Source organism: Ruegeria sp. CI8, assembly GCF_056536865.1.
In genome coordinates, this window is record NZ_JBQFQL010000003.1 from 112,522 (window position 1) to 227,864 (window position 115,343).

A 115,343-nucleotide genomic window follows, 5' to 3' on the forward strand; every position below is an offset into this window, starting at 1 on the left:
GGCTGTCGCCGACGAAGTCCGAAATGCCGTGATAGATTTCGGGCGTCATGTAGTTGTGGCCCAGGATCACCGCGTTGCGTTCGGCTTTCAGATCGTTGATCGCCTTGACATAGGGCGCGTAGATCGCCCAATCCGCTGGCGTGACGACTCGCGACATGCGGGCGTAGATGTCGCTCATGCTGGCGGCCAGCTCGGGCGACGGGGTCAGATCGAATTTCTCGGCAAGATGCGCGCGCTGCGCGGGGAGGTCAAACACTGGACTGGTTTTCCGCCTGTTGAATAGGTGGCCTCGTTCTTATGGGGTTTCCAAACCGTTTTCCACAGTCGAACCGCGAAAAAACGCCCCGAAACTCAACGGGACGTTGGGCCACCTGACCAAATATCGCGGACAGGCCGGAGTCACCCGGCGTCAGGCACCTCAACCGCGCACCAGACGCAGTCATGATCCGAGAGCGGCTTGGCGTCGGCGGTCAGCGACGACAGCAGACCCCGGTCGCGGCAGATCAGCCCCTTGCCGGCGAACCAGTCCAGCTTCATCACCCGGTCCGGGTGCGGCGTGATCAGGCTGGGCCGGGTAGTGTGGCCTTCGGTCGTGAACTCCCAGGAAAATCCGCGCTGCTCGGCCAGAGCAAACAGGGTTTCCCGGCGCCAGTCGAAATCCGGTGGCAGGTGGTTGCCGGTATTCAGATCGCCACCGATCAGCACCGGCATCCCGGGCGCAAACTCATCGAGCGCATCCAGCAGAAGCTGAAACTGCGTATGGCGATGCGCCGCCGCAGCATTGCTTTCCAGATGGGTGGAGACCACGCATACAGGCCCGTTCTCGGTCGCGACTTCTGCAGCAATCGCCATTCGGCCACCCAGCCGCGGTTGTTGCGGATCCGACGCCCCGGACTCGGCCGCAAACCAGTGGCCATGGTCGTCAAGACGGATCATGGCCACGCGTTTGAACGGAACCGAGGACAGAATCGCGTTCCCATGCCACCCGAGGGTGTTGAAATCATCCTTGCAAAAGGCCCGCTCGGTCGGACCGCCCAGATCCAGTTCGTGGAACTCGACCCCAAAGGCGTAGGCCATACCCAGCTTGTCGGCCATTTCTGCCGTCGTGTGACGTTGACCGGTACGGGACATACCGTGGTCCACCTCGGACAGCAGAACGATGTCCGGGGTCACAGCCGCCAGGTGGGCTGCGCTTTCTTCGGGGAACAGGCAGCGTTCCACATTCCACGCCGCAGCCGAGAAACGTGCACCCAGAACGTCCCGGGTTGCGTTTCCGCCCAGTTGCACCGCGTTCATCGCCGGTGTCTGCGCCATCAGGGCGCGGTGCGCCTCGGCCGTTCGCGGCGCCGCCAATATGCGGTCTCGGACATCATCCGAGACCGGTGGCAAAGACGACACGATGTTCGTGATCACAGGGCTTTTCCGGTTTCCGGGTGGAACAGGCTGATCGCGTCGGGCTTGAGTGAGATCCGCGTTTCTCCGGGCGCGGCTTCGACATCCTTGCCCACGTGGATCGTGAACTCCTGATCCGCCAGACGCCCGTGCAACAGGCGGTGCGCGCCAAGCTCTTCGATGATGTCGACGTGAAAGGCGATCGAGCCCTCCGCCCCGATCAGTACATCTTCGGGCCGCACACCTACAGTCACCGCGCCGGACCCTTCGGCCGTGGCAAGCACCGTGTCGCCGTTGATCATCACGCGGCCGCCCTCCAGACGTGCGCCGATCAGATTCATCGGCGGAGCACCCATGAAGCTGGCCACGAAGGTCGAGGCCGGGCGGTGATAGATCTCGGCCGGGGTGCCGATCTGTTCGATCCGGCCCGCGTTCATCACAATGATGCGGTCAGCCATGGTCATCGCCTCGACCTGGTCATGGGTGACGTAGATCGAGGTCACGCCCAGACGCCGCTGCAACGCCTTGATCTCGATCCGCATCTGGTTGCGCAGCTTGGCATCGAGGTTCGACAGCGGTTCGTCGAACAGGAACAGCGCCGGATCACGCACGATGGCCCGTCCCATGGCAACCCGCTGGCGTTGACCGCCCGACAGTTGCGAGGGCTTTCGATCCAGAAACTCGTTCAGGTTCAGCATCGAAGCGGCTTCGGCCACCTTGCGGTCGATTTCGTCCTTGGGCGTCTTTCGATTCTTCAGACCATAGGCGATGTTCTTGCGCACGGTCATATGCGGGTACAGCGCATAGTTCTGGAACACCATGGCGATGTCGCGATCGGCCGGGTCAACGTCATTCATGACGCGGCCATTGATCGTCAGTTCGCCTTCGGTGATTTCTTCCAGGCCGGCCACCATGCGCAGCAGAGTGGACTTGCCGCAGCCCGACGGGCCGACAAGAACCACGAATTCGCCATCACCGATGTCGAAACTGGACGGGGTCAGCGCCTCGGCGCCGTTGGGATAGATTTTTCGGATGTTCTTCAGGGATACCTGAGCCATTGATTCTGCCTTACTTGTCGGATTCCGTCAGGCCCTTGACGAACCAGCTTTGGAAAAAGATGACGACCATGACCGGGGGAATGATGGCGATGATCGCCAGCAGGTTGGCCCGGCCGTATTCGGGAATGCGGTTGCCCTCCAGCACCTGCGTGATCTGCTTGATCCCGCGCACCAGGGTGAACATGTCCTCTTCGGTGGTGATCATGGTGGGCCACAGATACTGGTTCCACCCGAACACGAACATGATGATGAACATCGCCGCAATCATCGTACGCGACAGCGGCACCAGGATGTCGATGAAGAATTTCACCGGGCCGGCGCCGTCGATCCGCGCGGCCTCGACCAGCTCTTCGGGAACCGAGCGGAAGAACTGCCGGAAGAAGAACGTGGCGGTGGCCGAGGCGATCAGCGGGATGATGAGGCCCTGATAGGTGTTCAGCATCCCCAGTTTCTGCACCACTTCGTACGAGGGCAGAATGCGCACCTCGAGCGGCAGCAACAACGTGGTGAAGATCACCCAGAAAGCCAGCGTGGCAAAGCGCAGCCGGAAATAGACGATCGCATAGGCCGCCATCATGCCGATGATGATCTTTCCGAGGGCAAAACCGATGCCCAGGATGAACGAGTTCTTGAGCATGTTCATGCCCGTGTTCTGGCCGGAAAAGCCCGAGGCCTCGAACATTGCCTTCTGGAAGTTGGGGCCAAGTTCGTCCCCGATCGTCAGGCTGGGTCCGGTCTTGATCACCTCGACATCCGGAACGGTCGTCATCTGGAAGATCATCAGCAGCGGCAGCATCATGAACAACGATCCGACGATCAGGATCGTGTGATCCAGGATCGTGGACAGTCGGATGCCGCGCTTTCGCGTTTGGGTGGGTGAAGTGGCGGACGCCATCGCAGGGGTATGTGCTTCGGTCATTGTCTGCCCTCCTTACGTGTAGTGGATGCGGCGTTCGACCAGCCGGAACTGGAACACCGTCAGGGCCAGAACCAGCACCATCAGAACGACCGACTGCGCCGAGCTGCCACCCAGGTCGTTGCCGCGGAAGCCGTCCACATAGACCTTGTAGACCAACGTCATCGGGTTGTTGCCCGGCTCACCCTTCACCATCGTGTCGATCACACCGAAAGTATCAAACAATGCGTAGGTGATATTGATGATCAGCAGGAAAAACCCGGTCGGCGCCAGCAGGGGGAAAGTCACGTCCCAGAACCGGCCCGTGGATGAGCGGTTGTCGATCAAAGCCGCCTCACGCACCGATCGCGGGATCGATTGCAGGCCAGACAGAAAGAAGATGAAATTCACCGGAACCTGTTTCCAGACCGAAACGATAACCATCGCGGTGGCGGTGTCATTGAAATTCACGCCCAGTTTGAAATCCCACCCGATCGAGCGCGCCAGTTCGGTCAATGGCCCCCAGCTCTGGTTGAACAGGATCAGGCCGATGAACCCCGCCACCGGCGGCGCCACGGCGTAAACCCACATCAGCAGCGTGCGATAGGTCTTGGCGCCGCGCAGCACATTGTCGGCCTTCACGGCCAGCAACAACGCGATCGACAGCGAAAAGAACGTGACCAGAACGGTGAAGATCACCGTGAACCAGGCAATGCTGAGATACTCGGAATTCCCGGCAAGGTCGCTGTAGTTGTCCAGCCCGACGAAGGTCGACCCAAACCCGAACGGATCCTGAAGGAAGAACGAAGACTGCACCGCGTGAGCGGCAGGCCAGTAGAAAAAGACCGCGATGATCAACAGCTGCGGCAACAGCAGAAGAACCGGCAGCCAGCGAGTGGAAAAACCAGCGCGTTTCATGAAAACTCCGGAAAAGGGAGGACGGTCGCACTTCTGCGACCGCCCGTTTCTTGGCGAGTGGGATCAGCTCTGGGTCTTTGCGAAACGCTCGAGCAGACCGTTGGCTTCGTCCTCGATTGCCTTGAAGGCGTCCTCGACCGAGGTTTCACCCGTCAGGATCCGGCCATATTCGCGGTTCATCACGTCGCGGATCTGGACGTAGAAGCCCATGCGATAGCCCTTGGTGTTTTCACCAGCAGGCAGCGACAGCTGCTTGATGCCGACTTCGGCCGCCGGAGCACGGTCATAGTGACCATCGCCCTTCGCCATTTCATAGGCGGCGGTGGTGATCGGAACATAGCCGGTCTCGCGGTGCCACATGTACTGGGTTTCGGGCTTGGTCAGGAACTCGAAGAATGCCGCGGTGGCCTTGTTTTCCTCGTCGCTCTTGCCGGCCATCGCGAACAGGGCCGCGCCACCGATGAAGGTCTGCTTGGGTTCTTTGGTCACAGCTTCCCAATAGGGCAGGAAGGTGGCCGAAAACTCGAACGGCAGGTCCTTCTTGGACAGGCCGCCGAACGAACCGGACGAGCCCAGCCAGATGGCAACCTTGCCTTCTTCGAACGGAGTCTGGTTGTCGCTCCAGCCGGTGCCGTACCATTCGAAGAACCCGTTGTCCTTCCAGTCTTTGACGGCGGTGAAGTGTGCCTTGATCGCGTCGTTGTTGACAAGAATCTTGGTGCCGTCAGCGCCTTCATAGCCGTTGTCGTTGGTGGCAAACGGCAGGTCGTGGCGCGAATGGAAGTTCTCGGTGAAGATCCAGGGCAGATGCGACTGCGACAGGCCGATATAACCGGCCTCTTTCAGCGCCGGCGCCGTCACGGTCTGGAACTCTTCCCAGGTTTTCGGCGGCGTCACACCCGCTTTTTCCAGCGCATCGACGTTGTAATACATGATGGGCGAGGACGAGTTGAACGGCATCCCGATCATCTTGCCGTCGCTGTCGGCATAGAAGTAGCGAACGCCCGAGATATAGTCCTCGATGTCGAACGCAACGCCGTTCTGCTCCAGCAGGTCCTGAACCGGAACGGTCGCACCCTTTGCGCCAATCACGGTGGCGGCGCCCGCGTCGAATACCTGCAGGACGTTGGGCTGTTCACCCGCACGGAATGCGGCGATGCCGGCGGTCAGGGTCTCTTCATACGTGCCCTTGAAAACCGGCGTGATCTTGTAGTCGTCCTGGGACGCGTTGAAATCCTCGGCAATCTGGTTGACGGTGTCACCCAGGGCTCCTCCCATGGCGTGCCACCACGTAATCTCGACTTCGGCCGAGACCGTATTCGCCATCATCGCGAACGCGGCAGCAGCAGCACCTGTTTTGACGTTTATCATGTAGTTCCTCCGATTCATGTTGCGCCCCTACGGGCGGGCCAAAGCCCTGGAAACTATGGGGTATTTTCCCCGATGACATATTTCACATCCAGAAAAAGGCTGACACCTTTCGCAAAATGTGCACACGTGTTCACTAGCTTCCAACCGTGACAGTTTGATGAAAGATTCGATTCATTGCAAGAATGTTGAAACCCTCTGAACAGGCGGAACGCGAAACGCATGTGTAGCGAGAGAAACAAGGACGCAAAACGCCCGCGGCGCGCAACGGCCCAGACCGTTGCGGACCTTGCGGGCGTCTCGCGTTCAGCTGTTTCGCGCGCTTTCACGCCCGGTGCCTATGTCGATTCCGAGAAGCGTAGACGGATCCTCAAGATCGCAGCCGATACCGGGTATCAGCCGAATGCCCTGGCCGCTGGCCTCAAGGCCGGGCAATCAAATTTGGTCGCCGTCTTCGTCGGCAACATGCGCAGCCCCTACGACTCGGCCTTTGTAGGTGAACTGGCCCAGGCCCTGAGCGGGTTGAAGAAATGGCCCATTCTGATCGACCGAACCGGCGCCAACACGGATCAGGCGCTGCGAGAGCTGCTGCGCTATCCGTTGGACGCATTGATTCTGCGCGGCGGCAGCATGTCCGAAGAGATCGTCGACAGATGTGCGCGGTTCGGCATCCCGATGATCTCGTCAGGCCGTCCCGTTCAAGGGCCCCGTGTCGACAATGTCTGCTGCCGCAATGCCGATGGCATGACCATGATCACCGACTTGCTGATCAGCCGGGGGCGGCGCCGGTTCGGGTTTCTCAGCGGACCCGAGGAGTTCTATTCGTCTTCACGGCGACGCGCCGGGGTCCTCCAGGCGCTGGATCGGGCGGGGCTTGACCTCGTGGCCGAACACCCGACTGATTACTCGGTCGACAGCGGATACGGCGCCGCGCGCAGTCTGTTGTCCCGCGCCTCTCTGGATGCGCTTGTCTGCGCCAATGACGCCACGGCGATCGGGGCGCTATCGGCTGCGCGCGATCTGTCTCTGAACGTACCCGGCGATTTGGCGATTGTTGGTTTCGACGACATCGCCATGGCGAAATGGCCGACATTCCGCCTGACGACAGTCCGGAACCCCATCGACGCCGCCGTTGACGCGATCATCGCGTTGCTGGAGCGTAGGCTCGTCGATCCCGGACGTCCCGAAGAGAGTATCTTTTTGGACCCCAGCGTCATCGAACGCGAGACGCATTGAACAGCCGCGTCGATCGAGAAGCCTAGGCAGGGCCACCGGCGAACTGCTTGAGCTCAACCCCGCTCTTCTGCAGGGCATGGCGGACACCGGCCGCAATCGACACCGCCGTGGGCGTGTCTCCATGCAGGCAGATCGTGTCGATGCGGGTCGGGATATGCTTGCCGCTTTCGGTGATGATCGCCCCGGCCTTGACCATCTCGACCATGCGCGCGGCGGCACGGTCGGGGTCGTGGATCACCGCGCCGGGCAGGCTGCGGTCGACCAGAGTGGCGTCATCGTTGTAGGCGCGATCGGCAAAGATCTCGCAGGCCACCGGACAGCCCAGGTCTCGCGCGGCGCGCTGCTGGGCGGTTCCGGCCAGAACCATGATGATCAGATCCGGAGCCACCGACAGCGCCGCCTCGTAGCAGGCACGTGCCATCGCCTGATCCTCGGACGCCATGTTGGCCAGCGCGCCGTGCAATTTCAGATGGCGCACCTGTCCGCCGGCCGCCCGCGCCATCGCCTGCGCCGCGCCGACCTGATAGCGGATCAGGTTCTGCAGCGACGGCAGGGGATAGTGCATCCGCTGACGCCCAAAGCCGTGCAGATCGGCAAAGCCGGGATGCGCGCCGATGCCCACGCCGTTTTCGACCGCCTGCGCCATCGTCGTGGCCATCACGTCCCAGTCGCCCGCATGAAACCCGCAGGCCACGTTGGCCGACGTCACGATCTTCAGTAGCGCCGCGTCATCGCCCATTTTCCAGGGACCAAAGCTTTCGCCCATATCGGCGTTCAGATCGACTTGATGTGCCATGGCACAGGCTCCTTTTCTACAAAACGTCCTCTTCGCGGGCGATGGCGCCGCTGATCAGTTGATAGGATAGCAGGTCGGACATGCTGCGCGGATCGCGGATCAGCGGGCGCAGCGCCCGGGGCAGCGCGGCGCGAGCCTGGGCGGCGGCGCGCTCGGCGGCCACCGCCTCGTCCAGCGGCACGAAGCGGAACCGCAGGTCGGCCCCGGCCGGGGCCTGCGCCACCTTGGGCAGGTCGCAGGGCAGAACGGTGCCAATGCGGGGATAACCGCCGGTGGTCTGGCACTCGGCCAACAGCACGAAGGGCGTGCCGTCGCCGGTGACCTGGATGTCACCCGGAACGATGGTTTCCGACAGCACGCTGCGCCCGCCCGAGACATGAAAGCCCGGTCCGTCGCTTTCCAGCCGCACGCCCATGCGGTTGGCGCGCGCGTCCCGGCGGAACGTAGTGGTTTGCAGCCGCTCCAGAACGTCGCCGGCGAACAGGTCGGTCTGGAAACTGGCCACGATGCGGATTTCCCCGCCCGAGAACCGGTCCTCGGGGTCAAAGGTCATGCCGGTTGCACCGCCCGCGTCCAGGCCAATCGCCAGGCGGTCCCCCGCCTTTAGCACGGCTCCGATCCCCGCCGTCAGATGCGCCGAACAGGCGCCAAGAACCGGATCGCCCAGCATCCCGCCGCCGATGCTGAGATACCCATAGCTGCCCGCAACTGCCGGCCCGATGCTTAGCCGGGCACCCGCAGGCAGCAGGTGCGAGGCGTTCCAGACCGCGGTCGCGCCATCGATCTGCGCCCGCATCCGCGCGCCAGTCAAGGCGATGCGCAGATCCTGATCGGCCTGGAATTCGCCGCCCATGCCAGCCATTTCCACGGCGGCAAGACTGTCGGCCTGTCCCAGCAACGCCGCGCCCTCGGCCAATGCAAGCCGGTCCACAGCGCCACCGCGCGACAGGCCCATGTCCAGATACCCGGGCCGCCCCATGTCCTGCACCGTCAGGCCGGGCCCCGCGCGCAATATGGTCAGATGCGCGCTCATGCCAACGGCTCGCAACTGGCGCCGCCGCGCGGATCGCTGCGCATCCGCGCCAGCGTTTCCGGGTCGGTGGGGGTGAACTGCACCTCATCCCCGGGGCGCAGCAGGAAGGGTTGGGGCATATCAGGCTGGAACAAACGGATGGCGGTCTGGCCCACATGTTGCCATCCGGTCGGCGTGGTGACCGAGAACAGCACAAGCTGCCGCAGCGCCACCACCAGCGCGCCTTCGGGTACGCGCGGGGTCAACTCCTTTTGCCGGGGGATGTCCCAGGCGGGCGGCAACTCACCCAGATATGGCTGACCGGGAGCAAAGCCGATGGTCTGCACCCGTACCCGCGCCTCGGACAGCGACCGGACCGCCTCGGCCTCGGACAGGCCCGCCGCCTGCGCCGCCTGCCCCAGCTGCGGCGCCAGATCCGTGCCGAAGACGGTGGGCACCCGCCAGAACCTGCGCCCGCCCGGCAGGTCGGCCGCGTACCAGTCTCGCTGGTCCAGCAGCGCCTGCACCTGCTGTCGCAGCGCGGCATGCGTCAGGCGCAGCGGATCGAACCGGACGAAGGCCGACACCAGCGAGGACGAGGTTTCCTCGACCCCTGCCCAGCCCTCCGCCTCGAGCGCGGCGCGAAAGGCCAGCGCAGCGCGGTTGGCCGGTTCGCTGAGAGCGGCGGTAAAGCTGATCAACAGCGCGTCCACCCCGGCGGTTCGTATGATCGGAAAATCCTGCATCGCCCCTGTCACATCTGGTTCGGCAGAAAGGTCACGATGCCGGGGAACACCACGATGATCGCCAGCGCCACGATCATCAGGAAGAAAAACGGCAGCGCCGCATGGGCCACCCGCAGGATGTCGCGCCCGGTCAGCGATTGCAGCACGAACAGGTTGAAGCCGACCGGCGGGGTGATCTGCGACATCTCGACCACGATCACCAGGAAGATGCCGAACCACAGCGGGTCGATCCCCGCCTGCATCACCATCGGCATGATGACCGAAGCCGTCAGCACCACGACCGAGATCCCGTCCAGAAAGCATCCCATGATCACGAAGAACACGGTCAGCGCCGCCAGCAGCGTGAAGGTGGACAGGCCCAGCGACCCGATCCATTCCGCCAGAACACGCGGAATGCCGGTGAAGCCCATCGCCACGGTCAGGAACGAGGCCCCCGCCAAAATGAAGGCGATCATGCAAGAGGTCACCGTGGCCCCCATCAGCCCGTCGACGAAACTGGCCCGGGTCAACGTGCCCTCGCGCCAGGACAGCAGCAGCGCCAGCACCACGCCTACGGCGGCCGCATCGGTGGGCGAGGCGATCCCGGCATAGATCGAGCCGATCACACCGACGATCAGCAGGATCACCGGCACCAGTCGGCGCGAGCGACGCAGTTTTTCCGCGAAACTCGCCTGGATGTCCTCGGTGGGCAGGTTGGCGCGGTTGATCAGCGCCCAGATTGCGACATAGCCCACGAACAGCCCCACCAGCAGCAGTCCCGGCAGAACTCCGGCCACGAACAGACGGGCGATGGATTGCTCGGTCGCCACGCCATAGACGATCAGGATGATCGACGGCGGGATCAGCAGGCCCAGCGTGGCCGAGCCGGCCAGCGTACCGATGATCATCTTCTCGGGATAGCCGCGGCGCGAGAGTTCCGGAATCGACAGCTTGCCGATCGTGGCCGCGGTGGCCGCAGACGACCCCGACACAGCCGCAAAGATCCCGCAGGCAAAGACGTTCACATGCAGCAACTGCCCCGGCAGCCGGTTCATCCAGGGCGACAGGCCGGTGAACATGTCTTCGGACAGGCGCGAGCGGAACAGGATCTCGCCCATCCAGATGAACAACGGCAGTGCCGCCAACGCCCAGGAATTGCTGTGCCCCCACAAGGTGGTGGCCATAACCAGCCCCAGCGGCGCATCTGAGAACAGCGCCATCGCCGCGATCCCGACCCCCAGCAGCGAAAACGCCACCCACAGCCCCGACCCCAGAAAGGCGAACAGCAGAACAAGAAGAATGATGGAAAGCGTGGCAATCGACATCTGCTGACCCTATTCGCTCAGAAGGTTTTCGCCCTTGCCGTCCCAGCTGGGCGCGCGGCCCGCCAGCAGGCCGACAAGTTCGTCGAACAGGGCAAGAGTCAGGATGGCCAGCCCCAGCAGGACCGGCATCTGCACGATCCACAACGGCACCGAGACCATGCCCGGGCTGCGGTCGCCATATTCCAGCGACTCCAGAACCAGCAGGCCCAGATACCAGGTGGCATAGGCACTCATGGCCAGGGCAATCGTGACCACGCAGATCTCGGTCAGGCGGCGCGGTCCCTTGGGCATTCGCCCGATCAGAAGCGTCACCCGGATATGCCCGCCGGCGCGCAGCGCATAGGCCAGCGCCAGAAAGCTGGATGCGGCCAGAAAGAATCCGGTGAAATCGGCATAGGACGGGATGGTCAGGCCCACGCCCTGCCCGGTCAACGCGGCCCAGATCTTGTCGGCCAGGTTCAACCCAACCTGCGCAAAGACCAGCACGACGATGGCCAGAATGAACAGCGCCGCCAATCCACCGGCCGCACGATAGATGAAATCAAGACTGCGCCGCAGCATCGCCATCCCCTCCCCTTTTTGTCAAACCCGGCCGGACGTGTCGCACCCGGCCGGATCGGATCGTTTACTGCTGATAGGCCTGCAGCAACGCAGCGCCCGAGTCACCGGCCTCGGCGGTCCAGTTCTCGAGCATCTGCGCACCGATCGCGCGCAGGCCAGCCATCAGTTCTTCGGACGGCTGCACTACGGTGATGCCGTTTTCCTGCAGAACCGCGGTCTGCTTGGCGGTCTCGGCCTGGCTCATTTCCCAGCCGCGGGCTTCGGCGGCGGCGGCGGCCTCCAACACGGCGGCCTGGGTCGCGTCATCCAGACGGCGGAAAGCACGCTTGTTCACCACGACGACGTTTTTGGGAATCCACGCCTGGATGTCGGTGTAGTGGGTCAGGAAGTCCCACGCCTTCGAGTTCACCCCGGTCGAGGGCGAGGTGATCATAGCTTCGACCCGGCCGGTGCTGAAGGCCTGCGGAATGTCCGGAACCTCGACCTGCGTGGGCGCGGCGCCCGCCAGGTTGGCGAATTCTTCCAGCGTGGCATTGTAGGTGCGGAACTTCAGGCCCGCCAGGTCATCCACGCTGTTGATTTCCTTGGTCGTGTACAGGCCCTGCGGCGGCCACGGCACGGCGTACAGCACCATCATGCCTTGCTCGTCCAGCAAAGCGTTTATCACGTCTTTCTGTGCCGCCCACAGCTTTTGGGCGTCGTCATAGTTGGTGGCCAGGAACGGCAGCGAGTCCGCGCCGAAGGCCGGGTTGTCGTTGGCCAGCAACGACAGGAAAAACTCTCCCACGGGCACCTGGCCGCTGCGGACTGCCTTGCTGATCTCGGGGTGCTTGAACAGCGAACCTGCGGAATGGACCTTGATTTCAAGGGCGCCGTCGGTGGCCGCGGTCACGTCCTTGGCGAAGTCGTGGATGTTCACGGTATGGAAGGTGGCGTCCGGATAGGGCGTCGGCATGTCCCAGGTCTCGGCCTGCACCTGCATGGCCAACCCGGCCAGCGCGGCAACCGCGCCACCGGCAATCTTCATCAGTTTCATTTTGGCTCTCCCTGCTTGAGTACTGGCGCAGAAGCTGACTCAACGTTAGCGATTTGTCAACGTTTTGTTATCGTTTTAACCACAACACTGCAGAGTCCAAAGGTCAGCACGTTGAAAACACACGCGCTTCATGCCAAAACACTGATAATTTCTCAGCGTTTTGCAGATCAAAAGGCCGCAATATGATCGATTCTTCCCCCGACACACGCCGCATCGTTTCCTCTCGCCACCTGGCCGAGGGCGAAGGTTGGGAACTTTCCGAACTCGAATTCGGCCTGATCATTGTCTACAATGCGTTCTCACGCTGGATGACCCGCTGTATGGCCGCAGCCGGGCAGGCCGATCTGGGACCGCTCGACATCCTGATCCTGCACAATGTCAATCACCGCGGACGCGACAAGCGTCTGACCGACATCTGCTTTCTTCTGAACATCGAGGACAGCCACACCGTGAACTACGCCCTGCGGAAACTGCTAAAGGCCGGGCTGCTGACGTCGGAGAAGCGTGGCAAAGAGGTGTTCTACCGCACCTCGCCCGAGGGCGTAGAGCTATGCGACGCCTACCGGAAAGTTCGCCAGCAATGCCTGTTGGAGGGGCTGTCAGCCACAGACCTGTCGGGCCCGGATCTGAGGGACCTGGCCCGCGACCTGCGGGCCCTGTCCGGCCACTATGACCAGGCCAGCCGCGCGGCGGCGTCTTTGTAGCGCCTCAGCATCCGCCCACGCAGCATGATCGGTAAGAAAGAAAATGGTGCGGGTGGAGGGACTTGAACCCCCACGCCTTGCGGCGCCAGAACCTAAATCTGGTGCGTCTACCAATTTCGCCACACCCGCAACACGGCGCCGACGCGCCGGATGGAAGGGCTGATAACAAACCTTTTGGACAAGCGCGAGAGGAAATCTTTCCGTCTGCGGCGGAATATTGACCCCCGTTCGGAAACAATGGAAATGACCTAGGCAAGGGAGAGATCGACCCGCGCAACGGCGCCAGAATGTGCGGCATCCGTCTTGCCAGTTTATTTTTATCGCTAAATGGAATTCTTAACGCTGAAACCCGTCGTTTTCGGAGCGAAACAAAACGCCATAATTGTTCTGTTTTTGGACACATTCCCAAATTTTCGAAAATTGCTAAATTCTCGCTGACGTTGTGGGCCGGATGGGGACGTCTCGACCAACCTCATCAACCCCACACTGAACCCACAACAATGCGGTCCCTCCGCCTTCTGACGAGACGCGCACTCAAACTCCGATCTGATTCCATTTTTTCCGATTGTTTTACAGAAGTCTAACCAACGGTCGAGACTATCACGCCTAACCCAATCGCACGCCAAAAAACACCCCGGATCCAAACCCTGCGGTCGTGCCTATTTTGACTAATACACCCTGAAGTTGCGGCATTGTCATGCAACGGTCACCATAATTGCGCCACATTTCAAACGCCAAAATATCTCAATCACGTCAAAATAACACCGTGATGAAGGTAATTCTGTCTACCAAGGAGTTAATGAGTCTTTTTCGCCTTTTCGGCACCATACGAGTTTTTTGCTCAACTCCAGTACAAGGGTCTCAGTCGTGACCAAACAGATCAACTCCGCTGCCACCGAGCAAGACGTCGTCTTTCTTGCAAGAGAAAGCTTTGTCGGCGAGCTCAAAAACCTCAACCAGCAATTCCCGAACACGGGTTTCGGCATCGCCCTGAAGACGCATGAGGGCAACGAATACCTGTTGGCTAATGCGCGGATGCCCCTTCCATCGGCCAAATCCAATGGGTTTCCAACCGGACGCCGGGTCGCACGCCTGGATAATGGAACGCGGTTCAGCTCGATCGAAGTGCTGGCGGATTCGCGGGCCTTCGATACCATCTCGCCCGGAACCGAGGCCGAGATGCTGGGCAACGCTCTCGAACTGATCGCCCGGATCGACAGCTTTTCAGGCATGGCGCCTGCCAGTTTGACGGAATCCGGGCATACCCAAATCGCTGCAACCGGAACCGGAGGCTGAACATGGCCCGCAACGACCACCTTTTGTCTGTAGGAAACGAGGCATTGGCGCCGATGTCGGAAGCCATGTCCGCACTGACGACACAGATCGACCAACTGACAGAGGTGGCGGATGCGCGCTCGACTGCGCGGCTGGCCACGCTCAAGACCCGTATGGAAAACTTCACCGCCAGCGTCACTTTCGTCGGCCAGGTGAAGGCGGGCAAATCTTCGATCGTCAACATTCTGGCCGGTCGGCCCGGTCTGCTGCCGTCGGATGTGAACCCGTGGACCTCGGTCGTGACCACGCTGAACATCAACACCCGCATGCCCGGTGAATACAGATCCAAGTTCACCTTCTTCGAGCAGGAAGAATGGGACAATCTTATGGTCGGCGGTGGCCGTTTGGGCGAACTGGCCAATCGCGCAGGCGCCGACGACGAGATGGAGGACATCCGCCGTCAGATCGCGCAGATGAAGGCCAAGTCCGAGGAACGCCTTGGCAAGCATTTTGACCTGATCCTAGGCCAAAGCCACCAATACGATTACTTCGACGAAGAGCTGATCCAGCGCTATGTCTGCCTGGGTGACGAAGACGATCCGGACATCAACCCGAAAACGGGCCGGTTCGCCGACGTGACCAAAGCCGCGGAATTGTACATGGACATTCCGCAGTACCCGATCGCGCTGAAATTGTGCGACACGCCGGGCGTCAACGACACGTTCATGGTGCGCGAACAGATCACTCTGCGCAGCCTGCGCGGATCGGAGGTCTGCGTCGTGGTTCTGGCGGCAAGCCAGGCGCTGACCACTATGGACATGGCGCTGATGCGGATCATCGCGCAGTTCGAGAACCGGCAGATCGTCCTGTTCGTCAACCGGATCGACGAGCTGACCGACCCGGTCAAGCAAGTCCCCGAAATTCGCGACCGAATTCAGGATACACTCAAGCAAAACGGAATCGACACAAGCACCAGCGTTGTTTTCGGCAGTGCGTTGTGGGCCGAGGCCGCGCTGACCGGCAACCCGGACATTCTCACCGACGATTCCCGCCAGGCCCTCAACACGTTCTATCTGGCCGCCGGCTTTGGAGATCAGGCCGCATCGCTGGACAAGATCTGGGCCCTTTCTGGTCTGCCTGACCTGCTGTTGGCCATGAACGAACGTATCGCCCAAGGCGCAGGAACGCGTCTTTTGGACCGTGTCCGTCACCGCGCCCGCAACATCGCAAGTCAGATTCGCGCCACCTCGGTCGCAAAGAGCCTGTCGGGCGGAGACGGCGTTGTTCGCGATCTTGACGGCGTGTCACCCGAAGATGCGATCGCCACCGTCGCGGCCGAATATGACAAGAAAGCTGCCGCCCTGACGACGTCCCTGCGCGACAAGGTGTTGGAACGTCTGGCTTCGGCCGAGGCAAACTTCGTCAAACGTGCAACGGACTCGTTGATCGCGCATCTCGAGCAGAACGGCGAACAGGGCACCTGGCAATACGACCCGGCCGGGCTTCGTACCCTTCAGAAGGCCGCCTATTTCAGCTTTGCCCGCGCAATGCGCAAGGACGCCAGCGCGCTGTATTCCGCAGCCGCAGCGGATGTCGAGGCCCTGTATCAGAAGCTTCTGGGTAACCACTTGGGCGAATTCAGCATCGAGGCGCCCATTGTGCCGCGCGTACCGCCGCCATTGGGCATTGGCAGAACGATCGCGCTGGACCTTCAAAGCACATGGTGGCGTCGCTGGTGGCAACGCCGGAAAGGGTTTGAAGCCTATGCGGCGGACTACACCCGCCTGATCGCATCAGAAGCCAATTCGATCACCAAGGATCTCGAAGAAACCCAGATCGCAGCCGTTCTGGAAAATGTTCGGGCCGTCCTGTCGGATTTCATGCGCGAGCAGCAGGAAACCCTTCTGAGCATCTCGCAATCCGCCGAAAAGGCACCGGGGACCGCCCCGGACCTGATGGCCGGGCTCGAGCCGAAGAAGTCACGTGACGAAATCCTCGGCGACATCCTCAAAGACCTCAGCAACGAAGCAGCGTAAGAAAGCCATGGCAAAAGATTCACAAATCCGCTTCGTCTCTCCTCGGGCATGGGAACGCATCGAGCAGTGGTCCCGCCGCAAACCGGTTTTTGCGCTGATGGGAGAGTTCAGCGCCGGAAAGTCCACGCTCATGAATTTCCTGCTGCGCAAGCAGGCCCTACCGACGCAGGTGACGGCCACCCAGCTGCCGCCGGTCTGGTTCAGTTGGGGCAACAAACCGGCTTACGTCCAGCGCCATGACGGGAACACTTCTCCAATTGGTTTGGACGAATTGGACAAGGTGGGCGTCAACGACGCGCAGTTCATCCGCATCTATCTTGAAGCGGACATTCTCGAGGCCGTCGACCTGATCGACACGCCCGGCATTTCGGACCCCAAAATTCAGGCCGATGTCTGGCGCCGTGCGGTAGGTCAAGCCAACGGGGTGCTATGGTGTACGCACTCGACGCAGGCCTGGCGCGAGACCGAACGCGCCACGTGGGTTTCGTTGCCGGAACGGCTTCAGCACAACTCGCTTCTGTTGGTCACGCGCGCGGACGCACTGGATCTGAAAGACCGCCAGAAAGTGCTCCGCCGCATCAACCGCGAAGCGGGGCACCTGTTCAATCGGACAATCCTGTTTTCCGCCCGTGACGCGATCATCGCGCGTGACAAAACGGGCGACGCCGAGCTGTGGTCGCGCAGCGGCGGCGGCAAGATGATCGACAGCTTTCTTGAGATCACCGAGCAGATCATGGACAGCCGTGCGGAAAAACTTGCCCGCTACCAGATCGACAAGAGCCTCGCCGGCACGCCCCCGGTTCAACCGGTGCGTCCCGAACGATCCGATCGCCAGACCGCAGCCGAAGAGCCCGCGCCTTTCAAGTTGACCAACCCGCTGGATCAGGATGATGGATTCGAGGCGGTCCGGAACTCGGACGATGTGATCGCAACCTTCCCGGTTCGACCGGCCCGGGTGGAGCGCCGCGGCGAGTCGACCGAACGCGAGCGGATCAACCCGGATGACGCCGACCGCTTGCGCGCCGAAATGACGCCGGTGCCCGATGACGATTTGCGGGCCTTGTTCCGGGACGAGGAGGAGGATCGGCTCAGTGTCGCGGCAACTTCGACTGCGGTGACTCAGCTGGACGACGAAGACTTTGACGAGGTCGATGACGATAGGCTCGATTTCGAGGACGACGAAATGCTGGTCGCAGATAGCGATGACCAGACCAACGATCAGGGTGCCCAGGACGAAGACCTGCTGGCCACGCTGTCTGAACGTTTGGTTGGCGAGACCTCCGCGCCTGCAGCGGACGAACAAGACGAGACCCCGGCACCCAGTGTCGAAGACTCGGTCTCGTCCATTGCTTCGCTGTTGTCCCAGCAACAGGGTGACGATGCCACGACCTATGAACCTGAGCCGGAATCGAACGGCTTGATTTCGGCCCAGACCCCTGAAGACCAGGAACCCGAAGTGCCTTGTGAGCAGGTCGGCGAAGGCGAAACCTCGCTGGAACACCTTTTGAGCGTGCCGGCAGGAGCTCCGCTTAGCGCGGCGGCGATGTGGCGGGAAATCGCGGCCAGCGAAGATATTCCCCAAGACGTGGACGGGCTGCACGCCGTGTTCCAAGCCTTTCTTGAGGAGTTCGACAAGATCGCTCACGAGCACACCGGGCGCGACGAACAGGACAGGATTCAACCGGTGCCAAATCCGAAAGACAGGGCGGAGTGGCATGTGTTGTAACCGGGCCTCAAGGGACACGCGGGAAACGATAAACCGTTTCCCGTCCCGAACGGCAATGCTACTCAGCGGCGCGACGGTTTCGAACCGCTGCGCCTTTGGGCTTAATAAGGGATAACAGAGCTTTAGATGACGATTGACGCCGCATTGACCACCGCCATGGAGACCATTCCCGACTGCATCGCAGCGGGATATGTCGACATGGAAACGGGCATGCTTCTGGGCATGTCGGCAACCGGCACCGAGGATGGCGCAGCCTTGGAAACCCTCGCCGTTGCGGTGGCAAATCTGTTTCAGGGTCGGGGCGTTCAAGCATTCGAAGCGCTGTTGGCCTCGGCCGGACTACAGGATCCGGAGAACCCGGGATTTGGGGAAATCTCGGTGTTTTCGAACGACCGGCTGCACATCTTCATGCGGACCCGGGCCTATCCGGAACACGTGGTCTGCTACATCTGCCGCGACAGCGCGAATATCGGGCTGACGCTTACAAAATCACATCTCAGCCTGGGGCCGGTAGCGGCCGCAGTTTAGACGGGACCAGAGGGGGTCACGGCATGATGGCGACAGACATAATCGACATGCTCGAAAACATCGGGCGGTCTGCGACGCCCCGTTTGTCGCCGGCCGTTCGGTTGACCGGGGACACGGCCGAGGCCCGGCGGGCCAGCATACTGAACCTGATCCGGGGAACGGTTCTTCCAAGACGCCTGGAGTTCAACGCCCAGAACGGAACGATCCTGGCGATCGAGGTGAACAGCTCACGGATCACGGATGTTTATTCGGCAAGCACCGGCGCCCTTCCGGATTTCGAAACCGAACCGCGCGAAGCGCTGATCAAAAAGCTGGCGCGGCTCGTGTCCGACCTAGCCGCGACTGCCCCACCGATCGAAGTTGTGTCTTTGAAACCGGACGGGCCGCTGGAGGCGGATGACGTCGGCATCACGTTCAGCGAAATGCAGAAAGCCTGTGCCGAGATCGTTCTACCGTCAGAGCCGCGGGTTTCGGTTGTCCCGGATCCCGTCGAGGACACGAAAGAGCAGGACAGCGCTGAAGGGCAAGAACCCAGCGTAGCCGCGGCTTTCTTCGACGGCGCCGAGCGGTTCGCCATGGGACGCCTGCTGACAAGTGCGGAGGGGGCGACCCACCAGTTCGATGGCGTGTGCGCCGATGGACAGCCTCTTCATCCTTCGGATGATCTGTTGACCCGGTTCGCACAGGATCTGGCGGGATGGGATGCCGACAATGCCGGGCTGCTCGAGCAGCCGCAACTGATCGTCATGCGGCCGTCAGGCGGCAAGGGCGCGGGTGTCGCTCTGGTTCGGGATGGTCGCAATACAGCCGCCGCCGTACATGACGCGCGCAAGCTGGGTGCCGTCGTCAACCTGTGGAAATCTCTGCGGGAGTCGGTCTGATGGCACCGCTTTCGCGACAGTTGAAGTTAAGTTTGAAGCAAACCTTGGGTACCAGTTTTTAGGGTAGTGTTATGAGTGAAACCAACCGCCGGGAATTGATCCGGATCGCCAGCGAAATGAAAGAGGTGAGCAATGACGAGACCTGTCAGTTCATCTCTCGCATCGTTGACGATCTCAGCGGCCTGAAACCGTCGATTGCATTCGTCGGGCAGATCAAGGCCGGAAAGTCCCGCCTGATCAACGGCTTTACGGGACAGGCAGAATTTCTGCCGTCGGACGTGAACCCGTGGACGACCGTGATCACCGACATGCATTTCGGACATCCCTCCGGGCGCACATCGGGGGCCGAATTCCATTTCTTCGACAACCGCCAATGGCAGGCGCTGATCGCCGAAGGCGAAGAACTGCGCAACATGTTCCCCGACGATGAGGACAGCTATAAGCGCGAGATGATCGAGGAGCAGGTCGAGGCGATGAAAAACCGCGCTCGTCTGCGCCTGGGTGACAGTTTCGAACAGCTGATGGGCCAGCATCACGACCTCGAAGAACTGACGTCTGATGACCTTGCCCGCTATGTCTGTGCCGGGGATGATCCGACCGACGAAGCCGAACATGATCCGGGATCGGACCGGGGTTTGTACAGCGACATCACCCGCAAGGCCGAGGTGTATTTTGATCTTGGACACTTCCCGTTCCCGCTGACCGTGACCGACACGCCCGGCGTCAATGATCCGCTGTTGATCCGCGAAGAGATCTCGCGCCAGTACCTCAAGGAATCCGACTTTTTCGTCGTGGTTCTGTCCGCGCACCAGGCCCTGTCGCGCGCCGATTTGAAACTGTTCCGGCTGATGCAGGCGCTTGAGCTGGGTCAGATCGTGGTTTTCATCAACCGGGTCGACGAATTGGGCGGCGGTGCGGAAGACGCGGCGAAAGTACGCGCCGACGTTTTGGACGGGTTGGAAAAGGCGCTGGGGAAGTCCAGCATCGACGTTCTGATGGGCAGCGCTCAGTGGGCGCATTACGCACTGACCGGGGACGAAACCGGCGTCAACCACGATCACATCCTCGCCTGGCTGCGGGCGCATCCCGAACAGATGAAGCAGTACCTTGCCGGCGTCGAAGAGATCAAACGCGGCCCCGGCCCCATCAGCCGCGAGGCGGTTCTGCGGTATGCCGCGATGATCGCCTCGGGCTTGCCCGATCTGCGCCGGCATGTCACCACCGCGCTGACTGACGGCCCGCGCAACGAACAACTGCGTATGGCGTGGCAACATCTGAACGGCTTTGCCCAGGGCGAGCTGGAACGCAGCAAGGCCCGCCTCCGCGCGCTGGAAGAAGATGGCCAACCTTCGGACGATGCGGCTGGCGAGAATGACAAGACCCTCGCCGAGTTGCGCAAGCTTGTATCGGACAAAACCGCAGAAATCACCCGCGACATGGATGATGTTCTGGCAAACTTGCGTGGTGTGATGGATGACACCGTGGCCGAAGCCGTCGTATCGGTTGTGCGCGGACCCGACGGGCAATCCCCGTTGCTTGCCAAAGGTGGCGCAACCGAACTGAACTTTACACCGTTGCGCGAACGCATGCGCGAACTGGTGCAGGGTGCGACTCAGGTCATTCGCCAGCGGATGCTTAGCGAACTCTATGCCATCGACATGCAGGCCAACGCGTCTCTGCGGTCCCTGCCGGGCTGGCAGGAGCCGACCGACAGCCGTATGAACACCAGTGCCGTGCGCTGGTTCCGTCCAGACACCACCGCTCTGACCCGGGGTATTACGGTCGAGTTGCGGGTGAACTGGTTGTCGCGTCTGATCTCGCGGAAATCCGTCGTCTCTCGCGCCGAGCGCATGATTGTGCAGGAATTCGAGATGATTGGAGATGACCTGATCGATACCGCGCGCGAGAACCTGCTGGAGCGCTTGAACACCGCTCTGGACCATTTCCTGGCCCTGCTCGCCGGGCATCTTGAAAACCGCACCGCGACGGGCGAGACATGTGAGCGCACCCAGGCGCAGGTCGATTTCGACCGCGCACGCCGGATCGCGGACGAATTGCAATCGACCTTTGGCGCTGAACACAGCGACGAACGACAAGCGGAGGCCGCCGAGTGATTGAATTTCCCGGAACCGAGACGGAAGTGCGTCAGCTTGACCGTTTTCTGACCGCAACCGAACGCCTTCCGTCCACGCCCGAGTTGGACGGCATGCGCGCGCGGGCACAGTCCCACGCCGAGCGGTTGTCAAACGCGGTCTCAATCGGTTTTGCAGGGGAATTCGGCGCCGGGAAGTCCAGTCTTGCCAACATGCTCGCCGGAGCTGACATCCTGCCCACGGGTCCGCAACATCTGAAATTGCCTCTGGTGATTGTCACCTATGCGGACACGCCTGAAACGACCGTTGGGTGGTGGGACCGCGAGCCAAAGGTTTATTCCGGCATCGCCCTGGAAAAGGCCGCGGCCGACAATCCTGATTTTATCTCGGTGGGGCTGAACACCCCTGCCCTGCGCGAAATCTCGTTGTTCGACCTGCCCGGCTCCGGTGCGCTGGACGACACTTACAAACAAACGCTTGATTTGTTGAAATTCGTCGATTGCGCCATCTGGTGCACGAACGGAACCAACGCTTGGCGCGAGACCGAGCGCCATTTGTGGGCACAAGTCCCGCAAAACCTGCGCGACAACAGCTTGCTAGCCGTCACTCACACGGACCTGCCCCCTGTCCGCGACGCCCTCGATCGCGTTCTGTCGCGGTTGGAGAAGGAGAAGTCGGGCATGTTCCGCGCGATCGTACCGATCGGGACACCAGTTGCCGTTCGCGCCATGGCGCAAGAGCCGGAACCGGACTTCGCCTTGTGGGAAACCTGCGGCGGCCAGAACCTTGCGGAGAAGGTGCTTGAAATTGCATCGCATCGCCGCCGAACGGATCTGGAGGCCGCGCGGCAGGACCTTGCCGCTGACTTCCTGCCGTTCTTGGAGACATTGACCGGCGCGGGCGAAGCCGCAGCCTCGGACACCAGAACGGTACAGCCCAGTCTGGAATCTGCGCTGCCGCCGCTGGACAACCCGATCCTCGAAGACTGGCTGGCGGCGATCGCCAGCATTTACGAAGACCTGCGCGACAGTTCGGACATCGAACCGGCCGCCTTCCTGCAAAGCTGTCAGGAAATTGTCGAGGATTTTGCTGAACGGCTGGAAAACGGGTCCGAGATCGATCCCGAAGCCGACTGGATTCCGGGCGAGTTCGAAAAGGCCACCGACCTGCTTCTGCTGCTTCAATTCGAGAGCGGCGAAGGGCCACTCAAGGATGCGATCAGCATACTGGCGCAGCTCAGCGACAACCTGGCGTGGGCCGGCAGCACGGTCGCTTCGGCCCCTCCGAAGACCGGAACCTGAGTCATTCCCGCAAAGATTGAGCCGCGGCGCGGCGAATCGTTAACACTGGAATCATGATTCCATTGTTTCGAATCCGTGGACCATGGGTCGTCTGGCGCCCGGACTGAATCCTTTTTGTTCGCCGGGAGACACTGCATATATGTACTCTATCAGCACTTACATCAATATATTGATCTGCACCCGAAACCGTTCTTAGTGAAGCCACGAGGCGGCCCCATTAAAGTCAAATTTGAAACGTCTAACCGTTCTCAAGTGTCCTGCGGTTGTGTTGGTTGTGTGTTCGCGGGCTGATTGCCCGGTTATTTTGGCCGCAAGTTTTTGGAATGATGGGCGGGAAGAAATGAACCACAATCAGGCTGTCGGTGCATCGCACGACGAACCTCAAATTCAAGGTCTGCAACCGGGCGCGAAACTGCTGCGCGGCCAGTACGAAATTCTTCGCTTCCTCAGCAATGGCGGGTTCGGCATCACGTATTTGGCGCGTGACAGCCTGGAACGCGATGTGGTCATCAAGGAATGCTATCCGGGTGCCTTGTGCCGCCGCAACGGTGACCTGGTCGAACCCAATGATCCGGCCTTCAAGGACGACCTGCGCGCGATCATCGACCTGTTCATTCAGGAAGCCCGCAACCATGCTCGCCTGGTCCACCCCAATATCGTCGACGTGCACCAGGTCTTCGAAGACAACGATACTGCATATATCGCGATGGACCTGATCCGCGGATGCGATCTGCTGGATTACATCGAGGACCCCAAGACCGAAACCGGCCCGGACTTTATCGTCCAAGTCACCGAAAAGATGCTGTCCGCGGTGTCGTTCATCCACCAAAGCGGGATGCTGCATCGGGACATTTCGCCCGACAACATCCTGATCGACGAAAACGGCGAACCGATCCTGATCGATTTCGGCGCCGCGCGCGAACAGGCTGCCAACCAATCGGCGGCGCTGTTGACGCTTCGGGTGATCAAGGATGGGTACTCGCCGCACGAGTTCTACGTGCGCGGCTCGGAGCAGGGTCCCAGCAGCGACTTGTATGTGTTGGCGGCAACGCTCTACCACGCGATCAGCGGCGAGCGCCCGATCGACGGCCAATCGCGCCTGAATGCCTTCAACAACGGCCAGAAAGATCCCTATCAGCCGCTGACCGGTCGCTTCCAGGGTTACCCCGATGGCTTCCTTGAGGCGATCGACAAGGCCATGGAGGTCCACGCGACCGACCGCCTTCAATCCGCACTGGACTGGTTGCGGATGTTCCGCGGCCCCGGTGTCGAATTCGACAGCTTTGCCTATCGCCCCGTTTCGGTAATTGTCGCCTTGGACCGCAAGGACGAAGAGGCCGAAAAGGCCCGTATCAAGGCGGAAAGCGAAAATGCCGAAGCGGTGGTAACAGCCCTGCTGGCCGGTAATTCCGATCTGGCTCTTGGGCATGGCGAAAAGAACGACGACGGTCCGGCAAGTTTTGCCCAGAAGGACGAGCCCGCAGCGGCAGTGGATACGGTCGTCCAAAAAGGATCGGGCGGCAACGGCAAGTTGATCGCGGGTGTCGCCGCAATCACGATTCTGGCCGCTGGTGGCTTCTTCCTGATGTCCGGCGGCTCCACCGAGACGGACCCGACACCGATCCAGACCGCGACGCCCACCGAACCGGCCGAACCTGCCGAAACGCAGACGGCCGAACCAGTGATCGCACCCGAAACGACCAAGGCAGAAGAAACCGCAGCAGCAACCGAAACAGAACAGCAGGTGGCAGAAGACCAGCCTGTCGAGCAGGCCGCAGCGGCTCTCACACCGCCGGCGGTGGAAACACAGGAAGAAGCGGCGCAGCCCGAAGAACCTATCGAAGTGGCGGCGGTTACACCGAGCGCTCCGGTCAATCTGGCCGAGACCCAAGTCAGCTATGCCCATTGGGATGTCAAAATCCCGTTCTCGACTTCGCAGCGGCGCGCCTCGACCGGAAACATCATCGCCATCACCGGTGTGGATGCCGACCAGGACATGTCCACGATCGGTGAATGGGTTCAGCGAGGCGCAGCGATCTATACCCTGAACGGCAGCCCTGTGCGCGCCGGAACGACGCTTGCCGCACAGGTTCTGGACAACCTCCAGGTTGACCCTGACGGCTATATCCGTGTCGCGGCGCGGTATCGCCCCATCGGACAGACCCGCGCGCAGAACGGCCTCCTGGCCCTGCCCGCAATCCGCGAGTTTGGGCTGGCCAACGGTTACTCGTTCGAAGCCCGCGGCGCCGATTTGCCCGAATGGCAGACGGTTGTTTCCGGAGCACCGGCCGCAACGGCAGGTGGCCTGCAGACCGGCGACATTCTTGTCCGCGAGACTGTCTCGGGAACTGAGATGATTGCTGCCGACAGTCTGGATACCGCGCTGAACGCGTTGGTTTCCGAAAACAAGCCCGAAGCACGGTTGGTTGTGCTTAGAAACGGGTCGGAAACAACCGCCGTGATGCCTTTGGCGCAGGAGTGATCATACCGGTACGTATTTGATCCGCCAGTTTGTGTTTGCTGAGGAGGATGCCGTGTTTTGGCCCTCCTGGTGGGGGCCGGCCCGCCGCGAAAGGTAAGAGTGTTTCAGGTTTCCAACTTCATAAGTGCCGCTGCGCCATGCGCAGAGGTTCGTAGCAGCCCCACGGGTCACCTAAGCCCGTGCAAGTAGTCAAAAGGTGTCGACACCATGTTCAAATACAAAAGCCCACTCAGCCGGCTTCTCGAGGGTGCCGGCAAAACCAAAGAAGCCGAAGGGTCGGAACCCGAAGTTGAAACGACCGACAAGGCCGAGCCGATTGCGGACTTCAATGCACTGCGCCAGGCTCTGGCTGGTGGAAACCTGAGCACGGACAGCTACGAGGAAACCGACGAGCTGATTCCGGAAGAGAAGATGCCCGATTTCGCCGAGACCGAACAGACGGTGGAAGAGGCAACAGAAAGCGAAGAAACAGCCGAAGCCGCGCCTGAAGCGCCGGAAGAAGCCGAACAGGTCGTGACGCTGCACGTTGCGGCAACCGAAGAAGAAGAAGAGACCATCCAGTCGGTCATGGCCGAAACTGCCGAACCCGATCTGGAGGAAGTCCGAGAGGAAGAGGCCTCGGCGCCGACCCCGTTCGAGTTGCCGGAACCCATTGCAATCGAAACTGCCCCGGACGAAGCAGCGGCAGATGCCGAACCTGTGGCCACCGAGCCCGAAGAACCCGAAGCCGCCCCGGAAGCCGCCCCGGAAGCCGCCGAAGCGCCGGCCTCGGATCGTCGGTCGCGCGTCAAGACCACCTTCCTCGGGTTCGAGCGCCCTGACACACATGTGCAGGAACTGATCGAAACAGCCGAGCCGGTGGCCAAGACCGAAACCGCAGGCGCGACATTCCCGGTCGGTTGGCTGGCAGTAACCAGTGGCCCCGGGCGGGGGTCCAGCATCACGCTGACCGAAGGGCTGATGCAGATTGGCCGCAACGATGACCAGGCGATCCAATTGGATTTTGGCGACACCGGGATTTCGCGGTCGAACCACGCCGTGATTGCCTATGACCCCGAAGACCGCAAATGCTATCTGGGCCATGGCGGCAAGGCAAACCTTGTGCGCCTGAACGGCAAACCCGTCCTCAGCACCGTGCCGCTGTCCAGCGGCGACCTGATCCGCATCAGCGAAACATCGCTGCGGTTCGTGGCCTTCTGTGACGAAAACTTCGACTGGCGGGACGCATAACGGATGCTGGCTACTCCGGCATATGACATTGCACTGATCCTGGATCAGGGTCAGCGCGACACGCAGGAAGACGCGGTTGCCTCGCGGGTCTTTGATGCCGCCAACGCCGGTTATGTCGTGGTGGCAGACGGCATGGGTGGTCACGCCGCAGGCGAAGTGGCCTCGGATCTGGTGGTCAAGTCCTGGTGCGAAGTGCTCGACACAGTTCTGGAAAATCCGGAATTGACCGAGAATACGCTGCTGGATGCGCTGCCCATGGCCGCAATGCAGGCCAACGCGGCCGTAGCAGGATATGGCGACGACCAGCAACAAGGCTTCAACATGGGCTCGACCCTGCTGGGAGTTCTGCTGCTGGGCAACAAAGTGTTCTGGATCTCGATCGGCGACAGCCCTTTGTACCTGTTCCGCAACGGCGTGCTGTCCCAGATCAACGAAGATCACTCGATGGCACCTGTCATCGACGCACAGGTGACCCGAGGGGAGCTGTCCGAAGCCGAAGCGCAGTCCCATCCCGACCGCAACCAGCTGACCTCGGTCATCATGGGCGCGGCGATCCCCAAGGTCGACTGCCCCGAAGACGCACTGGAACTGACGACCGATGACATCCTCATCCTCGGCAGTGACGGGCTGCAGTATCTGGGCAACCACGACATCCAGTCCATCCTTCAGGACAACGCTTCGGCCCTCTCCCAGGACATCGCCGACAGCCTCCTCAAGGCACTGATCGCCAAGGGTGATCCGGATCAGGACAACATTTCAATCGCCGTAATTAAAACGGCCCGACAATAACAAAAGCAAAGCAACAGGACCCATGAGAACACACCTGATCATATCCAGCATTGCCCTGGCGGCAGCAACGGGGGCAGCCTCGGCGCAAGAGGCATGCTCGACCTACGAGATCCAGCGCGGCGACAGCCTGCGTGAACTGGCCATCAAGGTCTATGCGACCGAAGACTATCGCATCATCTACGACGCCAACCGCGACACGATCGGGTCCAACCCCAACATCATCCGCGTCGGCGACGTTCTGACCTTCCCCTGCCTCGAGGATGTCGGCCGCGCCGCGCCTGAACCGGAAACCGAGGCCGAGCGCATGGCCGCCGAGATGGCAGCCGAACTGGTCAAGGCCGCGGAAGAACGTGCCGCCAAGGCCATTGCCGAGGCCGAAGCCCGCGTTGCGGAGGCCCAGCAGGCCAGCGACAAGGCTGTCATCGAAGCCAAGGCCGCCGCGAAGAAGGAAATCGAGGCCGCCCGCGCAGAAGGTGCCGCGTTGATCCGCAACGCCGGTGACGGCACCCGCCCCGAGATCCGCGACCGGCAGTTGCTGCTGATCACCGGGGGCAACTACGCGCCGTTTACGGACGAAGCCCTGCCCAATCGCGGTCTGTACACGAACCTAGTCGAAACCGCGATGCTGCGGGCGGCGCCGGAACAGGCCTACAAGATCCAGTTCGTGAACGACTGGTCGTCGCATCTGGACCTGCTGATGCCCACCCTGGCCTTCGATGCCACGTTCCCTTGGTCGCGCCCAAACTGCGAAGAAGCCGAGACACTTTCGGAAAGCGACCGGAACCGGTGCGAGACCTACAACTTCTCGAACCCGTTCTATGAAGTGGTCGATACGTTCTTCGCGAAGGATGGCTCAGGCTACGAAACCTCGCTCAGCTACGCGGAATTCGTCGGCACCACGATCTGCCGCCCCGAGGGCTGGTCAACCTCGCATATGGACGCTGTGGGTCTTTACGAGCCTGCGATCACCATCTTGCGCCCCGTCGATCCGGACGAGTGTTTCCACGCAGTCATGGACGGGCGGGCTGACCTGGTCGCCATCGAAGCGCATCTGGCCGTCGAGGCCATCGGTCGGCTGGGCTACGAACACAAGATCATCGAAAACCCCAACCTGGCGGCGATCAAGTCGCTCAACGTCATGACCCACAAGGACAATCCGGATGGGGAAGCGATCCTCGAGACGCTCAATCAGGGTCTGGCGATCATGCAGCAATCGGGCGAATGGCGCGACATCGTCTCGACCGCCCTGCGGTACCAAATGGAAAACGGATAAGGGCCGGCAAGGTCTGACAAAACAAACGTCTGGAGGAAGTGGACATGTTTGAAATCAATCTGAAGAAACTGGTGGCGGCAGCCACCGCAGCAACCGCCCTCAGCGCCGGCGCCGCCGCCGCTCAGGAGGCCTGTACCAACTATACGGTTCAGGACGGTGACACGATGGCAACCATCGCCATCGCGGCCTACGGCACATCGAACTACCAGCCGATCTTCAACGCAAACCGCAACGTCATCACCAACCCGAACTCGCTTGAGCCGGGCATCGTTCTGGCCCTGCCCTGTGAAGACGGCAGCCTGCCGAATGGCCGCAGCGCGCAGGAAATCATCGCCGCGGAAGAACAGCGCGCTGCAAGCGTGAAACGCTCGAGCGTCTATGAGCCGCCGATCAAACTGGTCACCGGTAACGGCTGGGCGCCCTTCGCAGATGAATCGCTGAATGGCGGTGGCATCATCCCGCGTCTGGCAACCACCTCGTTGCAACGGGGCGGCAACGCCCGCGACTATTCGGTTAGCTTTGTTGACGACTGGAATTCGCACCTGGAAACCCTGCTGCCGCTGGGCGCGTTCGACGTGTCGATGGCATGGAACATGCCGGACTGCACCAACCGCAGCTACGAATGGTCCTGGGAAACCGAGGTGCGCTGCACGCAGTTCGACTCGTCGGTCCCAGTCTATGACATCGTGGTCGGTTTCTACACCCTGCCCGAAAGCCAGTTTGCCAACGCGACCACCTTTGACGAGCTGAAAGGGTCGACCATCTGCCGCATGGACGGCTGGTTCATCCACGATCTGGAACAGCAAGGTCTGATCAATGGCGACACCATCACCTTGATGCAGCCGATCACCGCGCGGGAATGTCTGGATGCCGTGCTGACCGGCACTGCAGATGTTGCAACCTTCGAGGTCCAGCTGTTCTCGGACACCATGGTTGAAATGGGCCTGAACCAGAACGACCTGATCGAGAACCCCTTCGTGACCTCGCTGTCGTCGCTGCGTTTCATCGCGCACCGTTCGAACCCGTTCGGCAAGCAGTACCTGGCCATGCTGAACAAGGGCCTGAACGAAATGCGTGAATCCGGCGAATGGTACGCGATCGTTTCGGACTCGCTGCGCGAGCACAACGACAAGCTGATGGCCGCGTCGAACTGATCCCTCGGTTCCGCGAATGACTGGGGCTGGTCGACTGACCGGCCCCTTTTTTATTCTCCGATCAACTGATCCAGCCGACCCGCAAGGCCGCCTGCGGGGATCAAACCCTCGACCTTGCGCAAAAGTCGCGCGCCGCCAAAGTTCAGCCACTGAGACTGCCGCAACGCCCAGTAAGCGGCTTTGGCAGTTCCCAAGGCCACGAGTTGGTCCCGTGAAACCATGAATGACCGAGGTTCCACGATCTCGTAGGGATGCAGATAAACCTGCGGCGGTATGCCGGCCTGTTCAGACCGTTCGATCAATGTCCTCGCCAGACCCGAAGTCATGAACTTCAGATAGCTGCCTCCCAGACGCACCATCGGCCCCCTGCCCGCCAATGGCGTCATGAACAACGGCAAGATCCGGAGCGTGGTCAGCCCCATTTCCTGCGAAAACCGATCACATTCCTGCACCGAGGCGAAGAATGACGAACAGTCGTAGTCGAAATGACGTTCAATCAGGCGGTACTGTTCAGGCGTTGCGCGGTTCAATCGAAAACGCGGGGCGCGAAACCCTCGAACAGGGGTGTTCCCGGCCTCTTCCAAAGCTTGCCGCGCCTGACCCAGCATACGGTCTGTGGTCTCCGCAGACTGCAGGTCCATGCTGTCATGAAAATAGTAGTGGCAAGCAACCTCGTGGCCCCGCCTTGCGATTTCGGCCACCAGATCAGGCGCATCGCGTGCTACGACTCCCGTGCAGAAGAACGTTGTGGGGCCACCGGTAGATCCGCCATGTGAGCGAAGGAAGCCATCAATGGTTTCAAAGCTTTGCCACAGCTCTTCAACTCTGAGGGGTCCGGTTTCCCAGACCCCCAGAAGGCGTTTCAGATCATGCGCAAAGTCTTCGAAATCGACGCTGAGAAACAGCCGGGTCACGCGACAGCTTGGGCCCGGGCGCTGTCATCCTTCAGCGCTTCGCGCAGCACGACATAGTCACCGATCACCAACGCATCCACTCCCGATGCGGCAAATGTCGCGCAAGCATCCAGAGGCGAATAGACGATGGGCTCCTGGATATTGAACGAGGTATTCAACAACACGGGCACTCCGGTCTTTTCACCGAACCGGGTCAACAAGGCGTGGTACAGCGGGTTCGCCGATTGCGACACCGTATGTACGCGTGCCGTCTGGTCAGTATGGGTGATTGCCGGGATGTCTGCCGCCCGATCGTCACGCACACGAGCAACGATGTTCATGTAGGGGCTGGTCTGATCAATCTCGAAAAAGGTCGAGGCCGCCTCCTCCGCAACGCTGGGCGCAAAGGGCCGGAAATGCTCGCGTTTCTTGATCTTGACGTTCAGATCGTCGCGAATGCTGTCCTTGCGTGGGTCTGCAAGGAAGGATCGGGCACCCAGAGCACGCGGGCCAAACTCTGCCCGCCCCTGGAACCAGGCGATGATCTTGCCTTCGGCCAGCAGGTCGGACACACGGTCCAGGAACTGGTCAACAGGCAAGGCCTGCTGCGGTTCCGCACAATACTGATCCAAGGCAGCGGTGATGTCGGCATCTGCCCAATCGGCACCCTGATATGGGCTGCGGACCGAGGGCAGATCGACCTGCTCGCTCGGAATGCAGGCCAGCGCTGCGCCAACTGCACAGCCAGCATCATGTGGGGCCGGTGGAATGATGACCTCGTCAAACGTGCCGTCCGCGATCAGCGTTCCATTCGCCGTGACATTTAGCGCGCAGCCGCCAGAAATTACCAATTTGCGCAGGTCCGGATTGGCTTTGCGGACCGGCTCCAGAATATGGTGCAGGGCTGCCTCGAACGCGGCTTGCACGGATGCCGCCAGGTCCATGTGGCGTTCGTTCGGCGCGGTGCCGGGCTCGCGCCGGGTGCCGAACAGTTCTTCCATACGTGGATGGAACTCGCCGCGCAGGGCTGAGTGATAGTCGCACAGCGCGGTGTTCACGCGGTAACCGCCGTCATCGTCCAGGATCAGAATTTCGCGCAGGATGGCGTCGCGATAGATGGGTTTGCCATACGGAGCCAAGCCCATCATCTTGTATTCGCCTTCCAGCATCTTGAAGCCAAGAAAACCGGTGAAGGTCGAGTAGAAATGACCCAGCGAGTTCGGCCAGCGATGATCCGCCAGACCTTCCCGCTTGCCGTTCCGCACAACTGACACGATGGTCGAGCTTTCCTCGCCTCCACCGTCATAGGACAGGGAAACGAAGCTGTCCCAGTCACGCATCGCCTCGGCGTACAGTTGATGGGTCAGATGGTGGTTGATGTAGTGCAACTTGAAATCGGCCGGACCATGCACAGCCGTCAGGATCTTGCGGATGCGGAACAGGTCCATCCAGCCGCTGTCCTGTGACTCGTCCGACGAGGCATCTGACACGAACAGTGCCCCGATCCGCGCCGTTACGCTTTTGGCGGCTGAGGGTCGCTGCAAAATCTTGCGCATCGTGCCCATACCTCGGCCGACCATACGCCACGGCTGCCAATAGACCGCAACCTCGTCGATGTCCGAGAACTTCAGCCCGGCAATGCGCAGAACTTCGGCGATCGCCTGATGGGGAAATGCCCCGTCATTCTTGACCCGCGTCAGCCGCTCTTCTTCGATTGCGGCAACCAGCTTGCCGTCCTTGAACAGCGCAGCGGCGCTGTTGCTCATTGTAGCTAAACCCAAAATTACTGACATAACCTAAAGCACCCTTGGCCAAAAAACTTGCCTGATAACGCGGCCACGTTAACGGTCAGAGGCTGGTAGGTGCAACCCGGATGAAGGTGCTGCTCGATCAAATCTCAGCCTTTCACGGCCAACCGGAAGCCATGCAAGTGTGATTCACCGGACTTGTCAGCCTGTTGCACCGGTCTGGTGCCGGGCACTGCGCAGGGTACGCAACACCCACCCAGTGAACAATCGCGCCAAAAGTGCTCTTTCGTTCACGAATAGCCACTGCGTTAAGCCCGACGGCAGCCGGTTGCGAACTTGGGTTCCCCCAAACACCGAGCTTCTGCTAGGCTTAATCGTGGCATTTGTTTTGGTATTCGTGGAATGGATTTGCGGTTAATTCGATCCGTCAGCGCCCCGGTATTTTTGACCCGACGGACTGTCACATCTGTTTGCGAGGCACCTGGTCTTTGGACCGTGACTTGTCGAGGGAAGGGCTATTCATGAAAATCCTGTCTTTCAAATCCGGACATGACGGCACAGTTGCAGGTGTCGACAGCACCGACGGGCGTCTGCTGTTTTCCTACGAGGCGGAAAAGAACAGCTTCCCCCGGTATACGCCGGTTACGCCTGACACGTTCATTGACGCGGGTCTATGGTTCAAGGATTTGCCGGATGTCCTGGCCCTCAGCGGGTGGTCAAGCAACGGGGCCGACCACGTTACAACTTCGGGGGCCGGATACTTCGGTATCGGCGCGGGGTCTGAAACAGCTGGCAAACGAACCTTTTTTGGCAAGTCGGTCGATTATTACTCTTCAACTCACGAACGGGCGCATATCTGGTGCAGCTATGCCATGTCCCCCTTTCGTCAGGGCGAGCCCTGTTATGTACTTCTGTGGGAAGGCGCATTGGGAGATTTCTACGAGATCGACAGCGACCTGACCATTCATCACCGAGGGCAGGTGATGACGGCCCCGGGCACACGCTTTGCGTTTCTCAATGCCCTCGCCGACCCCGACTTTCCGGTCACGGGCAACTCACCCCGGCCACAGGATCCCGGCCGCCTGATGGCAGCCTGCGCATTTGGCGAAGACGGTCCACCAGATGCGGATGAGACGGAACTGATCAACCGGGTGCTTTCCTCGGACCTGGGCGGCGACGCACTTCGCAAAAGCGATTATGTGAATTCACCCTTCTTCAACATTGGAACGGACAGCCAAAAGCTGAAGAACATGGCCACCAAGTTGTCCAAAGCGATATTCCAGAAGTTTCGCGACTATGCGGAACAGAACCTGCCTGAAAAGCATCCGCTGCTGATCGCCGGCGGGTGTGGCCTGAATGGACACTGGAATACCGCGTGGAAGCAAAGCGGGCTGTTCCGTGAGGTCTTCGTACCGCCGACGACCGGCGACTCGGGATGTGCTATCGGAACCGCCGTGGACGCGATGCGCCACTATACCGGCCAAGCCAAACTGGAATGGTCGGTCTATTCCGGCCAGTCCTTCTGCGACGACCGCATCGACACGCAGGGCATGACCGCAACCGAACTGAACCTAAACACGATCGCCAAAGACCTGCTGGACGGAAAGATCATTGGCTGGACCCGCGGTAATTGCGAGATTGGGCCGCGCGCTTTGGGAAACCGGTCGATCCTGGCCGCGCCGTTTTCCCCGGAGACACGTACGCGACTGAACCGGATCAAGGGACGGGCCAGCAACAGCCCAGTGGCGCCGTCTTGCCTGGAAGAGGATGCTGCACTGCACTTCGACATCAGCGCGCCCTCGCCATACATGATGGACTTTTACCGCGTTACCAATCCGGACCTGGCCGCAGTAACCCATGTCGACGGTTCGGCGCGGGTACAGACAGTCAACCGCAACCAGAACCCCTATTTTTATGACCTTCTGGCCGCGTTCAAAGCGGTGTCGGGGGTTGGCGTGCTCTGCAACACTTCGCTCAATTTCAAGAATTCCGGCTTCATTAATACAACCCGGGATCTGGCACATTACGCCCGCCAAGTCGGGTTGGATGGATTCGTCGCGGGCAATACTTATTACACATTCGACAACCCGCGTTGTTGACCGAACAAGCTATCAACCGAGCAACCGATCATAGATCTCGCAAACCCCGTTCACATGAATATCCAAACCAAAGTTTGCACGGGCATAGTTCTTTGACGCTTGTGAAATCTTCTCGAACAACGCTCTATCCTGATGCAACTTGCGCACAGGTTCCACGAATGCCTGAGGGTCGTCAGGGTCGACCAGCACACCGGTTTCCCAGTCCGTGATCGCTTCGATGTTGCCGCCGTGACGGGTCGCGATGACTGGAGTTCCCAAATACATCGCTTCGATCAACGTACGGCCAAACGGTTCGTCCAAAGCGGTCACCAGATTGGCATCCATTGCAGCCATGTACCCATCGATCGGCTGACGGAAACCCATCATATGGATATGCTCGCTGATCCCCGCCTCTTCTGCGATGCGAAGGCAGGTCTGGCGCAACGGTTCGTCCCGCTCGGCCGCGCTGCCGAACAAAAGACCATGCACCGGAGTGTCAGGCATCGCATTTTGCACAGCGGCGATGACCCTTACAAAATGGTCGGGACGCTTGCGCGTGACGAAGTTTCCGAAATACCCGAGAAGCAGCGCGTCATCGGGCAATCCCATCTCGGCGATTACAGCTGCTCGGGCTTCGGACCTATCCGGTGGGTGCGGGTTGAAATCAAATGGGCTGCGGATCACGGTGAACTTCTTGTCGACCGACCGCACCGGGTTGCTGGGCTTCGAAAAATGCGAAACGCTGATGATGTGGTCGGAAAATAGCGGCGCCAGTTTGTTGATCCCGAACGCGGTCGGATCCTGCCGGTGGTGCCAGATGTGTTTCCTGCCCGCCAGACGGGCCGGCAGCACCCAGTTGGCATGCATCCGACCTTCGTTTGTGTGAACGATGTCGGCATCGATGCGCTTTAGGACACTTGCCAGCCTCCATGCGCTGGAAGTCAGATATAGCCCCGGGCCACAATCGCGCGGATAGCTGAGCCCGCCCGGAGACATCAGGCTGGGATCGTGCAGGGTTTCGACGTCCAGTCCCAGCGATCGGGCATAATCCGCCGCCGGGCCGGCCTCGTAGTGGACCAGGATATGGGGCACATATTTCGACCGGTCTAACGCCGCCGCAAGTTTCAAGGCTGACACGTGACTGCCGCCAATTACGGTGTCACCTTCGAAGGGAAATAGAATACGTCTTGGCATGGATGGTCTCAAAATACTCGTGACTCAAGGGATTTAGGGACAGGGCCGGAAGATCACCAACCCATCATGTTTCGTGTTTTCTGGCCAGATAAGACCGGATGGCGAATATGCAGCCCACCGTCCAGACCAGATTGAACAACAAATGGGCCAGAGCAATACCCTCAATCCCCATCCAATACAGCAACGGCAGAAATGAGGCGGCAAAGATCACCGTCGCAACAATCGTCGTGCGCACAAGCGCACTGTCCAGCCCCATGCTCAGCAAGGCAGGGTTCAACACCAAGCCCCCCAGATACACGATCGCGGCATACATCAAGATCGTCATGACGGGCGCTGCGCCACGGAACTCTGGCCCGAACAGCAGAACGGCCAAATCTGGCATCTTCAGCGCCAACGGAATGGAGACCAGGATCGACACCCCGCAAACCGAGAGCGACACCAGCCGTACAAGACGCCAGAACCGGCCGAAATCGCCGACGGCCCATAGGCGGGTCATCTCGGGGTACAGGACTTGCCTGACGGGGCCGCCAATCCGAACAACATTGGCCATGATGCGCTTGCCCACCTGATAGAAGCCCACCGATGTCACGTCCAGCAGGGCGCCGACGACAAGTATGTCCAGCCGCTGAGTCGATTGTCGCAGGATTACGTTGAAATTCGAATTCCAAAGGAACCGCAGATACCCGGGGTTATGGGCAAAAGCCCGCCGCAGCGGCTGGGACAAAAACCTGTGCAAGTTGCGTTTTTTCAATTCGGCCAGTGCCAGAAAGAACGCAACCAGCCCGGTCAGGATCTGATGCATCAGCAACAGAGCCACAAATGCCCAGATCCCCAAGTCCAGCAGAAAGGCGATGATGACTCCGACAAGCCGAAGGCCGGCGATTACCATGTCCGAGATCGCCAGCACGTCGAACCGGTCGAAAATTCGAAGAACTCCAATGCCGGTTGGTCGGAGCGATAGAAACAACCCAAAGGCAACAAGCGTGATATAGGACGCGCCTTCAGGTTCAGACAGCCCGATGAACGGAGCAAGCTTTGGCGCCAGCATTATCGCCACCGAACCAGCCAGCAGCCCGCCAAGGCAATCGGTCACCACAGACATCTTGATCAATTGTCGGAATCTGTTCGGATCCTCTTCGATCAGAGCCTCGCTGCCGTACTTGATGGTTGCCTGCCATGGCTCGAGCCGGAACAACCTGTCCATCACCTGAATGTACGCGTCCACCAGCGCCAGAATCCCAACCGCAGCCGGCCCGATTGCGCGAGCCGTAAAGATGAGGCTGGCCAAACCGAACAGACCAACCAAAATCTGCGACAAGAACATCCATGACATGTTCTTGGCCAGCCGCTTCAACAGCGGCTTCGAGCTTGGCTCACTCATCGGTTCACGCGAAACCACGCGGCACTATCCACGCGGCGTTCAGGAAGCGGGTCATCAATTCACCCATGCACTCGGTACAATTCAATACGTTTCCAAAATTTGTGGCGGGTTAAGTCATGTTTCCGGTTGTTTCCGTTTCTATCATTTAGTTGTCTTGGATTATATCGTTTTACGAAAGCGCAGTTTGCCGATTGAATCCAGTACTGATTGTTGAAAGGGCTTTTGAAGTTGCGACAGAAACCAATTCTTGTTCGGAGCACCTGTCGGGGTGCCAACCGGTCCGAGTCGGATGCCGACCGCGCCCGGAGCCAGACTGAAAATACCCGGTCCGAAGGTTGAATACCCCGTCATGACCCGTGCACCCGTTCTTGTCCATATCGGCTATCACAAAACCGCTACGTCGTCCCTGCAACAGCAGCTGTTCTCGGCGCAGGACGCACCGTTCGCGACTCCGCATGGCGATCGCAAATACATTCTTTCAAACCGGATCGTACTGCCGCAGCCGATGACCTATGATCCCGCAGAAACTCGCGAGATGTACGAGAGTTTCCTGAAAAAATCGCAGGATAGCGGGCAGGTTCCGGTGTTCTCTCACGAGAGATTCTCTGGTTACCCGGCCAGCGGCGGGTTCGACAGCACCATCATTGCCGACCGTCTGCAACGCACGTTTCCCGACGCCTACATCTTGGTCGTATTCCGCGAGCAGTTGTCGTCGATCCTGTCGATGTACAGCCAGTACATCACCGATGGCGGCCACGGATCGCTCAAGACATATCTGTCCGAACCTGAACCGAACCTGCGACGTGCGCCGATGTTCTCGGAGGAGTTCTACCGGTACCACCGCTTGTTCAAGTTCTACCAGGACAAGTTCGGCAAGGATCGTGTGCTTGGATTGGCCTACGAACAGTTCATTTCCGAGCCGGATTCTTTTGTGGAAACCCTGTGCAATTTCGTCGGCGTCGAGCACAAGAAGCGCGAATTTGAAGTCACTAACGAGAAGAGATCGGAGTGTTTTCAGATTCTGCAGCGATTTGTTAATTTCACACTCAGCGACAACCAACTGAGCAAGGGCGCATTGTTGCCATTTCCGAATGCTACGCGCAGATTCGGAAAATTGAGCCGACCGATCGGGCGCATCTTTCCCGACAAGCTGGATCAGATGCTCAAAAACCGGCTGGTCGGCAGAATTCAGTCCCGATTTGACGGTGCCTTTGCTGAGTCCAACGCTGAACTCCAATCCTTGACTGGCCTCGATTTAGGTCAGTTCGGGTATCAGCTGCCTTCGACCACAACCGCAGTCTGAACTGCGCTTTTCTGCCCCCAAAAAACAAAATGACCAGCACCCCATATGCTGGTCATTTGTCGAGTGAGTGGTCGGGCCAACGGCCCCACCGGTCGAATTTCGTTGTTAAAATAAGGTTAGCCAGTCTCAGGCGGCCTGGGAATTAGGGGTTTCCCGTAGTTTCTGCAAATTCTTTCAAATATTCCCGTTTATCATTAAATAACAAATGCTTGGCGGAGCCACCACCCCTCAATTTGCCTCATCATCCCGGGTTTTGGTCGAAAATCCCATCTTGCCGAGAAGGATCGCATTGATCCGACGGACATCGAACGAATCCTCGGCACGTTTCCGCGATGCCTGACCCATTCGTTCCACCAGATCAGGACTCTCGACAAACGAGGCCATGGCGCGGCTCAGGGCCTCGGGGTTCCGGACCGGCACGACGTAACCAGTCTCGCCGCTGATGACCGGATCAGCGCAACCCGGCGCATCCGACGTGATGATAGCCCGCCCCGACGACATCGCCTCGAGGATCGTGCGCGGTATCCCCTCGCGGTAGGCCGACGGCAGCACGAAGACCGAACACGCTGCCAAATAGGGCCGGACGTCCGAAGTTTCTCCCAAGTATTCGATCACGCCTTCGCGCGTCCATTCGTCGATCTCGCGTTGGCCGATGGAATCCGGGTTGGCGTCCATCGGACCAAGCAATTGGCATCTTGCTTGGGGGTGCGTTTCTTTCAGTAAACGGGCAGCCTGAACGAAATCAAACACGCCTTTCTCGCGCAGCAGGCGCGAGATCATCAGAAACACAGGCGGCCCAGCTGGCGGATCGGTAAATCCGTAGCGATCCAGATTTACACCAGACCCGGGCACGATGCTGAGCTTGGCATCTGGTGCAACAAGGCGCCTTTCTCGGAACTCTTCGGCATCTGCGCGGTTGTAGACCAGCACCTCGTCCACACCTTTCAGCGCAATACGATACAGAACCGATGACACAGCACGAACCGCACGCCTCCGAAAAGTCAGGCCATGGGTGCTGTAGACATAGCCCAACCCGGTGTTCATGGCATAGATCCGGTCCACTCCCGCCCATTTTGCAGCCAGGCAACCATAGATGATTGGCTTCATGGTGTAGGCAAAGACAATGTCGGGTTTGAATTCCTTGAAAACGCGCACAAGAGCACGCAGCGTGCGCATGTCCTCAACCGGGTTCATCCCGGCACGTGACAGCGGAAACTGCACGAACTCCACACCGATTTCTGCGAGCGCAGTTTCCGTCGCTTCATGGCGCTCGGGACCGCAGGCGACGACCTCAGCCCGCTCCGACAACTCCTTCAGCAGGTCATAGCGAAAATTCAGCAAAGACGCAGTCAGATTGGCGACAACCACGATCCGTGGTCGCGCCCGCGTGGGGAGGGAGACCTGCGGTTTCAACTTTTGCAACAATGCCAACTCCTGATGGCAGAGCAGGCGCTGCGGCCCGCCTGGTTTGGTTCAACTCTCCCGGCGGCAGCTGCTATGGCCATGTTCGACCCCCGCTCCAACCCTGCGATGAGCGGCATCGGCAATGATCCGGTCCCATTTCTCAAGAATACTGCCGGGAGCCAGCCAGTCCCTGTTGTGTTGGTATCCTTGACGCATCTTGTCCAGCAATTCCGGATCGTCGCTCAGCTGCAGCACTGCGCGGGCCAGTTCCTCCGTGTCTTCAGGCGCAACAAGCAATCCGTTCTCACCGTGTCGGATCAATTCTCGTGGTCCGTAGGGGCAATCAAAAGACACAACCGGCAAGCCTGCGACGGTCGCCTCTGCCACCACATTGGGAAACCCCTCGAAGCGGGAGGAAAACACCAGTATGTCTGCGCCATCCATCCACGCTCCGGGTGTGTCGCTCGCGCCCGGCAGGGAGATGACGTCCTGCAGACCCAACCGGTCCCTCTGCGCCTCGAGCGCGGCACGTTCCGGGCCTTCCCCGAAAATCGTCAGGCGCGCGTCCGGGTTATTCTGGATGATTTCCGACATTGCGTCGATCAACAGATCGAACCCCTTTTGCGGATCCAACCGCCCCACCGCGACCAACCGATTGCCACCCGAGCCAAGGAGCGTGGCTGCACCATCGATTGGCGCACAGGGATTTGGAATGACCCGCGCCTTGCTCCGCAATGATGGCGGCAGGTCCTGGCGCACCCGCTCAGTCTGCATGACCACGGTGCTGGCTCGATGTCCAAGGATGTTTTGAGCGTGGCGCCAGACAGGGTTGGCGTTTTGCACGATCGGGTTGTTCCGCTCTGAAACGATCACCGGAACATCCCGCCCCAGGGCTGCAGCGAGCGTCAGGACATTGATTTTAGTCAGAAAGGATACCACCACGTCGGGGTTCTCGTCCCGGAAGAAGCGACGAATCCGGCGCAGGCGGGCCAGCTGTTTCAGCCCCCTGAACCCGTCGTTTCCGCCTTCGGCTACCAGCAGGCTGACGCCGTCAGGGAAAGAAAAATACGACCCGTCCTCGGGCATGGTCATGCCCGCAACCGAGACCTGATCGCCAAGGCCGATCCGATGGGCTGCAAGAACCGAGACAATCTTTTCGGCACCGCCAGCTCCGAACCCACCCTGAACGATCAGTATCTTCACTGCGCCCGCTCCACCATTTGCGTGCTGTCGGCACGGTTCTGTTTCCCAGACGTGTTCAATTGTTCCACCGGGCCATTCAACTCGGTTTCGACCACGGGCTGGTTAAGGTTTTTGGCCTGCAGAAAAATCCGGCCGACATATTCCCCAAGGATGCCAAGGAACATCGCATTCAGGGTCATCGACAAGAGCAGCAGGATTGTCGTGGTTGCAAAACCTGCGGGCCAATCCTGGCCAAAGAACAGCTTGCCGACAAGGTAGCCGATCATCAACAGGAACATCGACAGCCCTACTGTAAGGCTGATCAGCGAAGCCAGGCGCAGCGGGAGCAGGGAATGGTTGATCAACCCGTCCACAGCCAGCGCCAACATCGCCCGGACCGGAAACTTGGATTCACCCGCTGTCCGGGCCGCGCGATCATATTCGAATCCGACCTGCGAAAACCCCATGCCGCTGATCAGTCCACGAACATAGGGCGAGCGGTCATCAACCCGGCGCAATTCGTCCAATATCCGCCTGTCAGTCAGACGAAACTCACCCGCGTTTCGCGGCAGATTATCGTTGCTGATCAAGTCGATCAGTGCATAGAACCCCCGCCGTGCAGCGGCAACGACAGGGCCATCGGGCAGGCTGCGGCGAATACCATAGACGACATGATTCCCCTGCCGCCACAGATCCAACATCTGAGGGATCAACTCGGGCGGGTCCTGCATATCGCAATCGAGCTGCACCGCGCAGGCCCCGGTCGCCGACCTGTATGCTGTCAGAACCGAAGCCTGGTACCCCATGTTCCGCGCAAAGCGGATCACACGGACCCGAGGATCCTCCCCCGCGATTTCGGACAGGATTTCAAACGTCCGATCCTCGGAATGGTTGTCGGTGAAGATGATTTCAGGCTCGTACCCATCCAGTTTGTCGAACACCGCCAGCACGCGCTCATAGGCCATACGGACGTTGTCTTCCTCGTTGTAGGCGGGGATCAGAATGGAAATGACCGTCATGCGTTTTGTCCTGCCATGTTCTTCCGCGCATCCAAAGAGATGGCCCAATCGACTGTATCCCGCAGGCCGTCCTCCAACCCGATCCGCGCGGTCCAGGGATAAAGGGAATGGATAAGTCCGGGATTGTTGACCAGGTGCATCGGCTCACTTGGCGGGTCGGCATAGTCGAGCTGACCGGGTCCGGAACCGGTCAGCTCAGCCAGGATCGCGGCCGCGTCACGGACTCGAGTAGCCACTCCGGTACTGACATTCACCAGCGGAACGTCATCCCGCGGTGCATCGGCCAACATCAGAAGGGCACGCACGGCATCGCCGACATGCAGAAAATCCCGGATATCATCGGGGCGTCCGATGCGCGCGGCATCCCCGTTCAGCAACGTGCGGATCAGATACGGGACCAACTGGGGCCCGGTCTGACCCGGACCATAAGTCAGCGAAAGCCGTGCCGTCATAGCCGTGAATGGCAGGCGCGGCCGAAGCATGGTCAAGTACTTGGTCCCTGCCAGCATAGATGCCCCATAGCTGTCGCGCGGCATTTCGCATTGGGTTTCAGTGTAGGGAGAAGGAACCTCACCGTATTCGGCAATGGTTCCAAGACGGATGAATACATCCGGCGGTGCGTCGCAGGTTGCAGCGGCGCCCAACACAGCCATCAATGGCACAAGATTGTCGCTCACGCTGGCTTCGGCATCTTTGAGGCCGGGGCGCGTTACAACCCGGGTGTTTGCCGCCGCATGAAACACAACCTCTGGCCGGGACATGTCAAACACGCGGCGCAAAGCATCCCTGTCGCTGAGGTCGACACGCTGCAGTTCGACATCGGGCATTCCATCAGAGAGGAACCCGGGTCGGACCAAGGCCACGACCTGATCCCCCCTGTCCAAACAGGCTCGGAGCAGATGCTGTCCGATGAACCCTCCGGCCCCGGTGATCAGAACGCGCCTCGTCATGACAAACCGCCCCCGGCCATGTTCTGGGCCGGATTGGTGAAAACCGCGCTTTGCGGGTCACCCGTATCATGATCAGTTGTCATCAGTTTCATTCCTGCGCCCTGGCCGGTCCCTTCGATACTATGGAATTTGGGACCATTGGGATAGTTGCGCCAACACCGATCACTCCGCACCCACCAACCGCAGACGGAAAGCGGCCACTGGAAGACCTCGGATCAAGACGCCTTGCGCGGCATCCCGGTTATATACGGCTTGAGGAATTCCTGCGTCTTTTCATGCATATAGTCGATATGAGCCTGAGTCAGCCCGTGATGGCATGCCAACAGAATGCCGCCGCGCATCACGGCATCGGACACGGGATAACCTGCGGTATCCGCACGATACTCAACATCTTTCATGGCCGGCTGGCGCAAAATGTTGCCGGTAAAGACCGGCCGGGTCTGGATGTCCGACTTCTCCAGGAAAATCTGCATCTCGCGACGGGTAAACGGAGCGCCTTCTCGCAGAGTCAGCGGAAACGCCAGCCAACCGGTGCGTGCGCCCGGCAGCTGTTCAGGCAGAATGAACCATTCCTCATACTGCGCAAAGAACGCGCGATGCGCAGCAAAGGCTTCCTCGCGGACCCGAATATTGTTCTCAAGCTTGCCCAGTTGCACCAGGCCGAAAGCAGCGCTGATCTCGGACGGTTCAAGATTGTAGCCGAGCGCCTCAAACAGGAACTTGGCATCATATTCGATCCCATCCAGCTGAACGTTGAAGCGGTTCTCGATGGCCTCGGATTCGACGAACAGCGACGAGCTGCGGCCCCACGACCGCATCAGCAATGCCTTGCGTGCCAACTCGTCATCGTTGACGCACAGCATTCCACCATTTCCTGCGCCGTTGATGACATGGCTGCCGTAGAAGCTGGTGGTCGAAACATCCGACCAGACGCCCGTGCTGGTACCGTCGATCGTGGCACCCAATGTATCGGCGCTGTCTTCGATGACCTTCAGGCCATGTGCATCGGCCAGTTCCCGGATCCGACGCCAGTCCGGGAGGTTGCCGATCAACGAGGGAATCATCATCGCCGAGGTTTTGGGCGATATCATCCGCTCGATCTGTTCGACATCTATGTTGTAGGTTCCCTCGGCCGCATCAACGAATGCAGGTACAAGCCCTTGCCGCACCAGCGGAGCGACCGTGGTAGCAAACGTCAAAGCCGGGGTGATCACCTCGGATCCTTTGGGAAGATCCAGGATTTCGACGGCCAGATAGTTCGCCGAGGACCCGGAATTGACCATGATCCCATGTGCCTTCGAAAACAGTGCAGCGACTTTCTGCTGCATCTCCCGGACTTTGGGTCCCATTTGGGTGGATGTTTTCAGAACCTCGACGACGGCGTCGATCTCTTCCTGGCCGTGGACTGTCTGTCCGTAATTCACTCTCATCAAATAATCTCCTGAAAATCTACTGCGCGGCCAGCCCGGTTTGGTCGCAACCCGTGACGGACATGAGGTCTTGGTATGCGGCGATCTGCGATTGGGTGACCTTACCCATGTCGTCGCCCGCCGCGTGTGCCTTGTACCAGTCGGTTGTCAGTTCAACGGCTTGAGACAGTTCAAGCCGAGGCCGCCAGCCCAAACGGGTCTGCGCCTTGGTGCTGTCCAACCGAAGGATGCCAGCTTCGTGGGGCGCCGTTGCGGACTCATCCGGGAACCGGAACCCGGGCGCGCCTGCCCCCCAGGCGCGCCACATCATACCCGCCAGATCCCGGACATTTACGGTGCCCGAAACGTTTGGCCCGAAATTCCATGCCCCGGCAAAACACTGTCCGTCGCTCAGAATCTTCTGGGCCAACAGCAAATACCCCGCGACCGGTTCCAGCACATGCTGCCATGGCCGAACGCTATCCGGGTTTCTGATGGTCACCGGCTGGCCATCATTCCATGCTCGAATGATGTCCGGTATCAACCGGTCTTCGCCCCAGTCTCCTCCGCCAAAGACATTTCCCGCCCGAACCGTCGAAAGCTGAGGGCCATTCGCGTCAGAAAAGAAAGAATGCGCATAGGACTGAGCCACAAGCTCGGTTGCCGCCTTGGAGGCACTGTACGGATCCTTGCCGCCCAAAGGGTCGTTTTCGCGATAACCCCACAGCCATTCCCGATTGTCATAACACTTGTCGCTGGTGATCACGACAACGGCCTTCAGCGATGGCATTCGACGCACGGCCTCCAGAACGTTGACCGTACCTTGGACATTGGTCGCAAATGTCTCGGCCGGTTCGCGGTAGGATTTGCGCACCAGAGGTTGCGCAGCCATGTGAAACACCACTTCGGCATCCAGACCCTCGGTCGCCCGGGCCAAGGCCGCCGGATCGCGGATATCGGCAAAGCGGCTGTCCATGGTCCGATCAAGTCCGCACGCCTGATAGAAGGAAGGCCCGGGCTCAGGCGGCAAGGCAATGCCTGTGACCTGCGCACTCAGCCGGTTCAGCCAGGTCGAAATCCACCCGCCCTTGAACCCGCTATGCCCTGTCACAAGCACCCGGCGGCCGGTGAATTGACCGCCGAAGATCTGATCGGACTGACCAGTCATTGGTTCCTCAGATCGCTATGGCGGGATAATCAGAGGAGGGCTTGGCATCAAATTGCAGCCAAGGCGGCGTATCATCCTCGCAAAGGGCCTCCAACGCGTTGCGGTCACGGATCGTATCCATCGGATGCCAGAAACCCTCGTGTCGATAGGCCATCAGTTCACCGTCGCGGGCCATCTGAGACAGCGGTGACTGTTCCAGCGGCTCCATATCGTCGACCATGTAATCCATGACCCCCGGCTCGAATACGAAATACCCGCCGTTGATCCAGGTTTCGCGGCGGCGCACCTTTTCGGTGAACGCGTCCACGCGGTCGCCCTTCAACTCGATGTTGCCGAAACGCGCGGGCGGCTGAACCGCCGTGACAGTCGCCAGCTTGCCGTGCGACTTGTGAAAATCGATCAGCGCGTTGATGTCGATGTTCCCCAGGCCATCGGAATAGGTGCACATGAAGGTTTCGCCCGGATCCAGCCATTCCTTCAGACGCCGGATGCGCCCGCTTGTCATAGTATGAGCCCCGGTATCGACCACCGATACGTTCCAACCGCCGGGCGCCGAAGGCACCAGCTTGAGCTCGCCCGTATCCAGAGCGACCGAGATATTGTTGGCGATGAGGTGGTAATTCGCGAAGAACTGCTTGAGCAAAAGCGCCTTGTATCCGGCGGCTACGACGAAATCGCGGTGCCCGAAATGGCTGTAGATATCCATGACGCGCGCGATGATCGGCCGGCCGCCGATTTCGACCATCGGCTTGGGGATCGAGACTGTTTCCTCGGCCAGCCGAGACCCCAGACCGCCAGCAAGCAGTATCGTTTTCATTCGTGCCACTCCCTCAAAATACTTGTTACTAAAATCTGCATGTCTGCGTGGGCCTCACACCGGCCGCTTGACGAACCGACCACCAGAGACCGCGGATCGAATTGGGCTCATTCCGTTGCTCCCGATGGCTTCAAGTATACCACACCTTGCCCGTAGCGGTTGCCCAATCCCGAAATTTCCACGGGCTGGTAGCCGTTTGTTTCCGCATAGCGCAACAATGGCTGCTCAAGAGCCGGATCATATCCCAGCAGGAAAGCGGAGGGAGGATTGGAATCAAACACTGCCTGCAACCCGGCCGCATCTGCCATCACGTATTTCGCGGCCAAGTCAGGTTCCGTGTAAGGCGCGATCCGATAGGCAAAGGGGCCAGTAGACAGTTCGGGATAGACCGGCAGTTGCGCTTCAAGCGGGTAGATCGGCATGATCGTCGCGACAGGTCCGTCCGGATGGGCACTCTCGGCAAGTGCGGTCTTCAAAGCCTCGGCACCCTGCGCCACTCGGGTGGTCGTAAAGCCGCTGGGATCGCTCAGCGCTGCCAGACCAGGAACGAGGCGCGGCGCGCCCAGCACTGCCAGCAGAACGAAACCGGCGGCAAGGACCGGGGTGACTTGCGAACGCTGCTCTGACCCGACCTTTCGGAAGACCAATGCGCCCAGCAGAGGGATCATGACCAAGGGCTGAATGTAGTACTGCGGAAACCCGGGCGACGGCACAAAGCTGAACGCGGCGGTCACGGTGATCAGAACCAAAACCAATAGAACCGCGCCGAGCCCGGAGAGCAGCATGCCGCCCGATCTGACCAAAACTGTCAGATAGGCAACGACGAACAGGCAAACCAGTGCCGCTCCACCCAACCAGACCGAATAGGCCAACTGAACTTTGCCCCCAAGGCCCAGAGCCAGATCGGGTTCAGAGGCGGCGTTGGCCTGCCAGTAGGCCACGTGCGGACCCGTATGGAACTTGAGGACATGCGCGATGAAAACCGCGGGATCAACGGCCATGTACCAGAACAGCGGCAAGGCCCCCAGCAGCCCACCCGCCAGCATCGGCAGGGTCACCCGTCGAACACGTTCTGCAAACGCCATATGCCCCGGCATCAGAAAAGTGGCAATCGCGACGGGCGGAATGAAAACCACCGCGCTGACTTTCATCCCCGCGGCGATCGACAGGCAGACTCCAATCAGTACAAAAACAACTGGCCGCGGATGGTCGCGCTGGGTTTCCAGCAGAAAACCCCCGACACCCCATACGACGAAGGGCAATGGTAGCAGGTTGTTGCTGGCGGCCATTCCGGCCTGGGCCAGAAGTGTTCCGTCAACCATCAAGACCATGATGAAGAATGCCGCAAGCAGAGCCGATCCGGACAGGCGCCAGGTCACCCAACCGGTACCGCCGATCAACGCAATCCAGCCAAGAAACACACCAAGGCGCGCTGAGCCCAGCAGACCCTCCTGACCCGTGATCAAATAGAGACCGCGGAAATACCACGCCGAATCCGGAACGTGATTGTAGAAGAAGTCCTGGTACAGGCGCCATTGGCCCAACAATTCTGCTGGTGCTACGAACATCAGTTCGTCCCGACGCAAACCAAACGACATGATCCGGCCGAACAGAGCCGCCAACATCACGGCCAGCAGCCCTCCAAACAAGAGCCACAGCACCGCGCGACGACGACCAGACCCGGCCTGAGAAACGGCCCGGTCACGCATATGTTCGGCCTCAGCCGTCATATCCCTCTCGCTTTGCCCGTTCGGACGGGCCCACCAAAATCTGCAGGTTGCCGCAAACCGCCAAGGTCGCAAATAAACATCAACGATATGCTCCGAAGAGCCCTTTTGAAATCGTAACCCGCGGCTGAAAATGCCGCTTACTTAAATGTACTTTTGACAAAATTTTAGCGACCGGCGTTGATCGTCTCCAGGTTTTTCTGCGGTGCGAAGTTTGCAATCCGCTTGGGCGTCGGCACAGGTTTGATCTGCGGCTTGCCGGTGCGCGCGGCCAGCTCTTTGCCATCGATCGGGCGCAGACCGTTTGCACCGTAGCCCGGCACCAGATCCTTGAGCAGCTTTTTGACCCCAAGATCATTGCCGTCCTGAGCAGCCTGTTCCAGCTTGAGGATCAGCGCCCGCAAACGCGCGGCAGAGACGCCTTCGGGAATAGCCGAGGAAACGCCAGGAATACCGCTTTCGCGACGCTCTTCGGTCACGTCGAACAGCTCTTCGTACAGCTTTTCACCCTGACGGATACCGATGAATTTGATGTCGATGTCCTGATAGGGCTCGAGGCCGGCCAGACGGATCATGCGCTCGGCCAGGTCCACGATCTTGACCGGCCGACCCATATCCAGAACGAAAATCTCGCCGTGGCTGTCTTCAAGGTTCAGACCCCGCGCGGCGGCAACCAGCGTCAGCTGCACGGCTTCACGGATGGTCATGAAGTACCGCTCCATTTTCGGATCAGTCACCGTCAACGGACCACCTTCCGAGATCTGGCGCTGGAACAGCGGGATCAGCGAACCGGACGACCCCAGCACGTTACCGAACCGAACCGAGAAGAACCGGGTTTTCTCGTCGGTCTCGTTGGTCACGCGGTCCTGCGCCTGAACGTAGAACTCGGCCACGCGCTTGGTGGCGCCCATGACGCTGGTGCTGTTCACGGCCTTGTCCGTCGAGACTTGCACCATGGCGATTGCACCCACATTGCGGGCCGCGTCCGCAACATTCCGGGTTCCGATCACGTTGGTCAGAACGCCTTCGCAAGGGTTCAGCTCAACCATCGGCACATGCTTCAGCGCAGCAGCATTGAAGACCAACTCGGGGCGGTGACGTTCAAAGATCGCGTTCACGCGGGACGCATTGCGGATGTCGGCCACGTAGATCCGGCGTGCAACATCCGGGAAGTTTTGACCCAGATCCATGTCGATGGAATAGGCGTTGTATTCCGTGTTCTCGATCATCACCAGCTCGGCCGGCTCGAACGAGGCGATCTGGCGTGTCAGCTCGCTACCGATCGACCCTCCGGCGCCGGTGATCAGGACGCGGCGGCCCTTGAACATCTCGCGCAGCATCGAACGTTCGACCGCTTTCTGCGGACGGTCCAGGATGTCTTCGGGATTGACGGTCCGGATGCCGTTGCTCTCGGTGCCAAGTTCTTCGAGGCCCGCCAGACGCGACACCGGAATGCTGTTGGCCTCAGCCCAACGAGTCAGCTTGCGAATGCCATCACTTTCAAAATGGGTAACGGGCTCAGTCAACAGCACGCGCTGCGGCAGTTGGTCATAATACTTCAGACGTTCGATAACGGCGTCTGCATCCAACAGCGACCCGATGATCTTCACATCGTGGAAATACAGGCCCTGCGTGTTCCGCGCATCATCGATGATGCCGACGGGTTCATACTTGGAATCCTGATTGTGCAGAGACCGCACGAACAGGTCGCAGCTGGCGCCGGTACCGACCAGAATAACCGGGATTTTCCCGTTGGACGCATCCGGGCAACGGCGCGCCGGATCGCTCGTCAGCTCGGTGCTGCGCGCCAGAACGCGCAGGGTACCAAAAGCGGGCACCAGCAGCAGGAACTGAATGACATAGACCGCCAGCGGCACTTGCGCGGTAACCGGCAGGGCAGCGCCCAGCAATGCCAGCAAAACAACCGACAGACCCGCAGCCCGGACGATCAACGTGACGTCGCGCAGCGAAGTCGACCGCGTATGGCGTTTGTAGATGCCGGAAAGCGGCAAAACCGCCAGTGCCACCAGGCAAGTCATCACCACCAACGGCAACAGAACGGACCCGAACTGTTCAGGAACAATGCCACCATTGGCCAGTACGACGGCCACGGCCACGGCTCCGGCGGATGCGAATACATCTCCGATCAGCAGGCGCCGGTTGGCGCTCATTTCGGTCAGCTTCTGTCGCAGCTTCGACTGGATGTCTCCAAAGGCGCGATCTTGTTCGATCGTGCTGTCTGCATCCGGTCCACTTTTGAGCTTAACCAACTCTTGCTCGTACATACTCATAAGAACCCCCGGCATAAATTGCCACTTACCACTCGACTGAAATGAGACGGGCCAAACACACCCGCTCCACCACTAAAAAGCCTCAATTCCCGATCGACACCACATGGCGCCGGCCGGCAAACACATTGCTTCGCTAAAAGTCCCCCACGCGATTCCGGGCGCCTAGAAACCTCCGCCCTGAACCAAACCCCCTTTCAACTCGTCAACTCGTTACACTACGCGTGGTCTGGCCCATCACACGGTCCCGACCACGAACCCACGTCTTCAACGCTACCACACCAACATGGGTATCAAAATCCCCTTTCCACCACTTGGACACCATAAAATCACAGAAATGCCATTTTTTGCAGCAGGTGATCGCTGTCGCAGTTTCAATTGTTGTATCCTCAGGGCCCGATCGTCCCGGTTGATCGTGCACGCACAAAGCCCTAGTGCGTTTTTGTTTCCTGAATGGAAACCAAATTCTGGCTTCGATCATGACATGGCCTGCGATTCGCTTCTGTGAACTGCATCCGAAACCGTCCAATTCCGGCAGAGTCCCGGATTGCGGCGGGAAAGCCATTCTACGTCGGCCGCATAGAACTCGGTCATCTTCGCCTCCAAATCGGGCGACAGGGCCGGGTAGGTCACCTTTCGAGCGACAGCGTTTCGGATGGACCGTACCGGCCAGGTGTGACGTACAGGGTCCAGAACAGCTCGAACCGGCTTCAGCACACGACGCAGCGACAGTGGCACCATGGGCGTATTCTTATCTTTGACTTTCTGCTGCACAGGCGGCTCCAGCTGTCCGTCATATCCAATATGGCCGGCCACCTTCTTCAGGTTCCCATGAGGGTTCACGCGGACATCCTCATAGGCCAAGAGCAGGATCTGGTCCTCTGGGAACAAGTCGTAGAACCGCTTCAGATGGTGGCCATATCGCCCATCGGACAGAAAACGCTGGTCGGCCGCGACCGCCGGATCCAGATAATCTTCGATCCTCCCCGAGACCTCGCCGCGGCGGAACAACATGCAATAGTCGGAATAGGCGCGCTGAACCGGGTCCCGCATCTGCAGGATCAACCGAGTTTCAGGAAAATGCTCCCGAATGCGTTGCGCAGCCAGGGGTTCGGTCAGGTACGAATTCGATTTTTCACCGATCAGATCTGCGCCATCGCAGTCTCCGAACTGGTCACGATACCAGTCCAGTCCGTTTGCATAATTCCGAGAAAAGAAATGCAACTCGGGACCCGGCATATGGATGGCCGGCGTCTGCATCAGCGACTTTTGCAACCAGGTGGTTGCACATTTCGCGGCACCGAAAATCAGAAAGTCGACCGGACGACCGTCAGGGAGAGACATGGGAATACTCGTGACCTTGCGAACAGACTAAAAAACAAACCCGGCAAACCCCGCGCCGGAAAACTCAATTCGACGTGACAATGGTTCTTCGTACGACTTCTATGGTGTCCCCGGGCTGAACCGCCTCGGTCCCGTCCATCTTGCGTGGCGCCGTGCCACCTGCCCGTGTGACGATATAGTCAATCACAACTTCACTGGCGATATCATCGTCGCTGAGCAAACCAGCGGCAGCCAGTTCTCCGTGCAGGCTTGCCGCGGTATCAAGACGCGTCCGAAGCGAGGCCAACTCGCGTTCGACCGCGTTCAACTGGACCAGAGCATCCGAGCGCGCCTTGTCATCCAGTTCCAACTCGTCGCGCTCGGCGCGGTTCAGCTCCTGACGAGCCAGCATCAGCGCAACCTCCTGATCCAGACGCTTGGATTCCAGATCGTTCAGAAGATTGGTCATGGTCGTCACCCGGTTCGATACGGTCAGACCCTTTTCCTTGAGCTGGTTCAGGTTCTCCAACTCCCGGCTGACATTCTCGATCTGGGTTTTGCGAAGCTCCAACTGGATGGTCAGGCTCGAGATCTGCTCTTTGAGCATCTCCTGCAGATCCCGAATTCGTTCACCCAAACCCTCGCGGGCGTTCATCGTCGCCTCGAGGATTTCACCCTCGAGCCCTCCTGGAGCGTCAGGCGCCGCGTCGGTGCCGGTCTCAATCCCTTCTTCCTGCAGGCTCGCAAGGTCAGCTTTCAGCCTCTGCCTCTCGTCTTCCAACTCATCGATCTGAGTGGATAGCAGCCGCATTTCGCCGCCCATCCGCATGATCTGAAAATCATTGTTTGCACCAAACTGGATCGGAGGACGGATCGGACCACCTGCAAGGGCCAGAACCTGCTGGGCGGTCATCCCGGGATGGTAGGCATAAGCGCCCGGCGAATTGACGTCTCCAAGAACAAAGACCGGAAGGTGGCTGATCACTTCAAGCGCGACCTTGGGCGGCTCGGCCATGCCGGTCTGGCTGCTGAGCTCAAGCTCCAACATCTGCGACAGTTCCAGCGTGGTTAGCCCGGCCGCCTCAACCTGTCCTACCAGCGGAAACATCAGCGTTCCGTCACCGGCCAGAGCGAACTCGCCGGACACGCCATCCCAAATCATGTAACTTGCGGACAATGGGTCCCAACGCATGGCACGAACCGACAGGCGATCCTGCGGCAGCAGGCGATAGCTTTCGGCCAGGGCCGGCAGAGCGGCCAGCGCAAACAACAGCGTCGCCAGAATTACTCGAAAGAAGCTGCGCAAAACCTTGCCTCCCAACTCTTAAACACCAACAAGCCGGGCGTGGGTGCCGGGCACGATACTCAAATCTCGAAAACACAAACCGCACCCACAGCGCAAGTCGGTCGTCAAAAGCAATTTCGGTCATCGGCGGGACAGAAACGATCCCGCTCGGCAAATCATAGGCGCTTGGCCTCAGGCTGACAAGCAAAGCCAATGGCGCGTCGCCTTTGGCGCTGGCTTTCCTGTCGACACTGACCTGTCAGCGCCTGGGCCACCGCGTCGGCCGCGTTCGCAACCCCCTGTGATTGCAGCCCGAAGGCTGGGTGTTTTGCGCGAAACACCCGATAAGAAAACCCCGCCTAGTTTCGCGGCATTCACGCCGCGGCTTTGGCTCCTGCTTTTCCTGACCGGCAACAGTTCACGGCTTTGGCTCGAATCGTTTACGCAACACGGAAGGCAAATCAGCGTCAGCGTCTAGTCAGCCCTGCATTCTCAGCCCCTGCATCCCGCGGCGGCATCGACGGCTTGCAAACAGAATCCGTTTCGACCAATCTTGCTGCATCGCCGCTTGTCGACCCGGGTTGTCGGTATTTCAGTCGCGGTTGCTCGGGTGGCGTGTCGCGTCCCTTTGTATTGGTTGATTTTTTGTGTGTCGCGGGACCCCGCGTGTTGCGAGTTGGATTTGATTTGTGAACCGGTTGCTTGAAATCCTGATCTGCCTGCTTCTGGGCCTGCTCGCGCTTCCCTTCTTTGTCATTGCGTGCGTCGTGGTGCTTTTGTCCATCGGCCGTCCATTGATGTTTTCGCAGATCCGAGCTGGACGCGAGGGTCGCAATTTCCGACTCTACAAACTGCGCAGCATGAAAGAGGCACGCGCGGCGGATGGATCTTTGCACCCCGATGCGGATCGCCAGACGCGCGCCACCGCAATGATCCGACGCCTGCGCCTCGACGAGATCCCGCAACTCCTTCTGATCCTGCAGAACAAAATGGCCCTGGTTGGGCCTCGCCCCTTGCTGCCTGAAACGATCGAAGACTTCGGACCCGCCGGACAATACCGGTGTTCCGTTCGGCCGGGGCTGACCGGGTGGGCGCAGGTCAGCGGCAACACCAATCTCAGCAACAGCGAAAAACTGAGCCTTGATCTATGGTATGTGGCGCATCGGTCACTGGCGCTGGACCTGCAGATTCTGGGCGAAACAGTCGGTGCGGCCCTGCACAACGAACCCCGCCGCGACGACCGGATCGACGCGGCCCGGAAATGGATGGACTCGAATGGCCCGCTGGCCCAGGACATGCAGGAGATGAACGCGTGAATATCGTACTTGTCGGCGCCGTCGAGACCACGCTTGCAGCCCTGATGTCGATGTGCGGTGCCGGGCATGTGCCGGCCCTTCTGGTAACCTTGTCGCCGCGCCTGTCTGCACGGCATTCGGATTTCGTCGACCTGTCACCGGCGGCCGAAAAGTATGGTGTCCCGGTTCTGCATATCGAGAAAACCAACGACCCCGCGACTCTCGAACAGATTGCCAAGGTCAAACCCGACCTGATCCTTGTGCTCGGTTGGTCACAGATCTGCGGCCCCGAGTTCCGGGCGTTGGCGCGGATTGGCTGCATCGGATTTCACCCATCGGCCCTGCCCCGCTTGCGGGGGCGCGGTGTCATCCCCTGGACGATCCTGTTGCAGGAACGAAACGTCGGGTCCTCGCTTTTCTGGTTGGGCGAAGGTGCCGATGACGGCCCTATTGCCGCTCAGGCCATCTATGCGGTCGATCCCGAAACCGTCACTGCACGCGAGTTGTACAATCGGGCTTTGCGTGCCGTCTCAGGACTGCTGCCGCCTCTGTTGAACCAGATCTCCAATGGCGACATCCCGGCCGAACCACAACGCACCGACGGAATCAGCCTGTGCGCCCGCCGCCGCCCCGAGGACGGCCTGATTGACTGGACCAATCCTGCTGCGGACATCCACCGCCTGATCCGTGCCTCGGGTCCGCCCTACCCCGGCGCCTACACCTATAGCCCCGACGGCGTGAAACTGGTTCTGACGGGGGTCAGATATACCGAGCCGGAGGGCTACTTCATCGGCCTGCCCGGCCAGATCCAGGCCATCAGCAACGGCGGCTTTACGGTGGCCTGCGGCGACGGGCGTTGTCTGGACATAACTGAATGGTCAGGGGCCGACACACCCCCTGCCCTTCACGCGAAACTGAGGACACATCCATGATCGCTTCCGACCTGACCACTGGCCACGCCGGCCCCGCGCTGATCGTCGCTCCGCATCCCGATGATGAGGTTCTGGGTGCCGGCGGCACGATGGCCCGCATGGCCGATGCTGGGCGCGAAGTGCATGTGGTTGTCGTCACTCGTGGCAAACCCCCGAAGTTTACCGATGAACAGGTCGCAACCACACGGCGCGAGGCACGCAATGCGCATGATCTGCTGGGCGTCACCGAAACACATTGGATGGACTTCAACGCGGCGGAGTTGTCGGAACATGCCCATTCGGACCTGAACGGTGCGCTGGGAAAGCTGGTCCGCGACATCGCCCCCAGCCTGATCCTGGCTCCGCATCCGGGCGACATCCATATGGATCACCAGCTGAGTTTTCTGTCTACGCTGGTGGCAAGCCGCCCGCATCAACATGACTATCCAGCCAATATTCTGGCCTACGAAACCCTTTCCGAAACAAATTGGAACGCCCCTTATCTGACCCCGGCCTTCGTGCCAAACGTGTTTGTCGACATCTCGGACACGATCGAGCGGAAGCTGGAGGCGTTCGGCAAGTTCGAAAGCCAGGTCAAACAGGCACCGCACGAACGATCGGTCGACAGCTTGTGCGCACTGGCCACCCTGCGCGGCGCGACAGTGCACCGGTCGGCGGCTGAAGGCTTTGTTCTGATCCGATCGGTGATTTGACAGGAGGTGCGAAATGCAGATGTGGCCCATCTATGATCAGGAACAGATCGACGCCGTAGCGCAAGTTCTGGCCTCTGGCAAAGTCAACGCTTGGACCGGCCCAGATGTTCGCGCATTCGAGGCCGAATACTGCGCATATACCGGAGCCAAACACGCGATCGCCATGGCCAACGGGACAGTGACGCTGGACGCCGCGATGCTCGGGCTAGACCTGCAACCGGGTGACGAGGTCATCGTAACCCCGCGCAGCTTCATCGCCTCGGCCAGTTCGGTGATGCTGGCGGGCGGTGTTCCGGTCTTTGTCGATGTCGATCCTGAAACCCAGAACATAACGCCCGAAACCATCGCCCCGGCGATTACGCCGCGCACCCGGGGGATCTTACCCGTGCATCTGGGCGGTTGGCCCTGTGACATGGACGGCATCATGGATCTGGCCCGCGCTCACGACCTTTGGGTCATCGAGGACTGCGCCCAGGCCCACGGCGCGATGATTGGCGACCGCCATGTCGGAACCATCGGGACCTTGGGCTCGTTTTCCTTCTGCCAGGACAAGATCATGACCACAGGCGGCGAAGGCGGTCTGCTGCTGACCGACAATTCTGATCTTTGGAGCCGCATCTGGAGCTACAAGGATCACGGCAAAGGTTATGACACCGTGTTCAACACCGAACACCCGCCCGGCTTTCGCTGGCTGCACGACTCGGGACCCGGCACCAATCTGCGGATGAACGGCCCTTCGGCGGCACTTGGTCGAATACAGCTGAAACGCCTGGACGCATGGCGCGCGCACCGGACGGCAAATGCGGATATCCTGCACAAGGCCCTTGCGACCTGCCCGGCCTTTCGCGTGCCAATGCCACCCGACGGCGCTACCCACGCTTTTTATCGGTTCTACGCATTTGTGCGGCCGGAAACATTGGCGCCCGGCTGGAGCCGAGACCGCATCATCGCCGAGATCGCCGAGGCCGGCTTTCCCGCCTTTTCCGGCAGCTGCTCGGAGATTTACCTCGAGAAAACCTTCACCAGCCGAGGCCTGGGACCCAAGGAACCGTTACCCGTGGCGCGCGAGCTGGGCGAAACCAGCCTTGCCTTCCTGGTCGACCCCGCCTGGTCCGCCGAGAACGTCGCTCGTCTGGCGCAGGTCATCGTTGATGTGGGCCAAAAGGCGACGGCCCGCCACATGGCGCAGGGCTGAGCGCGAACTGGTGATGTGTGGCCGATCAACATACAGCTTGAGTCGAACACCCACCGGTGAGCTGCGGAGGGTGACCCGATGATCTTGCATGTCACCACTGATTTCTCAGGCCAAGGTGGCGCACAAGCCATGTTGGCCCGACTTTTGGCCCATTCCGGCGAACGGGCCTGCGTCGTCGCCCTGACCGAGGTTTCGGACCGCTGCCGCGCAATGGCGGCGAATGACAAGGTCGAATACGTTTCGCTGCGTGCCAGATCGCCGTTGGCCCTGTTGCGCGCGGTTTGGCAGATCCGACGTTTGATCCGGACCCATCAGCCGGATGTGGTTCTGTGCTGGATGTACCATGCGATGGTCCTGGGCCTGATTGCCGGCAAACTTGCCGGGCGGCGCGTTCCCGTCGTTTGGACCGTGCGGCAAGCGCTGGACGACCCGGCTGCCTTCACCCGGAGCACCCGCGCTGCGGTGGCGCTGTCGAAGGTGCTTTCCCGGTTCTGTCAGGGGATCCTCTACAACTCGACCCGCGCTCAAGCTCAGCACGAGAAATACGGCTTTGCCGGGGACCATTCCACGGTGATTCCAAACGGGTTTATCCTTCCGCCCGATCCAACGGCGCGGCCGGGACCTGCCCGCGTGCTTGGAGTGGCGGCAAGGTTTCATCCGCAGAAAGACTTCGAAACCTTCTTTCGCGCTTTCGCGATTGCGCGCCAGTCCGTCCCGGACCTGCATGCCCGTCTGGCCGGAGACGGCGTAACGCTGGAGAACCCCGAGATCCGCGCGATGCTGGCCGACAACGATCTGCCCGAAGACAGCGTGACATTGTGCGGCGACCTGCACGATATGTCCGAGTTCTACGCGAGCATTGACCTGCTGGTTTTGGCCTCGCGCACCGAAGGCTTTCCGAATGTGATCGCCGAAGCCATGAGCCACGGCCGCCCGGTCGTGACGACTCATGTCGGCGACAGCGCCAGAGTGGTGGACTCGTGCGGCTATGTCGTGCCGCCACGTGATCCGCAGGCATTGGCAGAGGCACTGGTCCAAGCTGCCAACTGGCCGCCCGAAACCTACAAATCCCATAGCAATGCTGCCCGCGACCGCATCGCCACACACTACTCCCTCGACGCGATTGCCCGCGCCTATGATCAGGCCCTGAACCAAGCTGCCAACCCGGCGCCACCCACAGCGCCTCAAGTCGAATAAAGGACCTGACCCATGTGCGGTATCGCCGGATTTCTGACTTTTCAGCCCATGGGCGCCGCCTCGGGCCGCACCACGCTGCAGGCCATGTGCGACGCTATTCAGCACCGGGGTCCCGATGCCGACGGATTGTTTGTCGATCCAGACGCCGGTGTAGCTCTGGGCCATCGCCGCCTTTCGATCGTCGACCTGTCGGAGACCGGGGCGCAGCCAATGACCTCGCCCAGCGGCCGGTTCACCATCGTCTACAATGGGGAAATCTACGGCTTTCTGGCCCTGCGGCAAACGTTGCTGGACAAGGGCGTCACGTTTCGCGGCACATCAGATACCGAGGTGCTACTGGCGGCTATGGACCTCTGGGGCATCCGCAAGACATTGGAACAGGCGCACGGCATGTTCGCCTTCGCGGTCTTGGATCGCAAGCTGAACCGGGTGGTTTTTGCACGCGATCGGTTGGGCAAGAAACCCCTGTATCTAGGCCTCAAGTCCGGCCAGCTTTTGTTTGGTTCCGAACTCAAGGCGCTGCGCGCGAACCCCGCATTTGGCTCACCGGAAGCCGACCGCCGTGCTCAGGCGCAGTACGCCCGCTACGGATATGTGCCGGCACCACTCTCGATCTATCGCGAAGTTATGAAGTTGCCCGCCGGATCAATGGTCGAAGTCCGCTTGGACCAACCGCCCGGGACGGCTCAGGACCTGGTAGATGCCATCCGGACGTTCTGGGACCTTCGCGACTGCGCGAAACAGGGACTTGCCGCACCAATCCAAGACGAAGACCGGGCGCTGGCTCGTATTGAAGAGGAATTGCAACGCGCCGTGCAGGAGCGCATGGTCGCGGACGTCTCGGTGGGGTCCTTCTTGTCCGGCGGGATAGACTCGACCCTGATCACTGCCATGATGCAGGAACAAACCAACGGCAAGGTCACCAGCTTTACAGTCCGTTTCCAGGAAGAAGGGCTGAACGAAGCAGACCATGCCGCCGCAATCGCTGCACATCTGGGCACGGACCATCACGAGGTCACTGCGACACCCTCCATGGCGTTCGAATTGCTCGATGACCTACCACACGTCTATGACGAACCTTTTGCCGACCCGTCCGGTGTTCCAACCCTGCTGGTGTCCAAACTGGCCCGCGATCAGCTGACCGTCGTCCTGTCGGGTGATGGCGGCGACGAATCCTTTGGCGGGTACGAACGCTACGCCCGAATGATGGCGATGGAACGCCTGGGCCGAAAACTTCCAAGGCCGGCTGCGTCAGTCTTGGCAGCATCCCCTGATGCCCTGCGTGCAGCCGTTACGCCGATCCTGCGTAAATTCGTTTCAGACACCATGCGCGACCAGATCACAGCCGACAGGATCTCCAAAGTCGCCTCAGTCATCGCGCAGCCTGATTTCAGAAGCCGATACAATACCCTGTTCAGTCTTTGGGACCCGTCCGCAGCGCTGAAGGACGTGAATGACGGCGGGGTTTATCAAACACTCGGATTGCCCAACGGCCTTGATGAAATCGACACGATGCTGCTGCTGGATTCCTGCCTGTATTTGCCCGAAGGCATTCTTGTGAAAGTCGACCGAGCGTCGATGGCCGTCGGTCTTGAGGCGCGCGCGCCCTTGTTGGATGACCGCGTCGTCGCCGCCGCTTGGCAGGCGCCCCGATCCCTGCGTTTCGACGGCAAACAGGGCAAGGTGGCCCTAAGGCGCCTCGTGGACAAGCGCGTACCAAAGGCCTTGTATGATCGCCCAAAACAAGGGTTCGGAATTCCCGTCAACGACTGGTTGCGTGGCCCGCTGAAGCCTGTGGCAAACGAGGTTTTTTCAACAGGACAAGGGGTCGAGGACGTATTCGACACAGCCACCTTGGCGCAACGATGGCGCGAGCATCTCAGCGGGCGTCGCAATTGGGGGCCCCATCTGTGGACGGTTCTAATGTATCATTTCTGGCAGAAAAAATGGCTGGTCTGATCCTCGAAGCGCGGACTTCTGTTCACCAAATTCGCACAAAAGGAAGCAATTCAGCCGATTGTCATGCGAAACAGAGGTGCACGCCCCTATTGTTTGTCACGCGCCGCACCGACGTGCCTAAGTCAGTTCATGACTGAACTGATTGCATCCTGCTCGGGCCTTTGGCGCGATATCCGGTCCGAATTTCGGTCTCTACACTCTCCTGCAACGAGACGTCGGGCGGGCCTCGCGCTACTGCTTCTGTTTGGCGTGGTCTTTGCTTTTTTCTATTTCCGGCTGGAATTCGCGCGGCAGTTTCTGGACATGCCCGCACCACCGGGCAAACCGTTCTACAACGACGACTGCATCCTTGCCTCGGACCCTGGCCGTTACTCGCATGGCTTGTTTCAGGGGCACTACCTGGCTTTCCACCTTGCGCGCCACCCGCTGGTGGTGATGCTGAATGCCGCCATCGCCGAGCCGTTGACTTGGCTGGGCATCCGGCAGCCTGTCGCGATTTCGATCAGCCTCGGATTCTGGGCTGCCATGTCGTCTGTCACGATTGCACTATTCCTGCTGCGCCAACACCTGTCGCTCTCCGTTTCCATTCTGGCGACGCTTGCTGTTCTCCTGACCTTCGGAACCGTCACCACGCTCAGCGTTGTCGAGACCTACAGCGTCTCACTCTGGGCGATCGCCATGTCAGTGTTGATCATGGCCGAGATGGCCAGACACTGCGCCAAGTACCCGGCCCTTACCAGCGTGATCGCTGGCCTGGCTTGCGGTGTGCTGGCCGGATGGTCCCATTTGCCAGCGGCTGCATTCTCTCTGGTTTATGCTGGATTTGCATGGGCGTCTCTCAGCGGAGGTGTCGGGCGGAAATTGACGTTCGGAGTGGCGGTTCCGTCGGTGATCGCCGTAATCTGCATGATGGCTCCGGTCGTTTTTCTTGGCATCGTTCTGGACGGTGATCCTTTCATGGAACCGACCGAGATGGTTGGCCGCTACGCGGACGCCGCGAACTTCACCAACCCGAAAATCATCAAAGACTATGCCGCTGGCTTCTTCCTGTTTTCCTGGGTTGCTCCAGCCGAAACGGTTCAGTGCCGCTTTTTGCTGGATCGACTATGGGAGATTCTCCGCGATCCAAGCCGCTTGGCCCTGACAATTCTGGCGACAATCCTAGTTGGATGGGCAATTGTTTCCGGCGCAAGAACACCTGGCCGCGCCCCGCTTGTGCTGGCAGTGTGGGCGTTGGTGGGCACGTTCTTTGTGTTCTACCTGTTTTTCAACCCGCTCGAAGTACTGCTTTACAGCTCTCACTGGACCACGGCCCTTATCCTGGGTTCGGTCATTCTGCTAAAAGAAAAGCCGGGACTAGTCTTGCTGTTGAGTGGAATTGTGGCGCTCAGCCTGTATGTGAATATACCGCCTCTTGCGGATCCGGCTTCGTTCGATCCGGTGCAATGCTGTCCGCACGGAGGTCGAAACTAGGCCGGACAGAGCGGCGGCTGTGGATAAACTTGACAACAAAAGTGACCCTACTTAGCGTTTTGGGTCATCGTCTCCGCCGGTGAAAAATTAAGGATACGCCGAATTCGCAAACTGCTACTTGCGCCGTTCGGAAGTGTTTCACGCTGTTGGTTGTAAAAGTGTTTTTTGGGTTGAATTCATGCGGCAGTCCACCGAACTGAAGGTCTTTTTCTTTTTCCTCGTTGCCTGTGCAGCCGGGCTTTTTGCGGCCGGCACATGGCACGGAATCGGAATGCGTCCGGATTCTATGGCCTATCTGGGGCTGTCCCCTGACCGGTTTCAACAGGCGCCAACCTATACCGCGCTGATTGATCTGCTGGCCGGAATGGGTGTCCAGCCCGTGCTTGCGGCCACGGTGCTGAATACCTTCAGCCTGGTCCTGAACATCGCTTTGATGTTCTTGATCCTGAACGACTGCAAGGTTCGGCCACGGATGATCTTTCTGGCAGCACTGATCATGGTCCTGAGTCCCCAGTTCATGTACGCGCATGTCACGATCCTGTCGGAACCGCTCACGACAAACTGCTTGCTGGGCACCTATTTCTTCATGTCCCGTTACCTGCGCGGCGACAACGTGTCCGCCTTTGTGTTGGCAAGCTGTCTGGCCGCCCTGTGCGTGCTGACCCGGTTCGCACTGGTCCCTCTGATCGCGGCCTGCTCGCTGACAATCCTTGTTTATGGTCACGGCGACCTGCGCCGTCGACTGGTTTCGGCGATTGTGTTCGGCCTGATCGCATCCGCAATCATCATCGGGTGGTACCTGTACAATCAAACCTCTGGCGGGACCGGCATCGGGCGTCAAGCAGCGTTCCTTGGGGATCCCGACACCGAGACCTTCCGCGCGGCACTGACCACGCTATCAGCCTACGTGCTGCCAAGCTCTCTGCCGCCGATTATCACGTTGACCGCTTTGGTTGTGGTTTTGGGATTCGTCATTGCTCTGATCGGCACAGCTTTGAAGGTTCAGACCAACCCTGATGACCTTCCCGGTCTGCCAGTTGCGCGTACGATCTCATTCTTTTTGCTGGTCTACGTTCCTTTCCTGGTTCTGGCCCTGTTTATCGAGGCCAATCTGACCATCCATGCCAGGTACCTGTTGCCTGTGTTCATTTCGACTCTGGTTCTGGGGTTTGCTCTGGTTGGTGGTCAGCCAGGAACGGATATGATGAACCGGTTGCGTCCCGTAGCTCTCATACTTGCGCTGGCGTTGACCGGAACCTATGCCGTACGTACGGCAGCGATGACCCGCACCCACATGACGGAGGGGAATTTCTATGCCTCACCGGTCTGGAAGAACTCTCCGACTTTGGCGCATCTGGACAATCTGCGGGACGGTGTCGTGGTCTATTCCAACGGCTATGATGTCATTCGGCTGGTCAAGGGCGTGAATGCGCTCAAGTCCCCTGAGTTGTTCGAGCGCAGAACCGGCAGGCCGGACCCTGGTACATCGCCAGAAAAAGAAATTCAGGAGGTCCGCAAACGCGTGGCAGACCAAAACGCGGTTGTCGCCATCCTGAACGAGGTCAACTGGCGGTTCTATCTGGTCGATGAGGAACGGCTGATCCGCGAAGCTGATCTGACGCTACTCTATGAGGAGGCCGACGGGCGGATCTATGGATCTCCCGCCAGTTTCAAACCGATCGAATGAAGGATCGAATGTCATGAAGCTTGTTCCAACACTCGGGGCCGAACAATGATAGGATCGATGATATTCAATCGGGTGGCACCGCATTCACGCCCTGAAGGATTGATTGATGAAGTTTGAAGACCTCAAACACGTCTCGGTTCTGGTCGGTCGCTATTTCGTGACCGGGTGCACGGCCGTCATCATCCATTTCTCGGCGATGGCGTTCTCGGTCGAGGTCTTGGGCATCTACGAAACGATCGCTTCGGCAATCGGGTTCCTGATGGGGGCCACATTCAATTACTGCATCCAAAGACTATGGGTGTTTCGGTCCAGCGTTCCACATCGCAGTGCCCTGCAGAGGTTCATTCTGGTCACGGCGACGACCTCGGCGATAAACGTGGCGCTGTTCTCTCTTCTCTTTGCGTTGTTGCCTTTCCACTACTTGATCATTCAGGCGTTCGTGACCGGGTGCATATTCCTTCTGAATTTTACCCTGAACTGGAAAATCACCTTTCGCGAGCCTGCTGCTGAACCACCGGAAGCCCGGGCGCAGGACGCCGGAAGGTAGGTATGCCGGACCAAACCCACTGTATCGGCCTTGGAAACAACGTCGGCAACCAAGCGCATTGTTCACGAATTTAAAACCTCAAAAAGGCAGCTCTTCGCCCGACGTCAGAATGGCCAAAAACTCTCTGCTCTCGGATTTGCATCGCTTTTTTTGCCCGCCAAACGCACAGGGACGGCCTTTTGGCCTGATATGGCTAGATAAATCTATCGAGCCGATCAAAGTACAGGTAAAACAATATGATAAATAACAGTTCGATTCTGACGCCGATTTTAAGCCGTATTCACGGTCCGAAAAAAATGGAGAACACTCGTGCAATCCGGTGACGACGTAATTGCCAACCAGCATGAAACCAACGATTTCATCAATATCTGGTTGCTACTGCGCCGGAACCTTCTGGTCATCTTTCTGTTGGTCGTCGGTGCGGTCTCGGCAACAGCCTTCTACATGTCGACCATCCCCGACCAGTATCGGTCGGACGCACAGATGGTTTTGGCTCTCACGGAAACACGATTCAGCGAGTCGACCGGACAGCTGGAAACCTATGAACTGAACCGGTCGAGCGTGGAAACCGAGTTAGCCCGACTGCGGTCTCGCGACTTTGCCGAGCAGGTGGCAGACCGCCTGGGTCTGTTCGACGACCCCAGCTTTGTGCGCCGTGCGCCCGGCGCGGACAGCGAGGCGGATGAAGAGATTCACCGCGCTGCGGTCACCGACAAGGTTCTGGCCTCTTATTCTGTCTCCCGCGCGGGAGAAAGCCTCGCCATCAGCATCGAAGGCCGATCCACATCGCCGGTGCTGGCTGCAGCCCTGCCCAATACCGTCATTGCCGTCTATATCGCGAACGAGCGCGACGCACGGGTCAATCGCTTGATGACATCGATCGACAATCTCAAACGCCGGGTCGGTATCCTCGGCGAAGAATTGACCCAGGCGGAATCGAATTTGGCCGAGTTCATCCGTGAGGACAATCTGGATGACGAACAGGTCGTGACCCGGCTGCGGGCCGAGGTGGAGCGGCGCAAGGCCCAGCTGCGCATCGGCATCGAACGCAACCTGCCGGAAGACGAAATTCTGGCCCTCCAGGAACAGCTGGTCACATCCGAGCAGGAGCTGGAGGCCCGCACCCGTCTGGAGCTGTCGTTGCTGCGCCGGGAACGCGAAGTCGAACTACTGCGAACCCGCTATCAAACCACGATCGACAACCTGACCTTGCTGGAAACTCGCATCGGCCAGCTTGAGGACGGCACGATTCAGGTTTCCAAAGCACGAATTCCGGTTGAACCCTATGCCCCCAGCAGGTCATTGATCACGGTGCTGGCCGGCCTGTTCGCAATGATCGTTGGCTTCATCATCGCGCTGGTGCGCGAGGGCCTGGACAGAACGGTGCGCAGCGAAAACCAGATCTTCCGAATGACCGGCCTCAGCAACCTGGGATATATCGCCCGTCAGCGACGCAGCAAAATGTTCGCCGGTGAGAACAAGGCGATCGAAAACCTGTTGCAGAGCCAGAAATCGCCCCTGGCCGAAGCCGCCCGGGGCATCTTGACCAATTGTATCAAGTTCCAGCATTCCAAGGTGATCCTGATCACCTCTGGCCTGCCGAACGAGGGCAAATCCTTCGTCAGCAGCGTTCTGGCGACCTCGGCGGCGGTTGACGGACTGAACGCTCTGCTGATTGATCTGGACACGCACCGTCGCGGCGCGACGAAGACGTTCATTCCAGACATGGATGAGGTGCAACTTTCGGAAATCTATTCTGACAGTGTAACCCTGCAACATGCTCTGACCACCGAAACCAAAGGGTCACTGGATCTGATCACCGCAGCCTCGCCTACGCACGAGCTGTCTGATGCCGCGTCAAACAAGCTCAAGCAACTCAAAGAAACGCTGCTGGATCAATACGATATCATTATCGTGGACACACCCCCGGCACTGGTGATGGATGAAGTGTACCGCAACGACATCCTCGCCGACGCCGTTCTGCTGGTCGCGCGCTGGGGAAAAACGCCACAGCATGCGTTGCAAGCCGCGGCAAAACGGCTTCAGTCATCCGGCTTCAATGTACTGGGTACGATTCTGAATGACGTCGACCCCAAGAAATACCGCTGGACCACCTACGAAGGGTATTACGGTACTTACGACGACTACTAGAAAATCCGGCGACCGCGCCGTTCCGGCCACCGGGGATGTCTGGTGGCCGAGTCTGTGCTACCATGCAGGCACCGAATGCTGCGCGCGGGTACTGACCGACGTGCGGCGCGGTCGGAATACCTGACTTTGCTTGGAGTGGGTTTTGGGGAAAGCTTCTTCAAGGGCAGATGAAAACGGGGGGCTCATAATCATCGCGTTGGCACTGGTCCAGGCGGTGATTCAGACGGCTATTCCCTTGGTTGACGTGAACTTCTCCAGTGACTCGGCGGACTACGTTCAAGCCGCAGCATATCGCGGCTTTGCATATCCTTTTTTTCTGGACCTTTTCGACGGGTTCGCGGACCCGCTGCGCGCCGCTGTTGTAGGCCAGATCTGGGTATTCTCGGCTGCTGCATGTCTGTTGTCGGTCACGCTGGCCCGGGCCACTGGCCACTCCGGTGCCGGTCTGGTCCTGCTTGGAATTCTGATCATCAACCCGATGACGATCTACTTCAACTACAGCATCCTGTCCGAGTCTCTGTTCCAGAGCGCGACATGCGTCTATCTTGCCTGTCTGGTGCAAGCGATCCACGGCCCCAAGCCCTGGCACTTTGCAGCCCTGGGCATGACAGTCGGCGCCATGATTGCGATCCGTCCAGTTGGTTTTGCTCTTTTGCCCATCCTTATCGTGGTGGTTCTTTGCGCGAGCTATATCAATGGCAGGCGCCCGTGGGCTGGGCTGGCTCTGGCAGTTCTGGGTGTCACCTTCGTGCTGCTTGCAGACCGCGCCGCTTACGATCTTCGCCACGATGAACCTCGCGAAAGCGTGCTGGGGAACGTCTTATTCGCAAAAAGCGCCATGTTCGCTGCAGGCCCAAGCCCCTATGCCCCCGATGACCCACGAACCGAAGTCTGGATTATTCTTGAAGAAGAGGGTCCGGCAGACGCACGCGAGGCGATTTCCCGGGCGCCATTTGGACCGGTCTCCTTCTTTCTGATGCACAGCTACGAAGCCAGCTTGATATTTCTGTACGAGAAGGACCGGTTGCAGTCCATTGCCGACCGAATTGGCATTCCAAAGACTGAACTCATGGCCGAAATCGGTTCAAGACGAATTCTGGCGAATCCAACGGGGTTTCTGCGGTTGCCGCTACAACACTATGCCGCCCTCTGGCAGCCCTTCTACCATGCCGTGACCGCGAACGACATCACCGCCTACATCGCGCAGAATGGGCCGTTCCCGATGGACAATGCGCTCGGCTACATCAACCGCGATGTATATGATCCGCCGCATGCACGTCTTATCCATTCCGCGCTTGCGATAGGTTGGCTGGCTTCGATCTTGATCCTGGCGGCCTCAATCCTTTGGCTGCGCCGAAACTGGCCCGGACGTCAGATGCTGACCCTGGCTGGGTTGGGGGTGCTGAGCCTGCATGCGTTATTGTTTCTGTCTGCAACACTATCCATTGCGTCGGTAAGGTATCTTGCAGCACTTTGGCCTATCGTCGCAGTGGTCATATGTGCTAGTTTCCTTGTGGTTTTGAAGCTTTTTGATCGCCGGAAGAAGCACGCAAGGCGCAGTCTGGAAATCTGACATGCCGCCCGTATTGTTCTGTTTCCCGCCTTTTCGGGTCCGGCAAATGTTGTTGTGTCGGTGAAAGTGGTTGCAATGGTAAAAGCCGGATTCAAAGACTATCTGTCCATTGCGCGCATCGACCATTGGTTCAAGAACATCTTCATTCTGCCGGGTGCCGTTCTTGCGGTCATCATGGGTGCCGAGTTCACCGGTCGGTCGGTAATCGACCTCGCCGTCGGGATCTTTTCGATCTGCCTGATCGCATCGGCCAACTATACCATCAACGAGTGGTTGGACCGTGAGTTCGACCGACACCACCCGAAGAAGAAAGAGCGTGCCTCGGTCGTGACCGAAATCGACGGCCGGATCGTCTGGTTGCAATGGCTGGGTCTGGCGATCATCGGTCTGGGACTCGCGCTGCTGATCAATACGCCGTTCTTCCTGACGGCGCTGTCCCTGCTGATCATGGGGATCATCTACAACGTCAAACCAATCCGGTCCAAGGACCGCGCCTATTTGGACGTTCTGAGCGAGGCCATCAACAACCCCATCCGGTTCTTTGCGGGCTGGTTCATTATGGTTCCGCCGATCGTGGCACCATCCAGCGTGTTGATCTCGTACTGGTTCGGGGGCGCGTATCTGATGGCGATCAAGCGCTTTGCCGAATATCGTACCATTGACGACCCGGCGCTTGCCGCGCGGTACCGCGCATCTTTCAAAGACTACGACGAGTCGAAGCTACTGGTTTCGGCGCTGGTCTACGCAATCTTGTCCACCGCTTTCCTGGGCGTTTTCCTGACCAAGTACAAAATCGAGCTTCTTCTGTCTCTGCCCTTCGTGGCGATGTTGTTCGGGCGCTATCTTGCCGTCGGGCTGGCGCGGGACTCGATCGCACAGGCCCCCGAAAATCTGTACAAACAACGCGGCCTTGTTTTTCAGGTTATTCTGCTGGTGGTGGTCATGTTCGTTCTGCTCGAGATCAAGCTTCCGTTCTTTGAACAGTTGCTTGAAATCCGGCCAGTCGGGTCATAGGTGCCGGGCAACGGACCGGCTTGCTGCCAGACTGGAGGTGATGCGCGCATGGTGAACCAGCCTTCAGATGATGTTGTTTCCGCACCGGCCCGGCGATGCTGGTTGTGCGGCACCGGCGGCCTCAGGAGGATAAAGGAAAGCACCCTGCGCGGGGATCCGACGTCGCGGAACTTTGAAATCTCGAATGCCGACTACGGTACAACCGCCGCGATCGACCAATGCGTCCGCTGCGGTTTTTGCCAATGCACGGATATGGTCGATGTCCTTAAATTCTACGAAGACCTCGAAGACCCGGCCTATGAGATGACGCGCCCCCAAAGGGCGCGGCAGAAGCGGGTGCTGCTGAACAGGCTGCCAAGACCCACTGCCGGCGCGAACCGGCTGCTGGATGTGGGGGCCGGAACCGGTATTCTGGTCGAGGAGGCCATCGCCTGTGGTTACGACGCGATCGGGGTTGAGCCGTCGCGGCGGTTTTGCGCACGCGCAAAACACCATGGCCTGCCAGTGGTCCAAGGCGTTCTTCCACATCCCGATCTGACCGGCCCCTACGATGTAGTCACTCTGGTAGACGTGGTTGAACACGTTCCGGATCCGCTGGACCTGATCACTCAGGCTGCGCGGTTGCTGGCCGATGATGGAGTACTGGTCGTCGTTACGCCCGACCGCTCGTCCCTGTTGGCGCGTATCATGGGAGACCAATGGTGGCACTATCGTGTTGCGCATATCGGCTACTTCGACCCTGAAACACTGCGCTTTGCCTTGGCCAAAGCTGGCTTGCAACAAACCGAATTTCATCGGCCGACGTGGTATTTTCCATTAGGATATCTGGTTGAAAGAGTGCATCGTTATCTACCCAGATGGGCGCGCTTCAAGGTTCCGGCACGGCTGTCTGACCTGGTGATTCCAGTGCACCTGCGGGATTCAATGATGGTCTGCGCGACCAAAACTCAAACCCGGGAAACCGCGCCCTAGACCAAAGACAGAAGAATTTTGACAACAGCCAAGGTTTTCAGAATGCCAATTGCAAAAAGGCCAAGACTGCTCGCCGTATTACATGGTTCGCTATTTGCGACTGTTCTGGCGATTGGCAGCAGCCCCGGTACGCTGCTGGCCGAGAACGCGAACCGGTCCTTTTCGGCGCAATTGCCGGATGGCTCCCAAAGAGCATTTCCCAGCGCCGAAGGGCATGGCGCCGCGGCCAAAGGTGGGCGTGGCGGGCGAGTGATTTATGTCACCACTACCGAAGAATTCGGGCCCGGCTCCCTGCGAGCATGCATCGACGCCAAAGGTCCTCGAACCTGCATCTTTCGGGTCAGCGGAACGATTACACTGGAAAAGGCGTCTCTGATCGCAAACAGTCCTTTTCTGACCATCGCCGGAGAAACCGCTCCGGGCGGCGGGATTGCGATCCGAAACGGCCCACGTCAATTGCGCCCATCACTGGAAATCCGGACGCATGATGTCATCGTGCGCCATGTTCGGTTCCGGCCCGGGCCGCACGACGTAGAGTCCTGCTGTTCAGGGGCCATTGGCGTCTACACCAAAGCCGCGCGTGACGTGATCTTCGACCACATTTCCGCCAGTTGGGGCAGCGACGAGACCATTGACTCAGAAAACGCCGAACGGCTGACCTTTCAGTGGAGCATCGTCAGCGAGCCCCTCTTGCATGGCGGACCAGGCAAAAGCAACCGGGCCCGCAACATGCTGCTGACAAAGGGCGGAGACTTCAGCATCCATCACAACCTGTTCTCTCACGGGATGTTCAGAAACCCGCAAATCGCGCCCCAGACTCCCGGGACCACGACCGAAATCGTAAACAACCTGATGTACTCACCGATCTGGCAATATGTCGTTTCGCTGGACAATCGCTGGACCGAGCTGGACGCCAATATCATTGGCAACCTGAAGCTGTCCGGTGAAAGCATCGATTCCAATCTACTGGTGCACCTGTTCGACGGCTTCAAGAATGGCTACCGGCTGTACCTTCGGGACAATCTTGATGAAGACAACCGCAACAGCCTGGACCTTCCCGAGGAACTGGTCCTTGCCCCCGAACATCGTGTCTATGTGGTTGATGAGCCGGTCACCCCACCTCTGGTCCAGGCCGATCCGGTTTCGACAGTGTTCGAAACGGTCCTGCAAAACGCTGGCGCGACACGCCCGTCTCGCGACGCGGTGGATCAGAGGGTTGTTCAGGAGGTCCGTGACCGTTCCGGCAAAATCCTAAAGAAGAACCCTGAAAAGGTCGGCGGTTGGCCCGAGCTTGAAAGCGCCCTGCCCTATGCAGACAGCGATGTCGACGGGATGTCTGATGAATGGGAAACGCAATGGGGCCTGAATCCCACGGACCCGACGGATGCAATTGCGGATTCGGACGAAGATGGCTGGACCAACCTTGAGGAGTTCCTGCACGAATTGGCTGGCGACGGGAACGGCATGGGAAAAAGCAACCCGTGACGTGTAACGCTAGCGGCGCCGGTACCGATCGGACGCAGCCAACAGCCCCAATGCCACGATCCACGGGATCAGCATACCGCGCTGGTAAACATGGGTGTAGTTCATTGACAGCGCCGCAAAGGTCAGCGTGACGGTCACCACGGTCGCGCGCCCGTACACCCTGTTCGGCACATTATGCCGGGCCATTACGGCGTAGACGATGGCGGACCCCAAAACGAAGCACAATCCCAGCAAGGCTAGAATGCCCCCTTCGTTGGCCAGCAACAGGTACAGGTTGTGAACGGGAATGCCTTGACTGCTCAGTTCGCGATACTGTCCCGCGCCCATACCCACCAGAAAGTAATCCGGCAGAAACCGCCAGGCCTCGATCATGAGATCGGCGCGGTCTTCAAATGTACCCGCATGACTCAGGTCCCCCTCGAGCAGAGGTGACAATACCCGGTTGCGGAACGTCGGCGGGAAGATGAACTCGGCCCATTGGATACTGATCCAAGCCATCGTCGTCACAGCTGTTCCCCAGATCATCAGCACGCGCTGATTTCCGACCAGCAGCAGGAACAGAGCACCGCAGATGACCGCACCGGCAAGGCTGGAATTCGAACTTGCGTAGATCAAAGTGATGGCGAGCAGCCCGAAGAGGGCCAAGAATGGCAGTTTTCTTAGCGCACCCGTCAGCCCAAGATACCACAATACCGGGAACCAAAGCACGATCAGTCCAGCCAACCCGTTTGGATTATCCACCAGCCCCGCCACGCGGTAGTTGCCGCTGACCAGCATGAAATACCGGGATTCGCCACCGGAATAGCCCACGCCATATGCGATCATCCCGACAAGACAGTTCAAGGCAATCGAGATCACGCCGACCTTTGCAAGAGTAACCGCCTCTTCATACGGGCGGCCCAGGATCGCCAGAGGCAAAAGCACGAACGAAAAAAAATACTGCACGATGACCACGAAGGCCGACACCGGATCGCCGTGCGCGATAGAGCCGATCGACAGTCCCGCCACCATCATCAGCATGCCGATGAACCAGACCGAGGACGCGGATTGCAACGGAAACAGCGGCAGGCTGCGGTTGCACCGCAGGATCACGGCAACCGTCAAAAACATGTCGCTGGCCGTGAACAGAACCGCCGGATGGCGAAAGGCAGTGAACGTGCTGAACAGCAACGCAGTCATCAGACACGCGAATTCGATCTGCTCCAAAATCGGCTTAGGCCGGCTGATACTGTTGACTGGCACCATATTCTACAATCCAAACGGCGGTGGGTTACCTGGCCCGCAGACTGGTACCCGGAATACAAGGGTAACACCCAAGATACCTTCAAAAAACATGTTTCCGGCTCCCATCGCCCGGCTGCCGGACCGGGTCATGCCGCTCCCGGCAGCAATTGGCCCCTCAACGTCATTTCCAGACCCGTTGCAATGTCCACAACCGGCGCATAGCCGAATGCTGCCCGGGCTGCGTCCGAGGACAGATCGAAGCGGGTGAATGGCGGACTGTCTCCGGGTCGGGTTTCGTTCACACCCCGGCCACCTGCGACGGACATGACCTCCTGCGCCAGATCCGCCAAGGAAACCGGACCTCCGCCGGAGATATTGAATACACCGTAAGCTTTGGCATCGGCCGATTGCAAAATCGCCCGGCTCAGGTCATGCGCATGCACGAAATCAATGCTGTTCTTTGGACCTGTTACTGTGATGTTTTGCCCCGCGGCCGCATCATTAAGCATCCGCACAAGAAACTTGTCATCAGGCAGCCCATGACCATAGAGCGCCGAAGGTCTGAGCACGGTCACTCGCGCTCCAGAAGTCTGGGCAAGCTCAGCCAGCCCCGCTTCGGCCAAACGCTTGGTTGTAGCGTAATCACCCCCAAGCGGCCCCGGGGCGGTTTCCGCGCTTTCGTCGATTCCGCGGGCATGAGGATCGCGATAAACTGACCCGCTGGACACAAAGATGAAGTGCACGTCACGATCTGCCGCCCAACGCGCCGCATTCAACGTGGCTCGCACATTGCTGTCAAACAGCACCTGCCAAGCCGAGCCGTCATCCGCAGGCCCGGCAAGGTCAATCCGGGCCGCGCAGTGCACGAATACATCCGCACCTTGCGCCAGTTGATCCAGCCTGACATGGGTGATCGCGTCCTGCAGATCCCAGTTCGACCGGTCGATCCGCGCAACAGGAATGTCACGTCGGCTTAGCCAGGCCACAAGATGGCGACCCAGCAGGCCGGTCGCCCCTGTCAGGGCAACTTTCATGGCGTCCCGCCATAGAGGCTGAACTGGGCCGGGATCTGAGGTTCCAACTGGCCGGCCTGATCCAATGTGTCTGTCATTGAACGCGGAACGACCAGCTCGCTCCAGTACCGCAGAACCATGCTGTCCCAAGCGATTTCCGGCTCATAGGGAAGGCCGCGATCGGTCTTGAGGTAACATTCGACCGGATTGAAACCCAGTTGAGCACAAAACGGTGTAGTGCCCGAGAACCGGGCATTGATTTCGAACACCTTGGGTACTCCGTCGTCGCCAAGGCGCAGCTGAAAATTGCAGGCCCCTTCGACGTCCAGCTTGCGCGCGATAGCTGTGACATAGTCTTCGATCACCGGGTTCCGCTCGGGAATGGCCCGATATGTATCGCCCGACCGAAGCACTCGGCGCAGTGCCAGAACCGGCGACAGGCTCCCCTTCGCCCCGACGATCGTGCACGTAAACTCGCGCGCGTCATCGCCGATCAGTTCCTGTACGATGGTTGCTGCTAGATCACCAGGGTAGTTGGCCAGCTCTTCCCGAGAATTCACCCGCTCGACCCCGATGGACCGAAACCCGACCGCCGGTTTGGCAATAACCGGGTAGACCAGATCATCCATTTCCAATGCCTCGGCCATAGGCCAAGTGCGCGGATGGGGCAGCCCGTTATTCGCCAAAAAAGCCGAGGTCAGTCCCTTGTCATCGGCAATTCGCACCGTCTCTGGACTGTTGACCACGACCTTTGTCCCGAAATGTTCCGCAATGCGATCCCGGTTTTCGGCACACAATGCCAGTTCGATATCCGTTCCGGGGAAATAGTAGTCCACGGACTCTGACTGAAATATCCGCGCCAGTGAGTCGAGATATCCCGGCGAGCGGCACCCTTCGACCAGAAAGGCTTTGTCGCAAGCATAAAGGCCGGCAGATAGGGCGGACATGTCGGCTCCAAGAATACGCAGCGGCAAATCAGAAATCAGCCTGAGCGACTTGATGATGCCCTGGCCCACTCCGCCACCCGCACCTGTAACCAAAACCGTGATCAATTCATTTCTCCATGAATGAAATAAGCCGTTCCTTTGTCCCCTGACTGAGGTCAGTGGCCTGAATATCCGCGCGGATATGTTCCAGATCGAAGCTGATCGACGGGATGTCGATTCTAACCCGGTCGCCATCCAGCTCGAGGGTCAGATAAGACATGCCCGTGCCCCGCCCCTGCCCGACCGCTCCGGGATTCAGCAGTAGCACAGACCCTTTCGGAATCCTTATCCACTTGCGTTGATCCGCAGGTGTCGGTCTTCCGGCTTCGTCGATCATGACGGCAAAGGCCCGGTGCGAATGCCCAAAGACCCCGACCGTCTTTCCCATGTGTCGCAAGGCCGCTGCCGCTGGTGCCCATTGTTCCGGTTTCGAGACATAGGACCAGTCCCCATAATCGTAAGGGTTGGCATGTGAGAACAGGATCGGCCCCATGCTATGGCGGTCGGCCCATGGGTATCGGTCAGCCAACGGTGGGTCGCCCCGGACCTCACCATGCGTCCATTCGACGGACTCCAACACAAATCCTGCAATGTTGTCGTAGAAGGACGGGTTACCTTTATCCAGATCGAAATAGAACTGGTCGTGGTTGCCGCGGATGAACACGCAGTTTTGGCGAGCCATCAGTTGGTCGGTCAGTTCCAACACCTGCCGAGGGCGCACACCATATGTCAGCAGATCGCCCAACATGACGACGACATCCGGCACAAAAGCTTCGGCCTTTTGGATCGCGGTCGCATACGCCGTGGCGTTTCCATGTATGTCGGACAGTACCGCGATCTTCAGCGTACTCATGACCACTCTCCGCCGACCGTGTCCGGCAATCCAAATCCAGCGCCAGCCCTGGTTCCAATTACTGGGAACACAGGCGCTCTGAAACACCCTTTAACAAATCAACTGCACAGTCCGGCCGAACCGTTTGACGGTGCAAACTTTCTGGGATGATACCGGCTGAGAACCGTGCCGCAACTCCCTTTGTCCAACCCAGGTCGTGCTAGAACTGTTCAGGTCCGGCCAATCAAGCAAAAGCAAACAATAGCTCGGAAAATAAATAACTGTCGCCTGATCCGACGAAATAAAAGGCCGGGCTCATTCGCCCGGCCTTCTGTAGTCAGCCAATGATCGCGTTCAGTGTCGCGCTAGGGCGCATCACTGCCGCAGTTTTGGTGCGATCGCCGTGGTAATAGCCGCCCAGATCTGCAGGTTTGCCTTGAGCGGCCAGCAGTTCGGAGAGGATCTGCTCTTCCTTCTCCGCCAGTTCTTTGGCGATCGGAGCAAAATGCGCGGCCAGTTCAGCATCATCCGACTGCGCGGCCAGCGCCTCGGCCCAGTAGCGGGCGAACCAATAGTGGCTGTCGCGGTTGTCCGGCTCGCCAACTTTGCGGCTGGGCGAGCGGTCGTGGTCCAGGATGCCCTGCGTTGCGGCCTCGGCCGCAGCGCCCAGAACGGCGGCCTTGGCGTTCCCGCGGCTGTCGGCCAGGAAGTTCAGCGCTTCACCCAGCGCGCAGAATTCGCCCATCGAGTCCCAACGCAGGTGGTTTTCCTCGACCAGCTGCTGAACGTGCTTGGGCGCCGAGCCACCTGCACCGGTTTCGAACAGGCCGCCGCCATTCATCAGCTTGACGATCGACAGCATCTTGGCCGACGTGCCCAGTTCGAGGATCGGGAACAGGTCGGTCAGATAGTCGCGCAGCACGTTGCCCGTGATCGCGATGCTGTCCTTGCCGGCGGTGATGGTTTCCAGCGACTTGCGGGTCGCCTCACGCGGCGGCAGGATCAGGAACTTGTCGGCTACGCCCGCAGCCTCGAGCGCCGGCTTGATGTATTTGATCAGCTCGGCGTCATGGGCGCGGTTCGCATCCAGCCAGAAGATCGCCTCGGAGCCAGTCAAACGCTGACGGTCCATCGCCAGTTGGATCCAGTTCTCAATCGGGGCTTTCTTGGCGGTGCAAGCGCGCCAGATGTCACCCTTTTCGACCTCATGCGAGTGCAGGGTTTCGCCATTGGCCAGAACGACGCGGATCGTGCCGTCGGCGGGCGCCTCAAATGTGGTCGGGTGGCTGCCATATTCCTCGGCCTTCTGGGCCATCAGGCCCACGTTGGCCACCGAACCGGCGGTCGCCGGGTTCAGCGCGCCGTTGGCTTTGAAGAAATTGATGGTCTCGTCATAGACCGGCGCATAGCAGCGGTCGGGGATCACGCAGTTGGTGTCGCCCTTCTTGCCGCTCTCGTCCCAGCCCTTGCCGCCCGCGCGGATCACGGCGGGCATCGAGGCGTCGATGATCACGTCCGACGGCACGTGCAGGTTGGTGATGCCCTTGTCACTGTCGACCATGTACATCGAGGGTCGATCGGCCTTGATCGCTTCGATCGCTGCCATGATCTCGGCATCGTCCTTGACGCGGTTCAGCAGATCGCCCAAGCCGGAGTTCGGGTTGACGCCCAGCTGTGCCATGCGGTCGCCGAATTTTTCGAACACCGGCGCCAGCCACGACTTGACGGCATAACCGAAAATGATCGGGTCACTGACCTTCATCATCGTCGCCTTCATGTGCAGCGAGAACATCGTGCCGTCTTTCTTGGTGTCCTCAATCGCGGCATCCAGGAACTCCGACAGGGCCTTGACCGACATGAAAGTGGCGTCCGCAACGGTGCCCTCTTCCAGCGCCCAGCCGTCTTTCAGGACGGTAACACCACCATCCTTGCCCACGAATTCGATCCGCGCATCACCGGCCTGATCAGCAGTGATGGTGGCCGATTTCTCGTTGGCGTAAAAATCATTGCCCGGCATCGACGACACCTTGGTCTTGCTGTCGGCCGACCATTCGCCCATCGAGTGCGGGTGCTGTTGCGCATAGCGCTTGACTGCCTTGGCTGCGCGACGGTCGCTGTTGCCCTCGCGCAGAACCGGGTTCACCGCCGATCCCTTGATCGCATCATAGCGGGCGCGGATCTCTTTCTCGGCGTCGGTCTTGGGATCCTCGGGGTAGTCCGGGATGTCATAGCCCTGCCCCTGCAGTTCCTTGATGGCAGCGACCAGCTGCGGCACCGAGGCCGAGATGTTGGGCAGCTTGATCACGTTGGCCTCGGGGGTTTTCACCAGCTCACCCAAGGCGGCCAGATCGTCGGGCTGACGCTGTTCTTCGGTCAGGTTTTCCGGAAAGGCTGCGATGATGCGGCCAGCCAGCGAGATGTCTTTGGTACCGACGCTGACACCCGCGGCCGAGGCGAATTTGCGGATGATGGGCAGGAACGAGGCACTGGCCAGCTCCGGCGCTTCGTCTACGATGGTATACAATATGTCGAAGTTCGATTTTTCTGCCATGTTCCCTTACCTTTTTTAAGCCTTTCAGGGGCGTGCGATCCGAGAGTTGTGCCGCGTGCAGCGCGGCGTGCGAGGAGCGTGAATGCTGTTCCGCTCCGGGGTGACTCTGATTTGACAGGGCCTCCCTTAAATCACCCGAGGCCCGGGATCAATCGCATCTGAACGCGCATTTTGACCCAGTTTGCGCAAAACCGCGCATATGCCCGTATTTTCAGCCCGCCGACGATACGCGACGCCTTTCCCTTGGCGCGGGCGCTGGCTAAGACGGTCCTCCAACCCGAGATCAAGGAGGCCCCGTTGGACCGCATCGCCCGCACCATCGCCACGGAAATCAATGCCCGCCCCGAACAGGTGGACGCGGCGGTCAAACTGCTGGACGAAGGCGCCACCGTGCCCTTCGTGGCGCGCTACCGCAAAGAGGTGACGGGCGGGCTGGACGACAGCCAGCTGCGAACCCTGTCCGACCGGCTGGCCTATCTGCGCGAGCTTGAGGCACGGCGCGAGACGATCCTGAACTCGATCAAGGATCAAGGGAAGCTGACCGACGATCTGGCCAAATCCATTGCCCGCGCCGAAACCAAGGCACAGCTGGAAGACATCTACCTGCCCTACAAACCCAAGCGTCGCACCAAGGCGATGATCGCGCGGGAAAACGGGCTGGAGCCGCTGGCCGACGCGATCCTGGCCGACCGCAGCGCCGACCCTGAGGGTCTGGCCCAGGCCTATGTGACCGAGGCCGTGCCCACCACCAAGGACGCGCTGAATGGCGCGCGCGACATCATCACCGAGCGTCTGACCGAAAACGCCGCCCTTCTGGGCGAGCTGCGCAGCTTCATGCAGGCCGAGGCGCTGCTGACCTCGAAGGTGATCGAGGGCAAGGAACAGGAAGGCGCCAAGTTCAGCGACTATTTCGACCATGCCGAGCCCTGGGCCAAGGTGCCCTCGCACCGGGCGCTGGCGATGCTGCGCGCGTCGAAAGAGGGGATCGTGACGCTGGACATTGCCCCCGACCCCGAAACCGGCGCCGCCCGGGCCGAGGCGATCGTGGCGGCGCATCTGCAGACGCGTGGCGACGGCCCGGGAGACGCCTGGCTGCGCAAGGTCGCGGGCTGGACTTGGCGGGTAAAGCTGTCGCTGTCGATGATGGTCGAGCTGATGGCCGATCTGCGTAGCCGCGCGCAGGAGGAGGCCATTCAGGTTTTTGCACGCAATCTCAAGGACTTGCTTTTTGCCGCCCCTGCCGGACCTCGCCCCACTCTGGGGCTGGACCCGGGCATCCGCACCGGCGTCAAGGCCGCAGTGGTGGACGCGACGGGCAAGCTGGTGGCGACCGACACGCTGTATCCGTTCCAACCCAAGAACGATCTGCGCGGCGCACAGGCCACCATCCTGAACCTGATCGCCACCCACAAGGTTGAACTGATCGCCATCGGCAACGGCACCGCCAGCCGCGAGACCGAGCGGCTGGTGGCAGATACGCTGAAACTGCTACCCAAAGGGGTGCAGGCCCCCACTAAGGTTGTGGTGTCCGAGGCCGGGGCCTCGGTCTATTCGGCCTCGGAACTGGCGGCGCGCGAGTTTCCCGATCTGGATGTCTCGTTGCGTGGCGCGGTGTCGATCGCCCGCCGCCTGCAGGACCCGCTGGCCGAGCTGGTCAAGATCGAACCCAAGAGCATCGGCGTCGGCCAATATCAACACGACGTTGATCAACACCGGCTGAGCCAGTCTCTAGAAGCCGTGATCGAGGATGTGGTGAACGCCGTTGGCGTCGATCTGAACACCGCTTCGGCGCCGCTGCTGGCCCATGTCTCGGGCCTGGGCCCCGGTCTGGCCGAAGCCATCGTGGCGCATCGCGACCTGAACGGCGCGTTCCGGTCGCGGCAGGATCTGCTGAAGGTCGCGCGCCTCGGCCCCCGCGCCTTTGAACAATGCGCGGGCTTTTTGCGCATCCGCGACGGGGATGAGCCGCTGGACGCCTCGGCCGTCCACCCCGAGGCCTATGACGTGGCCCGCCGCATCGTGCAGGCCTGCGGCCGCGACATCCGCCAGATCATGGGAAATGATGGTGCGCTGCATGGTCTGCGTGCCGAACAGTTCGTGGATGACCGGTTCGGCCTGCCCACGGTGCGCGACATCTTTGCTGAATTGGAAAAACCCGGCCGCGACCCGCGTCCCAGCTTCGTGACCGCCAGCTTCAAGGAGGGTGTCGAAGAGATCACCGACCTCAAACCCGGCATGGTGCTGGAAGGCACCGTGACCAACGTCGCTGCCTTTGGCGCCTTTGTCGATATCGGCGTGCATCAGGACGGGCTGGTGCATGTCAGCCAGTTGGCCGACCGGTTCGTGAAAGACCCGCATGAGGTGGTCAAGGCCGGTCAGGTCGTGCGCGTCCGGGTCGTTGAAGTGGACGTGCCGCGCAAGCGGATCGGGTTGAGCATGCGCAAGGATGGCGGAGCTTCTGCCCGGCAAGTTCGCGACGTCAAAGGCCAGAACGCGCGTGAAAAGAATAAAGGCATCCCGAAATCACAACGCGCAAAATCTTCTCACAATGCGCAGCACAGCGCGATTGGGGATGCGCTGCGAAATGCACTGAAAAATCAATAAGCCCCCTGCCCCGCCTGAGCCTCAGGCGGGGGTTTCCGTCTGGAACGCGTCGGGCTCCAACTCCTCCCAAAAGGCAAAAATGGCGTTGGCGTTCAAACCTGATCGCCATCCGTGTTGCCGGAAGTTCTCTCGGTCTAGCTCGTCCGACAAAGTCGACATGAACAAGCGTTTGTCGGCATCCCGTTGAGTGGGGTTTCGCCGCGAAACCAGGTCTTCGACGATGGCCAGCTTGCGGGCACGCTCGGCGCGCTCCGCCACGCGCGCGGCATAAGCTTGATCTTCGCGTGCCTTCTCTTCCTCCCGCTGCTTGGCTGCGGTCAGCGCCTCGGGACTAGGCGGTTTCACGGTCTCTGCCGCGGGGGCCTTGTAGTCATCGCGCAGGGCGGCCGAAAGATATCCCAGCGTTGATTTCACGTCCCCCTGCCCGGCTACATAGTCCAGCTTCTGCTGTACGTAATCCTCACCATGCTCAGAGATCCACTGACGCGCCAGCCGATCGGACACCCCTTGTTTGCGCAAGGTCTTGTAGACCGCCAGGTTGCGCACCCCATCGCTGTCGTCGATCTCGAACATTGCCTTCTGCGGGTTCGCCTTGATCAGGAACCGAATGTCGGTGACGCTGCGGCCCTTCTTGCGGAACTCGGGTTCGATCAGAATATCGGAGCTTTTGTTCACCTCAGCCACTGCGGGTTTGATGATCTTGGCATTCAGGTGTTTGAAGCTCGTGTAATAGTCGCTGCCGTCCACACCCATCAATTTGCGGAACACCTCGAGCGCCCACCACCCGGTCGACCCGGTGCGCACGAATCGATAACAGTTTTCATACAAGGCCAACCCGTGCCCCGAGCTGAAATTGCGCTGGATATGCACATTGATCAACGCATAGATCTTCGGATCGTACAGCTTCTGCGCCAAGGCCGGGGAATAGGCGTATTCGCAGATCCCGCCCTTGAGCTTGGCGAAACTCAGCAACGACGACACGCCCCACTCTTGCCGCCCTTTTTCATCGAGCATGTCCCATTCGGCCACTGTCTCGGCAAGCGCTCTCAGGCTGGCGCGCAAAGTGTCGAAGTCGTTCGAGTTGTAGCCCACCATCATCGCCAGGGTGCGGGCATCAATCGTATGGGTCTGCGCCGTGGTCAGAGAGTCGTAGGCATTGAGCAGCAACACGTTGGACAGCTTGCGCTGCAACAGCGTCAGCTTGCCGCTAATATGGATCGCGGCCACATTCTTTTTCACCGTTTCCCGACGCAAAGCGCCTGAAAGGTGATCCGTGTCCAGTTGTGTATCCGGCATGATTCTGCCCGGCTGCTCGTTTCCCAAGTTTGTGACACAAAAGGTACCCGTGGATCAACCAAATTTGGGTCCCCATATGCAGGATGGAGTGAATCCCGTAGACAGGTACCTATCCGAATCGGCGACCCAGTTATCCACAGAAGCGGGCGCCAATTGGTTCAAACTTGGAGTCGTGACCCGCGTAAGCGGCGATCAACGCACTCGGATTAGACCCTAAATAGTCCACGATAGAGCCGAACCGCGAATCGGTGCCCTTCTCCCCGGATTCGGGACCCTTTGATCCTGTATACAGGTCCCTTTTAACCCGAAGCCAGGAACCCTTGGTCCTGTATCCGGGTGCCGATGCGACCACAAATATATGATTTATTTATGGTTTCTGTCGTCAAAGAATCTAAAACCCTTAAAGAAAATAAACTCTTTGGTGTGCCCTTTTCTGAGAATAAATGCCGGTTTCGTCGCGAAACCGAACTCTTCGGCATTCTTCTGTGGAAAACTGCTTTTTCGAGGATAGCGCAGAAGGAAAATGTTCGGTACATTTCCTGATATACGCCGGAAAGGCGAACATTATTCGAGGCATCGACAGTGACAAAATCTAAACAACCTGCTCTACCGCCGTACTTCAACCTGGATCCGGCCAAGGCTGCATCAAAGTTACCCGATCCTATCGGGACATCACGATTCGCAAAAGCTGCAACCTTCTGTGCCAAAGGGCGCGAAGATCTAGCCCGCCGCGGGTATGCGCCCGATGGCGAAAAGCGCCTCCGCCGGTTTTCGATTTGGGAGATTACCAAATACCTGATCCCGGTGGCTCCGGCCCACCTGCGCCGCGTCCTCAAGGCAAATCCTGACCTCCCGCAAGGCGAAGGCGAAGCAGGATCGAAATGGTTCACCCTCGAAGAAGTTCTGACCTTGAGGCGCCATTTCGCGGCCGAAGGTGTAAGCACCAAGGAATACCTGCCCTACCGGCCAGAAAATCTGCCGGCAAAAGTTGTTGCCGTTGCCAATTTCAAAGGTGGCGTGGGCAAGACGTCCACCGCTGCTCATCTGGCAATGTCGGCCGCGTTGGACGGTTATAAAGTGCTGGTGATTGATCTTGATAGCCAGGGATCCATGACGTCGATCCTGGGTGGTCGCGTCGCGGATGAATGGCAGACAGTCTTCCCCTTGATCGCAAAAGACTATGCGCGCGCGGTTCAGGAAGAGAACAGGGTCCGCGCCGCTGCCGGTCAACCCGAAATCCCATTGGATGAAACTCTGCAAGAGGCACTGAGAACCCAACCTCAAGATGTCATCCAGAAGACCCATTGGCCCAACATTGATCTCATTGGTGCTCAACTGAACCTCTATTGGGCTGAATTTCAGATCCCGGTCTGGCGGATGGGCCTTCGCAGTTGGCCGCTGTGGGACGGGCTCACCAACTTTTTGCAGGACGAGGCCGTATTGAATGATTACGACATCGTGTTCCTCGATACTCCTCCTGCACTTGGGTACCTAACGATCAATGCGCTGGCCGCAGCGGATATTTTGCTGGTGCCGCTCGGAGCTTCATTCCTGGAATTTGATTCCACCGGGCGCTTCTTCGACATGCTATACACCACATTCGCCAGTATCGAGGATGGCGAGAACGCGGCACAAAGGGCAGCCGGGTTGCCCGAACTCAAGTTCGAATGGGATGTCGTGCGCGCGATCATCACCCGGTTCGACGCCAGTCAGCAGACAGACATGGCCAACGTGATCCAGGCGTATTTCGGAGATTTCATGAACGCCTATCGGCAGGATTACACCGCTTTGGTAGGGCAGGCCGGAGAACAGGTGAACGGAATCTACGAAGCAGACTACCGTGACTTTAACCGCGACACCTATGTTCGGGGGCGGGAGACCTTCGATCGGACCTACGCGGAATTCAAAGAAGTGCTGATCGGGTGTTGGTGGCGCGACGCCCAGATGGGAGGACAGGCAGATGGCTAAACGCAGAAGACTGACGGCGCCGGATGCGGCGGAGCTTGAACAACTCGAGGCTGGTTTCGCCGCGAAACCCTCGATCAGTCCGTTCGAGGCCAACCCGTCAACTCCGCCAATCGCGCAGGTCGCGGCCGAGGCCGCGACGCTGAATGGCATGGCAGCAGTGACCGACCGTGCAACCCTTGCAAAAGACCAAGGCGACGCTGCGCGTTGGCGGGATGCCCAGGACGCCGGTCTGGTCGCAGAGATGGTGCCCATAGATCAGATCGATGCCGATTTCTTGCGGCGCGACCGCATGGTCGATGACGAAGAGGCAATGTCCGAACTGCTGGAATCTCTGCGCTCCAACGGGCTGCGGACGCCGATCGAGGTGACCAAAACCGAGGATGGCTATGGTCTGATATCGGGCTATCGCCGGTTGGACGCCTTCCGCCGTTTGGCCGGCGGTGACCCGAAATTCGCCAAAATTCCTGCGTTCGTGCGGCAGGCTGGCGCAGGGCAGGACGCGTATGTTTCGATGGTCGAGGAGAACGAACTTCGATCAAACCTCAGCCCGTATGAACGTGGGCGCATCGCTGTCCTCGCTGTGGGGCAGGGTGTGTTCCCGTCGACCGAAGCCGCCGTGGATGTTCTGTTCGCCGCAGCCTCCAAGGCCAAAAGGTCCAAGGTCCGCAGCTTTGCGGTGGTTCACGAGGCCTTGGGCGACTTACTGCAGTACCCGGTTGCGTTGTCGGAAAAGGTAGGTCTCAGGATTGCCGCGGCTATCCGGGATGGCGCGCAGGCCAAGCTGAGGGAGGCCTTGTCCCGGGGTGAGGCCACGGACCCGAAATCGGAACTGACCGTGATAGAGGCTGCGTTGAAAGACGCGCCTGCACCGACTCAGGAAAAGCCGCGTGGGGGCCGCCCGAAACAGATTCAACGGCTGCCTATTCAGACGCTGCCCAAAGGCGGAGAATTGCGAGCAGAGGTATCAGCGGGCGAATTGCGGATACATCTTCGCGGCCGGACTCTGAGCGTAGACGAAGCCGCGCGGTTGTTGGAACGGCTCGTCGAACATTTGGGCTGACCATTTTTAACCATTGGTTTGGCCTGTGCTTCCACGGGCCAAACCTTCCTGTAAACAGGTACCTTTCCGCCACTTCCCCTGTAGTATGCAAAAAGGCATGATTATGATCATTATGACGGACGCTCGGTTTTTTTCCAATACGCCGGCGTTTGACCATTTTGACGCCGAACCGCCACCGCTATGAGTAGCGGAGAGACAGACTGAAACTTGAGTAGTGTGAACGTCGGCTGGGCCAATTCTGGCTGGATGCGTTCTTGATTGAATCCCGCTTGGCCCGAAGGTGCATTTTGCCAGCCAGTAGACGCAAATTCCGACTTGGGATAGGTTCGTGTTGGGGCAACAATGCGGGCGTTCCGCCTTGCATTGGCAATTAATACGCAACGCGCTGACTATAAGGGCCGGTATACGGTCGGACATATTTTAGCTTCGTCAGAAACCAGGTCTCTCTGACTGACGCCGATTGGACAAAAGGCAAAGCACATTGAAGTAATTTCGACCGAGGACTGAAGATGGCTGACATCAAGGCGTGGTTGGAGAGGTATTCCCTTGAGAAGTACCATGATGTGTTCGCCTCGAACGCGATCGAATTGGATGTTCTTGCCACCCTCACTGAAAATGACCTGGTCGAGCTTGGACTGAACCTCGGGGATCGCAAACGCATGATGCGGGCGATCGAGGCGCTTCGCTCGGAACAAGGTGGCGTTTCACATTCCGAGATTGCTCTCACGTCATCGCAAACTGGGCCTCACGCGCCTCAACCCACGGCATTGGAAGGTGTCCCCGAGCGCAGGTATCTGACTTTGGTCTTTGTCGATCTCGTTGGATCGACTGAATTGTCCAGTCATCTGGATCTTGAGGAGTACCGCTCCGTTCTGCACGACTATCAAGCCCTTTGTTTTGATGTCGTGACCCGGCACCAAGGGCACATTGCCCAATTCATCGGAGATGGAGTGGTTGCTTATTTCGGTTATCCGACGGTCGAAGAGAACGATGCGGAAAGGGCCGTTGCCGCCGGACTGGAAATCTGTGGCTCCATTGGTCGTATCAAACACGGCAAGGGTGAGGTCATCGGGGTTCGGGTCGGGATTTCTTCCGGGGAAGCCGTGGTCGACAATCACTCGACTTTGGGAGGTCTGGTGGTCGGTGAGGTTCCGAATTTGGCGGCCCGTATCCAAGAACTGGCGGACCCTGGGACGGTCGCCATCAGCGAGCACACCAAGCTGCTGATCGGGAGCAACTTTCGCTGCGAGTGGAAGGGGAAGCAAAGCCTCAAGGGGTTTGAGAACCCGATCGGCATCTGGAAAGTTCTGAGTGCGGAAGAGCCGATGCTGCGGTTTCAGGCGCGTCCCGGGGTTCAAGGCTCGCCCTTCGTCAACCGGGTCGATGAGATCGCGACGATCAAGAAGCATTGGCAGGCCGCGCTGAATGGGGAAGGGCAGGCGGTTATGGTGTCCGGTGAGGCCGGCATCGGAAAATCGCGTCTTGTCGAGGAAGCGACCCGCGGATTCGAAGAGAAGCAATATCTGCGGCTTGGGTTCCAATGCTCGCCCAACCACGAGCGAAGTGCCCATTTCCCGGTTCTCAGCTGGATCAGCCACATGGCCGATTTTCGCAGAACCGACTCCGACCAGCGGAAGCTGCGCAAACTCAGGCAACTGTTTCAGGAATGGTCGGAGGTTCCGGAAGACTATCTTCCTTTGTTTGCCTATGCCATGTCGTTGCCGGTGGCGGCCGAGGAAGACCTGCTGAAACTGCCCTTTGACCGGCTCAAGCAGCAGTTTCAGGAGGCCTTGGTGCAGACCGTTGCTGCGCTGGCGCGGCATCGACCGGTTCTGTTGCTGTTTGAAGACCTGCATTGGATCGATCCCTCGACTGAGGAAATCATCGCTTTGTTGATCGAGCGCTTCAGGTCCATGCCCGTTATGATCATGTGCACGTTCCGCCCGTCCTACCATCCACCGTGGGAAGGCCGGGAGGGTGTTGTCCCGCTGACGATTTCCCGCCTCGACCGGGACCACGTCCACCAGATGCTGGATGCGCTTTTGCAGTCCAAGCAAGTGACACAGACCATGAAAGACCGGATCGCGAACAGGACGGATGGCGTCCCTCTGTTTGCGGAAGAGATGGCACGAATGATCCAGGACGGGTTCTTCGACCAGACGGACGCGTCCGCAATGCAGATGCAACAGGCATTGCCATCGACGCTCAAGGAACTGTTCTGGGCCATGTTCGACCGGCTGAGCACGGCCCGCGATATCGTGCCGGTCTGCGCCGCCATTGACCGCAACATCCTGCCTGCGATGGTCAGTTCGGTCAGCGGTCAATCGTACGAGGCAACCCTGCGCATGTTGGACGAGTTGGTCGAAGCGCAAATATTGGTGCGGCGCGGGGTCAATATGGGAGGTGCCTATGCGTTCCGCCACGCTTTGATACGGGACGCGGCCTATGACCTGATGTTGCCCAGTCGGGCGCGGGCGGTGCACAGCCGGATCGCCGAGGTCCTCGACACTTCGTTCAGTGACCTTGTAGGTCAGAACCCTGAATTGCTGGCCCAGCACTATGCCCGCGCGGACATGCCCAAACAGGCCCGGGACGCGTGGCGCCGGGCGGCAGTCATCTCGGGCGAGCGATTTGCCAACGAAGAAACCATCCACCATCTTAATGAAGCCTTGACCGAGAACGACAAAATCACCCCAAGCCCCGAACGGGATCGAGAAGAGATTTCGCTGCGCAAGATGCTGAACGTGGCCCTCAGTACCAGGGCGTTCGGGTCGAAAGAGGTTTTGGCCAATCTGGACCGGTTCCGCCACCTGCTTGACCGTTCCTCCGCCAGTGTTACGGATGCGTTTTTGGCCGTGCATGTGCAGTTCGGTGCTCAGTTGACTCTGGGCGATCCGAGGGGCGCGTTGGCTTTGTGTGATTACCTGGAGGAGGTCGCACGGCGCGCGGAAAACCCGACGATGGAGGCGCTCGCGGCGCACAATATCGGCATGAGCAACTTCATGGTCGGCCGTCTGGAGGTCGCCATTTCTGCTTTCGACCGAGCGATTGCGTTGCGCGGGGCAACTGATCCGGACGATCTGCTGAATTATCACGAGGCAGACATATACTTGGTTGATCAGGCGATGCGGTGCTGGGCCGTGGCGCTGCAAAGCGGAGACGGCGAAACGTTTCGCGCCGAGCTAACGGAACTGGCTGAGCGGATCAGTCGTGAACCACACGATTTCACGCGTTGCTACGGGCTGAACATCCTGGCGACCATCTATCAGATATTGGGCGACACAAGTGCATTGCTGAATATGGTCAACCGGGCTCTCGAGATCAGTGGGCAACGGGAGTTCCACTACTGGGATGCCTGGGGCCGCATCCTGCACGGCTGGGCGCGGGCATCAGAAGGTCACCCTGCCGAGGGGATCGCCGAGATCTCGGCCGGGATCGACGCCTATGTTGATACAGGTTCAACTCAGATCGTTCTCTACGCTCAGACGTTGCTCGCAGACGCGCACTTGATGGCCGGAGAGATCGCTGAAGGCTTGAAGGTGATCGAATTTGTGCGAGCGGGTGAGAAATCCTGGAGTGTCCGGTACCAGCTCCCATTCACCGACCGGGTCGAGGCGGCCTTGCGCAATGCGCAGTCCGAAGTCGCAATGAAGTGAACCACCCGGTTCGACGCAGTTTTTACGCCAGGTTTTTGGTCTGGACATAACTTCAGCCGAACTGCCGAAAGGTGCGATTATTGAAACATATACGAAAATTTGATAGTGTTTGATGGCATTGTTTCGATTTTTAGATCAAAAAACTGGGGATAATCATGCTCAGACTTAAGGCTTTAGGCGTTTCAATTCTTGGCGCAGCGATGGCGCTTGCAATCCACGGACCAGCAAAGGCCCAGGAGATTTTGTCCGAAGACGGAACCGTAAAATTTGAAGATGGGATACCGCAGTACTCCGGCGGCACCGAGTTGTTTACCTTTCAGTATCATCAAATCGTCGATGAAAATGATCCTGAGAACCTGCTGTTTTCAGCTGACCGTCAGTTGGTTTCCTTGGATCCCGTTGAACTTTTCCGCGAATACGGAGATTCCACGCGGGTTTTGGAGGCCCCCGGAATGTCGGCGCTTATGGCGCAGTCCCTGGAAGGCGGTTTTGCGTCGTCCTTTTCGGACATGGTTCTGACGGAACTTGCGGTGCTGCAGAAAAATTGTGTCGTCAACGGTGCTCCGATCCAAAGTGCCACCATCAAGCCGGTTTACAGCGTTCTGAGGCTTCACACGAACCCGATTAGAACAAACGCCGTGCTGAACATTTTTTCGTACAAGTTGCTGGAATGCAGTGAAGACGGAGTTGATATTTCCATCCCTCTCAAGCGTCGGTGGGTTATCTCGATTGGTTCCGGGTTGGAACAGGGGCCGATCGACAAGACAATCGGTGGGGTCCAGATGACCTACAAGATGTTCGCACAGGGTAAATCGATCAAGCTGATGGCTTATTACTCCAATCTGACACTGCATGGCGAAAGATGGGGACCGAATATGCGTCTAATATCCGGGTTTGACCAACTCGGCAATGTCGATCCCAGAAACAAGTACTACACTCCGAAGGCGGCAAGTTGCCTGGATATCGACTTCAAGAACAAGCCGCCGAATGATGTCGACGTGTGGTCTGTTGCGCCCAGTGACATGAGGTTCTGCGCCCGTGGGTGCATCCCCGGAGATGTCAGCGCCACCAAGTAAGGCTGCTTCTGTTCCGGTTTGACCAAACGCAGACCCCGCGCCTGTTTGCCAAGACAGGTCGATCGGGATGCCGCCACGTGGATACCAGTGCCTTCCAATCCGCAACCACCGCTGCGTCGGAAACCTGACCCGGCGCCGGGCAATGGAAACGGTGCAGTTCTCTTGGAAGGAGCCGTGGTTTCGGAACGATCCCAGGAACAGTTTCAGCGACTTCGACCTGACAAGCCAGCCCCCCGAATTCAATCGATCACCAGATGACCATAGTCAGCCTGTCCATTCATCGGGCAGAGCGAAGTGAATTCGGGCGCGGTGAACCTCACGCACTATTCGAAATCGGCTTGTGGAATCTGAACCCTTGTTTTGCAACTCGAATACGCTGCAACCGGGATGCGCAGTGTGTAACGGTGGGCAAGCTACTGCCAAGCCGATCTGTTTCGTGGTCTCTGAGTTTCCTGCCGAGTTTTACGCATTTCGAGGTGGCCGGCGGGTCAGCGCATGACAAAAGGATCAGGAATAGGGTCGTCGCTGGTGCGCAGCCAAACGGACTTGATTTTGGTGTAGTCCAATGCAGCCTGCAGCCCGCCCTCGCGCCCATGCCCCGACAATCCATGCCCCCCAAACGGAGCGATCGGACTGACTGCGCGGTAGGTGTTGACCCAGACAATGCCGGCTCGGATTGACCGAACCATCCGATGGGCCCGCGTGAGGTTTTGCGTGAACACGCCCGAGGCTAGGCCAAACCGGGTATCGTTTGCGATCGCGATGGCCTCATCCTCTGTTTCGAAGGAAACGACCGACAGGACGGGGCCGAAGAATTCGTGCGTCAAGCAATCAGCATCGCGCGCCCGACTGCAATCCAGAATGGTCGGTGGAAAGTAGAATCCCGCGCGATCAAGTGGCTGGCCGCCAGTAATCAATTGCGCGCCTTGGGCCTGCGACCGGGTGACAAGTTCGGCGGCCCATTTCTGCTGCCGCTGCGTGCACAGGGGCCCGACTTCGGTCGCCATATCATCCGGTGCGCCGATCACGACCGCTTCGGCCTTTTGCCGCAGACGGTCCAGGACCGCGTCCTTGATCGATGCCTGAACCACAAGCCGCGACCCGGCAACGCAGCTTTGACCCGACGCCGCGAAAATTCCGGAAACCTGAGCGTTGACCGCACTGTCCAGATCCGCATCCTCGAACACGATAAAGGGCGACTTTCCACCCAGCTCCAAAGAGGTAGACGCCAGATTCTCGGCCGAGTTTCGCACGATATGCCGAGCCGTTTCCGGCCCACCGGTAAAGGCGACATGGGCAATTCTTTCGTGCCGGGTCAAGGCAGCGCCGACATCGGGCCCACCCGTCAGAACATTCAGAACGCCTTCGGGAAACCCGGCCTTGTGAAAGATCCGCGCGAACTCCAGCATTGGGGCAGGGGCCTCTTCCGAAGCCTTCAGCACCACTGTGCAACCGGCCGCCAGGGCCGGGCCGATCTTGACCGCCGACAGGAACAATTGTGAGTTCCAGGGCACGATCGCCGCGACAACCCCCACGGGTTCTCGCCGCAGCCAAACTTCCATTTCTGGCTTGTCGATGGGCAAATGGGCGCCTTCGATCTTGTCCGCGAGGCCCGCGTAGTAACGATAATAATCCGCGACATAGGCAATCTGCGCCGAGGTTTCGCGGATGATTTTTCCAGTGTCGCGGGTTTCCAGCTCGGCCAGTCTCGGTGCGTTTTCAGCAATCAGATCTGCCAACCGGTATAGCAGCTTGCCCCGCGCGGTTGCGGTCAGTGACGCCCATTCCGGGGATCTGAAAGCCTGGTCCGCTGCCATCACGGCCTGGTCCACATCAGCTTGGCTGGCGGCGGGTATCTGCGCCCAAGCCTCACCTGTGGATGGGTCGACACTTTCGAACCAGGTGTCGCCATCGCGGAAAGTGCCGCCGATATAGTTCTGAAACCGTTGCATCCCGAATTCCCCTATTGAAAGGCCGGCATCACATCCTTGATGAAACGCTCCAACGAGGCCTTTTTGCGTTCAAACGGCATGCTGGAGTCGATCCAGAATGAATACTCGTCATACCCCAGTTCCTCGCTTCTCCGAAGCCGGTCGATCACGGTATCGGCTGTTCCGATGACAAGGTCGCGCTCCATGTTCTGGGGCGAATAGAACGGATGCTCGGCGATATCGGCATCACTCAGCGGGGCAATCAGCCCCTGGGTAACGTCACGCTTGTTCATGAACCATGCGCCGAAATAGCAGTAGAACCGGTTCAACTCGATGGCGGCCTGTTTTACGTCGTTCTGATCTTCGGCCACGTAAGTGTGGCGCAGCAACATGATCTTGGGGCGCGGCATGTCAGGAAACTTTGCGCAGGCGGCATTGAACTTGGCCATCAGGTCGATGACTTCGTCGTCGCCGTTCCACAATGGCGTGACCTGTACGTTGCACCCTGAGCTTACGGCGAATTCGTGGCTGTTGGGGTCGCGTGCGGCCACCCAGATGGGCGGCCCACCAGGTTGCAGGGGCAGGGGCGACGAGGTGGTCTTGGGAAATTGGTGGAATTCGCCGTCATGGGCGTAATCTCCCTGCCAGAGTTGTTTCACGGCAGGGATGAGTTCGCGCATGCGCTGCCCGGCTTCCCACGCATCCATGCCAGGCATCATGCGCTCGTATTCGTAACTGTAGGCACCGCGGGCAATGCCCAGATCCAGCCGTCCGTCGGTGATGATGTCCGTCATCGCGGCCTCACCGGCCAAACGGATCGGATGCCAGAAGGGCGCGATCACGGTGCCGGTGCCCAGCCGGACATTCCGGGTGTGCCGAGCCACGTCAATCAGGCTGAGAAACGGGTTGGGTGCGATTGTAAAATTCATCCCGTGGTGTTCGCCCGTCCAGACGGCATGCATCCCGCCGTCGTCGGCGATTTTGCACAGTTGGATGAACTCGTCATACAACTGCTTCTGGTCCTGCTCTGGCGAAATCCGCTCCATATGCGCAAACAGCGAGAACTTCATCTCAACTCCCCCGAACCAACGGTTTGACCCGTCCGCTGGTTTCATCTCCGTAGTATATGCCGAAATTGCCCATGCGGCTTTCCCGGGCGAAACGTTCCAGCATCGTACAGATCGCCGGGTCCGCGACATCCATCAGCGTCGACTCGACGATTTGCGCAAAAGCCCCGTTGGCTGGGGTGCCGTCCTCGGCTTGGCAAAGGAACGAGATATGCTGTCGTCGCGACTTGTCCTGATAGACCGAATAGATGAAGCCCGGTTCTGCCTTGATCCCACATTGCGCGATCAACTGGGCCAATGCAGTATCGGCGCCGTTGGCCATGTCCTCGGTCGCCGGAATGGTCAGCCCGCCGTTGCCATCGTCCAGCAGTAGGATCTGGCCGTCCCGCTCGATCAACGCGGAAACCACGACGCCCGCGCGACGGTTGAGCGCCAGGGCTTCGGCGGCAGGCGTCACATAGGCGCCGCGGGCATAGCCCAGGCCAGGTGCGATCGAGTGGTCGAAGGCCTCGACCCGACCGATCAGGATCAGGTGGTCGCCGGCTTCGACTGTCTTGAAAACCGAGCAGTCAAACCAGGCTGAAACCCCGTCAAGGATTGGTGCGCCGTTGGGTCCGGGCTTCCAATCGACATCGGCAAACCGGTCCTGTGAAGGGCGTGCGAAGGTGTTCGAAACACTGATCTGATCCTCCGACAGGATGTTGACGGCGAATCCGGTGGCTTCAGAGAATGTGTTGAAATTGCTGGATGTATTGGCAAGACAGACCGATATCAGCGGAGGGTCCAGCGAAACTGAGGAAAAGGAATTGGCGGTGAAGCCGATCGGTCGGCCGGATTCGTCATGGGTCGTGACCACCGTGACACCGGTGAGAAAGGTTCCGAACGCGCTGCGCAGAACGCGAGGGTCGAAATCGGTCATGCGGGCGACCTTTCGTGCGTTGCGGTCTTCAGCCATTGAACAAGGGCCGCGTTGACAGTCTTTGGATCAGTGAGGTTCACCATGTGCCGATGACCCTCGACGACAACCGCCTGCCCCTTGGCGGCCGCGGCGATGGCGCGGGTCATGTCGGGTGTGGAATTCGGATCCTCAGCACCTGTCAACGCCAGCAAGGGGCAAGAGATCCGAGGGTAGCGATCGGCGTAGACCATGTCGCCCCGGGCAAAGGCATCGTAGGCCGTCGCATAGCCGTTTATGTCGACCGCAGCCAACCATGCGGCGACCCTATCGCGAGCGGCGCGGTCGGCCGGACCGTTTGCGAACCAGCGTTGCAGCGGGGTTTCCAGATCAAAGGTTCCGGCGCTGATCAAGCCGGCGCGCGCCAGCACAGAGTCCCGGGCCTGATCGTCCCGCCGAAACACTCCGTTCAACAGGGCAACGCGTCGAACCCGATCGGGATGTTCGACCGCAAACCCGCCGGCAATCAGTGCGCCCATCGAATGACCGACAAGGTTCACGTGATCCAGGTTCAAAGCGTCCAGCGCCGCCTGCAGCCACTCCACAAATGCTGGTAACTGTGCCCCCACAGCGATCGGGTCGGATTGGCCATGCCCTGGCAGATCCAGTGCGTAGACCGCGTGCAAGTCGGACAAGGCATCGATCTGCGGCGCCCAGGCCTCCGACTGCATACCGACCCCGTGCAACAGGACCAGAGGTTCGCCATCGGGGGGGCCGGCAAAGCGCAAGCCAAGGCGTCCGAATGGTTCAGACAGCTGCCGGATTGTCGACGTCATGTCCCAAATCCTTCAGATCCTGATAACGATCTCCGATGCGGTGATGCGGGCGCCCTCCTATCGAAGCACCCAAAGCGATCATGATCTCATCCGGGGCCGGAGCGTCGGCGACCTGCAGGTGGATGGTCAGATAGTGGCTGCGCCGCCCACCATCATGCTTGTCCATCAGGGGAATTTGCATGGCCGCATTTGCCGGTCCGCGCGTATTGGTGAAGGCAAGGTAGGATTTTGCGCCCACCGCCTCGCGATAGGCATTTCCGAACCTCAGGGTATGGATCAGGGCCGACCCGTGCTCGACCTCACCATTCACTCCGACAACGGCGGCTTTGCCATAGGCTTCAACCCGTTCACCGCCGCCGGCCGCCTCGAGAACCATCTCGGTCAGCATGTGGCCCAGCCCCGGAGCACAATCGTGTATCTCTGGACGAAGATCTTCGACAAAGCCGCGGCCGGCCCAGGGGTTGGTGATGACGGCGACCGCCGCGATCAAGGTCAAAGGGCGCTCGGCGGCTTTGCAACCTTCGATCAGCGTGTTTTCGACATGCAGCAGTGTTTTACGGATGGTGGCGGGCATCGCAAAGGTCCTGTGATTCCGTTTCCGGCATGATGGTATACCATAAGACAGGATGTCAATCATACCTTGCTGAGGCAACGCGCGACCGATAGATTCCCGTCCATGACATCGCCAAGACTGACCAAGATCGATCATCCCCCGGCTACCCTGCGCGACATGGTGCAGGAGCGCATGCGCGAGGCCATCATCGAAGGTGTTTTCCAGCCCGGCGAACGGCTGGTGGAACGTCCGCTATGTGATCAGCTTGGTGTCAGCAGGACAGTCATCCGGGAAACGATCCGCTATCTCGAGGCCGAGGGGCTGGTCGAAATTCTGCCCGGGCGCGGGCCGATCGTGGCTTCGATCACACGGGACGAGGCACGGCAGATCTACGATATCCGCCGCATGCTGGAAACCGCGGCCGCCGAGAACTGCGCGCGCAATATCACATCAGACAGGGCCAGCAGCCTGCATGGGGCGCTGGTGCGGCTCAAGCAAGGTTTCGTGGACAAGACACCGGGCTCGATCTTCCGCGCCACTTCCGATTTCTACTCAGAGATTTTCGAGGGAGCAGGGCATCATGTGGCCTGGGATGTGGTCCAGCGCCTGAATGGTCGGATCAGCCGGTTGCGGATGATGACCTTGACGGCAACAGAACGCGACCGCCCCGGGATCGAACATATGGAGGCCATCTGTTCTGCGATTCAGTCCGGCGACCCCTCCGCTGCGCGCCGAGCCGTCGAACGGCATCTGGACGATGCGGCGTCGGTTGCCGAAACCCTGTTCGATGCAGAAGAGGGCCTGGGCAAAGCCGCACACAGCTAAGTCATGCACCGGTCAGGTTTGGTCGCCCAGATACGTCGTCAGGGCCTGGCGCGCTCCCTGATCCCAGATCACCCTGAGCCACCGGTCAAACGCGTCGCGAAACGCGCCGGATTGTGACAGGTCCTGATAGTACTGGGTCTGCTCAAGCCAGGTGGTCGGGTTGTCACGGGCCGCGTTGGCCGAGGTGACCAGATCGGACCAGTTGGGATCGTTGGGTTCGATAATACTTCCATCCTCGCGAGTGCCGGCACACATGCGGGCCCACAGCGCCTCGACCAAGGCCAGCCCATTGATCGGCGCGCTGGCGGCCAATGCATCATAGACGGTGGGAAGCACAAATCCCACATGCCGGGATGATCCGTCAAAAGCAACGCGCCGCGTGGTGTCGACGATGGATGGATTGCGGAACCGCTCCTCGATCAAGGTTATGTAGTCCGCAACCGACTGATTGGGCACCGGACGCACGAAAGGCGCGATTTCTTCGACCAAAACCTTTCGGAAGAATGCAGAAACCAGCGGATCGGCCATGCAGTCTGCGATCGTATTCAGGCCCAGGATCTCGCCGACATTGGCCAGAACCTGGTGGCCCGCGTTCAGAATGCGCAGCTTCATGACCTCATAGTCATGAACGCGGTCGGTAAATGTGGCGCCGACCTTGTCCCAATCCGGGCGACCGGCGCAAAAGGCATCCTCGATCACCCATTGGCGGAAGCTTTCATGGGTGACGGGGGCGGCGTCGTCGATCCCCAGCGCGCGCACCAGCTCCAGTTCGGTCGGGCCGGTGGCGGGCACGATGCAATCGACCATCGAGTTGGGAAAGGTGCATTGCGTGGCGATCCAGTCGGCCAGATCCGGGTCCGACAGTCGCGCCAGCCCAACCACCGCCTGACGCAGAACCTGCCCGTTGCCGATCAGGTTGTCGCAGCTCAGCCCGGTCAGCGGACCCATGCCCGCATCGCGCCGCCGTCGCAGGCCCGCGACGATGGCACCGAAGGCGGTGCGCGGACGGTCGGGATTGGCGGCATCGTGGCGGATGTTAGGGTGGTCGGTGTCCAGCCCCTTGGTCACAGGGTGCACGAAATAGCCGCCCTCGGTCACGGTCAGCGACACGATGCGGATCGCCGGATCGGCCAGTTGCGCGATCAGCGGGCCGTTGTCCTCTTGCGGGGGCAGGTAGTCGATCATCGCGCCGGTCACCTCGGCACGGCGCTGGCCCTCGGTCAGCTCGACCAGCGTGGTCAGACAGTCCTGCGCCAGCAGCTTGCGCCGCATCTCGGCGTCATAGGCGCGCACGCCGGCGCCGATGATGGCCCAATCCTGCGCCGCGCCCTGCTGCATCAGCCGATGCAGATACCAGGCCTGATGCGCGCGATGAAAATTGCCCACTCCGATATGCACGATCCCAGGCGTCAGCGCCGCGCGGTCGTATTCCGGGCGCAGCACGCCCTTGGGCAACGCGCCCAGATTGGCCTGACACAACCGGACCGGTCGGGTATCCGCGGGGCGCTCCACCATCAGCTCATCCAATTTCCACCATCCACGTTGTATGTCTGGGCCACGATGTAATCGGCCTCGGACGAGGCCAGAAAGACCGCCATTCCGGTCAGGTCCTCGGCCCGGCCCATCCGGCCGAAGGGCACCGCTTCGCCCACTTCCTTCTTTTTCTGACCCGGCGCCTTGCCCTCGTATTTGGCAAAGAAGGCATCGACGCCGTCCCAGTGCTCGCCATCCACCACGCCGGGGGCGATGGCATTCACGTTGATCCCGTGTTTGATCAGGTTCAGCCCCGCCGATTGGGTCAGGCTGATCACCGCCGCCTTGCTGGCGCAATAGACCGCCACGAGTGGCTCGCCCCGGCGGCCGGCCTGGCTGGCCATGTTGATGATCTTGCCGCCGGTGCCCTGCTCGATCATGTGGCGCGCGACCGCCTGTATCGTGAACAGGGTGCCGGCAACGTTGATGTCGAACACGCGCTGGTAATCCGCGCGGGAGATTTCCACGATCGGGGCGGCGGTGAAGATCGCGGCGTTGTTGATCAGGATATCGATCCCGCCCATCCGCGCCACGGCGTCGGTCACGCCCGCCTCGATGCTGTCCTGCTGCGAGACATCCATTTCGACCGCAATCGCCTGCGGCCCGATCTCGCGCGCGGCCTTGCGCGCCTGCTGCACGTCGATGTCGGCCAGCGCCACCTGCGCGCCCTCGGTGGCATAGGTTTGGGCAAAGGCCAGCCCGATGCCCCGCGCCGCCCCGGTGATCAGGGCCCGTTTTCCAACCAGCCGGTTCATGCGATCCGCAGCCCCGCCGCGTCGAACCGGTGGATCTTGTCCTCCTCCGGCGTCAGATGGATCGTGTCGCCGTGACGCAGGCCGACCTCGCCGCCGGCGCGCACGGTCATCGGCTCGGCGAAGCCGTCCACATGGACGTGAAAGAACGTGTCCGAACCCAGATGTTCGGACACCCCGACCGTACCTTTCCACAGGCCCTCGCTGGGCGAGGCGGCAATGTGCTCGGGGCGGACGCCGATCGTGTGGGCGCCATGTTTATCGGCCTCGGGGCCTTCGATGAAATTCATCTTGGGCGAGCCGATGAAGCCGGCCACGAACTTGTTGCGCGGCGCGCGGTACAGTTCGAGTGGCGAGCCCACCTGTTCGATCACGCCTGCCTGCAGGACCACGATCTTGTCGGCCATGGTCATGGCCTCGACCTGGTCATGGGTGACGTAGATCATCGTGGTTTCCAGCCGGTTGTGCAGCTCGGAGATCTCAAGCCGCATGCCCACGCGCAGCGCGGCGTCCAGGTTCGACAGCGGCTCGTCGAACAGGAAGGCCGCCGGTTCGCGCACGATAGCGCGGCCGATGGCGACCCGCTGACGCTGGCCGCCCGACAGCTGGCCGGGGCGGCGGTCCAGATAGTCTGTCAGGTTCAGAACCTCGGCCGCCTGTTCGACGCGGCGGTCCTGCTCGGCCTTGTCCAGCCCGGCCATCCGCAGCGGAAAGGCGATGTTCTTGCGCACGGTCATGTGCGGATACAGCGCGTAGGACTGGAACACCATGGCCAGGCCCCGCTTGGCCGGTGGCACCGCGGTGGCGTCCTGATCGTCGATCAGGATGCGGCCGCCGCTAACGTCCTCTAGCCCCGCGATCAGGCGCAGCAGGGTGGATTTCCCGCAGCCCGAGGGGCCCACGAACACCACGAATTCGCCGTCGTTGATTTCCAGATCCAGCGGCGGAATGACTTCCACGTCGCCAAAGCTCTTGCTGACTTTCTCAAGTACGATGCGTCCCATGTGTCTTTCCTTACTTCACGGCGCCGAAGGTCAGGCCGCGGACCAGTTGTTTCTGACTGAACCACCCAAGGATCAGGATCGGGGCGATGGCCATTGTCGATGCCGCGCTGAGCTTGGCGAAGAACAGGCCCTCTGGGCTGGAATAGCTGGCGATGAACGCGGTCAGCGGGGCCGCGTCGACGGCGGTCAGGTTCAGGGTCCAGAACGCCTCGTTCCAGGCCAGGATGAAATTCAGCAGCACGGTCGAGGCGATGCCCGGCACCGCCATCGGCGTCAGGATGTATAGGATTTCCTCTTTCAGCGTGGCGCCGTCCATGCGCGCGGCTTCCAGGATGTCGCCGGGGATTTCACGGAAATAGGTGTACAGCATCCAGACGATGATCGGCAGGTTGATCAGCATCAGAACCACCACCAGCCCGGCGCGGCTGTCCAGCAGGCCAAGTTGGATGAACAGCAGGTAGATCGGGTACAGAACCCCCACCGCCGGCAGCATCTTGGTGGACAGCATCCACAACAGGATGTCCTTGGTGCGCGCCGAGGGCACGAAGGCCATGGCCCAAGCGGCGGGTACCGCGACGATCACGCCCAGAAGGGTGGACCCGCCCGCGATGATGATCGAGTTCCACAGATACCGCATGTAGTTCGACCGCTCCTGGACCACGGCATAGTTCTCCAGCGTCCAGTCGAAGTTCAGAAAGATCGGCGGGCTGGCGATGGCCTGAGCCTCGGTCTTGAAGCTGGTCAGGATCGTCCAGAGGATCGGGAAGAAGATCAGCAGGCCGACAGCCCAGGCAAAGGCGGTGTTGATCAGCTTGCGTGGTGTGGTGACGGTGCGGGCCATGATGTCGTTCTCCTCACGCGTCCAGGTTTTTGCCGACGATGCGCATCAGGAAGATGGCGACGATGTTGGCAAGGATGATGGCATAGACCCCGCCGGCCGAGCCCAGCCCGACATTCTGGCTTTCCAGCACACGCTGGTAAATCAGGTAGGTCAGGGTGCGGGTGCCGAAGGCGCCGCCGGTGGTCACGAAGATCTCGGCGAAGATCGACAGCAGGAAGATCGTCTGGATCAGGATGACGATCGTGATCGCACGGCTCAGATGCGGCAGGATGATGAAAAAGAAGCGTTTCAGCGGTGGCGCACCATCCATTTCGGCGGCCTCCAGCTGTTCGCTGTCCAGCGACTGGATCGCGGTCAGCAGGATCAGGGTGGCAAAGGGCAGCCATTGCCAGGACACGATCATCACGATCGACGGCATCGACGCCTCGGACAGCCACGAGATTGGCTCGGCCCCGAAGAACCGCCACAGATGGGCAAACAGGCCGTTGACCGGATCCATGAACATGTTCTTCCAGACCAGCGCCGAAACGGTGGGCATCACGAAGAACGGGGCGATCACCAGAATGCGCACCACGCCCTGGCCCCACATCGGCTGATCCAGCAGCAGCGCCAGCAGGATGCCCAACACCACGGTGATGGCCAGCACGCCGCCCACGATCACCAGCGTCGCCTGAACTGCGGGCCAGAAGGAACTCGAGGTCACGAACCGGACGTAGTTGTCGAACCCGACCCAACCCAGATCACCGCCGCGCAGCGGCAGGTATTTCTTGAAGGAAAAATAAAGTGTCATCGTCAGCGGAACCAGCATCCAGCCCAGCAGCAGGACCACGGCGGGCGCCATCATCAGGCGTGCGACGGATCGGGAGTGTTGAGTTGCCATGACGCAAGACCTCTCTGTTCAGGCGACTTGTTGCCTGCGAGACTAACACGGGTTGTGGAAGGGGGAGAGCGGGGGACAGAAACCTGCCCACCCGCCGGGAGGAGGCCTCAGTACCCTGCGGCTTCCATTTCTTCGGCCGTGAAGGCCTGTGCCTTGGCCAGAGCTTCGTCAACCGACTGCTGTCCGGCATAGACCGCCGAGAATTCCTGGCTCACCTGGGTGGCGATGCCCGCGAATTCGGGGATGGCGACGAACTGGATCCCGGTATACGGCGTCGGCTTGACGCAGCAGTTTTCCGGATCGGCCGCAAGGATCGACTTCAGCGTCATCTGCGCGAAGGGGATGTCCTTGTAGTCGGGGTTCTCGTACAGCGAGGTGCGCGCACCCGGCGGAACGTTGGCCCAGCCCTCGTTCTCGGCAACCAGTTCGATGTATTCCTTCGAAGTGGCCCATTCGATGAACTGCTTGGCGGCGTCCTCTTTCTGGGTGCCGGCCGGAATGGCCAGGGCCCAGGCCCACAGCCAGTTGGCGCGCTTGTCAACGCCTTCCGAATTCGGCGCCAGAGCAAATCCAACCTGATCGGCGACAGTCGAGTCGTCGGGGTTGGTCACGAAAGATGCGGCAACGGTGGCGTCGATCCACATGCCGCATTTGCCCTGCTGGAACAGCGACAGGTTTTCGTTGAAGCCGTTGGTGGCATACCCGGCGGGGCCGGATTCGTTCATCATGTCTACGAAGAAGGTCAGCGCCTCTTTCCACTCGGGCTGATCGAACTGGGGTTTCCAGTCTTCGTCGAACCAGCGCGCGCCGAACGAGTTCGCAGTCACGGTGATGAAGGCGCCGCCCTCACCCCAACCGGCCTTGCCGCGCAGGCAGATGCCGTTGATGTCGTTGTCGCGGTCCGTCATCGCAGCCGCCGCTTCGCGGATGAACTGCCAGGTCGGCGCCTCGGGCATCTCCAGACCGGCCTTCTCCATCAGGTCGGTGCGGTACATGATCATCGAGCTTTCGCCATAGAACGGCGCCGCATACAGCGTACCGTCGTGGCTGAGGCCGCCGCGCATGGCGGGCAGGATGTCGTCCACGTCATATTCCGCGGACATTCCGTCCAGCGGCACAAGCCAGCCGTTCGCGCCCCAGATCGGCGTTTCGTACATGCCGATGGTCATGATGTCGAACTGGCCGCCCTTGGTCGAGATGTCGGTGGTCACACGCTGGCGCAATACGTTCTCTTCCAGAGTGACCCATTCCACCTCGTGGCCGGTCGCTTCGGTGAACTTGTCGGTGTATTTCTGCATTCGGATCATGTCGCCGTTGTTTACGGTGGCGATCGTGATCGTCTCTGCAGTTGCGGCGCCGGCGGTCAAAGCCGCTGCGCTTGCCGCCCATAGAACGGATTTCAGGTACATTCTTTCCTCCCTGGTGTCGAATTACCTGGAGGAAAGCATCACGAATTATTTGGCGCGCGTCAACTAAAATTTTACGCGCGTAAAAAAGGTGTCGAAAATCAGGCCGAACTCCGCAGTATCAGACGTGCAGGAAACAGGGTTTCGGTGCGGGCGCTCAGCCGCCCACCGGATTCGACCAGTTGCGTCAGCGTCTCGACGGAGCGATTCGATACTGCGGTGTAGTCATGCGCCGCGGTGGTCAGCGACGGGCAGGTGAACTTGGAAAACGGATGGTCGTCATGCGAGGCGACGCGCAGGTCGCAATCCTCGCCCAACCCGACCCGCAGGCCCTTTTCATAGCAGGCCGACAGGAACCCGATGGCCAGCCGGTCATTGCTGCACAGGATGGTGCGAGAGGGCAGGCTGGGCTGTTCCAACAGCTTGAACGCGCCCTGACGGCCGATTTCCTCGAACCCCCAGCCGCGACCGTCGACCTTGATCACCTGCGGCTCAAAGCCCAGGCTCTCCATTTTTTTGATGTAGGCGATGCGGCGTTTGTTGGCGTTGGGGTTGGCGGGGTGCCGCATCTCGAAGAACGCGGGCGGTTCGCCGCTGCGGCACAGGTAATCGACGGTCTGTTCAATGAAGCTCGCGTTGTCCGACCCGACAAAGGCTGCGCCCATGCCGTCCAAGTTGCTGTCGAACAGGATGGTGGGGATGTCCTTGCAGAATTTCTCGATGAACGACCGGTCGGAGTCGCGCCCCAGCGGTGCCAGCAGCACGCCCGCCGGCTTCAGCGCGCGCAGGCTGTCGAGGATCTCGGCCTCCTGCGCGGGGTCGCCATACGCGCTGTAGAGCGTCGGGCGGAATCCGGCCTCGATGCATTTTTCCTCGATGTTGCGGGCGATCTCGGCAAAGAACGGGTCGGCCAGATAGGGCACCACGATGCCGACATTCTTGGTCAGCTTGCGGTTCTGGTTCATGGCAAAGATGTTGGGGCGATAGTCGAACCGCTCCAGCGCCTGCTCGATCCGTTCGCGGGTCGACCGTCGGACGCTGTCGGGATCGTTGAAATATTTCGATACCGTCGGGCGCGAGATCCCGCTGACCGCCGCAAACTCCTCCATGTTCCGGATTTTTCTGGGTGCCATGCCTTGCCTCTGGCGCGGGGCCAGGCCCGCGCCGCTCTGAATTTGTCGCTGTTTTACCTTTTCTTATCGCGCGACAAATTTCAACGGCAGAGTTCCGGGACGGTCATTCCGGTCAGATCGGCATCTCGAGCCGGGCCTCGGGGAAGCGTTGCAGAACCGGCGCGATCCGGTCGGCGGGCAGCAGGCACAGCGCGGTCGAAAGCCCGTCGGCCAGCGCCGCGTCAGGGGCCGAGACCGAAACCGCCCGATGCCGGACCGGCTGACCCTGCGGGCCCAGAATGTGGCCATGACGCCCGGCCAGCTGTGTCGCATCAGGGGCCGAGGTCGCCACCGCCCGGTCGCGCAGTTCGATGCGCCGGGTCACGCCCTCGGGGCCGGCCAGGCCGACGCGCCAGTCCGACCCGTCGGCGCGGCTGCCGATGGCGGCGATCTCACCCATGTCGACCAGCACATCGGTCAGCCCTTGTGCCCGCAGCAGCGCCGAGATCCGGTCGGTCACGGCGCCCTGCGCGATGCCATTCAGCGTCAGCGCCGAACGGCCCGGATGGGGCAGGCGGATGCCGTCGGCCGAGACCGAAACCCCCTGCCAGCCGACCAGCGCCCGGGCCTGCGCCACTTGGGCATCCGGCGCGCCGGTGGCCAGCGCCATCCACAGCGGTTGAACGGTCGGGTCGAACGCACCGCCGGTCGCGTCGTGCAGGGCGGCGCTTTGGGCCAGCACCTGTAGCAGCTCCGGCGCCGGGGCGGGCAGGGTGCCGTCACGGTTCAGGCGGCTCAGCTGCGAATCCGGGCGGTACAGGCTGAAGATATTCTCCAACCGGTCCAGTTCGGCCTCGAGCGCGGCGATGATCGGCGCGGCCTGCGCGTCACTCAGCCCGACCAGCTGCAGGCTGGCGGGTGCCCCCAGCGCGGTGCCGCGCCAGCCGGCCACCGGTGCGGCGCGCGCCACGGTCGGCAAGGCGGCGCAGGCGGCCGAGATGGTCAGGAAACGGCGGCGGGACAGGGTGGTCATGCGGGTGTCTCCAGGGATTGCGTCAGATCGACGGGCCCCAAAGCGGCATCGTCGGGAATGTCGGTCAGGGGCAGGGCGGTGCCGCCATAGGTTTCGATGAACCGCGCGGCGGCGCCCGGCGTTGCAAAGGGCACGATCTCGGGCGCGCCCATGCCGCCGGCCACGCCGGCGCCCACCACGAAGGTGGCCTGATCGGCGGCGATCCAGTTCGAGATGCCTGGCTCGTTCCAGCTGGGGGCCGCGCCCATGTCGCTGACATAGACCGCGGTGATCTCGGCATCCCGTTCGGGACTTTTGAGATAGGCCACCATGTCGCGCACCTGGGCAAAGAACAGCGGCGCGGGATAGCCCTCCAGATGGATCTGCCCCTTGGGCCCGCCGTGTTCGGCCAGGTTCATCTGGCAGAAATAGCTGAGCGCGGTTTCGGTCAGATCGACCGGATCCGGCGGGGCGGCTGCCTGCTCTTCCTTGCAGGCCGCCAGCGCGATAAAGGCAATCAGGGCAAGGCGTGTCATGGCTCGACCCTCCGGAACGCCAGCCGTGCAAGGGCAAAGCCCAGAATCGGCCAGACCAGCAGCGAGGCGGGCGCCGCCCAGGCGGGCAGGGCCTGCGCCGCGCCGGTCATGCCGGACGCCATGGCCACACCCTCGGTCGCGGCGATGTTCCACAGACGGAAAGCGTCGGCCGGGTTGGCCACCATCACCCAGGGAAAGACGGATTGGGTGAAGACGCCGCCCTTGTCCATGACGACGGCTCCCAACAGCCCAAGATCATAGAGGACGACGAAGACTAGCCAGAGCCCGGCCGACAGACCTGCCGCCGCCGTTGCGCCCCTCGCCAGGGCGGACAGCAGGTATCCCAGCGCCAGAAACACGGCACCCAGCAGGATCGAGGTGACGATCAGCCGGCCAAGCGCGAACAGGCTGTCCGCGCCCGCGCCGCCGAACCACGCGGCGACCGCCCCGGCGGTGCCGAAACCGACCGTCATGGCAAAGGCCAGCGCCGCCAGATGGGCGGTGAATTTGCCCAGCAGAATTTCTCCGCGCCCCGCCGGATAGGACAGCAGCAGCGACAGGCTGCCCCGGTCCACATCGCCGGCGATGGCGTCAAAGGAAATCATCAGCGCCAAGAGCGGCGCTAGATATACCGACAGCGTGGTCATCGAGGCGACCGACACCGTCAGCATGTCGACCCCCAGCGTGCCGGTGGGCGCGCTGCCGGCAAAGGTCAGCGCCAGCGCGAACAGTACCATGATCAGGGTGGCGACCAGCAGCCAGCGGTTGCGGCGCAGGATCAGCATTTCGGTGCGGGTGATGGCAAGAAAACGGGTCATTGCAGCGCCTCCTGAGCATAGTGGCGATAGAGGTCTTCCAGCTTTGGCGGGTTCATTTCTACGTCGGCCACCGCATCGCCCAGCCCGGCGATGCGGCGCAGCGCCTGCATCTTGTCGGCGGGCGAACACAGCAATTCGACCGAGGCGCCGTTGATCCGGTTGCCGCCCAGTTCGGCGGCCAGCGCATCGGCATTGGCGCGCGCGCGGACCCGCAGACGGATCGGCAGCCCGGCCAGCGCCGACAGGTTGGCCAGCGTGTCATCGGCCACCATCCGGCCCTTGCGCATGATGGCGATGCGGTCGGTGCGGGCCTCGACCTCGGTCAGGGCATGGCTGGCGATCAGCACCGCGGTGCCCTGCGCGGCCAGCTCGTCGATGATGGCGTACAGGTCCTGGCGCGAGATCGGGTCCAATCCCGAGGTGGGTTCGTCCAGCAGCGCCAGTTTCGGCTGGCCCAGCAACACCTGCGCAAGGCCCAACCGCTGCCGCATCCCCTTGGAATAGGCGCCGATCCGGCGGTCCATCGCGTCGCCCAGCCCGACACGGTCCAGCAGGGCGGGCACGTCAACGTTTGCGCCTGACAGCTTGGCGAACAGGGTCAGCTGCTCGCGCCCGGTCAGGGCTGGGTGGAACGAGACCGCCTCGGGCAGATAGGCCGTGTCGCGACGCGCCTGCGCGCTGCCGGGGGCGGCGGTGCCGATGCGGATCGTGCCGGCCTGGATGGGCGTCAGGCCCAGGATCGACTTGATCAGGGTGGATTTTCCGGCGCCGTTGTGGCCCAGCAGCGCCACGCGCTGTCCAGGCTCGAGCGTCAGGGAGATATCGCTCAGAACGCGGGTCTTGCCGCGATCCTTGCAGACCGTTTCGATGGTCAGGGCCTTATCCGTCATGAGGCACCTTTTTCATGGCTGGGGGTTGAGGGGCTTGCATCAAGGGGTGGCTGTCGATCACGCCGCCCGGCAGCAGCGCCGGAAAGGCCGATTGCGACCAGCGCACCAGCTGCACGGCGGGCGAGCCGAGCAGCAGCTTGGCTGCGGGTTGGGTCCACAGCACATGGTCCATGCTATCGTTGGGGCGATAGGGGGCGTCGGCGATGCCGTCGCCGTTCACGTCATAGGCGGCAAAATCGGACCAGTAGTTGCCGCGGCCGTCCTCCGACCACTCGACCCATTTGGTCGAGACGTATTTTACCTGTGTCCGGTTGCCGACAAAGGCGTTGCCGACGATCCGGTTGCGTTCGCTGCCGGCGGTGAAATGGATCCCGATGCCGCAACCTTGGAACCAGTTGTCGGTGAATTCGTTCTTGTTGGAATTGTACAGAAAGGTGCACTTTTCCTTGGCGCCTTTCACCACGTTGCCCGAGATCACGCTGTCATTGGCATAGTTCAGCATGACCCCGTGTTCGCGGTCGCCGACCGAGACGTTGTTGGTCACCTGCACGTTCGAGGTGAACATCACCGCATAGCCCAGATCGTTGCCGATCGAGACATTGTCGCTGACGATGGAATCGTCGGCATACATGTAGTGCACGGCAAAGCGCAGATCGCGGAAGGTGTTGCCGATGAAGGTGTTTTTCTTCGACGAGTTCACGAAGATCCCGTCGCGGCCAAAGCGGATGTCATTGCCTTCGACCACAGCGCCGGGCGCGTTCCAGACATAGACCCCGTTGCCGCGGTCGTTCATCCGGCGGTCCTGCCGGCCCTCGATCCGGTTGCCGCGCACGATGCTGTCATCGGCGCCGTGGATGTCGATGCCGTAGAGATTGCCCAGCAGCACGTTGTTTTCCACCACGGCCACGCGGGCCGTCTTGGTCAGCTGGATGCCGCTGTCGATCTCACCATGGTCCGATCCCGACCCGATCACGGTCAGGCCGCGCAGAGTGACGCCGGGCCCGGTCACGGTGATGACGCTACCGGTGCCCTGACCGTCGATGGTGGCCTGGCCCTGTCCGTCGATGGTGACGGGCCGGTCCAGAACCAGGCGTTCGGCATAGACGCCGGGGCTCAGGCGGAGGGTGTCTCCATCCGCCGCCTGCGCCAGTGTCTCGGTGATGGCCCCCGCCCGGTTGGGCACGTCCCAGTCCGCCGCCCAAAGCGGCGAGCCGAGCAGAAGCGGGATGAGCAGGGGCCAGCGCATGGGTCAGGCTCCTTGCGGTTCGACCAGCATCCGGCCGCGCATTTCCATGTGCAGCGCGTGGCAGAACCACTGGCAATAGAACCAGTGCACGCCCGGACGGTCGGCGGTGAAGGTGATCGAGGCGGTGGCCTGCGGCGCGACCTCGAAGGCGATGCCGTAGTTGCCCAGGCAGAAGCCGTGGGTCACATCGTCCACGTCATCCAGGTTGGTGACGTAGATCGTGACCTCGTCGCCCTGTTTGACGGTGAACTTCTCGAGGCTGAAGGTCGGGGCCTGCGAGACCATGTAGACCCGCACCTTGTTGCCGTCGCGGATGGGCTCTTCGGCACCTTCCTCCAGATCGACGCCATCGGCCTCGGCCTGTTTGCGCGCATCTTCCCAGGTCGGGTCGTTGCGGTCCCAGACGTTGACCGGGTTGACAATGTCGCGGCGCACGATGATCGAGTCATGCGGCTCGGCGAAGGTCGGGCCGTCATGAACAACCTTCATCTCGTCGGTCGAGATGTCGATCACCTGCTCGTTCTCGGGCTTGAGCGGACCGGTGTTCAGGAACCGGTCTTTCGAGAACTTGTTCATCGATATCAGCCACTTGCCGTCCGCGTCTTTGGTCTCACCCATCGAGGTCGAGTTGTGGCCTGGCTGATAGTGCACGTCGACCTTCGAGATGATCGGGTCCACGTCCTCGCCATTGTAGGCGCGGATGGCTTTGTCAATGTTCCATTTGACGATCTGGCTGTCCAGGAACAGCGTGGTGAAGGCGTTGCCCTGACCGTCATAGGCGGTGTGAAGCGGGCCAAGGCCCAGCTGCGGCTCGCCCACGATGCACGACCGCGGATCGGCGTCGCTTTCGAACAGCGCGTCCAGCTTGGTCACGTCCATGATCGACACGGTCGGCGACAGCTTGCCGTTGATGCAGACGTGTTTGCCGTCGGGCGCGGTGTTGATGCCGTGCGGCGAGTTCGGGATCGGGATGTAGCGGGTGTATTTCTTGTTCGACCCCTTGCGCCCGTCCAGAACCTTGACGCCCTTGATCTCCTGATAGTCGCCCGCGGCGATGCCGGCCTCGATTTCCTTGAGGTTGAAGACGACCACGTGGTCCATCTCGCTCTCGGTCATCTCGGCCAGGTTCATGCCCATTTCCGAGTTGTACGAGGTCGAGAAGGCGTATTTGCCCTGATAGTCGCAATCGGTGTTGTCGAGGTTGCCCGACACCATCACCTGCCAGGCGATCTCCATCGTGTCACCGTCGATGGCGGTGAAGATGTTGACGTATTGCGACGGATCGTCCAGCACGCTGCCGTCGTTGATCAGCGGGGTTTCGTCCTCGCCATTGGCAAAGACATAGCCGGTGCGCGGGAATTTCTGCGGGCGCAGACCGTGGATCGCCTTGGCGTTGGGGATCTCGATGATCTTGTCGCATTTCATCACGTCGCAGCGCACGCGGGCCACGCGTGTGTTGGCCTTGTCGTTCATGAACAGATAGCGGCCGTCATAGGTGCCGTCGGTGAACGACATGTGCGGGTGGTGCAGGTCGCCGTTGTCATAGGTTTTCATGCCGCGCTTGGCCAGGAACTCCTTGGTTTCCGGCAGCAGGCCCTCGGTCAGGATCTTCAGCGACTCGTTGGTCTGGCCCCAGCCGGTGGCCGAGCAGCGGTTGAACACCGGTACCCGCATCAGCTCGCGCATGGACGGGAAGCCCATGATGCGCAGCTCGCCGGTCTGGCCCGAGGACCAGAAGCCGTAATATTCGTCCAGCTCGCCGGGGGCCAGTTCGACCTTGGCGGCGGCGCTGGCCTGTTTGGCGGTCATCAGCGTGCCGCCGACGCCCAGCCCGGTTCCGGCCAGCACGGCCCCGGTGGCCGAGGCCCCCAGCAACCCGCGGCGGGTGATGTTCAGTTTGGTGTCATGATCCGACATGATCGTTCCTCCTTTTAGGAAACGGTTTGCGGTTTGGCGTTCGGATGGTTCGCCGGTGGTTGTCCGAGGGGGGTCTTGAGTTTGACCGACCCGGTCTTGGCCCGCCGTTTAAGCTGGCGGATGACGACGGGACATTTGCTCTCGGACTGGTAGAGCACCTGACAATGCAGGCAGGTGACGCACTCGTTCGGGTTGATCTCACCGGTGGGGTGGATGGCCTGAACGGGGCATTCGTTGGCGCAGGTCTGACAGGGGTTGCCGCAATCCTTGTAGCGGCGCAGCCAGTCGAACATGCGGATACGGGCGGGGATCGCCAGCGCCGCACCCAGCGGACACAGATAGCGGCAATAGAACCGTTCGATGAACAGACCGATCACCAGCAGACCCACCGCAAAGACTACGAAGGGCCAGTCGCGCATGAATTTCAGGATGATCGCGGTCTTGAACGGCTCGATTTCGGCGTATTTCTCGGCCAGCGGGATCGACACGATGCTCAGGCCGAACAGCGCCAGGAAGATCATGTACTTGATCGGCCACAGGCGCTCGTTCAGGCCCCAGGGCAGGGTCCATTGCGGGACTTTCAGCGCGCGGGCGATCTTGTTTGTCAGCTCTTGCAGGGCGCCGAAGGGGCACAGCCAGCCGCAATAGGCCCCGCGTCCCCAGAACAGCAGCGCGGCGGCCACGGCGAACCATTGGATGAACACCAGCGGGTCCAGCAGGAAGGCATCCCAGGTGAAACCGCTGCGCAGGCTGCCGGCCAGCGCCATGATGTTCACCACGCTCAGCTGCGCATTGGCGTACCAACCGATGAAGAACAGCGTCATCGTCAGGAACCCGATGCGGAACCAGTAGAAGACCCGCGCGTTCATCGTGGCGTGGAACTGGAAGAAGAAGGTGATCGTCAGCACCAGCAGCATGGCTCCCAGCACGGCGATCTCGATCTGGCGGTCCTTCCAGATGCGCTGCCACAGGGCCGATTTGGCGGCGGCCTCGCCGGTGGCATCGTTCACCACCTTGGGCGCGGGCGCGACCGGCAACAGGTACTGTTCGGGCAGCTTGTAGCCCAGGTCGAAGGTTAGGAAGGTCTTTTCCACCGCGCCGATGGCACGCTGCACCAGCAGTTGCAGGCGGAACGGTTCGGTCGGGTCGAACTCGGCATCGGCAGGGATCTTGAAGATGTCCAGCTCGGTAAAGCTGGGCGCATCCTCGGCGGCCACCGTGCCCAGGCGACGGTGCTGGCGGTCGAAGAACCGCACCGAATTGTCGCCCTGGATCAGCTGGATCCGGTCGAAGATCCCGCCGCGCACATAGCCCGAGCCCTTGAAGCTGTACTTGCCGCGACCCAGCACCAGGATGGCGTGTTCGCCCTCGTCCAGCCAATTGGCCAGGTTCTTGTACTCGGCCTCGCCCAGCAGCGACTTGCCGATCGAAGGCACCGAGACCAGCGCCACATGCATGTCGATGAAGGTGTCCTCGGGGTTGCCCTTCTCGGGGCGCTCGATCGCGCGCTGGTCGCCGGTGGCCTCGAAGGCGGCATTCACCTGACCCACGTCCAGCGTCAGCCGCCGGATCGAGCCGTCGCCCGAGAGCGTGGCCCAGTCATGGGTGTCGGCCTTGGCCATGTCGACTTCGCGCTTGGGTCCGTCCGCCTGAACCTCGGACAGCCCACCCAGACCCATGGCACGGGCCACCTTGATCCCGGCGCGCACGACGCTGTCGTCGATGACCATCACCGTCACCGTCGCACCCGAGATGATGTCCAGATCGTGCCCCTCGCCGCCGGTCTCGACCTCGCGCTTGAGGTCCAGCCCGGCATAGCCTTCGGTCAGCTCGACCATGCGCGCGTTGGGAATGCCGATCAGAACGATGGGTTCGGAATGTTTGACCAGCTTGACGCCGGTCAGCACCGCATCACCGTCGATGGCGGCGACGACGTGAATGGGCTTGCCGGAATAGCCGGTGGTGCCCACGAAATCGGATGTGAGAAAGGCCCAGGCGACGGTTTCACCGCCCTTCAGCACCGGGGCCACCGGCACGTCGTCGCGGACCGGGCCAATGGCATCGGCACCGGGCGCCAGTTCGGCGGGTTCGATCTCGGGCAGGAAGCTGGCCAGACTGTCGGCCCGCGCGTCAAACGCCAGCAGGCAGGACAGGACAAGGGCCACAAGGAAATGGGCTGCGCGGGTCACGACCACGGCGCACCTCCTTCAATTCGGGTTGACGCCATGGACGCGCGCGGCGCGCGTTCGGTTCTGATTTCGGGTGCGGCCGGGGGGCCGCGGGTTTCGGGCCACAGCCGTCGGGACTCGTACGGTTCGATCAGATCGGGAAATTTACACCGTGTGATCTGTACAAATTCGGGCTGCTGCAGCTGCGGCAGGTCCGGGACCGGTGCCGCCGCCGCAATTGCGCACAGGGCGCAATCGGCACATTTCGAACAGGGCGCGGTCGGGTCGCCGGTGTCGTCTTCCAGGTCCACCTGGACCCAGACCGCTCCTGCCTCCGAGCAGATCTCCATCCAGGTGCCCTGGCCGGGACTCGCCAGCGCTGGCCCAAGCACCTGCAACATCAAAAGAAAAATGCCCGCCAGCCCGGCTGCCACGCGTGTCGCGCGGACAGGGAGGCTGTGGTTTTGGCGGGCGGCGGGCATGGAGACTCCGACTCGGATTTGATGTTGCCCGAGTCGTAAGGGATCGCGGATACCGGCTACTTGACTTCGGTTAGGCGCCGCGAAATTCCGGCCTTGCTCAGCCCTCGGCCTCATCCATCAGCCGCCGCACCCAGCGCCCCGCCAGCCAGCTGGCCGGAACCCCAAGGGGCACACACCAGATCAGCGCGGCCACCGGTGTCACGGCGCCGAACCCCAGCGCATGGGCGATCAACCCGGCCAGAAACAGGTTGATGGCGACGGTCAGCGCCGTCGCCGGATACAACAGAATGGCAAGTTTCCAGACCGGCCAGCGCCCGTCAGTGGCTGGTGCCTTCCGAGAAAGTGATCTTGTTCCAGACATTGTATTTCCCCGAAGGTTTGCGCATCGGCAGGCGTTTGATTTCCTCGAGCGTCTGCGCGTCATAGACGATCACCGCGCCGTCATCCTCCCAGATCGACACCAGCGCATGGGCGCCGTCGCGGGTGAATTCCACATGCGCCACGGTCTTGCCCGGCGCGGGCCGCAGGGTTTTGAAGATCTCGAGGCTCTGCTTGTCGATCACATGCATCGCATCCTTGTTGGGGCCAAAGAACACGTCGGCCCAGACATAGGGCGAGTTCTCGTGGCTGCGCATAAAAAAGCCCGGGCCTTCGGTCTCGATCCGCTTGATCGTTTCCCAAGTGCTCATGTCGATGACCGAGATGGTGCCTTCGGTCAGGTGCGGCGTGGCCATCACCGTGGTGCCATCGCGCTGCCAGGTGATGCCCGAGCCCAGATGCGGCATGCCGGGCAGGTCCAGATCCGCCACTTTCTGCCCGATCACGAGGTCGATCACCTGACCGCCCTTGCCATCGCGCGACGCGCCCATGACGTATTCATAGCTCTGGTCGAAAAAGAAATCGTCCAGATAGTCGGGCGTGGTGATCTTGCGGACGGGGAAGGGGTCGGGATTCTTGATCTGCCCTTCGATCCGGAAATCATGACCCAGCCCGAATTGCGGCGGGTTATCGCCATAGAACACTTCCCAGATCTCGGGAACATCCTTGAGCGCCAGCACGAAGCTTTCGCGCGGGGGGGCCTGGTACACGGCCGAGACCCGGCTAGGCTTGCCCTGTTTGCCCTTGACCTCGACCACCTTGGCGACCGACAGATCCTCAGTCGACAGCAGGGTCAGGCTGTTGGGCAGATAGTTTGCCACGGCCAGCCACTTGCCGTCGCCCGACATTGCGATGTTGCGGCTGTTCAGGCCAGCGCGGATGCGGCCCACCTGTTTCAGCGCCCACATGTCGTATTTCTGCACCCAGCCATCGCGTGACATGATGAACACATAGCGCCCATCGGGGCTGAACTTGGGGCCGCCATGCACGGCAAAGGGGGTTTCGAACCGGTCCAGAATATCGAACGTGTCGCCGTCCAGAACGCTGACATGGTGATCGCCGGTTTCCACCACCAGCGTGATGTTCATCGGGTCGCTGTCCCAAACCGGCGCATCGACCGGTGCGTAATCGGCATCCAGCGTGCGGCTGGCCATGATCTGTTCGGCATCCCATTCGGGGTCCACCTCCAGCGGAGATTTCAGCCAGCCCGCCAGTTCCTCGATCTGAAGTGAGTCCAGCTCGTGCGCGAAGGCAGGCATCTGGGTCGCGGGGCGCCCTTCGGCGATGACGGCGGCCACGCGGGGGCCGCGCATGCGTTTGAGTGTTTCGGGGATCAGCGCTGGGCCGACGCCGCCCAGCCGCGCCTCGCCATGGCAGCTGGCGCAATGCTCGGCGTAATCCGCCGCCGGGTCGGCCAATGCCAATCCGCCCGCCAGAACCGAGCACATCGCGGCGACCGTCGTGGCGCGGGTCATGCGTCCGCGCGCGGCATTGTTCGATGGGTCAGGGCAGCGGTCGTCAGAAGAACTGATGCGCCGGATCATGGCTTTTCCCCCGGAAAGGCGTGACCTGCAGGCGCTCGCCCGCGCTGTCCACGCCGATTTCGTCATTGGTCAGGTAGCAGGCCGGATCTTCGGCCCACGGATCGCCGGTCAGTTGCAGAGCGCGAATGCGGGTGTTGCCGCCGCAGACATCCTGCAACCGGCAGGCGCCGCACCGCCCCTTCAACGGGCGCGGCCGTGTGCGCAGCAGGGCCAGCATCGGGTCATCCCCGGTCCACAACTCGGAAAACGGAGTGAGTTTGACGTTGCCCACCGTGTAGTCCGACCAGTAGGTATCGGGATGGACGCGGCCAAGATTGTCGATATTGGCTACGCCCAGACCGCTGGAATTGCCGCCCCAATGGGCCAGGTGCTCGCGCACATGCGCGACGGTGTCGGCGTCGAACCGGGCGGCGGCCCAGTTCAGGAAATACCCGGCATCGGCGTCATTGTTGCCGGTCACGATGTCCAGCGGGCGTCCGCCCGATGCGGCCTCCCATGCGCGGTCCAGCAACAGGTCGAGCCCTTGCCGGGTGCGCTGATGTTCCGCGTCTTCACCCCGGTTCTTGTCGCCGCGCCCCGCATAGACCAGATGCGAGAGATAGAACTTGTCCACCCCCTCGTCGTCGCACAGTTTCAGCAGGTCGGGCAGGTGGTGCTGGGTGCCTTCGGTCAGGCAGAACCGCAGGCCCACCTTGATGCCGCGCTTTTTGCATTCGCGCACGCCGCGCAGGGCGTCATCAAAGGCGCCCTCGACCCCGCGGAACCAGTCATTCGTCGCCCCGATTCCGTCAAGCGAGATGCCGACATAGTTGAAGCCCACGTCGGCGATCATGTCGGCCGTTTCGTCGTGGATCCGCGTGCCGTTGGTCGATAGCGCCAGCATCGGCACCAGCTGGCGCGCGCGCCGGGCGATGTCGAAGAAATCGAACCGGTCCAGGGGCTCCCCGCCCGAGAGGATCAGGGCCGGGACGCGAAACTGGCCCAGATCCTCAAGGGTGACCATGGCTTGCTCATGGCTGAGCTCGCCCGGGAAGGCCACATCCGCAGACACGGTGTAGCAATGGCGGCATTTCAGGTTGCAGCGCCGGGTCAGGTTCCAGATCACCACCGGTTTCACCGGTCCGGTGCGGCGTTTGCGCACCGGCGTCGGGTTGACCAGCTGCTGCATGTATTCGGTCAGGCGGAACATCGGTCTCAGCCTTTCGCTTTCAGGCGCAGCCCGGTCTTTTTCAGGATGCGCGTGGAATAGAGGATGTTGCTGCCCCGGCAGGCCGATCCCAGGATCGCGGCGATCTGGCCGCGTTTGTCTTCGACCT

The 115,343-nt window shown here is 60.3% G+C and carries 93 protein-coding genes, 1 tRNA gene and 1 pseudogene (2 of these 95 only partly in view); 36 read left to right on the plus strand and 59 right to left on the minus strand.

Annotation, left to right across the window (positions count from 1 at the left end; translation table 11 throughout):
* The 6 genes from nadA to ACR0DA_RS13950 all read right to left on the minus strand — a co-directional run.
* Positions 1-256 carry the 5' portion of a quinolinate synthase NadA gene (gene nadA, locus ACR0DA_RS13925; protein WP_170371795.1) on the minus strand. 797 nt of this gene lie to the left of the window's left edge, so the window shows 256 of its 1,053 coding nt (coding positions 1-256); it begins with the start codon at positions 254-256; its stop codon lies off the left edge, out of view.
* A 143-nt stretch (positions 257-399) separates the two neighbouring features.
* Positions 400-1,410, minus strand: coding sequence for an endonuclease/exonuclease/phosphatase family protein (locus ACR0DA_RS13930; RefSeq protein ID WP_170341799.1), 1,011 nt, complete (start codon positions 1,408-1,410; stop codon positions 400-402).
* Complete coding sequence (locus ACR0DA_RS13935; protein WP_170359557.1) at positions 1,410-2,450, minus strand: ABC transporter ATP-binding protein; 1,041 nt, start codon at positions 2,448-2,450, stop codon at positions 1,410-1,412. Before ACR0DA_RS13935 ends, ACR0DA_RS13930 begins: the two co-directional genes overlap by 1 nt.
* Before the next feature lie 10 nt (positions 2,451-2,460).
* Positions 2,461-3,345 (minus strand): ABC transporter permease subunit, encoded by an 885-nt coding sequence (locus ACR0DA_RS13940; RefSeq protein ID WP_170341801.1) that lies wholly within the window; start codon positions 3,343-3,345, stop codon positions 2,461-2,463.
* A 36-nt stretch (positions 3,346-3,381) separates the two neighbouring features.
* Positions 3,382-4,263 (minus strand): ABC transporter permease subunit, encoded by an 882-nt coding sequence (locus ACR0DA_RS13945; protein ID WP_093963282.1) that lies wholly within the window; start codon positions 4,261-4,263, stop codon positions 3,382-3,384.
* 63 nt (positions 4,264-4,326) lie between these two features.
* Positions 4,327-5,634 (minus strand): extracellular solute-binding protein, encoded by a 1,308-nt coding sequence (locus ACR0DA_RS13950; RefSeq protein ID WP_437342651.1) that lies wholly within the window; start codon positions 5,632-5,634, stop codon positions 4,327-4,329.
* A gap of 219 nt (positions 5,635-5,853) precedes the next feature.
* Here ACR0DA_RS13950 and ACR0DA_RS13955 point away from each other — a divergent pair, with 219 nt between their 5' ends.
* Entirely contained in the window at positions 5,854-6,867 is a 1,014-nt protein-coding gene (locus tag ACR0DA_RS13955) for a LacI family DNA-binding transcriptional regulator (RefSeq protein ID WP_170359559.1), read from the plus strand.
* A gap of 22 nt (positions 6,868-6,889) precedes the next feature.
* Here the strand turns inward: ACR0DA_RS13955 and ACR0DA_RS13960 are convergent, their stop codons facing one another.
* From ACR0DA_RS13960 to ACR0DA_RS13985, 6 genes are all read right to left on the minus strand, one after another.
* The gene (locus ACR0DA_RS13960; RefSeq protein WP_170341657.1) at positions 6,890-7,663 is read right to left on the minus strand and encodes a LamB/YcsF family protein; all 774 of its coding nucleotides are present in this window, start codon (positions 7,661-7,663) and stop codon (positions 6,890-6,892) included.
* A gap of 16 nt (positions 7,664-7,679) precedes the next feature.
* Positions 7,680-8,696, minus strand: a complete 1,017-nt coding sequence (locus ACR0DA_RS13965; protein ID WP_480754514.1) for a 5-oxoprolinase subunit C family protein — start codon at positions 8,694-8,696, stop codon at positions 7,680-7,682.
* Complete coding sequence (locus tag ACR0DA_RS13970) at positions 8,693-9,421, minus strand: 5-oxoprolinase subunit B family protein (RefSeq protein ID WP_480754516.1); 729 nt, start codon at positions 9,419-9,421, stop codon at positions 8,693-8,695. Before ACR0DA_RS13970 ends, ACR0DA_RS13965 begins: the two co-directional genes overlap by 4 nt.
* Before the next feature lie 8 nt (positions 9,422-9,429).
* Positions 9,430-10,725, minus strand: a complete 1,296-nt coding sequence (locus tag ACR0DA_RS13975) for a TRAP transporter large permease (protein ID WP_480754517.1) — start codon at positions 10,723-10,725, stop codon at positions 9,430-9,432.
* Positions 10,726-10,734: 9 nt separating this feature from the next.
* Positions 10,735-11,286, minus strand: coding sequence for a TRAP transporter small permease (locus ACR0DA_RS13980; RefSeq protein ID WP_342355384.1), 552 nt, complete (start codon positions 11,284-11,286; stop codon positions 10,735-10,737).
* Between the two features lie 64 nt (positions 11,287-11,350).
* The gene (locus ACR0DA_RS13985; protein ID WP_170371806.1) at positions 11,351-12,322 is read right to left on the minus strand and encodes a TRAP transporter substrate-binding protein; all 972 of its coding nucleotides are present in this window, start codon (positions 12,320-12,322) and stop codon (positions 11,351-11,353) included.
* Between the two features lie 182 nt (positions 12,323-12,504).
* On the opposite strand from ACR0DA_RS13985, the gene ACR0DA_RS13990 reads away from it, so the two are divergent.
* Complete coding sequence (locus ACR0DA_RS13990; RefSeq protein ID WP_170371808.1) at positions 12,505-13,026, plus strand: winged helix DNA-binding protein; 522 nt, start codon at positions 12,505-12,507, stop codon at positions 13,024-13,026.
* Between the two features lie 44 nt (positions 13,027-13,070).
* Here ACR0DA_RS13990 and ACR0DA_RS13995 read toward each other — a convergent pair.
* Positions 13,071-13,155 (minus strand) — tRNA-Leu (locus ACR0DA_RS13995).
* Between the two features lie 738 nt (positions 13,156-13,893).
* On the opposite strand from ACR0DA_RS13995, the gene ACR0DA_RS14000 reads away from it, so the two are divergent.
* From ACR0DA_RS14000 to ACR0DA_RS14055, 12 genes are all read left to right on the plus strand, one after another.
* Entirely contained in the window at positions 13,894-14,322 is a 429-nt protein-coding gene (locus ACR0DA_RS14000; protein WP_480754519.1) for a hypothetical protein, read from the plus strand.
* A gap of 2 nt (positions 14,323-14,324) precedes the next feature.
* Entirely contained in the window at positions 14,325-16,337 is a 2,013-nt protein-coding gene (locus ACR0DA_RS14005; RefSeq protein WP_170359567.1) for a dynamin family protein, read from the plus strand.
* A gap of 7 nt (positions 16,338-16,344) precedes the next feature.
* Positions 16,345-18,063, plus strand: coding sequence for a dynamin family protein (locus tag ACR0DA_RS14010; RefSeq protein ID WP_480754521.1), 1,719 nt, complete (start codon positions 16,345-16,347; stop codon positions 18,061-18,063).
* A gap of 126 nt (positions 18,064-18,189) precedes the next feature.
* Entirely contained in the window at positions 18,190-18,591 is a 402-nt protein-coding gene (locus ACR0DA_RS14015) for a hypothetical protein (RefSeq protein WP_170365737.1), read from the plus strand.
* Positions 18,592-18,617: 26 nt separating this feature from the next.
* Positions 18,618-19,472 carry a hypothetical protein gene (locus ACR0DA_RS14020; RefSeq protein WP_254429388.1) on the plus strand — a complete coding sequence of 285 codons (855 nt, stop codon included), beginning with the start codon at positions 18,618-18,620 and terminating at the stop codon, positions 19,470-19,472.
* A gap of 71 nt (positions 19,473-19,543) precedes the next feature.
* Positions 19,544-21,586 carry a dynamin family protein gene (locus ACR0DA_RS14025; RefSeq protein WP_170367236.1) on the plus strand — a complete coding sequence of 681 codons (2,043 nt, stop codon included), beginning with the start codon at positions 19,544-19,546 and terminating at the stop codon, positions 21,584-21,586.
* Complete coding sequence (locus tag ACR0DA_RS14030; protein WP_170441267.1) at positions 21,583-22,866, plus strand: dynamin family protein; 1,284 nt, start codon at positions 21,583-21,585, stop codon at positions 22,864-22,866. Before ACR0DA_RS14025 ends, ACR0DA_RS14030 begins: the two co-directional genes overlap by 4 nt.
* Before the next feature lie 340 nt (positions 22,867-23,206).
* On the plus strand, positions 23,207-25,348 hold the full coding sequence (locus ACR0DA_RS14035; protein ID WP_480754523.1) for a protein kinase domain-containing protein: 2,142 nt from the start codon (positions 23,207-23,209) through the stop codon (positions 25,346-25,348).
* Between the two features lie 207 nt (positions 25,349-25,555).
* Positions 25,556-26,578 (plus strand): FHA domain-containing protein, encoded by a 1,023-nt coding sequence (locus ACR0DA_RS14040; protein ID WP_260066579.1) that lies wholly within the window; start codon positions 25,556-25,558, stop codon positions 26,576-26,578.
* 3 nt (positions 26,579-26,581) lie between these two features.
* Entirely contained in the window at positions 26,582-27,367 is a 786-nt protein-coding gene (locus tag ACR0DA_RS14045; RefSeq protein WP_480754525.1) for a PP2C family protein-serine/threonine phosphatase, read from the plus strand.
* A gap of 22 nt (positions 27,368-27,389) precedes the next feature.
* Positions 27,390-28,640 carry a transporter substrate-binding domain-containing protein gene (locus ACR0DA_RS14050; RefSeq protein ID WP_170341687.1) on the plus strand — a complete coding sequence of 417 codons (1,251 nt, stop codon included), beginning with the start codon at positions 27,390-27,392 and terminating at the stop codon, positions 28,638-28,640.
* A 44-nt stretch (positions 28,641-28,684) separates the two neighbouring features.
* Entirely contained in the window at positions 28,685-29,794 is a 1,110-nt protein-coding gene (locus ACR0DA_RS14055; RefSeq protein ID WP_170365726.1) for a transporter substrate-binding domain-containing protein, read from the plus strand.
* A gap of 50 nt (positions 29,795-29,844) precedes the next feature.
* Here the strand turns inward: ACR0DA_RS14055 and ACR0DA_RS14060 are convergent, their stop codons facing one another.
* Both ACR0DA_RS14060 and ACR0DA_RS14065 read right to left on the minus strand, forming a co-directional pair.
* On the minus strand, positions 29,845-30,708 hold the full coding sequence (locus ACR0DA_RS14060; protein WP_480754527.1) for a polysaccharide deacetylase family protein: 864 nt from the start codon (positions 30,706-30,708) through the stop codon (positions 29,845-29,847).
* Positions 30,705-32,480, minus strand: coding sequence for a carbamoyltransferase family protein (locus tag ACR0DA_RS14065; RefSeq protein WP_480754529.1), 1,776 nt, complete (start codon positions 32,478-32,480; stop codon positions 30,705-30,707). Before ACR0DA_RS14065 ends, ACR0DA_RS14060 begins: the two co-directional genes overlap by 4 nt.
* A 476-nt stretch (positions 32,481-32,956) precedes the next feature.
* On the opposite strand from ACR0DA_RS14065, the gene ACR0DA_RS14070 reads away from it, so the two are divergent.
* Positions 32,957-34,534: a carbamoyltransferase C-terminal domain-containing protein gene (locus ACR0DA_RS14070; RefSeq protein WP_480754531.1), complete on the plus strand. Its 1,578-nt coding sequence runs from the start codon at positions 32,957-32,959 to the stop codon at positions 34,532-34,534.
* Between the two features lie 12 nt (positions 34,535-34,546).
* Here the strand turns inward: ACR0DA_RS14070 and ACR0DA_RS14075 are convergent, their stop codons facing one another.
* Together ACR0DA_RS14075 and ACR0DA_RS14080 are read right to left on the minus strand one after the other, a co-directional pair.
* Positions 34,547-35,707, minus strand: a complete 1,161-nt coding sequence (locus ACR0DA_RS14075) for a glycosyltransferase (RefSeq protein ID WP_480754533.1) — start codon at positions 35,705-35,707, stop codon at positions 34,547-34,549.
* A gap of 64 nt (positions 35,708-35,771) precedes the next feature.
* Entirely contained in the window at positions 35,772-37,088 is a 1,317-nt protein-coding gene (locus tag ACR0DA_RS14080) for a lipopolysaccharide biosynthesis protein (RefSeq protein ID WP_480754535.1), read from the minus strand.
* A 289-nt stretch (positions 37,089-37,377) separates the two neighbouring features.
* On the opposite strand from ACR0DA_RS14080, the gene ACR0DA_RS14085 reads away from it, so the two are divergent.
* On the plus strand, positions 37,378-38,391 hold the full coding sequence (locus tag ACR0DA_RS14085; protein ID WP_480754536.1) for a sulfotransferase: 1,014 nt from the start codon (positions 37,378-37,380) through the stop codon (positions 38,389-38,391).
* Between the two features lie 228 nt (positions 38,392-38,619).
* Here ACR0DA_RS14085 and ACR0DA_RS14090 read toward each other — a convergent pair whose 3' ends face one another.
* From ACR0DA_RS14090 to ACR0DA_RS14140, 11 genes are all read right to left on the minus strand, one after another.
* The gene (locus ACR0DA_RS14090) at positions 38,620-39,813 is read right to left on the minus strand and encodes a glycosyltransferase family 4 protein (protein ID WP_217353973.1); all 1,194 of its coding nucleotides are present in this window, start codon (positions 39,811-39,813) and stop codon (positions 38,620-38,622) included.
* Between the two features lie 51 nt (positions 39,814-39,864).
* A complete protein-coding gene (locus tag ACR0DA_RS14095) occupies positions 39,865-40,998 on the minus strand; it encodes a glycosyltransferase family 4 protein (protein ID WP_480754537.1) in 1,134 nt (377 codons plus the stop codon).
* Positions 40,995-41,996, minus strand: coding sequence for a glycosyltransferase family 2 protein (locus ACR0DA_RS14100; protein ID WP_170341704.1), 1,002 nt, complete (start codon positions 41,994-41,996; stop codon positions 40,995-40,997). The genes ACR0DA_RS14095 and ACR0DA_RS14100 overlap by 4 nt, the downstream gene beginning before the upstream one ends.
* The gene (locus tag ACR0DA_RS14105; protein WP_480754539.1) at positions 41,993-42,946 is read right to left on the minus strand and encodes an NAD-dependent epimerase/dehydratase family protein; all 954 of its coding nucleotides are present in this window, start codon (positions 42,944-42,946) and stop codon (positions 41,993-41,995) included. Before ACR0DA_RS14105 ends, ACR0DA_RS14100 begins: the two co-directional genes overlap by 4 nt.
* A gap of 215 nt (positions 42,947-43,161) precedes the next feature.
* Positions 43,162-44,376, minus strand: a complete 1,215-nt coding sequence (locus ACR0DA_RS14110; RefSeq protein ID WP_480754540.1) for a DegT/DnrJ/EryC1/StrS family aminotransferase — start codon at positions 44,374-44,376, stop codon at positions 43,162-43,164.
* Positions 44,377-44,395: 19 nt separating this feature from the next.
* Positions 44,396-45,523: a CDP-glucose 4,6-dehydratase gene (gene rfbG, locus ACR0DA_RS14115; protein WP_480754542.1), complete on the minus strand. Its 1,128-nt coding sequence runs from the start codon at positions 45,521-45,523 to the stop codon at positions 44,396-44,398.
* Positions 45,524-45,530: 7 nt separating this feature from the next.
* The gene (gene rfbF / locus ACR0DA_RS14120; protein WP_093963249.1) at positions 45,531-46,340 is read right to left on the minus strand and encodes a glucose-1-phosphate cytidylyltransferase; all 810 of its coding nucleotides are present in this window, start codon (positions 46,338-46,340) and stop codon (positions 45,531-45,533) included.
* Positions 46,341-46,447: 107 nt separating this feature from the next.
* Positions 46,448-48,070 (minus strand): hypothetical protein, encoded by a 1,623-nt coding sequence (locus ACR0DA_RS14125; protein ID WP_480754544.1) that lies wholly within the window; start codon positions 48,068-48,070, stop codon positions 46,448-46,450.
* Positions 48,071-48,234: 164 nt separating this feature from the next.
* Positions 48,235-50,358 (minus strand): polysaccharide biosynthesis protein, encoded by a 2,124-nt coding sequence (locus ACR0DA_RS14130; RefSeq protein WP_170447954.1) that lies wholly within the window; start codon positions 50,356-50,358, stop codon positions 48,235-48,237.
* Positions 50,359-50,832: 474 nt separating this feature from the next.
* Positions 50,833-51,699: a sulfotransferase family protein gene (locus ACR0DA_RS14135; RefSeq protein ID WP_480754546.1), complete on the minus strand. Its 867-nt coding sequence runs from the start codon at positions 51,697-51,699 to the stop codon at positions 50,833-50,835.
* 64 nt (positions 51,700-51,763) lie between these two features.
* On the minus strand, positions 51,764-52,984 hold the full coding sequence (locus tag ACR0DA_RS14140) for a polysaccharide biosynthesis/export family protein (RefSeq protein WP_170371851.1): 1,221 nt from the start codon (positions 52,982-52,984) through the stop codon (positions 51,764-51,766).
* Positions 52,985-53,652: 668 nt separating this feature from the next.
* On the opposite strand from ACR0DA_RS14140, the gene ACR0DA_RS14145 reads away from it, so the two are divergent.
* The 14 genes from ACR0DA_RS14145 (at position 53,653) to ACR0DA_RS14210 (ending at position 71,135) form a co-directional block, all read left to right on the plus strand.
* Positions 53,653-54,279, plus strand: coding sequence for a sugar transferase (locus ACR0DA_RS14145; RefSeq protein ID WP_480754548.1), 627 nt, complete (start codon positions 53,653-53,655; stop codon positions 54,277-54,279).
* Positions 54,276-55,190, plus strand: a complete 915-nt coding sequence (locus tag ACR0DA_RS14150; protein WP_170529774.1) for a methionyl-tRNA formyltransferase — start codon at positions 54,276-54,278, stop codon at positions 55,188-55,190. The genes ACR0DA_RS14145 and ACR0DA_RS14150 overlap by 4 nt, the downstream gene beginning before the upstream one ends.
* Positions 55,187-55,882: a PIG-L deacetylase family protein gene (locus ACR0DA_RS14155; protein WP_480754550.1), complete on the plus strand. Its 696-nt coding sequence runs from the start codon at positions 55,187-55,189 to the stop codon at positions 55,880-55,882. Before ACR0DA_RS14150 ends, ACR0DA_RS14155 begins: the two co-directional genes overlap by 4 nt.
* Positions 55,883-55,895: 13 nt before the next feature.
* Complete coding sequence (locus tag ACR0DA_RS14160) at positions 55,896-57,077, plus strand: DegT/DnrJ/EryC1/StrS family aminotransferase (RefSeq protein ID WP_170599850.1); 1,182 nt, start codon at positions 55,896-55,898, stop codon at positions 57,075-57,077.
* A gap of 78 nt (positions 57,078-57,155) precedes the next feature.
* On the plus strand, positions 57,156-58,274 hold the full coding sequence (locus tag ACR0DA_RS14165; protein ID WP_480754552.1) for a glycosyltransferase: 1,119 nt from the start codon (positions 57,156-57,158) through the stop codon (positions 58,272-58,274).
* A gap of 12 nt (positions 58,275-58,286) precedes the next feature.
* On the plus strand, positions 58,287-60,233 hold the full coding sequence (asnB, locus tag ACR0DA_RS14170; protein WP_480754553.1) for an asparagine synthase (glutamine-hydrolyzing): 1,947 nt from the start codon (positions 58,287-58,289) through the stop codon (positions 60,231-60,233).
* A gap of 129 nt (positions 60,234-60,362) precedes the next feature.
* Positions 60,363-61,706, plus strand: coding sequence for a hypothetical protein (locus ACR0DA_RS14175; protein WP_480754554.1), 1,344 nt, complete (start codon positions 60,363-60,365; stop codon positions 61,704-61,706).
* 178 nt (positions 61,707-61,884) lie between these two features.
* Positions 61,885-63,393: an ArnT family glycosyltransferase gene (locus tag ACR0DA_RS14180; RefSeq protein ID WP_480754556.1), complete on the plus strand. Its 1,509-nt coding sequence runs from the start codon at positions 61,885-61,887 to the stop codon at positions 63,391-63,393.
* Positions 63,394-63,499: 106 nt separating this feature from the next.
* Positions 63,500-63,940 (plus strand): GtrA family protein, encoded by a 441-nt coding sequence (locus ACR0DA_RS14185; protein ID WP_170367210.1) that lies wholly within the window; start codon positions 63,500-63,502, stop codon positions 63,938-63,940.
* Between the two features lie 309 nt (positions 63,941-64,249).
* On the plus strand, positions 64,250-66,091 hold the full coding sequence (locus ACR0DA_RS14190; protein WP_170341739.1) for a GumC family protein: 1,842 nt from the start codon (positions 64,250-64,252) through the stop codon (positions 66,089-66,091).
* 142 nt (positions 66,092-66,233) lie between these two features.
* Positions 66,234-67,664: a hypothetical protein gene (locus ACR0DA_RS14195; protein WP_480754558.1), complete on the plus strand. Its 1,431-nt coding sequence runs from the start codon at positions 66,234-66,236 to the stop codon at positions 67,662-67,664.
* A 75-nt stretch (positions 67,665-67,739) separates the two neighbouring features.
* A complete protein-coding gene (locus tag ACR0DA_RS14200) occupies positions 67,740-68,678 on the plus strand; it encodes a UbiA family prenyltransferase (RefSeq protein ID WP_170341743.1) in 939 nt (312 codons plus the stop codon).
* 252 nt (positions 68,679-68,930) lie between these two features.
* Entirely contained in the window at positions 68,931-69,650 is a 720-nt protein-coding gene (locus tag ACR0DA_RS14205; RefSeq protein ID WP_480643269.1) for a class I SAM-dependent methyltransferase, read from the plus strand.
* A gap of 42 nt (positions 69,651-69,692) precedes the next feature.
* Positions 69,693-71,135, plus strand: coding sequence for a hypothetical protein (locus tag ACR0DA_RS14210; RefSeq protein WP_480643267.1), 1,443 nt, complete (start codon positions 69,693-69,695; stop codon positions 71,133-71,135).
* A gap of 9 nt (positions 71,136-71,144) precedes the next feature.
* Here the strand turns inward: ACR0DA_RS14210 and ACR0DA_RS14215 are convergent, their stop codons facing one another.
* The 5 genes from ACR0DA_RS14215 to ACR0DA_RS14235 form a co-directional block, all read right to left on the minus strand.
* The gene (locus tag ACR0DA_RS14215; protein WP_170367456.1) at positions 71,145-72,314 is read right to left on the minus strand and encodes an O-antigen ligase family protein; all 1,170 of its coding nucleotides are present in this window, start codon (positions 72,312-72,314) and stop codon (positions 71,145-71,147) included.
* Positions 72,315-72,505: 191 nt separating this feature from the next.
* Positions 72,506-73,393, minus strand: a complete 888-nt coding sequence (locus ACR0DA_RS14220; protein ID WP_480754560.1) for an NAD-dependent epimerase/dehydratase family protein — start codon at positions 73,391-73,393, stop codon at positions 72,506-72,508.
* The gene (locus ACR0DA_RS14225) at positions 73,390-74,424 is read right to left on the minus strand and encodes an ATP-grasp domain-containing protein (protein ID WP_170444776.1); all 1,035 of its coding nucleotides are present in this window, start codon (positions 74,422-74,424) and stop codon (positions 73,390-73,392) included. The genes ACR0DA_RS14220 and ACR0DA_RS14225 overlap by 4 nt, the downstream gene beginning before the upstream one ends.
* A gap of 1 nt (position 74,425) precedes the next feature.
* Positions 74,426-75,211: a metallophosphoesterase family protein gene (locus tag ACR0DA_RS14230; protein WP_480754562.1), complete on the minus strand. Its 786-nt coding sequence runs from the start codon at positions 75,209-75,211 to the stop codon at positions 74,426-74,428.
* 316 nt (positions 75,212-75,527) lie between these two features.
* A complete protein-coding gene (locus ACR0DA_RS14235; protein ID WP_480754564.1) occupies positions 75,528-77,741 on the minus strand; it encodes an NADP-dependent isocitrate dehydrogenase in 2,214 nt (737 codons plus the stop codon).
* Between the two features lie 297 nt (positions 77,742-78,038).
* Here ACR0DA_RS14235 and ACR0DA_RS14240 point away from each other — a divergent pair, with 297 nt between their 5' ends.
* A complete protein-coding gene (locus tag ACR0DA_RS14240) occupies positions 78,039-80,345 on the plus strand; it encodes a Tex family protein (protein ID WP_480754566.1) in 2,307 nt (768 codons plus the stop codon).
* Between the two features lie 21 nt (positions 80,346-80,366).
* Here the strand turns inward: ACR0DA_RS14240 and ACR0DA_RS14245 are convergent, their stop codons facing one another.
* Entirely contained in the window at positions 80,367-81,641 is a 1,275-nt protein-coding gene (locus tag ACR0DA_RS14245; RefSeq protein ID WP_170366103.1) for a replication initiation protein, read from the minus strand.
* Positions 81,642-82,223: 582 nt separating this feature from the next.
* On the opposite strand from ACR0DA_RS14245, the gene ACR0DA_RS14250 reads away from it, so the two are divergent.
* The 4 genes from ACR0DA_RS14250 to ACR0DA_RS14265 all read left to right on the plus strand — a co-directional run bounded on the left by ACR0DA_RS14250 (position 82,224) and on the right by ACR0DA_RS14265 (position 89,401).
* Positions 82,224-83,609, plus strand: coding sequence for an AAA family ATPase (locus ACR0DA_RS14250; RefSeq protein WP_170341760.1), 1,386 nt, complete (start codon positions 82,224-82,226; stop codon positions 83,607-83,609).
* A complete protein-coding gene (locus ACR0DA_RS14255; protein WP_480754568.1) occupies positions 83,602-84,669 on the plus strand; it encodes a ParB/RepB/Spo0J family partition protein in 1,068 nt (355 codons plus the stop codon). The genes ACR0DA_RS14250 and ACR0DA_RS14255 overlap by 8 nt, the downstream gene beginning before the upstream one ends.
* A 509-nt stretch (positions 84,670-85,178) precedes the next feature.
* On the plus strand, positions 85,179-88,325 hold the full coding sequence (locus ACR0DA_RS14260; protein WP_480754570.1) for an adenylate/guanylate cyclase domain-containing protein: 3,147 nt from the start codon (positions 85,179-85,181) through the stop codon (positions 88,323-88,325).
* Between the two features lie 155 nt (positions 88,326-88,480).
* A complete protein-coding gene (locus ACR0DA_RS14265; RefSeq protein ID WP_480754572.1) occupies positions 88,481-89,401 on the plus strand; it encodes a hypothetical protein in 921 nt (306 codons plus the stop codon).
* A 39-nt stretch (positions 89,402-89,440) separates the two neighbouring features.
* Here the strand turns inward: ACR0DA_RS14265 and queF are convergent.
* The 6 genes and pseudogenes from queF to ACR0DA_RS14295 form a co-directional block, all read right to left on the minus strand.
* Positions 89,441-89,796 (minus strand): annotated as a pseudogene (queF, locus tag ACR0DA_RS14270) (preQ(1) synthase); the annotation flags it as partial.
* A gap of 93 nt (positions 89,797-89,889) precedes the next feature.
* Positions 89,890-91,353 (minus strand): aldehyde dehydrogenase, encoded by a 1,464-nt coding sequence (locus ACR0DA_RS14275; RefSeq protein ID WP_170439429.1) that lies wholly within the window; start codon positions 91,351-91,353, stop codon positions 89,890-89,892.
* An 11-nt stretch (positions 91,354-91,364) separates the two neighbouring features.
* Complete coding sequence (locus ACR0DA_RS14280) at positions 91,365-92,402, minus strand: LLM class flavin-dependent oxidoreductase (protein WP_170439431.1); 1,038 nt, start codon at positions 92,400-92,402, stop codon at positions 91,365-91,367.
* Position 92,403: 1 nt separating this feature from the next.
* The gene (locus ACR0DA_RS14285; protein WP_480754574.1) at positions 92,404-93,318 is read right to left on the minus strand and encodes a flavin reductase family protein; all 915 of its coding nucleotides are present in this window, start codon (positions 93,316-93,318) and stop codon (positions 92,404-92,406) included.
* Positions 93,315-94,130: an alpha/beta fold hydrolase gene (locus ACR0DA_RS14290; RefSeq protein ID WP_480754575.1), complete on the minus strand. Its 816-nt coding sequence runs from the start codon at positions 94,128-94,130 to the stop codon at positions 93,315-93,317. The genes ACR0DA_RS14285 and ACR0DA_RS14290 overlap by 4 nt, the downstream gene beginning before the upstream one ends.
* Complete coding sequence (locus ACR0DA_RS14295) at positions 94,102-94,704, minus strand: amino acid synthesis family protein (protein WP_480754577.1); 603 nt, start codon at positions 94,702-94,704, stop codon at positions 94,102-94,104. The genes ACR0DA_RS14290 and ACR0DA_RS14295 overlap by 29 nt, the downstream gene beginning before the upstream one ends.
* A 102-nt stretch (positions 94,705-94,806) precedes the next feature.
* Here ACR0DA_RS14295 and ACR0DA_RS14300 point away from each other — a divergent pair, with 102 nt between their 5' ends.
* Complete coding sequence (locus ACR0DA_RS14300; RefSeq protein ID WP_170359657.1) at positions 94,807-95,508, plus strand: GntR family transcriptional regulator; 702 nt, start codon at positions 94,807-94,809, stop codon at positions 95,506-95,508.
* 12 nt (positions 95,509-95,520) lie between these two features.
* Here the strand turns inward: ACR0DA_RS14300 and ACR0DA_RS14305 are convergent, their stop codons facing one another.
* From ACR0DA_RS14305 to ahbB, 19 genes are all read right to left on the minus strand, one after another.
* A complete protein-coding gene (locus ACR0DA_RS14305) occupies positions 95,521-97,023 on the minus strand; it encodes a mannitol dehydrogenase family protein (RefSeq protein ID WP_480754579.1) in 1,503 nt (500 codons plus the stop codon).
* Positions 97,023-97,796 (minus strand): L-iditol 2-dehydrogenase, encoded by a 774-nt coding sequence (locus ACR0DA_RS14310; RefSeq protein ID WP_170439443.1) that lies wholly within the window; start codon positions 97,794-97,796, stop codon positions 97,023-97,025. The genes ACR0DA_RS14305 and ACR0DA_RS14310 overlap by 1 nt, the downstream gene beginning before the upstream one ends.
* Positions 97,793-98,797 (minus strand): ABC transporter ATP-binding protein, encoded by a 1,005-nt coding sequence (locus ACR0DA_RS14315; protein WP_170359663.1) that lies wholly within the window; start codon positions 98,795-98,797, stop codon positions 97,793-97,795. Before ACR0DA_RS14315 ends, ACR0DA_RS14310 begins: the two co-directional genes overlap by 4 nt.
* 10 nt (positions 98,798-98,807) lie before the next feature.
* Positions 98,808-99,638: a carbohydrate ABC transporter permease gene (locus ACR0DA_RS14320; protein ID WP_170341115.1), complete on the minus strand. Its 831-nt coding sequence runs from the start codon at positions 99,636-99,638 to the stop codon at positions 98,808-98,810.
* A 13-nt stretch (positions 99,639-99,651) separates the two neighbouring features.
* On the minus strand, positions 99,652-100,518 hold the full coding sequence (locus tag ACR0DA_RS14325; RefSeq protein WP_149775359.1) for a carbohydrate ABC transporter permease: 867 nt from the start codon (positions 100,516-100,518) through the stop codon (positions 99,652-99,654).
* Positions 100,519-100,625: 107 nt separating this feature from the next.
* Positions 100,626-101,927: an ABC transporter substrate-binding protein gene (locus ACR0DA_RS14330; RefSeq protein ID WP_170341744.1), complete on the minus strand. Its 1,302-nt coding sequence runs from the start codon at positions 101,925-101,927 to the stop codon at positions 100,626-100,628.
* 98 nt (positions 101,928-102,025) lie between these two features.
* On the minus strand, positions 102,026-103,057 hold the full coding sequence (locus tag ACR0DA_RS14335; RefSeq protein ID WP_170582603.1) for a LacI family DNA-binding transcriptional regulator: 1,032 nt from the start codon (positions 103,055-103,057) through the stop codon (positions 102,026-102,028).
* 112 nt (positions 103,058-103,169) lie between these two features.
* Positions 103,170-104,069 (minus strand): FAD:protein FMN transferase, encoded by a 900-nt coding sequence (locus ACR0DA_RS14340; RefSeq protein WP_480754582.1) that lies wholly within the window; start codon positions 104,067-104,069, stop codon positions 103,170-103,172.
* Positions 104,066-104,584 carry a nitrous oxide reductase accessory protein NosL gene (locus ACR0DA_RS14345; protein WP_480754583.1) on the minus strand — a complete coding sequence of 173 codons (519 nt, stop codon included), beginning with the start codon at positions 104,582-104,584 and terminating at the stop codon, positions 104,066-104,068. Before ACR0DA_RS14345 ends, ACR0DA_RS14340 begins: the two co-directional genes overlap by 4 nt.
* On the minus strand, positions 104,581-105,402 hold the full coding sequence (locus ACR0DA_RS14350; RefSeq protein WP_005977220.1) for an ABC transporter permease: 822 nt from the start codon (positions 105,400-105,402) through the stop codon (positions 104,581-104,583). The genes ACR0DA_RS14345 and ACR0DA_RS14350 overlap by 4 nt, the downstream gene beginning before the upstream one ends.
* Complete coding sequence (locus tag ACR0DA_RS14355; protein WP_170599809.1) at positions 105,399-106,292, minus strand: ABC transporter ATP-binding protein; 894 nt, start codon at positions 106,290-106,292, stop codon at positions 105,399-105,401. The genes ACR0DA_RS14350 and ACR0DA_RS14355 overlap by 4 nt, the downstream gene beginning before the upstream one ends.
* Positions 106,282-107,538: a nitrous oxide reductase family maturation protein NosD gene (locus ACR0DA_RS14360; protein ID WP_480754585.1), complete on the minus strand. Its 1,257-nt coding sequence runs from the start codon at positions 107,536-107,538 to the stop codon at positions 106,282-106,284. Before ACR0DA_RS14360 ends, ACR0DA_RS14355 begins: the two co-directional genes overlap by 11 nt.
* Before the next feature lie 3 nt (positions 107,539-107,541).
* Entirely contained in the window at positions 107,542-109,455 is a 1,914-nt protein-coding gene (gene nosZ, locus ACR0DA_RS14365) for a TAT-dependent nitrous-oxide reductase (protein ID WP_170439455.1), read from the minus strand.
* A 14-nt stretch (positions 109,456-109,469) separates the two neighbouring features.
* Positions 109,470-111,650: a 4Fe-4S binding protein gene (locus tag ACR0DA_RS14370; RefSeq protein WP_480754586.1), complete on the minus strand. Its 2,181-nt coding sequence runs from the start codon at positions 111,648-111,650 to the stop codon at positions 109,470-109,472.
* Positions 111,641-112,105 carry a DUF2946 family protein gene (locus tag ACR0DA_RS14375; protein ID WP_480754588.1) on the minus strand — a complete coding sequence of 155 codons (465 nt, stop codon included), beginning with the start codon at positions 112,103-112,105 and terminating at the stop codon, positions 111,641-111,643. Before ACR0DA_RS14375 ends, ACR0DA_RS14370 begins: the two co-directional genes overlap by 10 nt.
* Positions 112,106-112,202: 97 nt before the next feature.
* A complete protein-coding gene (locus tag ACR0DA_RS14380; RefSeq protein WP_170452713.1) occupies positions 112,203-112,466 on the minus strand; it encodes a hypothetical protein in 264 nt (87 codons plus the stop codon).
* On the minus strand, positions 112,423-113,958 hold the full coding sequence (locus ACR0DA_RS14385; RefSeq protein ID WP_480754715.1) for a cytochrome D1 domain-containing protein: 1,536 nt from the start codon (positions 113,956-113,958) through the stop codon (positions 112,423-112,425). Before ACR0DA_RS14385 ends, ACR0DA_RS14380 begins: the two co-directional genes overlap by 44 nt.
* A gap of 43 nt (positions 113,959-114,001) precedes the next feature.
* The gene (gene nirJ, locus ACR0DA_RS14390; protein WP_480754590.1) at positions 114,002-115,216 is read right to left on the minus strand and encodes a heme d1 biosynthesis radical SAM protein NirJ; all 1,215 of its coding nucleotides are present in this window, start codon (positions 115,214-115,216) and stop codon (positions 114,002-114,004) included.
* A gap of 5 nt (positions 115,217-115,221) precedes the next feature.
* Positions 115,222-115,343, minus strand: the 3' end of a protein-coding gene (gene ahbB / locus ACR0DA_RS14395; protein WP_480754591.1) for a siroheme decarboxylase subunit beta. Its footprint extends 361 nt past the window's final position; only the last 122 of its 483 coding nucleotides appear in the window; its start codon lies off the right edge, out of view — the gene reads right to left on this strand; the stop codon is at positions 115,222-115,224.

What these genes read in the sequence shown, in the direction of transcription:
- ACR0DA_RS14210 (WP_480643267.1), top strand. Translation starts at nt 69,693, where the DNA reads ATGCCAATTGCAAAAAGGCCAAGACTGCTCGCCGTATTACATGGTTCG.
- ACR0DA_RS14285 (WP_480754574.1), bottom strand. Translation starts at nt 93,318, where the DNA reads ATGACCGATTTCGACCCTCGCGTTCTGCGCAGCGCGTTCGGAACCTTT.
- ACR0DA_RS14325 (WP_149775359.1), bottom strand. Translation starts at nt 100,518, where the DNA reads ATGGCAACTCAACACTCCCGATCCGTCGCACGCCTGATGATGGCGCCC.
- ACR0DA_RS14385 (WP_480754715.1), bottom strand. Translation starts at nt 113,958, where the DNA reads ATGACCCGCGCCACGACGGTCGCCGCGATGTGCTCGGTTCTGGCGGGC.
- ACR0DA_RS14035 (WP_480754523.1), top strand. Translation starts at nt 23,207, where the DNA reads ATGAACCACAATCAGGCTGTCGGTGCATCGCACGACGAACCTCAAATT.
- ACR0DA_RS14045 (WP_480754525.1), top strand. Translation starts at nt 26,582, where the DNA reads ATGCTGGCTACTCCGGCATATGACATTGCACTGATCCTGGATCAGGGT.
- ACR0DA_RS14050 (WP_170341687.1), top strand. Translation starts at nt 27,390, where the DNA reads ATGAGAACACACCTGATCATATCCAGCATTGCCCTGGCGGCAGCAACG.
- ACR0DA_RS14040 (WP_260066579.1), top strand. Translation starts at nt 25,556, where the DNA reads ATGTTCAAATACAAAAGCCCACTCAGCCGGCTTCTCGAGGGTGCCGGC.
- ACR0DA_RS14055 (WP_170365726.1), top strand. Translation starts at nt 28,685, where the DNA reads ATGTTTGAAATCAATCTGAAGAAACTGGTGGCGGCAGCCACCGCAGCA.
- ACR0DA_RS14360 (WP_480754585.1), bottom strand. Translation starts at nt 107,538, where the DNA reads ATGCGCTGGCCCCTGCTCATCCCGCTTCTGCTCGGCTCGCCGCTTTGG.
- ACR0DA_RS14025 (WP_170367236.1), top strand. Translation starts at nt 19,544, where the DNA reads ATGAGTGAAACCAACCGCCGGGAATTGATCCGGATCGCCAGCGAAATG.
- ACR0DA_RS13980 (WP_342355384.1), bottom strand. Translation starts at nt 11,286, where the DNA reads ATGCTGCGGCGCAGTCTTGATTTCATCTATCGTGCGGCCGGTGGATTG.
- ACR0DA_RS14330 (WP_170341744.1), bottom strand. Translation starts at nt 101,927, where the DNA reads ATGTACCTGAAATCCGTTCTATGGGCGGCAAGCGCAGCGGCTTTGACC.
- ACR0DA_RS14295 (WP_480754577.1), bottom strand. Translation starts at nt 94,704, where the DNA reads ATGCCCGCCACCATCCGTAAAACACTGCTGCATGTCGAAAACACGCTG.
- ACR0DA_RS13955 (WP_170359559.1), top strand. Translation starts at nt 5,854, where the DNA reads ATGTGTAGCGAGAGAAACAAGGACGCAAAACGCCCGCGGCGCGCAACG.
- ACR0DA_RS13975 (WP_480754517.1), bottom strand. Translation starts at nt 10,725, where the DNA reads ATGTCGATTGCCACGCTTTCCATCATTCTTCTTGTTCTGCTGTTCGCC.
- ACR0DA_RS14275 (WP_170439429.1), bottom strand. Translation starts at nt 91,353, where the DNA reads ATGCAACGGTTTCAGAACTATATCGGCGGCACTTTCCGCGATGGCGAC.
- ACR0DA_RS14015 (WP_170365737.1), top strand. Translation starts at nt 18,190, where the DNA reads ATGACGATTGACGCCGCATTGACCACCGCCATGGAGACCATTCCCGAC.
- ACR0DA_RS14020 (WP_254429388.1), top strand. Translation starts at nt 18,618, where the DNA reads ATGGCGACAGACATAATCGACATGCTCGAAAACATCGGGCGGTCTGCG.
- ACR0DA_RS14345 (WP_480754583.1), bottom strand. Translation starts at nt 104,584, where the DNA reads ATGACACGCCTTGCCCTGATTGCCTTTATCGCGCTGGCGGCCTGCAAG.
- ACR0DA_RS14075 (WP_480754533.1), bottom strand. Translation starts at nt 35,707, where the DNA reads ATGCCAAGACGTATTCTATTTCCCTTCGAAGGTGACACCGTAATTGGC.
- ACR0DA_RS13960 (WP_170341657.1), bottom strand. Translation starts at nt 7,663, where the DNA reads ATGGCACATCAAGTCGATCTGAACGCCGATATGGGCGAAAGCTTTGGT.
- ACR0DA_RS14085 (WP_480754536.1), top strand. Translation starts at nt 37,378, where the DNA reads ATGCCGACCGCGCCCGGAGCCAGACTGAAAATACCCGGTCCGAAGGTT.
- ACR0DA_RS13990 (WP_170371808.1), top strand. Translation starts at nt 12,505, where the DNA reads ATGATCGATTCTTCCCCCGACACACGCCGCATCGTTTCCTCTCGCCAC.
- ACR0DA_RS14280 (WP_170439431.1), bottom strand. Translation starts at nt 92,402, where the DNA reads ATGAAGTTCTCGCTGTTTGCGCATATGGAGCGGATTTCGCCAGAGCAG.
- ACR0DA_RS14315 (WP_170359663.1), bottom strand. Translation starts at nt 98,797, where the DNA reads ATGGGACGCATCGTACTTGAGAAAGTCAGCAAGAGCTTTGGCGACGTG.
- ACR0DA_RS14235 (WP_480754564.1), bottom strand. Translation starts at nt 77,741, where the DNA reads ATGGCAGAAAAATCGAACTTCGACATATTGTATACCATCGTAGACGAA.
- ACR0DA_RS14130 (WP_170447954.1), bottom strand. Translation starts at nt 50,358, where the DNA reads ATGAGTATGTACGAGCAAGAGTTGGTTAAGCTCAAAAGTGGACCGGAT.
- ACR0DA_RS14125 (WP_480754544.1), bottom strand. Translation starts at nt 48,070, where the DNA reads ATGACGGCTGAGGCCGAACATATGCGTGACCGGGCCGTTTCTCAGGCC.
- ACR0DA_RS14135 (WP_480754546.1), bottom strand. Translation starts at nt 51,699, where the DNA reads ATGTCTCTCCCTGACGGTCGTCCGGTCGACTTTCTGATTTTCGGTGCC.
- ACR0DA_RS14155 (WP_480754550.1), top strand. Translation starts at nt 55,187, where the DNA reads ATGATCGCTTCCGACCTGACCACTGGCCACGCCGGCCCCGCGCTGATC.
- ACR0DA_RS13970 (WP_480754516.1), bottom strand. Translation starts at nt 9,421, where the DNA reads ATGCAGGATTTTCCGATCATACGAACCGCCGGGGTGGACGCGCTGTTG.
- ACR0DA_RS14100 (WP_170341704.1), bottom strand. Translation starts at nt 41,996, where the DNA reads ATGACGGTCATTTCCATTCTGATCCCCGCCTACAACGAGGAAGACAAC.
- ACR0DA_RS13950 (WP_437342651.1), bottom strand. Translation starts at nt 5,634, where the DNA reads ATGATAAACGTCAAAACAGGTGCTGCTGCTGCCGCGTTCGCGATGATG.
- ACR0DA_RS13940 (WP_170341801.1), bottom strand. Translation starts at nt 3,345, where the DNA reads ATGGCGTCCGCCACTTCACCCACCCAAACGCGAAAGCGCGGCATCCGA.
- ACR0DA_RS14375 (WP_480754588.1), bottom strand. Translation starts at nt 112,105, where the DNA reads ATGCCCGCCGCCCGCCAAAACCACAGCCTCCCTGTCCGCGCGACACGC.
- ACR0DA_RS14160 (WP_170599850.1), top strand. Translation starts at nt 55,896, where the DNA reads ATGCAGATGTGGCCCATCTATGATCAGGAACAGATCGACGCCGTAGCG.
- ACR0DA_RS14335 (WP_170582603.1), bottom strand. Translation starts at nt 103,057, where the DNA reads ATGGCACCCAGAAAAATCCGGAACATGGAGGAGTTTGCGGCGGTCAGC.
- ACR0DA_RS14010 (WP_480754521.1), top strand. Translation starts at nt 16,345, where the DNA reads ATGGCAAAAGATTCACAAATCCGCTTCGTCTCTCCTCGGGCATGGGAA.
- ACR0DA_RS14065 (WP_480754529.1), bottom strand. Translation starts at nt 32,480, where the DNA reads ATGTCAGTAATTTTGGGTTTAGCTACAATGAGCAACAGCGCCGCTGCG.
- ACR0DA_RS14165 (WP_480754552.1), top strand. Translation starts at nt 57,156, where the DNA reads ATGATCTTGCATGTCACCACTGATTTCTCAGGCCAAGGTGGCGCACAA.
- ACR0DA_RS13965 (WP_480754514.1), bottom strand. Translation starts at nt 8,696, where the DNA reads ATGAGCGCGCATCTGACCATATTGCGCGCGGGGCCCGGCCTGACGGTG.
- ACR0DA_RS14185 (WP_170367210.1), top strand. Translation starts at nt 63,500, where the DNA reads ATGAAGTTTGAAGACCTCAAACACGTCTCGGTTCTGGTCGGTCGCTAT.
- ACR0DA_RS14320 (WP_170341115.1), bottom strand. Translation starts at nt 99,638, where the DNA reads ATGGCCCGCACCGTCACCACACCACGCAAGCTGATCAACACCGCCTTT.
- ACR0DA_RS14205 (WP_480643269.1), top strand. Translation starts at nt 68,931, where the DNA reads ATGGTCGATGTCCTTAAATTCTACGAAGACCTCGAAGACCCGGCCTAT.
- ACR0DA_RS14175 (WP_480754554.1), top strand. Translation starts at nt 60,363, where the DNA reads ATGACTGAACTGATTGCATCCTGCTCGGGCCTTTGGCGCGATATCCGG.
- asnB (WP_480754553.1), top strand. Translation starts at nt 58,287, where the DNA reads ATGTGCGGTATCGCCGGATTTCTGACTTTTCAGCCCATGGGCGCCGCC.
- ACR0DA_RS13935 (WP_170359557.1), bottom strand. Translation starts at nt 2,450, where the DNA reads ATGGCTCAGGTATCCCTGAAGAACATCCGAAAAATCTATCCCAACGGC.
- ACR0DA_RS14110 (WP_480754540.1), bottom strand. Translation starts at nt 44,376, where the DNA reads ATGAGAGTGAATTACGGACAGACAGTCCACGGCCAGGAAGAGATCGAC.
- rfbG (WP_480754542.1), bottom strand. Translation starts at nt 45,523, where the DNA reads ATGACTGGTCAGTCCGATCAGATCTTCGGCGGTCAATTCACCGGCCGC.
- ACR0DA_RS14005 (WP_170359567.1), top strand. Translation starts at nt 14,325, where the DNA reads ATGGCCCGCAACGACCACCTTTTGTCTGTAGGAAACGAGGCATTGGCG.
- ACR0DA_RS14340 (WP_480754582.1), bottom strand. Translation starts at nt 104,069, where the DNA reads ATGACCACCCTGTCCCGCCGCCGTTTCCTGACCATCTCGGCCGCCTGC.
- ACR0DA_RS14380 (WP_170452713.1), bottom strand. Translation starts at nt 112,466, where the DNA reads ATGTCTGGAACAAGATCACTTTCTCGGAAGGCACCAGCCACTGACGGG.
- ACR0DA_RS13945 (WP_093963282.1), bottom strand. Translation starts at nt 4,263, where the DNA reads ATGAAACGCGCTGGTTTTTCCACTCGCTGGCTGCCGGTTCTTCTGCTG.
- ACR0DA_RS14350 (WP_005977220.1), bottom strand. Translation starts at nt 105,402, where the DNA reads ATGACCCGTTTTCTTGCCATCACCCGCACCGAAATGCTGATCCTGCGC.
- ACR0DA_RS14290 (WP_480754575.1), bottom strand. Translation starts at nt 94,130, where the DNA reads ATGACGTCGACAATCCGGCAGCTGTCTGAACCATTCGGACGCCTTGGC.
- ACR0DA_RS14305 (WP_480754579.1), bottom strand. Translation starts at nt 97,023, where the DNA reads ATGGTGGAGCGCCCCGCGGATACCCGACCGGTCCGGTTGTGTCAGGCC.
- ACR0DA_RS14355 (WP_170599809.1), bottom strand. Translation starts at nt 106,292, where the DNA reads ATGACGGATAAGGCCCTGACCATCGAAACGGTCTGCAAGGATCGCGGC.
- nirJ (WP_480754590.1), bottom strand. Translation starts at nt 115,216, where the DNA reads ATGTTCCGCCTGACCGAATACATGCAGCAGCTGGTCAACCCGACGCCG.
- ACR0DA_RS14300 (WP_170359657.1), top strand. Translation starts at nt 94,807, where the DNA reads ATGACATCGCCAAGACTGACCAAGATCGATCATCCCCCGGCTACCCTG.
- ACR0DA_RS14200 (WP_170341743.1), top strand. Translation starts at nt 67,740, where the DNA reads ATGGTAAAAGCCGGATTCAAAGACTATCTGTCCATTGCGCGCATCGAC.
- ACR0DA_RS14215 (WP_170367456.1), bottom strand. Translation starts at nt 72,314, where the DNA reads ATGACTGCGTTGCTGTTCAGCACGTTCACTGCCTTTCGCCATCCGGCG.
- ACR0DA_RS14220 (WP_480754560.1), bottom strand. Translation starts at nt 73,393, where the DNA reads ATGAAAGTTGCCCTGACAGGGGCGACCGGCCTGCTGGGTCGCCATCTT.
- ACR0DA_RS14245 (WP_170366103.1), bottom strand. Translation starts at nt 81,641, where the DNA reads ATGCCGGATACACAACTGGACACGGATCACCTTTCAGGCGCTTTGCGT.
- ACR0DA_RS14180 (WP_480754556.1), top strand. Translation starts at nt 61,885, where the DNA reads ATGCGGCAGTCCACCGAACTGAAGGTCTTTTTCTTTTTCCTCGTTGCC.
- ACR0DA_RS14255 (WP_480754568.1), top strand. Translation starts at nt 83,602, where the DNA reads ATGGCTAAACGCAGAAGACTGACGGCGCCGGATGCGGCGGAGCTTGAA.
- nosZ (WP_170439455.1), bottom strand. Translation starts at nt 109,455, where the DNA reads ATGTCGGATCATGACACCAAACTGAACATCACCCGCCGCGGGTTGCTG.
- ACR0DA_RS14230 (WP_480754562.1), bottom strand. Translation starts at nt 75,211, where the DNA reads ATGAGTACGCTGAAGATCGCGGTACTGTCCGACATACATGGAAACGCC.
- ACR0DA_RS14070 (WP_480754531.1), top strand. Translation starts at nt 32,957, where the DNA reads ATGAAAATCCTGTCTTTCAAATCCGGACATGACGGCACAGTTGCAGGT.
- ACR0DA_RS14260 (WP_480754570.1), top strand. Translation starts at nt 85,179, where the DNA reads ATGGCTGACATCAAGGCGTGGTTGGAGAGGTATTCCCTTGAGAAGTAC.
- ACR0DA_RS13985 (WP_170371806.1), bottom strand. Translation starts at nt 12,322, where the DNA reads ATGAAACTGATGAAGATTGCCGGTGGCGCGGTTGCCGCGCTGGCCGGG.
- ACR0DA_RS14080 (WP_480754535.1), bottom strand. Translation starts at nt 37,088, where the DNA reads ATGAGTGAGCCAAGCTCGAAGCCGCTGTTGAAGCGGCTGGCCAAGAAC.
- rfbF (WP_093963249.1), bottom strand. Translation starts at nt 46,340, where the DNA reads ATGAAAACGATACTGCTTGCTGGCGGTCTGGGGTCTCGGCTGGCCGAG.
- ACR0DA_RS14265 (WP_480754572.1), top strand. Translation starts at nt 88,481, where the DNA reads ATGCTCAGACTTAAGGCTTTAGGCGTTTCAATTCTTGGCGCAGCGATG.
- ACR0DA_RS14105 (WP_480754539.1), bottom strand. Translation starts at nt 42,946, where the DNA reads ATGACGAGGCGCGTTCTGATCACCGGGGCCGGAGGGTTCATCGGACAG.
- ACR0DA_RS14310 (WP_170439443.1), bottom strand. Translation starts at nt 97,796, where the DNA reads ATGAACCGGCTGGTTGGAAAACGGGCCCTGATCACCGGGGCGGCGCGG.